Annotated in this window: 109 protein-coding genes and 4 tRNA genes (2 of these 113 only partly in view); 65 read left to right on the top strand and 48 right to left on the bottom strand. The window is 41.6% G+C overall.

Annotated features, from left to right (window positions below; genetic code table 11):
• From ACNORC_RS04995 to ACNORC_RS04860, 28 genes are all read left to right on the top strand, one after another.
• Window positions 1–430, top strand: partial view of a DUF2914 domain-containing protein gene (locus ACNORC_RS04995; protein ID WP_418334495.1) — the 3' end only. The gene continues 686 nt to the left of window position 1, outside the view; 430 of the gene's 1,116 nt are visible here — the last part of the coding sequence; the start codon falls outside the window, past its left edge; its stop codon occupies window positions 428–430.
• Between the two features lie 398 nt (window positions 431–828).
• Window positions 829–1,323, top strand: a complete 495-nt coding sequence (locus tag ACNORC_RS04990) for a hypothetical protein (protein ID WP_418334494.1) — start codon at window positions 829–831, stop codon at window positions 1,321–1,323.
• Window positions 1,324–1,328: 5 nt separating this feature from the next.
• On the top strand, window positions 1,329–2,219 hold the full coding sequence (locus tag ACNORC_RS04985) for a helix-turn-helix transcriptional regulator (RefSeq protein WP_418334493.1): 891 nt from the start codon (window positions 1,329–1,331) through the stop codon (window positions 2,217–2,219).
• Between the two features lie 142 nt (window positions 2,220–2,361).
• Window positions 2,362–3,426: an AAA family ATPase gene (locus ACNORC_RS04980; protein WP_418334492.1), complete on the top strand. Its 1,065-nt coding sequence runs from the start codon at window positions 2,362–2,364 to the stop codon at window positions 3,424–3,426.
• Window positions 3,427–3,474: 48 nt separating this feature from the next.
• Window positions 3,475–3,900: a hypothetical protein gene (locus ACNORC_RS04975; protein ID WP_418334491.1), complete on the top strand. Its 426-nt coding sequence runs from the start codon at window positions 3,475–3,477 to the stop codon at window positions 3,898–3,900.
• A 182-nt stretch (window positions 3,901–4,082) separates the two neighbouring features.
• Window positions 4,083–4,913 (top strand): helix-turn-helix transcriptional regulator, encoded by an 831-nt coding sequence (locus ACNORC_RS04970; protein WP_418334490.1) that lies wholly within the window; start codon window positions 4,083–4,085, stop codon window positions 4,911–4,913.
• A 101-nt stretch (window positions 4,914–5,014) separates the two neighbouring features.
• Window positions 5,015–5,809 carry an ADP-ribosylglycohydrolase family protein gene (locus ACNORC_RS04965; RefSeq protein ID WP_418334488.1) on the top strand — a complete coding sequence of 265 codons (795 nt, stop codon included), beginning with the start codon at window positions 5,015–5,017 and terminating at the stop codon, window positions 5,807–5,809.
• Between the two features lie 21 nt (window positions 5,810–5,830).
• A complete protein-coding gene (locus tag ACNORC_RS04960) occupies window positions 5,831–6,139 on the top strand; it encodes a hypothetical protein (RefSeq protein WP_418334487.1) in 309 nt (102 codons plus the stop codon).
• A 221-nt stretch (window positions 6,140–6,360) separates the two neighbouring features.
• Window positions 6,361–6,765 carry a hypothetical protein gene (locus ACNORC_RS04955; RefSeq protein WP_386779625.1) on the top strand — a complete coding sequence of 135 codons (405 nt, stop codon included), beginning with the start codon at window positions 6,361–6,363 and terminating at the stop codon, window positions 6,763–6,765.
• A gap of 676 nt (window positions 6,766–7,441) precedes the next feature.
• The gene (locus ACNORC_RS04950; protein WP_418334486.1) at window positions 7,442–7,852 is read left to right on the top strand and encodes a hypothetical protein; all 411 of its coding nucleotides are present in this window, start codon (window positions 7,442–7,444) and stop codon (window positions 7,850–7,852) included.
• A gap of 42 nt (window positions 7,853–7,894) precedes the next feature.
• Entirely contained in the window at window positions 7,895–8,332 is a 438-nt protein-coding gene (locus ACNORC_RS04945) for a hypothetical protein (protein ID WP_418334485.1), read from the top strand.
• Between the two features lie 65 nt (window positions 8,333–8,397).
• Window positions 8,398–8,772: a hypothetical protein gene (locus ACNORC_RS04940; protein WP_386779669.1), complete on the top strand. Its 375-nt coding sequence runs from the start codon at window positions 8,398–8,400 to the stop codon at window positions 8,770–8,772.
• The gene (locus ACNORC_RS04935; protein WP_418334484.1) at window positions 8,769–9,068 is read left to right on the top strand and encodes a hypothetical protein; all 300 of its coding nucleotides are present in this window, start codon (window positions 8,769–8,771) and stop codon (window positions 9,066–9,068) included. Before ACNORC_RS04940 ends, ACNORC_RS04935 begins: the two co-directional genes overlap by 4 nt.
• 63 nt (window positions 9,069–9,131) lie before the next feature.
• Window positions 9,132–9,581: a hypothetical protein gene (locus ACNORC_RS04930; protein WP_418334483.1), complete on the top strand. Its 450-nt coding sequence runs from the start codon at window positions 9,132–9,134 to the stop codon at window positions 9,579–9,581.
• A gap of 5 nt (window positions 9,582–9,586) precedes the next feature.
• Window positions 9,587–9,772: a hypothetical protein gene (locus ACNORC_RS04925; RefSeq protein WP_418334482.1), complete on the top strand. Its 186-nt coding sequence runs from the start codon at window positions 9,587–9,589 to the stop codon at window positions 9,770–9,772.
• Window positions 9,773–9,905: 133 nt separating this feature from the next.
• A complete protein-coding gene (locus ACNORC_RS04920) occupies window positions 9,906–10,292 on the top strand; it encodes a hypothetical protein (RefSeq protein ID WP_418334481.1) in 387 nt (128 codons plus the stop codon).
• A gap of 15 nt (window positions 10,293–10,307) precedes the next feature.
• On the top strand, window positions 10,308–10,778 hold the full coding sequence (locus ACNORC_RS04915) for a hypothetical protein (RefSeq protein WP_418334479.1): 471 nt from the start codon (window positions 10,308–10,310) through the stop codon (window positions 10,776–10,778).
• Window positions 10,779–10,829: 51 nt separating this feature from the next.
• Window positions 10,830–11,939: a hypothetical protein gene (locus ACNORC_RS04910; RefSeq protein ID WP_418334478.1), complete on the top strand. Its 1,110-nt coding sequence runs from the start codon at window positions 10,830–10,832 to the stop codon at window positions 11,937–11,939.
• A gap of 60 nt (window positions 11,940–11,999) precedes the next feature.
• On the top strand, window positions 12,000–12,527 hold the full coding sequence (locus ACNORC_RS04905) for a hypothetical protein (protein WP_418334477.1): 528 nt from the start codon (window positions 12,000–12,002) through the stop codon (window positions 12,525–12,527).
• A gap of 194 nt (window positions 12,528–12,721) precedes the next feature.
• A complete protein-coding gene (locus ACNORC_RS04900) occupies window positions 12,722–13,126 on the top strand; it encodes a hypothetical protein (RefSeq protein WP_418334476.1) in 405 nt (134 codons plus the stop codon).
• A gap of 17 nt (window positions 13,127–13,143) precedes the next feature.
• Window positions 13,144–14,034 carry a M28 family peptidase gene (locus tag ACNORC_RS04895; RefSeq protein WP_418334474.1) on the top strand — a complete coding sequence of 297 codons (891 nt, stop codon included), beginning with the start codon at window positions 13,144–13,146 and terminating at the stop codon, window positions 14,032–14,034.
• Between the two features lie 19 nt (window positions 14,035–14,053).
• Window positions 14,054–14,584, top strand: a complete 531-nt coding sequence (locus ACNORC_RS04890; RefSeq protein ID WP_418334473.1) for a hypothetical protein — start codon at window positions 14,054–14,056, stop codon at window positions 14,582–14,584.
• A 90-nt stretch (window positions 14,585–14,674) separates the two neighbouring features.
• On the top strand, window positions 14,675–14,881 hold the full coding sequence (locus ACNORC_RS04885; RefSeq protein WP_418334472.1) for a hypothetical protein: 207 nt from the start codon (window positions 14,675–14,677) through the stop codon (window positions 14,879–14,881).
• Window positions 14,882–14,942: 61 nt separating this feature from the next.
• Window positions 14,943–15,503 (top strand): hypothetical protein, encoded by a 561-nt coding sequence (locus ACNORC_RS04880; RefSeq protein WP_418334471.1) that lies wholly within the window; start codon window positions 14,943–14,945, stop codon window positions 15,501–15,503.
• Between the two features lie 244 nt (window positions 15,504–15,747).
• Window positions 15,748–16,116: a hypothetical protein gene (locus tag ACNORC_RS04875; RefSeq protein ID WP_418334470.1), complete on the top strand. Its 369-nt coding sequence runs from the start codon at window positions 15,748–15,750 to the stop codon at window positions 16,114–16,116.
• Between the two features lie 96 nt (window positions 16,117–16,212).
• Window positions 16,213–17,202, top strand: a complete 990-nt coding sequence (locus tag ACNORC_RS04870; RefSeq protein ID WP_418334469.1) for a hypothetical protein — start codon at window positions 16,213–16,215, stop codon at window positions 17,200–17,202.
• An 11-nt stretch (window positions 17,203–17,213) separates the two neighbouring features.
• Complete coding sequence (locus ACNORC_RS04865) at window positions 17,214–18,122, top strand: AbaSI family restriction endonuclease (RefSeq protein ID WP_418334467.1); 909 nt, start codon at window positions 17,214–17,216, stop codon at window positions 18,120–18,122.
• Between the two features lie 29 nt (window positions 18,123–18,151).
• Window positions 18,152–18,808 carry a hypothetical protein gene (locus ACNORC_RS04860; protein ID WP_418334466.1) on the top strand — a complete coding sequence of 219 codons (657 nt, stop codon included), beginning with the start codon at window positions 18,152–18,154 and terminating at the stop codon, window positions 18,806–18,808.
• A 159-nt stretch (window positions 18,809–18,967) separates the two neighbouring features.
• On the opposite strand, the gene rpsT is transcribed toward ACNORC_RS04860, so the two are convergent.
• Window positions 18,968–19,216 (bottom strand): 30S ribosomal protein S20, encoded by a 249-nt coding sequence (rpsT, locus tag ACNORC_RS04855; RefSeq protein ID WP_418334465.1) that lies wholly within the window; start codon window positions 19,214–19,216, stop codon window positions 18,968–18,970.
• A 33-nt stretch (window positions 19,217–19,249) separates the two neighbouring features.
• Window positions 19,250–19,321, bottom strand: a tRNA-Glu gene (locus tag ACNORC_RS04850).
• A 442-nt stretch (window positions 19,322–19,763) separates the two neighbouring features.
• Here ACNORC_RS04850 and ACNORC_RS04845 point away from each other — a divergent pair.
• The 7 genes from ACNORC_RS04845 to ACNORC_RS04815 all read left to right on the top strand — a co-directional run bounded on the left by ACNORC_RS04845 (window position 19,764) and on the right by ACNORC_RS04815 (window position 25,243).
• On the top strand, window positions 19,764–20,000 hold the full coding sequence (locus ACNORC_RS04845) for a winged helix-turn-helix domain-containing protein (protein ID WP_418334464.1): 237 nt from the start codon (window positions 19,764–19,766) through the stop codon (window positions 19,998–20,000).
• Between the two features lie 56 nt (window positions 20,001–20,056).
• The gene (locus ACNORC_RS04840) at window positions 20,057–20,953 is read left to right on the top strand and encodes a DNA methyltransferase (RefSeq protein WP_418334463.1); all 897 of its coding nucleotides are present in this window, start codon (window positions 20,057–20,059) and stop codon (window positions 20,951–20,953) included.
• Window positions 20,950–21,843 carry a DNA adenine methylase gene (locus ACNORC_RS04835; RefSeq protein WP_418334462.1) on the top strand — a complete coding sequence of 298 codons (894 nt, stop codon included), beginning with the start codon at window positions 20,950–20,952 and terminating at the stop codon, window positions 21,841–21,843. Before ACNORC_RS04840 ends, ACNORC_RS04835 begins: the two co-directional genes overlap by 4 nt.
• A gap of 15 nt (window positions 21,844–21,858) precedes the next feature.
• Window positions 21,859–22,395: a hypothetical protein gene (locus ACNORC_RS04830; RefSeq protein WP_418334461.1), complete on the top strand. Its 537-nt coding sequence runs from the start codon at window positions 21,859–21,861 to the stop codon at window positions 22,393–22,395.
• On the top strand, window positions 22,388–23,776 hold the full coding sequence (locus tag ACNORC_RS04825) for a hypothetical protein (RefSeq protein WP_418334460.1): 1,389 nt from the start codon (window positions 22,388–22,390) through the stop codon (window positions 23,774–23,776). The genes ACNORC_RS04830 and ACNORC_RS04825 overlap by 8 nt, the downstream gene beginning before the upstream one ends.
• Window positions 23,777–23,781: 5 nt before the next feature.
• Window positions 23,782–24,849 (top strand): DNA adenine methylase, encoded by a 1,068-nt coding sequence (locus tag ACNORC_RS04820; RefSeq protein WP_418334459.1) that lies wholly within the window; start codon window positions 23,782–23,784, stop codon window positions 24,847–24,849.
• 166 nt (window positions 24,850–25,015) lie between these two features.
• The gene (locus tag ACNORC_RS04815; protein ID WP_418334458.1) at window positions 25,016–25,243 is read left to right on the top strand and encodes a hypothetical protein; all 228 of its coding nucleotides are present in this window, start codon (window positions 25,016–25,018) and stop codon (window positions 25,241–25,243) included.
• Between the two features lie 91 nt (window positions 25,244–25,334).
• Here ACNORC_RS04815 and ACNORC_RS04810 read toward each other — a convergent pair whose 3' ends face one another.
• The 11 genes from ACNORC_RS04810 to ACNORC_RS04760 form a co-directional block, all read right to left on the bottom strand.
• The gene (locus ACNORC_RS04810) at window positions 25,335–26,981 is read right to left on the bottom strand and encodes an AAA family ATPase (RefSeq protein ID WP_418334457.1); all 1,647 of its coding nucleotides are present in this window, start codon (window positions 26,979–26,981) and stop codon (window positions 25,335–25,337) included.
• 79 nt (window positions 26,982–27,060) lie between these two features.
• Complete coding sequence (locus ACNORC_RS04805; protein ID WP_418334456.1) at window positions 27,061–27,279, bottom strand: hypothetical protein; 219 nt, start codon at window positions 27,277–27,279, stop codon at window positions 27,061–27,063.
• 12 nt (window positions 27,280–27,291) lie between these two features.
• Window positions 27,292–30,630 carry a UvrD-helicase domain-containing protein gene (locus tag ACNORC_RS04800; RefSeq protein ID WP_418334455.1) on the bottom strand — a complete coding sequence of 1,113 codons (3,339 nt, stop codon included), beginning with the start codon at window positions 30,628–30,630 and terminating at the stop codon, window positions 27,292–27,294.
• Window positions 30,627–33,773 carry an exodeoxyribonuclease V subunit gamma gene (locus ACNORC_RS04795; RefSeq protein WP_418334454.1) on the bottom strand — a complete coding sequence of 1,049 codons (3,147 nt, stop codon included), beginning with the start codon at window positions 33,771–33,773 and terminating at the stop codon, window positions 30,627–30,629. Before ACNORC_RS04795 ends, ACNORC_RS04800 begins: the two co-directional genes overlap by 4 nt.
• A gap of 70 nt (window positions 33,774–33,843) precedes the next feature.
• A complete protein-coding gene (locus ACNORC_RS04790; RefSeq protein ID WP_418334453.1) occupies window positions 33,844–34,869 on the bottom strand; it encodes a PD-(D/E)XK nuclease family protein in 1,026 nt (341 codons plus the stop codon).
• 34 nt (window positions 34,870–34,903) lie between these two features.
• Complete coding sequence (gene recD / locus ACNORC_RS04785) at window positions 34,904–36,748, bottom strand: exodeoxyribonuclease V subunit alpha (protein WP_418334452.1); 1,845 nt, start codon at window positions 36,746–36,748, stop codon at window positions 34,904–34,906.
• Between the two features lie 2 nt (window positions 36,749–36,750).
• Window positions 36,751–37,740, bottom strand: coding sequence for a GTPase (locus tag ACNORC_RS04780; RefSeq protein ID WP_418334451.1), 990 nt, complete (start codon window positions 37,738–37,740; stop codon window positions 36,751–36,753).
• Between the two features lie 365 nt (window positions 37,741–38,105).
• Window positions 38,106–39,167, bottom strand: coding sequence for a GTPase (locus ACNORC_RS04775; protein ID WP_418334450.1), 1,062 nt, complete (start codon window positions 39,165–39,167; stop codon window positions 38,106–38,108).
• Window positions 39,168–39,203: 36 nt separating this feature from the next.
• Window positions 39,204–39,632 carry a YkvA family protein gene (locus ACNORC_RS04770; RefSeq protein ID WP_418334449.1) on the bottom strand — a complete coding sequence of 143 codons (429 nt, stop codon included), beginning with the start codon at window positions 39,630–39,632 and terminating at the stop codon, window positions 39,204–39,206.
• A gap of 548 nt (window positions 39,633–40,180) precedes the next feature.
• Window positions 40,181–40,783 carry a hypothetical protein gene (locus ACNORC_RS04765; RefSeq protein WP_418334448.1) on the bottom strand — a complete coding sequence of 201 codons (603 nt, stop codon included), beginning with the start codon at window positions 40,781–40,783 and terminating at the stop codon, window positions 40,181–40,183.
• Window positions 40,784–41,206: 423 nt separating this feature from the next.
• Entirely contained in the window at window positions 41,207–41,488 is a 282-nt protein-coding gene (locus ACNORC_RS04760) for a hypothetical protein (protein WP_418334447.1), read from the bottom strand.
• Window positions 41,489–41,632: 144 nt separating this feature from the next.
• On the opposite strand from ACNORC_RS04760, the gene ACNORC_RS04755 reads away from it, so the two are divergent.
• The 4 genes from ACNORC_RS04755 to ACNORC_RS04740 all read left to right on the top strand — a co-directional run bounded on the left by ACNORC_RS04755 (window position 41,633) and on the right by ACNORC_RS04740 (window position 42,918).
• Window positions 41,633–42,127 (top strand): 5' nucleotidase, NT5C type, encoded by a 495-nt coding sequence (locus tag ACNORC_RS04755; protein WP_418334446.1) that lies wholly within the window; start codon window positions 41,633–41,635, stop codon window positions 42,125–42,127.
• A gap of 259 nt (window positions 42,128–42,386) precedes the next feature.
• Window positions 42,387–42,459: transfer RNA gene (locus tag ACNORC_RS04750), tRNA-Gly, on the top strand.
• A 16-nt stretch (window positions 42,460–42,475) separates the two neighbouring features.
• Window positions 42,476–42,561: transfer RNA gene (locus tag ACNORC_RS04745), tRNA-Leu, on the top strand.
• 57 nt (window positions 42,562–42,618) lie between these two features.
• Window positions 42,619–42,918, top strand: a complete 300-nt coding sequence (locus ACNORC_RS04740; RefSeq protein WP_418334445.1) for a GIY-YIG nuclease family protein — start codon at window positions 42,619–42,621, stop codon at window positions 42,916–42,918.
• 121 nt (window positions 42,919–43,039) lie between these two features.
• Here ACNORC_RS04740 and mutS read toward each other — a convergent pair whose 3' ends face one another.
• A complete protein-coding gene (mutS, locus tag ACNORC_RS04735; protein WP_418334636.1) occupies window positions 43,040–45,625 on the bottom strand; it encodes a DNA mismatch repair protein MutS in 2,586 nt (861 codons plus the stop codon).
• A gap of 330 nt (window positions 45,626–45,955) precedes the next feature.
• Here mutS and ACNORC_RS04730 point away from each other — a divergent pair, with 330 nt between their 5' ends.
• Window positions 45,956–48,433 carry a right-handed parallel beta-helix repeat-containing protein gene (locus tag ACNORC_RS04730; RefSeq protein ID WP_418334444.1) on the top strand — a complete coding sequence of 826 codons (2,478 nt, stop codon included), beginning with the start codon at window positions 45,956–45,958 and terminating at the stop codon, window positions 48,431–48,433.
• Here ACNORC_RS04730 and ACNORC_RS04725 read toward each other — a convergent pair.
• The 4 genes from ACNORC_RS04725 to ACNORC_RS04710 all read right to left on the bottom strand — a co-directional run bounded on the left by ACNORC_RS04725 (window position 48,426) and on the right by ACNORC_RS04710 (window position 51,514).
• Window positions 48,426–49,490 carry a DUF6090 family protein gene (locus ACNORC_RS04725; RefSeq protein ID WP_418334443.1) on the bottom strand — a complete coding sequence of 355 codons (1,065 nt, stop codon included), beginning with the start codon at window positions 49,488–49,490 and terminating at the stop codon, window positions 48,426–48,428. The genes ACNORC_RS04730 and ACNORC_RS04725 overlap by 8 nt on opposite strands.
• 238 nt (window positions 49,491–49,728) lie before the next feature.
• Window positions 49,729–50,064, bottom strand: coding sequence for a hypothetical protein (locus ACNORC_RS04720; protein WP_418334442.1), 336 nt, complete (start codon window positions 50,062–50,064; stop codon window positions 49,729–49,731).
• Between the two features lie 196 nt (window positions 50,065–50,260).
• Window positions 50,261–51,046, bottom strand: coding sequence for a nuclear transport factor 2 family protein (locus tag ACNORC_RS04715; RefSeq protein ID WP_418334441.1), 786 nt, complete (start codon window positions 51,044–51,046; stop codon window positions 50,261–50,263).
• A 33-nt stretch (window positions 51,047–51,079) separates the two neighbouring features.
• Window positions 51,080–51,514 carry a hypothetical protein gene (locus ACNORC_RS04710; RefSeq protein ID WP_418334440.1) on the bottom strand — a complete coding sequence of 145 codons (435 nt, stop codon included), beginning with the start codon at window positions 51,512–51,514 and terminating at the stop codon, window positions 51,080–51,082.
• Between the two features lie 213 nt (window positions 51,515–51,727).
• Here ACNORC_RS04710 and ACNORC_RS04705 point away from each other — a divergent pair, with 213 nt between their 5' ends.
• Window positions 51,728–52,273, top strand: coding sequence for an RNA methyltransferase (locus tag ACNORC_RS04705; protein ID WP_418334439.1), 546 nt, complete (start codon window positions 51,728–51,730; stop codon window positions 52,271–52,273).
• 22 nt (window positions 52,274–52,295) lie between these two features.
• Here ACNORC_RS04705 and folK read toward each other — a convergent pair whose 3' ends face one another.
• Window positions 52,296–53,414 (bottom strand): 2-amino-4-hydroxy-6-hydroxymethyldihydropteridine diphosphokinase, encoded by a 1,119-nt coding sequence (folK, locus tag ACNORC_RS04700; RefSeq protein WP_418334438.1) that lies wholly within the window; start codon window positions 53,412–53,414, stop codon window positions 52,296–52,298.
• A 185-nt stretch (window positions 53,415–53,599) separates the two neighbouring features.
• Here folK and ACNORC_RS04695 point away from each other — a divergent pair, with 185 nt between their 5' ends.
• Window positions 53,600–56,233: an AsmA family protein gene (locus ACNORC_RS04695; protein ID WP_418334437.1), complete on the top strand. Its 2,634-nt coding sequence runs from the start codon at window positions 53,600–53,602 to the stop codon at window positions 56,231–56,233.
• A gap of 5 nt (window positions 56,234–56,238) precedes the next feature.
• On the opposite strand, the gene ACNORC_RS04690 is transcribed toward ACNORC_RS04695, so the two are convergent.
• Complete coding sequence (locus ACNORC_RS04690; RefSeq protein WP_418334436.1) at window positions 56,239–57,033, bottom strand: DUF2797 domain-containing protein; 795 nt, start codon at window positions 57,031–57,033, stop codon at window positions 56,239–56,241.
• A gap of 115 nt (window positions 57,034–57,148) precedes the next feature.
• Between ACNORC_RS04690 and ACNORC_RS04685 the strand changes: the two genes are divergently transcribed.
• Window positions 57,149–58,663 carry a GH3 auxin-responsive promoter family protein gene (locus ACNORC_RS04685; RefSeq protein WP_418334435.1) on the top strand — a complete coding sequence of 505 codons (1,515 nt, stop codon included), beginning with the start codon at window positions 57,149–57,151 and terminating at the stop codon, window positions 58,661–58,663.
• A 128-nt stretch (window positions 58,664–58,791) separates the two neighbouring features.
• Here ACNORC_RS04685 and porV read toward each other — a convergent pair whose 3' ends face one another.
• The 6 genes from porV to ACNORC_RS04655 all read right to left on the bottom strand — a co-directional run bounded on the left by porV (window position 58,792) and on the right by ACNORC_RS04655 (window position 71,572).
• Window positions 58,792–59,961, bottom strand: a complete 1,170-nt coding sequence (porV, locus tag ACNORC_RS04680; RefSeq protein WP_418334434.1) for a type IX secretion system outer membrane channel protein PorV — start codon at window positions 59,959–59,961, stop codon at window positions 58,792–58,794.
• 9 nt (window positions 59,962–59,970) lie between these two features.
• Window positions 59,971–67,785 (bottom strand): LamG-like jellyroll fold domain-containing protein, encoded by a 7,815-nt coding sequence (locus tag ACNORC_RS04675; protein WP_418334433.1) that lies wholly within the window; start codon window positions 67,783–67,785, stop codon window positions 59,971–59,973.
• Window positions 67,786–68,155: 370 nt separating this feature from the next.
• The gene (gene hemL / locus ACNORC_RS04670; RefSeq protein ID WP_418334432.1) at window positions 68,156–69,442 is read right to left on the bottom strand and encodes a glutamate-1-semialdehyde 2,1-aminomutase; all 1,287 of its coding nucleotides are present in this window, start codon (window positions 69,440–69,442) and stop codon (window positions 68,156–68,158) included.
• Window positions 69,443–69,452: 10 nt separating this feature from the next.
• Window positions 69,453–70,259 carry a glucosaminidase domain-containing protein gene (locus tag ACNORC_RS04665; protein ID WP_418334431.1) on the bottom strand — a complete coding sequence of 269 codons (807 nt, stop codon included), beginning with the start codon at window positions 70,257–70,259 and terminating at the stop codon, window positions 69,453–69,455.
• A 1-nt stretch (window position 70,260) separates the two neighbouring features.
• Window positions 70,261–71,190 carry a 1-aminocyclopropane-1-carboxylate deaminase/D-cysteine desulfhydrase gene (locus tag ACNORC_RS04660; RefSeq protein ID WP_418334430.1) on the bottom strand — a complete coding sequence of 310 codons (930 nt, stop codon included), beginning with the start codon at window positions 71,188–71,190 and terminating at the stop codon, window positions 70,261–70,263.
• Window positions 71,191–71,245: 55 nt separating this feature from the next.
• Window positions 71,246–71,572, bottom strand: a complete 327-nt coding sequence (locus tag ACNORC_RS04655; RefSeq protein WP_418334429.1) for a hypothetical protein — start codon at window positions 71,570–71,572, stop codon at window positions 71,246–71,248.
• 33 nt (window positions 71,573–71,605) lie between these two features.
• Here ACNORC_RS04655 and ACNORC_RS04650 point away from each other — a divergent pair, with 33 nt between their 5' ends.
• From ACNORC_RS04650 to ACNORC_RS04635, 4 genes are all read left to right on the top strand, one after another.
• Window positions 71,606–71,776 (top strand): C1orf53 family protein, encoded by a 171-nt coding sequence (locus ACNORC_RS04650; RefSeq protein WP_418334428.1) that lies wholly within the window; start codon window positions 71,606–71,608, stop codon window positions 71,774–71,776.
• Window positions 71,777–71,785: 9 nt separating this feature from the next.
• Complete coding sequence (gene hutU, locus ACNORC_RS04645; RefSeq protein ID WP_418334427.1) at window positions 71,786–73,819, top strand: urocanate hydratase; 2,034 nt, start codon at window positions 71,786–71,788, stop codon at window positions 73,817–73,819.
• Window positions 73,820–73,840: 21 nt separating this feature from the next.
• Window positions 73,841–74,380: a DUF4136 domain-containing protein gene (locus ACNORC_RS04640; protein WP_418334426.1), complete on the top strand. Its 540-nt coding sequence runs from the start codon at window positions 73,841–73,843 to the stop codon at window positions 74,378–74,380.
• Between the two features lie 143 nt (window positions 74,381–74,523).
• Entirely contained in the window at window positions 74,524–76,281 is a 1,758-nt protein-coding gene (locus ACNORC_RS04635; protein WP_418334425.1) for an aromatic amino acid hydroxylase, read from the top strand.
• A 6-nt stretch (window positions 76,282–76,287) separates the two neighbouring features.
• On the opposite strand, the gene ACNORC_RS04630 is transcribed toward ACNORC_RS04635, so the two are convergent.
• From ACNORC_RS04630 to alaS, 3 genes are all read right to left on the bottom strand, one after another.
• Complete coding sequence (locus ACNORC_RS04630) at window positions 76,288–76,902, bottom strand: DUF4230 domain-containing protein (RefSeq protein ID WP_418334424.1); 615 nt, start codon at window positions 76,900–76,902, stop codon at window positions 76,288–76,290.
• 58 nt (window positions 76,903–76,960) lie between these two features.
• Window positions 76,961–77,836, bottom strand: coding sequence for a GSCFA domain-containing protein (locus ACNORC_RS04625; RefSeq protein WP_418334423.1), 876 nt, complete (start codon window positions 77,834–77,836; stop codon window positions 76,961–76,963).
• A 117-nt stretch (window positions 77,837–77,953) separates the two neighbouring features.
• On the bottom strand, window positions 77,954–80,566 hold the full coding sequence (alaS, locus tag ACNORC_RS04620) for an alanine--tRNA ligase (protein ID WP_418334422.1): 2,613 nt from the start codon (window positions 80,564–80,566) through the stop codon (window positions 77,954–77,956).
• Window positions 80,567–80,700: 134 nt separating this feature from the next.
• Here alaS and ACNORC_RS04615 point away from each other — a divergent pair, with 134 nt between their 5' ends.
• Genes ACNORC_RS04615 through ACNORC_RS04590 form a run of 6 tightly spaced genes read left to right on the top strand, consistent with a single transcriptional unit; the run spans window position 80,701 to window position 84,288 of the window.
• A complete protein-coding gene (locus ACNORC_RS04615; protein WP_418334420.1) occupies window positions 80,701–81,678 on the top strand; it encodes a M23 family metallopeptidase in 978 nt (325 codons plus the stop codon).
• A complete protein-coding gene (locus ACNORC_RS04610) occupies window positions 81,678–82,007 on the top strand; it encodes a MerR family transcriptional regulator (protein ID WP_418334419.1) in 330 nt (109 codons plus the stop codon). The genes ACNORC_RS04615 and ACNORC_RS04610 overlap by 1 nt, the downstream gene beginning before the upstream one ends.
• Before the next feature lie 2 nt (window positions 82,008–82,009).
• The gene (locus ACNORC_RS04605) at window positions 82,010–82,606 is read left to right on the top strand and encodes a LemA family protein (protein ID WP_418334418.1); all 597 of its coding nucleotides are present in this window, start codon (window positions 82,010–82,012) and stop codon (window positions 82,604–82,606) included.
• A gap of 12 nt (window positions 82,607–82,618) precedes the next feature.
• Window positions 82,619–83,056, top strand: a complete 438-nt coding sequence (locus ACNORC_RS04600; RefSeq protein ID WP_418334416.1) for a TPM domain-containing protein — start codon at window positions 82,619–82,621, stop codon at window positions 83,054–83,056.
• Window positions 83,056–83,856, top strand: coding sequence for a TPM domain-containing protein (locus tag ACNORC_RS04595; RefSeq protein WP_418334415.1), 801 nt, complete (start codon window positions 83,056–83,058; stop codon window positions 83,854–83,856). The genes ACNORC_RS04600 and ACNORC_RS04595 overlap by 1 nt, the downstream gene beginning before the upstream one ends.
• Window positions 83,857–83,913: 57 nt before the next feature.
• On the top strand, window positions 83,914–84,288 hold the full coding sequence (locus ACNORC_RS04590) for a hypothetical protein (protein ID WP_386779646.1): 375 nt from the start codon (window positions 83,914–83,916) through the stop codon (window positions 84,286–84,288).
• A gap of 77 nt (window positions 84,289–84,365) precedes the next feature.
• Here the strand turns inward: ACNORC_RS04590 and ACNORC_RS04585 are convergent, their stop codons facing one another.
• The 6 genes from ACNORC_RS04585 to ACNORC_RS04560 form a co-directional block, all read right to left on the bottom strand.
• Window positions 84,366–85,274: a M28 family peptidase gene (locus tag ACNORC_RS04585; RefSeq protein WP_418334414.1), complete on the bottom strand. Its 909-nt coding sequence runs from the start codon at window positions 85,272–85,274 to the stop codon at window positions 84,366–84,368.
• Between the two features lie 190 nt (window positions 85,275–85,464).
• Window positions 85,465–88,236, bottom strand: coding sequence for an outer membrane beta-barrel protein (locus ACNORC_RS04580; RefSeq protein ID WP_418334413.1), 2,772 nt, complete (start codon window positions 88,234–88,236; stop codon window positions 85,465–85,467).
• Window positions 88,237–88,325: 89 nt separating this feature from the next.
• On the bottom strand, window positions 88,326–89,630 hold the full coding sequence (gene der / locus ACNORC_RS04575; RefSeq protein ID WP_418334412.1) for a ribosome biogenesis GTPase Der: 1,305 nt from the start codon (window positions 89,628–89,630) through the stop codon (window positions 88,326–88,328).
• Window positions 89,631–89,722: 92 nt separating this feature from the next.
• Window positions 89,723–90,979, bottom strand: a complete 1,257-nt coding sequence (locus ACNORC_RS04570) for a cation:proton antiporter (protein ID WP_418334411.1) — start codon at window positions 90,977–90,979, stop codon at window positions 89,723–89,725.
• 130 nt (window positions 90,980–91,109) lie between these two features.
• Entirely contained in the window at window positions 91,110–92,000 is an 891-nt protein-coding gene (gene era, locus ACNORC_RS04565; protein ID WP_418334410.1) for a GTPase Era, read from the bottom strand.
• 61 nt (window positions 92,001–92,061) lie between these two features.
• The gene (locus ACNORC_RS04560) at window positions 92,062–92,697 is read right to left on the bottom strand and encodes a DUF4403 family protein (RefSeq protein WP_418334409.1); all 636 of its coding nucleotides are present in this window, start codon (window positions 92,695–92,697) and stop codon (window positions 92,062–92,064) included.
• Window positions 92,698–92,996: 299 nt separating this feature from the next.
• Between ACNORC_RS04560 and ACNORC_RS04555 the strand changes: the two genes are divergently transcribed.
• From ACNORC_RS04555 to ACNORC_RS04545, 3 genes are all read left to right on the top strand, one after another.
• On the top strand, window positions 92,997–93,410 hold the full coding sequence (locus tag ACNORC_RS04555; protein WP_418334408.1) for a hypothetical protein: 414 nt from the start codon (window positions 92,997–92,999) through the stop codon (window positions 93,408–93,410).
• Complete coding sequence (locus tag ACNORC_RS04550; protein ID WP_418334407.1) at window positions 93,407–93,604, top strand: helix-turn-helix transcriptional regulator; 198 nt, start codon at window positions 93,407–93,409, stop codon at window positions 93,602–93,604. Before ACNORC_RS04555 ends, ACNORC_RS04550 begins: the two co-directional genes overlap by 4 nt.
• A gap of 127 nt (window positions 93,605–93,731) precedes the next feature.
• On the top strand, window positions 93,732–94,211 hold the full coding sequence (locus ACNORC_RS04545; RefSeq protein ID WP_418334406.1) for a carboxymuconolactone decarboxylase family protein: 480 nt from the start codon (window positions 93,732–93,734) through the stop codon (window positions 94,209–94,211).
• Between the two features lie 38 nt (window positions 94,212–94,249).
• On the opposite strand, the gene ACNORC_RS04540 is transcribed toward ACNORC_RS04545, so the two are convergent.
• From ACNORC_RS04540 to abc-f, 5 genes are all read right to left on the bottom strand, one after another.
• Entirely contained in the window at window positions 94,250–94,495 is a 246-nt protein-coding gene (locus ACNORC_RS04540) for a GDCCVxC domain-containing (seleno)protein (protein WP_418334635.1), read from the bottom strand.
• A gap of 295 nt (window positions 94,496–94,790) precedes the next feature.
• Window positions 94,791–94,863 (bottom strand) — tRNA-Met (locus tag ACNORC_RS04535).
• A gap of 56 nt (window positions 94,864–94,919) precedes the next feature.
• On the bottom strand, window positions 94,920–95,273 hold the full coding sequence (locus tag ACNORC_RS04530; RefSeq protein ID WP_418334405.1) for a SpoIIAA family protein: 354 nt from the start codon (window positions 95,271–95,273) through the stop codon (window positions 94,920–94,922).
• An 83-nt stretch (window positions 95,274–95,356) separates the two neighbouring features.
• Window positions 95,357–95,539, bottom strand: a complete 183-nt coding sequence (locus tag ACNORC_RS04525; RefSeq protein ID WP_418334404.1) for a CPXCG motif-containing cysteine-rich protein — start codon at window positions 95,537–95,539, stop codon at window positions 95,357–95,359.
• Window position 95,540: 1 nt separating this feature from the next.
• The gene (gene abc-f, locus ACNORC_RS04520) at window positions 95,541–97,448 is read right to left on the bottom strand and encodes a ribosomal protection-like ABC-F family protein (protein ID WP_418334403.1); all 1,908 of its coding nucleotides are present in this window, start codon (window positions 97,446–97,448) and stop codon (window positions 95,541–95,543) included.
• A 56-nt stretch (window positions 97,449–97,504) separates the two neighbouring features.
• Between abc-f and ACNORC_RS04515 the strand changes: the two genes are divergently transcribed.
• Window positions 97,505–97,897 carry a DUF983 domain-containing protein gene (locus tag ACNORC_RS04515; protein WP_418334402.1) on the top strand — a complete coding sequence of 131 codons (393 nt, stop codon included), beginning with the start codon at window positions 97,505–97,507 and terminating at the stop codon, window positions 97,895–97,897.
• Here ACNORC_RS04515 and ACNORC_RS04510 read toward each other — a convergent pair.
• The 7 genes from ACNORC_RS04510 to topA form a co-directional block, all read right to left on the bottom strand.
• On the bottom strand, window positions 97,887–98,948 hold the full coding sequence (locus ACNORC_RS04510; protein WP_418334401.1) for an NAD(P)/FAD-dependent oxidoreductase: 1,062 nt from the start codon (window positions 98,946–98,948) through the stop codon (window positions 97,887–97,889). The genes ACNORC_RS04515 and ACNORC_RS04510 overlap by 11 nt on opposite strands.
• A 72-nt stretch (window positions 98,949–99,020) precedes the next feature.
• Window positions 99,021–99,905, bottom strand: coding sequence for a type IX secretion system ring subunit PorN/GldN (porN, locus tag ACNORC_RS04505; RefSeq protein ID WP_418334400.1), 885 nt, complete (start codon window positions 99,903–99,905; stop codon window positions 99,021–99,023).
• Window positions 99,906–99,917: 12 nt separating this feature from the next.
• Complete coding sequence (gene porM / locus ACNORC_RS04500) at window positions 99,918–101,462, bottom strand: type IX secretion system motor protein PorM/GldM (RefSeq protein WP_418334399.1); 1,545 nt, start codon at window positions 101,460–101,462, stop codon at window positions 99,918–99,920.
• Between the two features lie 51 nt (window positions 101,463–101,513).
• Window positions 101,514–102,155 carry a type IX secretion system motor protein PorL/GldL gene (gene porL, locus ACNORC_RS04495; RefSeq protein ID WP_418334398.1) on the bottom strand — a complete coding sequence of 214 codons (642 nt, stop codon included), beginning with the start codon at window positions 102,153–102,155 and terminating at the stop codon, window positions 101,514–101,516.
• A gap of 59 nt (window positions 102,156–102,214) precedes the next feature.
• Complete coding sequence (gene porK, locus ACNORC_RS04490) at window positions 102,215–103,570, bottom strand: T9SS ring complex lipoprotein PorK/GldK (RefSeq protein WP_418334397.1); 1,356 nt, start codon at window positions 103,568–103,570, stop codon at window positions 102,215–102,217.
• 111 nt (window positions 103,571–103,681) lie between these two features.
• Window positions 103,682–104,842 (bottom strand): formimidoylglutamase, encoded by a 1,161-nt coding sequence (locus tag ACNORC_RS04485; RefSeq protein ID WP_418334396.1) that lies wholly within the window; start codon window positions 104,840–104,842, stop codon window positions 103,682–103,684.
• A gap of 3 nt (window positions 104,843–104,845) precedes the next feature.
• Window positions 104,846–107,389, bottom strand: coding sequence for a type I DNA topoisomerase (gene topA / locus ACNORC_RS04480; RefSeq protein ID WP_418334395.1), 2,544 nt, complete (start codon window positions 107,387–107,389; stop codon window positions 104,846–104,848).
• Window positions 107,390–107,566: 177 nt separating this feature from the next.
• On the opposite strand from topA, the gene miaB reads away from it, so the two are divergent.
• From miaB to groL, 7 genes are all read left to right on the top strand, one after another.
• Window positions 107,567–109,012, top strand: coding sequence for a tRNA (N6-isopentenyl adenosine(37)-C2)-methylthiotransferase MiaB (gene miaB / locus ACNORC_RS04475; protein ID WP_418334394.1), 1,446 nt, complete (start codon window positions 107,567–107,569; stop codon window positions 109,010–109,012).
• Window positions 109,013–109,069: 57 nt separating this feature from the next.
• Entirely contained in the window at window positions 109,070–110,326 is a 1,257-nt protein-coding gene (locus ACNORC_RS04470) for a sigma-54 interaction domain-containing protein (RefSeq protein WP_418334393.1), read from the top strand.
• A 26-nt stretch (window positions 110,327–110,352) separates the two neighbouring features.
• A complete protein-coding gene (locus ACNORC_RS04465) occupies window positions 110,353–110,856 on the top strand; it encodes an LptE family protein (protein WP_418334392.1) in 504 nt (167 codons plus the stop codon).
• Window position 110,857: 1 nt separating this feature from the next.
• On the top strand, window positions 110,858–111,703 hold the full coding sequence (locus tag ACNORC_RS04460; RefSeq protein WP_418334391.1) for a DUF8458 domain-containing protein: 846 nt from the start codon (window positions 110,858–110,860) through the stop codon (window positions 111,701–111,703).
• A gap of 3 nt (window positions 111,704–111,706) precedes the next feature.
• The gene (secG, locus tag ACNORC_RS04455) at window positions 111,707–112,048 is read left to right on the top strand and encodes a preprotein translocase subunit SecG (RefSeq protein ID WP_418334390.1); all 342 of its coding nucleotides are present in this window, start codon (window positions 111,707–111,709) and stop codon (window positions 112,046–112,048) included.
• 142 nt (window positions 112,049–112,190) lie between these two features.
• Window positions 112,191–112,466, top strand: coding sequence for a co-chaperone GroES (locus ACNORC_RS04450; RefSeq protein ID WP_324720054.1), 276 nt, complete (start codon window positions 112,191–112,193; stop codon window positions 112,464–112,466).
• Window positions 112,467–112,577: 111 nt separating this feature from the next.
• The gene (gene groL, locus ACNORC_RS04445; RefSeq protein ID WP_418334389.1) at window positions 112,578–114,215 is read left to right on the top strand and encodes a chaperonin GroEL; all 1,638 of its coding nucleotides are present in this window, start codon (window positions 112,578–112,580) and stop codon (window positions 114,213–114,215) included.
• Between the two features lie 424 nt (window positions 114,216–114,639).
• Here the strand turns inward: groL and ACNORC_RS04440 are convergent, their stop codons facing one another.
• On the bottom strand, window positions 114,640–115,092 hold the full coding sequence (locus ACNORC_RS04440) for an SRPBCC domain-containing protein (RefSeq protein ID WP_418334388.1): 453 nt from the start codon (window positions 115,090–115,092) through the stop codon (window positions 114,640–114,642).
• A 194-nt stretch (window positions 115,093–115,286) separates the two neighbouring features.
• Here ACNORC_RS04440 and ACNORC_RS04435 point away from each other — a divergent pair, with 194 nt between their 5' ends.
• Window positions 115,287–115,343, top strand: partial view of a WD40/YVTN/BNR-like repeat-containing protein gene (locus ACNORC_RS04435; RefSeq protein ID WP_418334387.1) — the 5' end (the start) only. Its footprint extends 3,072 nt past the window's final position; 57 of the gene's 3,129 nt are visible here — the first part of the coding sequence; it begins with the start codon at window positions 115,287–115,289; the stop codon falls past the right edge of the window.

Genomic DNA, 115,343 nt, shown 5'->3' with positions numbered 1-115,343 from the left:
TATGGATACCGGATTGGTGGCTCATGATGTGCGAAAAATAAATAATGAATACATCGTTACTTACGAGAAGAATCCATGGTATGTATTTTGGCGTAAACATGACACCAATTTTCACCGTCAGGCAGATCAAAGAGTTTATGTGTTCACTTCTGTTTTTGCACCTACAGACCTAAAAAAGTCCATTTTTCATAGGTGGAAACGCTACAATCCTGAAACGGGAAAATGGGAAGTAACTGATGACATTGGCTTTGAAGTTGCCGGTGGGCGTGACCGTGGCTTCCGTGGATATACTTATAAAAACAACCTTAGGGAAGGCGAATGGAAGGTTGAAGTAATTACAGAAGAGGAACTAATACTTGGGGTTGTGGATTTTGTGATTAAAAACACTTCAGAACCTCATAAAGAAGGAATAGAAAAGAGATCATTTTAACCCCTGTTTCATTAATACTATTTTTTATTACCCACCGTAAGTTCCGGAACTATGTCTAGTGCAATATACTTTTGGAGTACTTGAGCAGTTCTTTACCCACATTAAAATCTCCGCAATCAAATCGGCAAGTAGAGGTCATGCCCAGGAGATAATCAATCTTTTAAACGAATTAAAGAAAAGATATCATTTAATAACTAATGTCCCCCCTAAAGGTGATTAAGCACTTCCCTACTACGATATGCAGACACTGAGCAAAGTAAAGTTTCCGACTCTACCTTCACCAAATTTCGATATTAAATAAAGCTTTTTACCAGTGGCTAAGAAAAATTATTTTATAACACGACATATTTTGTCGTTATCTATTTGTTTCTTTACTTCACCAATCAAAAGAAGCGAAGATGAACATCCTCTACCTGCACGGACTGAAATCCAAATTAAGTAAAGAAAAGCACAGAATTCTGGAAAAATACGGAATTGTATTTTCTCCCGATATTGATTACTCCAGTGATCATGTCCAGCCTCAGGAAATTCTTCGTAACTATCCTGACACAGAATTCAATGTCGTCATTGGCAGCAGCATGGGAGCATTGAACGCCTATATCATTTCCAATTGGATAGGTCGGCCCGCCCTTCTCTTTAATCCTCCCCTGACAAAGCATCCCAAGAAACTTGATCTTCCGAAGGAAAAATTTGTGAAAGGGCTCACGTCCAAACAAATCCTTTTAGGTGCCAACGACGAGATTGTGGATCCCGTTGAAGCATTATTATTTTTAGGGAAACATCTCCGGGAAAACGAACTCGAGATCAAGATAGATCCACATCTCGGTCATCGCATTCCACCAGACTTATTTGGGGAACAGGTTTCCTATTTCTTTTCTAAACTCTGTTATTAAACACTATGTCTGTACACCACACCATTAAGCGTTACAACAAGATCATTTCCATCCTGAGAAGGAGGCCGATGAGCTATGAGGAGGTTCAAAACGAAATAGCCCGGGATGCCGATGCGGCAGAATACAACCTGCTAACTTCCCAGCGCACCTTCCAACGAGATATTAAAAATATTGGGACGATCTACGAGATTGAAATAGAATCCAATAAGAGTACGAATCAATACTATATTAAAGACGATGTGGAAGATCTTCATTCCCGTCGTCTCCGCGAAAATTTTGAAATAGTCAACGCCATCAGACTTTCAAAAGGTTTCGGGGAAAGTCTGATTTTTGAAGAGCGAAGATCTCTGGGAACGGGACATATGGCCGGATTAATTCACGCAATACAAAATCGCCTAACCGTCAAGTTTGAATACCATAAGTTTTGGGATGAATCAATTAGTAAAAGGACTGTAAATCCAGTTGCTTTGAAAGAATCCCGAAACCGCTGGTATTTAATTGCCCGGGATGAAGACACTGTAAAGAACTTCGCTCTTGATCGCATTAAAAATCTCGCCATTTCAGAACATAAATTCAGCCCTGTCGATTATAATGTACACGAGGAATTTGACAACTGTTTTGGAATCATTAACGGTACAAATGAAGAAGCTGAGAAAGTGGTGCTTTCATTTACTCCTCAGGAAGGGCGTTATGTCGAATCCCTACCCCTTCATCATAGTCAGCAACTGGTTCTGAAAAATGTAAAAGAAATCAGGTTCAGTTATTTCATAAGACCTACCTACGACTTCAGGATGGAGTTACTCTCTTATGGAAACCAGGTAAAGGTATTGGAGCCGGAAAGCCTGAAAAAGACCATCAAAACACAGCTGAAACAGGCCCTGAAAAATTATAACTAAACTCTTGTTTGCAGGCGTCACGCCTTGACGCCACCCATTATCAACTTTGAACCATCCGCCCCGGCAGAAAGTCTTCTGGAATGTAGGGTAACAGCAGGTCGGATTCCTGGGCGGATTTTTTCTCTAATAAAAAACTTTCAGTATGAATTACGGCAGTAATATGGAACCGGGTCTATTAACCGGTTTTCAGCTCAAAGACCTTATTGACAAGTGGGGTGATCTCAGTCACAAAATGCTCTTTATGAGCCGTTTCGGAAAACTCCCTAGCACTCATACTTTTGTTGAGGTGGACCTGAAAAAGTTCCACAGCGAATTTCCAAGCCGATATCAAGAGAAAATTATGGGTTTCTATTATGAGAAGAATTCAGGAAGAGAGGATTGGAAAGATGAATATATCTATGTGCTCCAAAATGAAATTATATTGATCAAGAATTATGAAGAGATTACAATTTATTTTCACAATGAGCAGTGTGAACTTCTCAGGGAAATAATTCATTTTACCAGGGAGCTGGAGAAGAAAGAGGAGGATAAAGCCGAAATAAATCTCATAATTTCTCAGCCTCATGGATTTGAAAACAAAAAAGTAGATTTTCTAAAACCTCAGCTTAATTTATCTAACTGCTACAATGATGACTTTCACAATTTCCATCAAAAAATTCTCGCGGTTTTACACGAAGAGAACAAGAGTGGCCTCCACCTGCTTTATGGAAAACCCGGCACCGGAAAAAGTACCTATATCAGGCATCTGTGCGGACTGGTAAAAAAGAAGATCGTATTTCTGCCGGGACAAATGGCCCAGAATCTTGACAACGTTCTCATGACCCGATATTTGATGAAAAACCCCAATTCTATCCTTGTCATAGAAGATGCTGAAGAATTGATTGTTTCCAGAGACCAAAAAAGAAATTCGAACCTGGCCATGATCCTCAACATCACCGACGGTATCCTGGGAGAATCCCTGGGAATTCAGATCATTGCCACCTTTAATACCGATGTTCAAAACATTGATCCCGCTCTTAAGCGAAAAGGCCGCTTGAAAACCGCCTATGAATTTAAGTCGCTTTCTCCTGAAAAAGCGAATAGACTTTTGCAGGAGCAACAAGCAAAGTACTCTACAGAAGAAGAAATGACCCTGGCAGAGATCTATAACATCAGTGAAGAAGAGCAGTATAAGAGTCCGGTGCGGAAAGCGGTAGGCTTTAGATAACTATATAAACACTTAATATCCTAGGTTTATAAACCCATATTTGTTAACATGAATAAACAATTGATATTTTACTTTATTCTATTGTTTCCCTTTTTGGGAACTGCCCAATCTATTCATCTCCGGAACCAATATGGCGATAAGGTCTATTTTGTCGATGGCAATACATTAAGGGCGAATGACCGCTATGGTGAGTCTATTTTGTTTTACGAGAATAATAGCTTAAAGCTTCATAACAGGTATGGGAAGTCTTTGTTTTTCATAGATGATCATACCGTCAAAAATAAGAACAGGTATGGAGATCCACTGCTGTTCTTCGATGATAACTTTATAAAAGCTGAAAACCGGTACGGGGAAAAGCTGTACTACCTGGATGGCCAGGTGCTAAAACGGTTCGACCAATACGGAGAGCCTATATACTATTTTGAAGACAAACCGGAAAAATGGGTTTTGGCAGCGGTAATACTGTTTTTGTAAATGATAAATTTGGAGTAGAACCGTCAGTGAAGTTCCGAAAAGTGAATTTTCTTGACGTATTTTTGGCTGCACGACACCTTTTGTCGCTCCCGTTTTCTATTTTTAACCTGCCAACCAAAACTTGCTGCTTTATGTCACTACCACGCCAGCGGGCAATAATTTCAAAGTTACGTCGGTCTCCGATGAGTTTTACAGATTTGCAGGATTATCTTCAACTGCAAACAGAGATTACCGGAGAGGACTTATTTTGTTCTCATCGCACCTTTCAGCGCGACATTCAAAGGATCGATACTCTGTTTAATATTGAAATAGAATACAATTCCACAACCAAAAAATATGAGATCACTTATGACGGACATGAGGAGCATAATGAAAGACTCATGGAAGCCTATGATGTATATAATGCCTTAAATGTCTCAGACCACCTTTCTCAGCATGTGATCGTAGAAAAGAGAAAGCCATTGGGAACAGAAAATCTCCACGGACTTTTGCACGCTATCCGGAATTACTTTTCCGTTTCTTTTATGTATGAAAAATTCTCTGACGGTGATCTTAGGCAACGCACTGTAAAACCGGTAGCAATTAAAGAGGCCCAAAACCGATGGTACCTTTTGGCAGAAGATTCCACCGATACTGTAGTAAAATCATTTGGTTTAGATAGGATCAGTGAACTGGAGATAAGTACACAAAAGTTTTCGCCTGTTGAATATGACGCAGAAAAAGAATACCGCCATAGTTTTGGAGTTATAAACGGTGTTGATACCCCGCCGGAAAAAATTGTTCTTTCCTTTACCCCAAAAGAGGGAAAATACATTAATTCCCTGCCTTTACATAAAAGTCAAACAGAAGTCCTTAAAAATAACAAGGAATGGAGGTTCGCTTATTTTTTACGTCCCACTCATGACTTCATCATGGAAGTACTGTCTTATGGGGTTGATGTAAAAGTAGTTGAACCAGAAAGTTTTAAAAATACTGTCCTAAAACATTTGCGAGAGGCAATTGAGCAGTATTAGAACAGATAAGTCTTTTGGTTTTTAACAGCAGTTTATCCGGTTTTCCGGCAAACGCAAACAACTTCTATAAAAGGGTAAAATTCCATCTGAATATTTAAAGAATGACGCTTGAATTTAAAAATCACAGCCTCTTCGGGCCTGTTATTGGAGATATCGTAGGCTCTGTATTCGAAGGCAAAAATGTTAAAACCATCGATGTTGATCTTTTCAATCCTTCGACACGCTTCACAGATGACACCGTACTGACCATTGCGGTGGCTGATGCACTCCTCAACAACAAAGATTATACAGAGTCTTTTCAATATTGGGGACGAAAATATTCCTGGGCAGGCTACGGGAGAAACTTCAGGGAATGGATGTTCGCTGAAAATCCAAAACCCTACAACAGTTGGGGAAATGGTTCAGCTATGCGGGTAAGCCCCATAGCGTACGCATTTGACCATTTAGTTCAGGTAATGGAAGAAGCAAAAAATTCGGCTATTGTAACACATGATCACCCGGAAGGAATTAAAGGAGCTCAGGCCATAGCTGCGGCAGTTTTTCTGGCGCGTACCGGAAAAACCAAACAGGAGATCCGGGAATTCATTACAAAGGAATTTGACTATGATCTTGATCGTAGCATAGAAGAAATTAGACCGGAATACAAATTTGATGTCAGCTGCCAGGGTTCAGTTCCTGAGGCCATCATTTGCTTCCTGGACAGTAGCAGTTATGAATCAGCTATTCGCCTGGCGATCTCCCTTGGAGGCGACAGTGACACTATTGCCTGCATGGCAGGGAGCATAGCTGAAGCTTTCTACAATGATATACCTGAAGCCCTGCTTGACTATGCCGACAAAAAGTTGCCAACAATCATGAAAGAAATAATTCAGGCATTTCAAAATAGATTTACATGAAACCAAAAAATTAAATAAAACATGAATACTGATCCTGAAGAAAAATTCATAGATGTACCGGCAGACAGAGGCACACTCGTTTTACATTCGGATTACGGAAAAATAGGAGGCTTTGATGTAAAGTTTGAATTCTGGACTTATAGCACTTATGCAGGTGTCAGCGCCATATTTCTTAAAAAAGAGATCGAACATTTAACCCATGAAGAGATCATTGAACTGGTAAAAAAAGATTGCGAAACCGAGAAAGTTGAGATCAGCACTCCGGGAGAAAAATACCTGTTTGCCACCTATGCCGTCAAAGATCATTCGTCCAAAGATTCATTTTACTAAAAAATAAAAACGGAGATTATCCCTACGTAATATCTGAGAGCAGACGTCTTTTCTGAGATTTTGGAGAATATCGTTGAGACCAATTGATGGCTTAGAACTCTTCGAAGCTCTGGAATATAATTGAAGAAGTCCCTAAGGCAGTGACTGGTCATCTTCGGCAGTTAAAGAACCAGCTAACTTATTTCAAATCGCATCTCTAAAAGTTAGATCGTGAAACAGACATGGAGGCTCAAATAGAATATACAAAAGAAGAGGTTCTCAAAATCAGCTTTTCCACACTTGTGATAAAAGTAAATAGTATTAAGGAAAAATATGGCGACTTCAAAGCTTTTGCCTCAAAATTAGGCCTTTCAGGAGTCACCAATGGTAAATTATTTTTAATATATGAAATGATGGAGCCTCCATACTACTTAATAGAAAAAGTCGAGAAACATCTGCTTCCCTTGTCGTTCAAACCGGAAAAGGATTTCGTCTTTATTTATGAACAAATGACTATAGGCCTAAAAGGGGAACCTTCACCGCTTTTGAACAAAGAACATCCCGCCACTCATGAAATCCCCTGGCTCTCCAGCCTTATTCATACTGAGGGTAATTTTGTATGGTTGGAAGAAAAGAACTTCCTTTAATTTCAGCAGATTTGGCTGAACCTAAAAAAGATCATTAACGACAGGTTTTGTCGTAGCTTATACTTATCTCTGTAACTAATAGACCTTTAAGCCTTTTTAAGTGTGGATTATTGGATAGCTAATGCAGATTCTTTAACTCATCAGGTCTTCATGATCATCATGGGGAGTCTCTACCTTTTAGCCTGGATCCTTAGAACTTCGTACAAAGCAGTCAATATTTACTTCTACTTTCTGCTTTTCCCCCTCATGCTTACCCTACCCCGTAGTTTGGGTAAAAAACTAATTATACTGTCTCTTTCTATATCGTTCTTTTTGATTCCACAGGTTGAACAAGTATCATCCCTCCTATTTGATAAATGTGTCCGTTTTTTGAATCAGACAGCGGGGCTGTTGGGATCTGACTATATAACAATATCAGTATACCTCTGCGTGGTTCTGCCAGTATTGATCTATCTCCTGGTCCTCCTGGTGAGGTCAGGCTCACATAAATGTCTTCAGCTGCTAAAGGTGATCGGCTTTATTTCAGCGATCTATCTAGTGTGCATTTATCCTTTTTTGAAAGGCTGGCTGATCTACTTAAAGAAATTATTGGTCTAGTGCACTTTTGCTGCACACATCCCTAATAAGTTTAATTCAGAAAACAATCCCTTTAATATAGAGAACCAAAAAAACCAAGATGAAAAACCCCCCATTATTGCCGCTTAATACAGAAAAAAAGGACCTTATAAAAATAATTCCCCAAGACATTGAACCTCCTGGAGCATCGAAAGAAACAGAAAATGAATCTGCTCCCAACCCAGTTAATTTTTCGTACAGAGTAGACGACCAAGTGGAAATGGCCGGCCATATCTTCGAGGAAATTAGAAGGTTCATTGATGAGGAAGTTCAAAAAAGGCCTTCTATACATCCCTTTTTGGACATGCGGACTTTCGAGGATCAAAAATTCCATCATATTAAAGACCTCCTGAACGAGGTACATTTGGAAAACGTATTGAAAGGAAAAGCTACTCCAAAAGAAGTGCTGGATAAGGAACTGGAGGAATTTCTGGCTCCCTTTTATGAAAGAGGAGAATTGAAAAGGCCATGAAAGCTTTTTTCTTGCGCTCTAACTACTAATAATTTATTTGATATGACGTTTAAAACAAGTAAATCGCTTCTTTCTAAACAAGACACCTCAAAATTCATGAAACAAGCCGATCTGGCCTGCAAGCTTCTTGATCCCGATTTCCTGACTGAAGTTGTGCATAATTTCAAGCTGGAGGATCTGGAAGATACCCCCGAATTTCTTGAAGATGCAGAAGAAAAACTGTTTTCCTGGAGGGAAGAAAAGAAAGGCTTACAGATCCTGGAAGTAGAGAATTTTGATACCCGTTGCGTCGCCTGCATCTATGGAACAAAAGTTACTGGCTACCGCATACATTATTCCATTCCGGGGCCGGAAGGTACCCGGATACACTATTGCAGGGAATTTGCACTTCATTTTCAGCTTAAAGATGGCTGTCTAACCGATTTTGGATGGTGTAATGCTTTTTTGGATTCAGAAGAAATAACAGAAATCATGGATTAAAAATTCAAACGACAACTCTTGTCCACCTTCTGGTCTTACTTTGTTCTGAGAGAAAAAGAACTTCCATGACTGAAATTTGCTTACACAGAGAATTTGACCATTTTTTTTGCCCCGTAACCGGGAAGAACGTTTTACACCCAGAAGGCTATAATACTCCCCCGAGTCTTCTCTTTATTTATATCGAGGAGATCCAGGGATATGAATACATACATCCAGAGCTTCAGAAAAAATTTCCGGTTGCCTTTACTGAGTATGGCCAAACGATAAATGGAGAAGCTCATTTTAAGAAACTGAAAAAAGAGGAGGAATGGGCAGAAGATAAGTTACTTGTAAGCTTTGGCAGTATAGGTACTGTTTCCCTGTGTTTCGATCTTGGGTATGAAGTAACTCCAGAGATTCATGAATCTCCCTTAGCAATCGTAAAATCCAGAAAACCATGAGCCCATACAGAGAAAAGATCATTCTTGCTTATAAGCACCTGTTGGAAGTACATGAGGAACTGCTTACCAGGATCATCAATGTCGCCATGACCGGCGAATTGGCTGAAGTCAATGAAGTATTTGAGCCCGGAGACCAATTCAGTTTTGAGAAAGAAATGTTTCGGACGACCGAAGACCGGAATGTGAAAAAATTATTGGCTTTTCATGATCGACTGGAGGAGTTAATGAATTCTCTGGCCAACATCAATAACATCACAGAAGATGAGCTGGAAGCTGAAGGTGAGCAGGAAGATTAAAGGGTATTTATCAAAAAAGGATAATATTCTTAAGCCGCTTTCCTGATCAAAAAAACTGCAGTGATGAAATTTTTAAAAATTCTGTTCCTAATAAGCATGTTTTCACAAAGCTTTAATGCCTTCTCGCAGATCTTTGAAGAAAAAAAGGACATCATTATTACTTTTGGCAGTGACTATGAAACCGGGCTGGACAGCAATGGGAATCACTATCTGGCGTATAATGACACCTTATGGAGTGATACCAGTGGGAAATACAACCGCACTTTCCTGCTTTACTTCACAAATATTGAAGATAACCTGGAGGTCTGCAGCCATATGAAGGTCCTGGAACCGGCATCTGAAAAGGATAACATCATTACATTCTATGACCGCGAGATGGAAAAACTGGATGCTTTTTACTGGAAAGATCCTCAAACTAATTACCTCTATGAGCTGGAGATCATTGATCCTTTCAGCGTACTCTATATCTGGTTTGATGACGGAAAAAACCATAAGAAAAACCCATCAAAATGATCCCAATGCTAAGACCGAATCATATCTGGGGATTGTTGATCCTGCTGTTTGGCGGGGATCTTCTCGATCTCGAATTGGAACCTCAGGCCACAACCTTGATCAAGGCCCTACAGCCGGTGACCACAGCTAATACTGAAAAAATTCAGCCTGTTTCGGAAGGAACGACAGCTTATGACGCTGTAGTCCCTTAGGTTTGTCATTGAGTGAATGAAGAAGACCGGGAAAAGGGATTATTTGATTTGATGTTTTGATTTAACTACTAAAAACACCCATTTGCCCGGGAATGGGTGTTTTTATCCTCTAATGAAACTATAAGACCTAGCTATGCCAGCAGAAAAAGATGATCTTCGCCTATACCTGAATAATCCCGAGCCTTTTAGTTTGCTGAATATGCAACCCGGAAATAAAACACTCAGTCAACTTTACCGGGAGCTCAATTTTAGAGCTGAAGAGGAATTCCTGGAGCACTGCTACCGCAGTAAAAAGAATTATACCCCTGCCATGTTCAGAGCCACTGTTTTTTACCGCAGGTATTCTTTTCTAAAAAGACATCTAAGACAACTTACCTACTGGTTATATCGCAGCCCTGAATTTATTCCGGAAGACCTCAAAGCGGCCATGGACACCTTACCAGACCTTACCAACCCCTGGGGAGTGAAGGTGGCCCCAAAACGACTGAAAAAACTAAATTTCTTTCGAAAAGATCTCTAACAAGACTTCTACCACATGGAAAGAGTAGTAAAAGATCGCCTGGCAAAATTCTTCAGCCTCCCCGTGGAGCTAATTACCGAAGAAGCAGACCTTTATATCCTGTCCGTTCTCAGTTTATATTTTAGAGAAGAACAGGGAAAAAGCGACAACATTAAAATTTCTGATGTAGATGTGGAAAAATTATGCCTGTCGCGGAATGATCTGGTCATGGATGAGGAAGGAAGTAAACTGGATATATACCTAAACCACCTTTTAAACAAAAGTGTTCCCACAGAAATCCGTGAAAAATCCTGCTTTAAAGATCACATTGGCCGGGACGGCTTTACCCGTCACCTGCTTGAAACCGTGCTTTGTATTATGGAGATCTCAAAAGAATTTAATTGTGACTTCATGGAATTCCCTGAGGATGATGAAAAACAAATGACTGTAAATGACCTTATTCAATTTGTAGTTCTTCAGAATAATTCACGTGCAATCAAAGATTAACTGGAAAAACAGCATAGATTTAGAAATAATTCGACTTACCATACTCTTTATATGAAACCTGAAATAATTATTGACAACTACGGCACCTCCCTTGAAAATCCGGTGCTCTTAAGCAGCATAAGAACGGGTTATAATTATTGTGATAAGCTGCAAAAACTGGATGAAGATTTAGAGTATAGAAGGAGAGGCAGTAATCTGGTGGCCGGATTCGAGAAACCTGTTGATGCTTATGATTTCAAGCGCTTCGGAAAGGACTTCTGTACTGTCTATATTTATGCCTACCATTCCGAAGATATTGAGGAAGTGCCAGCGCCTTTTTTCAGATTAGATGAGGGCCTCTCTACCCTTGACAATTGGCTGGAGGAGTTGGAGATCAGAGAAACTGAAGAAAATGGTGGCAATACAGAAGAACTACTGGAGGCCATGTTCAAAGATGAACTGGAGGATCCGCCTTCTGAAGAAGAACTGTTGGGTTACCTGGTGAGTAATATTCTCATCAAACACGGTAAAAACGCCCCGGCCTCCGATGAAGAGTCAGGTGACTGGTCTCCTGAAGACGAGAGAAGACTCGTATTCCAGATCCATGAGCTCGGGCTGAGCCCGTTGCTGGAACCCGTGGTCCTCCAAGAGTGGGAGGATTACCTCAAAAACACCCACCGGCCGCACCGGGAATTCTTTGTGCACAGCTTCCTCCCCTCCTATCACCACAGTAAACTCGAGCCCTATCTTCCGCAGGAGACACGGGAGAAAAATGAGCAGGTAAAAAAGGCTTATGTAAATCTGGTCCAGGTGATCAACCGCATTCAGTTCTTTGCAGATGAAGAAGTGCAGGAAAGAGTGGAAAGTGATTTACAGAAAAAGCAAGAAACTTTGACTGTGATCAAGCAGTGTAATACCAGATTCTGTGGATTACGACTCCACAGCGACTTCTCCGGCCGTTGCAATATTGATTACTGGCTGGACCTGGACATTTTGAAAATGCTTAATAAGAACCCAGTTTCGACCCTCTTACGCAGCATCTATGAACTTACTCCCGGTTTGGAAGAACGGGTGAGCTGCCGATCATTGACCTATGACTGTGAAGCCTGGTTTGAAGACCTGAGGGAGGAAAGCAGGTATGAAGAGGAGTACCGACTCATCATAGCTGAACACCCATATTAAAATGACCTTTTAAAACCATTATTCTACTTAAACAGAATTATAGAACCAAAAATGAGCTAAATGAAAAATTATCATCTAATCGAAAAGTTCTTTCATGATCAGGACGAGTACATTGAATTCCTGGTCAAGGGAAAAGAACTCACAAAGGCAAACGATGAGATCACCTGTTTTGCACAGCTAAAAAAAGAAGAAGGCAGCTTTCTTTACAAGCTCATTTGGCTGGAAGATGGGAGATCTGTGGGTGATTATGTAGAACCTTTTCGTGCGAGCCGGGAAAATTTTGAGAAGTTTAACCATGGTACAAGGGTCATTGCCGAACGGCTGCGAATTCTGCTTGAAACTGACGATCCTAATGCCGTACCGACAGAACCTGCAGCTTTTGGAGACCTCACGGCGAAGGGAGAGAAAATAAAATTTGATTACTCTAATGGATACGAAGCCTACAATGATCGTTACTGGAGGAATAAAGAAACAGGCGAGGTAGAATTGATAAGAATACCGGTTAGGAGTATACGTGATGCGCCTTTGATAAGGTATCATGAACCTGACATACCCGGTCGTAAAGGAATAGACGATTTTGATCTATAAAGCTGTAACTTATGTGGGAACTTTTTGAAATAATCATCTGGACCAACATTATTGTCACCGCCCTGGCAGTTGGTTTCTTTTTACATGGATGGTTTAAATCGAAATAGAGAGAGAACAATTGTATTCTAAAGTTTCACGCTAAGGTATCAGAGGTTTCGCAGAGATCGCAAAGCAATAGCAAAGAACAACACATTATGGAAACACTCAGTTTTATGGATCTCTTAGTGCTAACTACAGCAGCACTATTGATCATTTCTAAATTTTTCGATTGTTACACCACTCACAAGTACATCGACCGATCTCGGGAGACCAACCCTATTGGCGCCAGACTAATGGAGCTTCTTGGGGAGAAAACAGCTATCTGGGCAATCTTTCTGTTCGTTCTGCTCCTTGTTAGCGCTTCAGCAGCCTATTACTTTTTATTCCCTTCTCTATTCTACGGAATTTCCTTCGTTATCCTGGGAGCCGTGGTTTCTACTATTCAGTTTGCAGTAGCTCACTTCAACTACAGCTTTAGTAAGGGAAAAACAGTTCGCAATCCATTAATCAAAATGACGCTGCTACTGCACCAAAGACTAAAAAATGTAAAACTGAGATAATTGCTGAAAAATCTATTATGTCAAGACCAGCCATAACAATGCCGTTTACAGCCCGAGAAAACCGCTTGTACCGAGACGTGGAATTCCTCACCTCCCTCCGCCCCTTCCGAAACTGGGTGAACCTGGAGAGCCTTAAAAAATGCTGCTCCTATATTGAAGCGGAATTTTCCAAATCCGGTTATGAAGTAACAAGACAAACCTGGAAAGTCCATGGAAATGACTATACCAATCTCATAGCTTCTTTTGCTCCCGATAAACAGAAAAGACTTATAGTGGGTGCTCATTATGACGTCGCAGGGGAGCAACCCGGGGCTGACGATAATGCAAGCGCCATTGCAGGCCTACTGGAAACGGCAAGACTACTTGCTCAAACTAAACCCGATCTTGATTATGGGGTAGATCTGGTAGCTTATTGTCTGGAAGAGCCTCCGTTTTTCGGGACTCCGCACATGGGCAGTTATATTCACGCCCAATCCCTTTATGAATCAAAAGCTGACGTCCTGGGAATGATCAACTATGAAATGATCGGTTATTTTACCGAAGAGCCCAATACCCAAACCTGCGTCTATATTCCGGAACTCAAAGATATTCTTCCTACAACAGGGAATTTTATTTTCGTGGTAGGCCAGCAGGGCCACGGAAAATTTACGGAAAATGTGTATAACCGCATGAAAGAAGGGGGCGGAGTGGATGTAAGGATGCACAACTTTCCCGATGGAGGAGGCTTTGCCGGATTTTCTGATCACCGCAACTACTGGAAATTTGGTTATCCGGCGCTGATGATCACCGATACCGGCTTTGAAAGGAACCATAATTACCATAGGTTAACTGACACCATTGAAACCCTCAACTTCGAAAAAATGGCAGCCGTGATAAACAGCACTTTTGTGGCTATAAACCAATTATGATATTCTTAATTTTACGCCAATGAACCAATTTTCGACTTACTACAACCAACAATTTCGTCAGGACCTTAACACCTTCTTTTCCGGTATTCCAGATGAGAGCAGGTTTCATGAAGATCGGAAGGAAAAGAACATTTACGCTATTCAAATTGAAAGACTCACGGGAAAGTACCCCCACCTGGATTTCCTGAACAATGAACAAAAGGCTTTTTTTGGAGTAGCCTTATATTTCACAATTCTTGTAGATATGGTATGCTATACTTACTACAGGCAAGATTATTCTTATTTTCAAAACCTAACTCGCTATCCTAAATTTATTGGGAACTGTCCCGGTGGATGTCGATATCATTTCCATCCATCCCGGCTATTCGAATTTATGAGCCATAATCGGTTGGGAAGGAAGAAACCGGAATTTTCAGAAGTATTTCAATTGGCAATCCCTGTGATGAGCCAAGAAGTACGGAATTTTTTTCAGGAGCATATGTGGCAAATAAACGGAAAACTGTTTTGGGAAAAATGTAGTGCAGAGTTTCCATTTAGAAGATCCTCCTAGACCTAAATAAACAGGGGCATGGAAGAAGGAATAAAACACCATATTATTATAAACAGGAAACTATTATCAATAACTCTTAAATAACATTAGATGTCAACATATAGCTACACCATCACGTTCACCGTCACCGAAATAATCATGCTCCGAAGCGCTTTACTACAAATGATAGCAAATTGCGATGAACACTTAAAAGATGGGCCAACGGCTCCTTATTGGGCCCATAAAAGGTCTGCTGAAGCTGTTCTGAAGAAGCTTTATAATAACGTGGAGCAAGTAAGCGGCAACAATTTCATTTAGGTAAAGTGTTTTGAAAGTTCCTCAATTGTCAATCAAAAATAACCCGGTTTGAAACGGAAAAGTGAGCGCCCTTAAACGAGTCGGCATAGCAGTCTTTATTCTTATCGCAATTCTATTTTTTGCGCGGGAAAGATTATACAATCAGGTCGTAATCTATAGATCTCTTGGACCACGGACAGGTCATCCCGCAACTAACGCATTACTGATTAAAGAGATCGAATTAGATATCGACAACCAATCCGATGCCCGTATAGATGAGATCATCCAAATTAGTCTTTCCATTACTTCAAAACACCTTCACTTTACTGTTTTAAATACTTCCAATGATCCTAACGTCCTTTTTAGTACCGGGAGAGCCCACTGCGTTGGCTATGTCCGCTTCTTTGCAGCTACCTGCAATTATCTTTTGGAAAGATATGGACTGGATGATCAATGGATCGCCCAACCAACCATCGGGCAGCTTTATGTTTTTAATACTAATATTCACAAATACCTCAATTCACCTTTCTTAAGAGATCATGATTTTGTAGTCCTTGAAAATCTAAGAACAGGAGAAATTGTAGCTGTAGATCCGACCCTAAATGATTATTTAAAAATAGATCTCGTAAAATATGCTGAATAGAGATCCTATTTAGGAAAAGCCAAGACTTTAACACATCTCATTTAACAAAATATTATAATTAATGTAAGAAAATAGCTATGTTTGAGGAGACATAGTATTTCATGTCATTCTTTTGCCCCCTACACAGAAGAATTTTATCATTTTAACCTGCTTAAAAATGGAAAATCTTTTTCTACTGTGTGCCCCTACACTGATAATTAATCAACTGCTTTTTCTTCAAAAGAGTTATTAACCTATACCTCCTGTGAAAGAAATAGACTTAAAAGTTGACTTTGAGAATTTTTATTGTCCGATTACGGGGCAACAGGTTTTGGACCCCGGGCAGTTTATGCCATCACCTGCAATGGTTTTCGCTTTCCTGCATCCCTATACCTATTTCGAATACCTGCGGGAAGACCTAAGGGAGCAGTTTGCCGAAGCTTATGCAGATGAAGCAAAACACGCCGAACTCTACTTTAAGCTGACGGATGAAGTGCTAAAAGAGGAGCAAAACTTTCTATGGATCACTTACGGCGGACCTCCCTTTGGTTATGTGAGCCTATGTTTTGATATGGCCTACGAAAAGCATGGAGAAGATGAGGAGGAACATCCTTTTTATAAACGGAAAGTATAAGAGGATTGAAATTGTGAAAAGAAAATAAAAGTTCTGAAGTAGAAAAAGGAAAAGCTCTCGCATTAAAAATCAAAACTTAAACTGTAAAGCAATACTATGGTAAGCATCAAACTCGATTATAGATTTCTTGAGAATTACGACCATTTATTTACTGTCGGCAATAAAAAGCCTTCTCCAATAGCTCAGGCTTTCACCAGTCTCATGACCCTCACAGGGATATCCAGGTTATTTGAAAAAGAAGACGTTTATGAATTGGTAAAGCGCGCACATCTGCTGTTTCCGGAACAGGACATGATAACAGATTTTTTTGAAAACGATGTGTTGTTGTATTTTTCCGTTAATCAAAAGATTCACCAATTAGATGCCGGAAATCTCAAAGAGTTCATCGGTTTTGAGATTGCAGATGTAAATGAGAACCATGTCTCATTTGAGAGGTGGGCCACAAATATTCCTAATTATAAAACACATGCTGCCTTAATTTCTTCTTATGGAGAAATACTAAATCTTGACACCTCAAGATCAAACGTTTCCGGTAATCTGGATAATTTGGAAATTGATTTTGGAAATCGGCCCGACGACGTTCCTTTTACACACGAGGACGTAACAAAGGCTGAACATTTCGCCAGTGCCGTAATAAAATCAATCCCGGCTGCAGCCTATGACAGGCTTAAAGCACAATTTCCTAATAAATTCAGGGAGCTGGAAATGCGCAAAGCACCCTTTGATGAACCTGTTTTTGATTTTGGATCCTTCCCGGTGGAGAAACAAAAAGAATTGTGGCAACATTTTTTTCCTCAAATGGAGAATTTTGATGACGCACCTACCCGGGAATACTATGAACGGCTTATTCATCTGGCCTGGCTTTGGTCAAATGGATTTGTAATAGACGAAGATATCAATTGGGTTCATATTGATTTTAGAATTAAGTCTTTGGATCCCGAAGATTTAGAAGTCGAAGATGACAGTAATGATCTTTTAAATATAAAAATGCTTCACAACCTTGATGAAATCTTCCCCCTGTTACACGATCCCGAAATTGCGAAGCTGGCCGAGCGGCCCTGGGAAAACTTGAACATTTACTCCTAAAAACCAGATTCATGCCGAAATCCAGATTTTATTTGACCAAAAAAGAATACATAAAAAAGCAAATTGCCCGTACAAATAAAAAGGACTACGAAAATTACGTCATCTCTAGGATAATTCATCGGCTGGATAATTTGGATGTAAAATTTGTTACCCAGCAATACATAAAAAAAGAAGATGGTTATTACCTGGCGGATCTATATTTCCCCCAACTGAATTATTTTATTGAAATAGATGAGGGACATCACTTAAATCAACAGGAAGCTGACAAAGTTCGAGATGCGGATTTTCACAACGTAGTGGGAGTTTCTCCAAAACGAATTGACGTTTGCAACACTACGATTAAGGAAATTAATGATCAGTGTGATCAGACCGTTACTGAGATTGAAACACGCTTAATTAAAAGAAAAAGAAGTGGAGAATTTGATCCCTGGGATCCTGAAAAAGAATTCAGTCCAGATACCTGGATAAAAAAAGGAAAAATAACCACCGGGGATAAAGTTGCTTTTAGGAGGATTGTAGATGGATGCAAGGCAATGGGTCTAAACTACGAAGGATTTCAACGTGCAGGTGCCAAACACCCTTTTGAGGAAAATACGATGATTTGGTTTCCAAAATTATATCCAAATGGTGCATGGGAAAATTTTTATGATGAGGAAAAAGGAGTAATCAGGGAAAGAAATATAGAAAGCGATGAAAAAAGAATGAAGCACGTGAAGTATCACTTAAATGACCATCTAAAGCGAAGAATTGTATTCGCCCGGGTAAAAGATCCTTTAGGATTTATTCTTTATAGGTTTCGCGGGATATTTGAACTAGATGAAGATTCGTCTAATTATAAAGATGGTCTTGTCTGGTGTAGGACCAACGATGAAGCAAAAACCTATGATTATAAGAAAACAAAACTCCAGTTCGTAGATTAGAATCTCTTAATCCTTCAAATTTTTTTAGCATGGCAACAATAAAATTCAAAAACAGCCACGATTTAATAAACTACCTGTGCAAAGAGGAGGTTCTGGGTGAGGTCAAAATAGAATATATCCAGTTACAGAGCTCAATGCTGGAAGCCACCTACTTTAATTTTCAGTATCCTTCTTTGGAGCAACACCTAGATAGGATTGCCTGGGATATTATAGAAACTAATGGAGCAACTGCATCCACGATCAAGGTAACTTTTTATGAGGATAAGCAAGATTTCAATTACAGTTTAGAGGGTACCGAAGAAGAATTTGATTCAATTGATGAAGAATTCCAAGACCTCCTCGACAGTGTCCTGGGCCCTAATGCCTTTGCAGCTATTTCCTTAGAAGGAACAGATTATAACCTGGATTCCAGCGAAATTAAGAAATGGGTTTTTTTTGAAAATACACCGGAGGGAGAAAGAACAATGAACTTCTCAAAAGAAGAGGGAGATCAGATTCTCAATGGAATTTTTTCTATTCTTCAGGATAAAGAATCAGTTATCGAATGTCTGGAAGAATTTAAATTCACAGTAGATTACAACAGGGTGGAATTAATAGAAAAGGGAGCACTAATTGCCAATGATGTTCTCTCTCTTAAAGATGATCAACAATTTGAATTGAATACAGATCAACTAAAAAAGAATTAGTCGGTGTGCCTTGTGACTACCATAATCCTGGAATTATACTGGCCATGAAGAAACTGAACAATAGTCTACGCTAGCCGAACACCTATCTAAAGCGACAGTCAGCTTATAAACAATAATTTATTTTGTAGCGAAAACATTTAATAAATATAAAGGAAATTATTAAAGTGCTGCTACGTGTTCAGCTAAACGCGATTTAAGGTTGGCTGCTTTATTATTATGAATGATGTTTCGTTTTGATAATTTGTCTATCATAGAAACTACTGTAGGAAATAATGTCTCTGCCTCCTGCTTATCAGCCTCACGCAATTTTCTGATCGCATTCCTGGTAGTTTTATGTTGATGACGGTTTCTTAGACGTTTCGTCTCGTTACCCCGGATCCTTTTCAATGCTGACTTATGATTTGCCATTACTTACTCTTGTTCCAATTAATTAATTCGTAGTAGTCCGTAGGGGAATCGAACCCCTGTTACCAGGATGAAAACCTGGCGTCCTAACCCCTAGACGAACGGACCTTTTTTCAAATGCGGCCGCAAAAGTGCAACTATTTTTTTAAAAAAAAGTATTTGTACCGAAAAGATTCTAATTTTTCATTTTGATGATATAGATATTACCAAAGAAAAAAAATCAGGTTTTTCCAGATCCACTGGAAGCTGAGAAGATGAATCAAAACTGACTCATAAGAAGAAAATTTCTTGGGAGCCAATGGTATATTTTTAACACCCGGGCCTTAACATAATCTTTTGTTTTAAGTAAGAAAAGGACTATTTTTGAGCATCTATTTCAGGATCTTTTTTGCCCCCTACACCAAGAAAACCATTAAAATAGTAGCTATTTTTTGTAAAAGCTCACTAAATACAACTACAACCTCTTTTTATGGACAGTTTAATCACATTCTCAAGCCTTCAATTTGATTTTATTCACGATATCTTGTAAATCCATGAAAATTTCTAAACTATGAAAAATAAAGTAACATGGAAAGAAGCAATAAAAATGGTTTTAAAGGAAGCCAAGCGACCCCTTCATTATTCTGAAATAGCTAAAACGATAGTCAAAAATAAATATAAAATGACTACTGGCTTGACCCCTCGTAAAACTGTATATACTTCGCTTAAAAGAATGCTGGAAAAAAAAGATTCAGAAATATCTCAAAGGGATAGGGGCGTTTTTAGTTTTAAAAAAAGAAAAGGCTAGAAGAAGAAAGTATTCATGCACAATCCTCAAATTTAAAACCTTTTTTGGCCCTAAATATGAACAACAAACCGTCGAGTAGAAATACTTTAAATGATTTAAATGGAAAAGAATGGATTTACAATACCAATTCCATTGAATCATTTGAAACTGAAGAATGGGAACGAGAGTTCAATAAGTTTGTCATAGAACTAATAGAGACAAGATATTCAACAAAAGGAAAAGAAAGTTTCGCTCATCATATAAGGAAATCACATCCTACTCCAAAACCTCCACAACTCATGGAGAGACTAATTAGATTTTTTTCCAAGAAAGGAGAATTAGTTTTTGATCCATTTATGGGAGTTGGAGGTACTTTGTTAGCATCATCAATGGCAGAAAGAAATTGTATCGGAATTGATCTCTCAGAAAAATACATTAATATTTATAAAGAAGCCAATCAGTACTTAGAATTGGAAGAACAAAAAACCATAATAGGTGATGCAAGAGATTTGGATAAAAATAAATTGTTGGAAGATAAAATCTTTGATCTAATTGTCACTGATCCCCCTTACGGTAACATGATGAATAGGATAAAAACAGGACATGCAGCTAGAACAAAAAAAAGTAACCAACCTACTCCATTTTCTACAATAGAGGGTGACATTGGAAATCTCGAGATAAACGAGTTCTTAATAGAATTAAAAGAAATAACAGAAAAGGCGGTGAAGAAATTAAGGAATAAAAGGTACTTAATTGTTTTCACCAAAGATTTTCAACCAAAGCCAGATTACGATGGCATGCTCCATTCTGATATAGTAAAAGCATTATCTAAGATCAATGGCTTGCTTTTTAAAGGAATGAAAATTTGGTTTGATAAATCAATGAATTTATTTCCTTACGGCTACCCATATGCCTATGTAGGAAATCAACTACACCAATACATATTAATCTTTAGGAAAGAGGAAAAAAATTGATAAATAAAGTAAAGAAGGGAGAGAAAAAAATTTACTTCAAATCTCCCTTAAATTATATCGGCGGGAAATATAAGTTATTAGGACAAATCATTCCCAAAATTCCAAACGACATCAATGTCTTTTTTGATTTATTTGCTGGAGGCTGCAATGTCGCAGTAAATATACCATCGAAGCAGCTAGTATTAAATGACAACATTCGTTACTTAATTGACCTGTACAAATTTTTTTATGAACAGGATTATGATTCAATTCTAAATCATATTGAATCGAGAATTGAGGAATTTCAATTATCTAAAACAAACGAAAATGGTTATAAGGAGTTGCGTCGCTTCTATAATCAAAATAGAAATCCTTTAGATCTTTTTGTTCTCGTTGCCTTTTCCTTTAATCACCAAATTCGATATAATAAAAAACATGAATTTAACAATCCTTTTGGCCGTGACCGCAGTAGTTTCAATCCTACGATGAAAAATAATTTAGAAAATTTCGTTACGAGACTTAAAGAGAAAAAGACGCATTTTTTGAGTCAAGATTTTGACCAAATTGATTATTCATTTCTGGGAAAACAAGACTTTGTTTATTGCGATCCACCCTATTTAATAACTACGGGTACATATAACGATGGCAAGAGAGGATTCACAGGATGGAGCACTAAAGAAGAAACAAACCTATATAAAATTTTAAATAACTTAAACAGTAGAGGAGTCAGATTCGCACTATCCAATGTGTTAGAACATAAAGGTCTTGAGAATACAATATTAATGAATTGGTTAAGCAGCAATGGATATTATATTCATCACTTAAACAAAGATTACTCGAACTCAAATTATCAGTTAAAAGACAAAAAAAAGAACAATAGCTCTGAAGTCTTGATCACAAATTATAGTTAGATAAATTTGTTTTAAATGAGAATTATCATTCCAGACAGCCTTCTTAATGAGGCTTTGATTTATTCCAGGCTATCCCGTCAATATACTTCTAACAGGCATGATTTTCATTCAGGCGGTTTGGATAACAAACAAAAAAAAATGTTTGAAGGAAAAATTGGAGAAAAAGCCATTAAGAAACTATTTATCGATGAAAATATAAAGTTTGAAGAAGACACTACTTCCCATGAAGAAGCAGATTTTTATGATTTTATAGTTCATACAAAAAGTGGGAAAAGACTAAAAGTAGATGTCAAAACAAGAACAAAAGCATTTCATACACGAACCTTGGAAATGGTTGAACAACTAAAGAAAAAGCCTAAAGATATCTACATATCCGTAAGGTTATATGATAAGAAACCTATTGAAGTGGAAATAATTGGATATGCTCTAAAGAATGATTTTATTAAAGTGAACAGAATACAAAATCAAGGTTATTTAGACAATTATGTTCTATTTGACACAGAATTACATAGTATAAATACCCTACTTCAATCCCTCCAAAAAAATGAATAAAACCAATCTGTGGATATTAACAGAAGAAAGACCGAAAAAAAAAGTATTAGCAATTATATTTAAGAGATATGCCAAAGAAAAAGGTATTGCTTGCTTCATAGATAATATTAGGATTATCCCTATCCTACATAAGGATAAATTTTCTTTTACTTACAAAATTTTAGGACTTAATACCCCAAAAATAGAAGGGGTTTATTTAAAAATAATTAGTGGGAAATCCAGTTTTGTAGATTACCTTGTTTTTGACAGTTTAGAAGAACCCGAACCAAATGACATCCCGGTACTTGTAATTGAAGAGACAAAGACTGGCGATAGCGAAAGTCGTAATACAGGTATTTTTCAAAGAGCGACAAAATTTGTCTATGTAGATTATTTTTATCCTGACACACAAAAAATAATGCTCTATAACCTTCAGGGAGAGCAAAAAGCTAATGCTACCGAAACTAATATATTTGGAACAAGGTGCTTACTAACTTTAGGGGTCGAAATCAGTGGCAAAACTCTCAATGGTAAAATGGTCCCTTGGGATAATATTGATGATCTTATTGCTTTTAAAACTTCAATGAGGAGGCCCCCCGCTGGCAACGTAGCAATAGATATTATAAAATCTACAGATGAAATAAAAGTATCTGGCCGGTTAGTAAAAAGTGGTCGTTTAAGTCATGATCCCAACATCGGCGCTTTAAGCCTAATATCTGCTACACTCAGGTCTTTAGGATGGGAAAAAGATATTATTATAACTCTCCATGGTCTTAGCCAAGACATGTTAACCAATGGTAACAAGTTTATCAGAATAGCTAATAGGCATAACATCAAATTAGAAAACCTGGAAATTCCGGCATCAAAAAAGTTAACAGATTATTGGCATTATGAAATGAATGGAGAAAAAATAGGTACCATTTTTCTCCACCTTATGGTTGAAGAGTTTTCAGAAGGAATGTCAATTTATGAAAACCATGCAGGTTGTGAACGCGGTTATTTTTTAACAAAGGAGGGAGAAAAATTAGCTGTTGAAAAATATTCAGACAGGGCTCTTTATAAAGGGGGTGATAAAAAGGCTATAATTGCCTTACCGGATTTGACCTTAGTTGATTTTAAAAAACAGGAAGTTATAGATATTGAAGGAGAGATGTATAGAAACTCCGCCAAAGGTATTCTGCAGTTAGATGGATTTGATAGTTTTGAGGAATTATACATAAAGAAATATTATCCCGGATATTCCATAATAAGAACTGTGGTCTTGTTTGGAAGTGAAGATAGTAATGAACCTGTTGGAAAAGTCAGCCTTTTACTGAATAAGAAGGGAAGCATTCTTTTAAGTACAACAGCTCCGCAACTGTTTAAGGAATCATTGAAAAATTTTAGAGACTACTGGAAATAAAGATTATGAGATTTATTGGAAATAAAGAAAAATTGGTTGAATGGATTTATGATGAGCTAAAATTCACAAACTTAAAAGGAGGTCTGTTTTTTGATTTTTTTTCCGGCACAACAAATGTGGGCAAGCATTTCAAAAAAAAGGGCTATCAAATAATATCTTCAGATCTTTTATACACAAGTTATGTTTTACAAAAGGCCTATATAGAAAACAATGAAGAACCAAAATTTTCCGGTATTTTAAAAGATATAGAAGAGCCCTTAAACCTATTCCCTAGTTCAGAACTAGAAATGGTTTTAAATTACCTAGATGGACTAGAACCTAAGAAAGGTTTTATATATGAAAATTATACTCCAGAAGGAACAGTCCACCTTGATGCACCACGAATGTTTTTCACCAGTGAAAACGGTAAAAAAATTGATGCTATCAGAATACAGATTAATGAATGGTTTAAGGATAATTTAATTTCTGAACAGGAGTACTTTATTTTAATTGCATGTTTAATTGAAACCGTTCCCTTCTATGCTAATATATCTGGAGTTTATGCGGCTTTTCATAAAAAATGGGATCCTCGCGCCATTAAGCCATTAAAACTTCGACCGATAGAAATAATTAGTAATGATAAAAAAAATCTTGTGTTCAACACAAACAGCATTGAATTAATTAAGAATTTTGATTATGACATTATTTATTTAGATCCTCCGTACAATTCAAGGCAATATGCTCCCAACTACCATTTATTAGAGACAATTTCTAAGTACGACAGCCCCGAAATTAGAGGTGTAGCAGGGTTGCGGGACTATTCAAAGCAGAAATCAACTTTTTGCGTTAAATCTAAAGCACTTGAAGAATTGGAATACATAGTTAGCCAAGCTAACTTTAAGTATTTAGTTTTAAGTTACAACTGCGAAGGCATAATGAAAACAGACGATATTTTAAACGTTTTAAAAAAATATGGCGAGTTATCTTTTAAAGAGTACAAATATTTAAGATATAAAAGCAATAACAATGGTGATTCCAACAAAAAGAAATTCATAAACGAACAGTTATTTATTCTAAAGAAGCTCGTCAGTTAATAAAGTTTGTGAAATGAAATTTGGATTGAAAGGAATTTAACAGAGTTATTATCAAAAGAAATTTATTAAACTATAATATGGTATTTGGAAATACTGAAGAGCTGGTAAATAAAATAAATGCAGCCCTCGGCCAGTTCTGCAATGAATTCGGTAAAAAAGAAAGGAGTTGGCAGGATTAGGCAAAGGCCCAAAGTGCGGAATTTTATTTACCTATGATCCAGCCAAAGAAAAGGACTGGACTATAAACGAAGGCGGTGGTACTGAAGTGCATTATCATATTGTTTTCGACCGGGATAAACTGGAAATCAGATATGGCTTAGGTTTTAACACCCAATACGTACCTTTTGCAAATCTCTTCAAAATAACTAACGCTTCAAAAGTATGGGATACGTAAACAGGGAATGTCCAAATTGTCACAGCGAAGATGCCTACCATAATGGTGTATGTTACGAATGTCCAGTATGCGATTATGAATGGAGATCAGATTAAAATTCTGGCTCCAGTACATACAACAAGCTCTTCGCCCGGCTAAGCTGGGTGTAAAGTCGATTCTTATTTTTAGCTTCCCCGTTTTTTATCTCCTCCAGCCGTTGTTTTAGAAGCAGGATCACTGCAGGGGCTTCACAACCTTTGAAGCGGCGGATAGAGGAGAAATATATCTTTTCCCTTTTCCTTGCCTTTACAGGATCCAGGATCTCGTATTCAAAACCATTACTGTGAACCTTTAGGTCCCAGTCTTGGGTAGAGCCGTCTGTAAGGATCATGATCTGCTCTTTTGGCACTTTTCCCACGTTGTGCAGCTCCAGCAGACATCGCTTTAAAGCCCCTGCCATTTCCCCGGGAGCATATTCTTTAACTCTTACCTCCTCCCCTGCATCGACTCCGTACGACACAGCATCTGTTCCCACGGTTTCGTTTATAAAATCATTGATCTTTTGGGTATTCCTGTAGTTACAGTTCAGAAGATGAGAATGCCAATCCTGTCCCTGGGGCAGCATGAAATTCCGTTCAAAAATATTCTGCCGTTTATCATAGAACAGGAAAAACTGAGCCTCCGGATTAAGATACCTGAGCAGCATATTGAGCCAGCTCACCTCGAAATCCTGGGCTTCGTCTACAAGGATCACGTCAAATTTTTCTTCTTCCCGTAGGGGTTTATCCTTAAGCAGCTCCCTGAATTTTTCAGGTAGGCCTTTATCCCAAAAATCCCTGTCTTTATCCTGCGCTTCAAACCAACCTGGTTCCCGGTCATCGGCAAACTCCCTCATCAGGTTATGGATATTGTCGGTCTTTATTCCGGAATTTAGATCTGCCTTAACCTCGGAGCACAAATAAGTATTATAGCACAGGAAAAGCACTCTTTTTCCTTTTTTCTCCAGAACCTCAGCGGCACACTTTGCCAATACAGTTTTCCCACTCCCGGCGCCACCCTCAACTGCCAGCCGCGAATAGCTCCAGAGTCCGTTGAAAAAGGCTTTCTGACTTTCTTCTGTTTTGTCTATGTTTATTTCCATGTTCTCCAGCAGCGTTCTGAAATTTTCAGAAACCTCCAGGCTCTGCAGCAGATCATTTTGAATAGATGTTTTGTAATCGTCTATAGAAATCCGCTTAAAGTGGCTGTACTCATTTTCTACTGCCTCTGCTGCCCGGTTAAGAGCAGTCCGCGGATTATCCAGATCTTCCTGGTCCAACACATTCCAAGCTTCACATTGAGTTGGCAGTTTATCTTTGTCCAATAGTCCATCCGGAAACCACAGCAGCCAGGTAACAGGCACTTTATGCTCAATAACTTCTTTATACCTTTTTAAAAGATTAGATACATATCCCATCACCTGATGATCGGGTCCCGGAGTCATTTCCCGGGAATTCTGGAACCAGGCATTCTCCTCTGCTCTATACTGTACCTTTCCACCCTTCACTTCAATAACGTAAATATGATCCAGTCGCTCCTCCCTTAGATCGAACACCAGGAAATCTATTTCATAATGCTTGTCTTCACCAGAAACCTTTCCGGTAAAGCCCCGGCTCCAAAAGATGTCGAAATTATGAGGATCCAACTTCTGTAAGGATTCAAAGACTTTCCTTTCGCCATGGTTGTCGTTGTGGGTGGGGAAGTTGGGTGGGTAGATCATTGTGGTAGACGTGAGACGTTAGACGTGAGACGTGAGATGTGAGACTTCAGACATGAGACTTTAGACAAGAAAGGCTTTTTTAATTCATCCTATGATTAGGAGGTTTGAGCATATGGAAACAGCTCCTGGCCTGTTCCCGCTTTTTTGGATCATCATTAATGATTCCGCTGAGAATGGTCTCCGCCCTGAATGCAGGAGCGTTTTCTATGGTCTCTATGTAAACCTCTACGGGCACACCAAAATCCTGTGCTATTACATGATCAAAGAACTCAAAGGCCCCCATTTCTTTTTTGCTCATAACTCTGAAATTTTATGCTGCGTTACCTTTTTTATTAAACAATAATTCCAATCTCTCTACCTGTTCAAGTGTCGGTCTGTTGGTATAGATGCCGCTTTGTTTTCCTTCTCTTGCCCCTCGCAGGTAAACATAGATGACTCCGCCAAAATGCTGGTCATAATCAAAATTGGAAAGGCGTTGTTCCAGGTATTTTTTTACCGCTACGGTATAAATAAGATACTGCAGGTGGTAATTGCCTTCGTTCATCGCCTCCCGCATCTTTTCCTCGCCGTCATAAAAGCTCAGGTCGTCGCCCAGGTAATTGGATTTCCAATCCAGGATGTAATATTTGCCATTGTATTCAAAGAAGAGGTCAATGAGTCCGTTAAGCAAACCGCTTTTCGCCATATGCTGAGTATTACAGCGGATCTCTATTCCCTCTCCGGCTTCTAAGTCATTTAGCCCCGGCAGGTCTACCCAGCTTGTTCTGAGATCGAATTCCATTTCATTCTTCTTACTTTCATTTGAAATTTCTCTTAAAGGGATCTGCTCATCACCTATCCTGATGTTTGAATCCAGAACGTGGTTTACCATTTTGAGGAGTCCATCGGTCAATTCCCCTTTTTTGTGCGGATAGAACCTGTCGAGCAGTTTCTCCAGTTCCTCCCGGTGATGTTCGGGAGTGCCTTCAAAATCTATATTTTCAAACAGGTAGTGCAGCATACTTCCCAGGTTGGTTCCCCCGGGAATATCCTTAAAGATAAACTGGTCGTAATCATCTTTTATTTCGCTGTTGTTCTCCTTGGGAGTATAACCGTGGAGGCTCAAGCCGGAAAAGCTGAGTTTGCCAAAAAATTTATCGGCTAACATGAAATCATTAGCTTTCCTGAAATCGGTGAAGTCAACTTTCCTTTCATCGTCCCCGGTCTTCACTGTTTTTAAACCCTGAAATTGAAATTCTTTTATATTTCTCTCATTTACGAAATGATCTAGAGAGGTATTATAAGTCCTACCTTCCTTTTTATTGGAAGTGAAGCTAGTTTTAAAAAGAATGCAATTATATTTTGCCCTGGTGAGGGTTACGTACAAAAGCCTTCGATTCTCCTGCTCAATCTGCTTTAAAGCAAGGTCTTTCTGTTCATCAGATCTTAATTTCTGGATATAGAACTTATATTCTCCATCTTCACCATCTACTTTATAAGCCAATGTGGACTTTTTCCCTTCTTCTGCTTTTAAATCAAGGAATGGAGCAATTACAATAGGATACTCTAAACCTTTAGCCTTATGAATAGTTGATATTTTCACGGCATCCTGGTCGCTCTCCATCCGTTGTTGATATTCATCATCATTTGAAGATTCCGTAAGCTGTTTGACCAGATATGCATTTAGTCCAATGGGTTTTAGTTCATGCTTATGTTCTGCTTCCTGTAATAATTCCAGCAATTGGGTGAGATTACTCAAAATTCGAAGACCGTAAGGATTATCAGGATCTAGAAGTTTTGAATGGATATCAAAATCACCCATAAATTGTTTAAACATCGGGTAAACCCCGGACTCCTGCCAGATTTTTCGGTAATTCCTGAAAACATCCAACAGATTTTCTTTACTTATCGAATTGGCCTTTTCTGCTGAATATCTCGTAAATGGATTCACCAGCGCCTTATTAATATTTTCTTCTGAGGTTTCCAGAACCGCCTGTAGTACATAAGAAATGTAACCTGCCTCATCGGTATCTTTAAAAATTTGTGCATCGTCTATTGTGACAGCATGGATCCCAGCCTGAGCCAGACTGTTTTTCACTTTTGCTCCATCACTATTATTACGAAGCAGAATTCCTATATCTGAGCTCCGCAAGGATTTTCCGTTGAGGGTATATGGCTTTTCCTTATTAAGGAGTTCACTTACGAGAATGGGGATCTTAGCATGAATTTCCTCTTTATTTCTACCCTCAAAAATATGAAGGGGCTCAAATTTATGATCTCCACTATTTAGACCAATTGAATTTTCATCATTAGCGTTTACGGAAATAAAATCGAGCTTTAGAGTTGAATCAGAATCAGTGTAGAAAGGATCCCGGATATCTAAGAATGATTCTATAGCATCTACACATTCTTTGGTAGAGCGGTAATTAATATCCATCTTGTACTGTCGTTCCTGCGGTATGGCATCTTTCGCCTGGAAATAGGTGTGCAGATCTGCTTTACGCCAGGCGTATATGGATTGCTTTGGATCCCCTATGTAGAAAAGAATCTTGCCTTGCCTGAAAAGCTGATTATAGATCTCATATTGTAGCTTATCTGTATCCTGAAATTCATCTATAAAGACGGCACCAAATTTATCTCTTATGGAATTTCTGAAATCAGCCCTGCTTATCACTGCTTTATGCATGCGATTGATGAGTTCATCATAGGTGATAAAATTTCTTTCACCCAAATACTTCGTAACAACTCTCTTTATTTCTTTAATACATTTAAGGAAGTAAGAAGAAATCATATCCCTTTCGCATTGTTGAATATCCAATGCCATTTGACGTTCAATTGGAAAAATCTTTTCCCAACATTCATAGATGTACTTCGAATCATTTCTATTAAATAAGAGCCAACTTCGCAGATTCTCCGAATTTTCAAGTAATTCAACAACTGAATTCTGCTGATTTTCCCCAAATCGGTTAATTCCTGTACTCCTTATTCTTCTTACAAGCTCATTTTTATTACTTGATATGTGATTCTGAAAATCATCCAGTTTTCTATTAAGAACTTCCGGAAATACCTCGTTGTCCAAAGCCAATTTTTTGCCACCCAGACTTTCCTTTACCGCTGCCTGGAAATTCTCCAAACATATTACAGGATTTTCTTCTAAAAATTCCTCCGGTAAACCCGTAATCTCCCTCCGCCAAAAATCCTTTACAGCCTCATTGGCAATTTCCAGAATATCAGTTTGTAAGTCCAGCCCAAAAGACTGATCAGATTCCAGAGGATAACTGTTCAAAGATTCCTGACAAAAACTATGTATGGTTTGTATGGAAGCTTCATCAAGATCAGAAAGAGCTATTTTTAATAAGCTAAGGGAGTTGGAATCTCTACTAAGTTCGATGATCTTTTTAATGTCTTTATAGCCTTCTTCTATCTCCCCTGTCTCCAGAAATTCAATGCCAATTTTCAGGAACTTTCGAATCCTAGAGGCCAATTCTGCGACCGCCGCATTAGTAAATGTCACCATTAGGATCCTTTGGATAGGGATCTTTTTTTCAAGTAACAGTCTTAAAACCAGTAAACCTATTGAAAAGGTTTTTCCTGTTCCTGCACTAGCCTCTACGATATTGCTTTTCTCCAGAGGTACCTCGATAGGATTTGTAGGATCAAAATTTTTCATCTTCCAAAGAGTTTATCTACCTTATTAGTTATTTCCAGGGTCTTCTGGTGCAATTCCAACAACCGGGATTCTCCTTTTTCACCCTCGAAGAAACCAAGGTTGTATTCAGTCTTAAAATATGGGGAATGATATACATTAGAATTTCCTCTAAAAGTAGCTTCAATTAAATCTTTAATTCTAGTTGTTTTCTCCTCCTTTATATCATCTTCGCATTTTGTAAGATCTTCCATTTTCAATTCTAATTCCGGATAAAATGGAAGAATGCTCTCAGAATTTTTCTCCATTAAATGGAGAATCACCAAAAGTTCCTTTATGGCCTCTTCCCGGGAAACTTCTAAATTTAGCTGTTGATGGAAAGGCTTATTATAATAATCCAGACAGGTAAAATGGATAGCCCCTGTTTCACCCAAGGCTCTATAGGCAAGGGATTGGATATAAGCTGTAAGCTTATATTTTGTTTTCACATTTTTCTTCCTGTCAAGTTTGGAGACATTCAAACAAAGGAGTTCCCTATTTATGCAGGTTAATTTTACATTCAGATTTAAATTTTGCGGGGAAGTTTGTGGTATAAAAATAACATCTTCCAATAATTCGATGGACCGGGCACCGGTTTTCTCTTCTAGTAATCGAATCAGGTTATCAATAATTTCATTGGTATTATTTAGTTCAATTCTTCCTGGGTTTTTTAAAGGAATTTTACTTCCTACCAATAAGCCCGTCCTATAATTTTCCAAATCAAATTTATCGTTTTCGAGATATTCGCTTCGTAACTTATCTTTAAGGATCCAGGCTTGAAGTGCATCCAGGTGGAAACATTCCCATTCCGGAAGACTTTCATTTTCTTCATAGAAAATCCCAAGACTCCTTTGATAAAAATGCCTAAAGGGGTCTTTCATAAAATTTATTAATTCTTGAAGTTCTAGTGTCTCCTTAAGTTTCTCTGGTTGTTTGTCAGTTTTATCTGATCGCTTTATAGGGTCTGAAGATCCCTGGTAGGTAAAGAAGTGTTTGTGTTCATCTTCATCATCAAAATAAACCGGATTAAAGGAATGTAACTTATGCTTCACTTCTCCTAAATGCCCCCCTTGCTTGGTCACATAATCAGTCAAATCATCAATTATGGAAGATGATGGTATTTCTGAGTTATCCCGAACGCTTTGACCTAAATAACTTAAAAGAACCTTATCCTGTGCATTTAAAAATGTTTCTAGAAAAGCAGCCTGATCCTTCGTTCTTTGATCAGTCTTAGGAAAATCTTGGAGGAGGTCGAAGCTTGTTTTATGATTCTTCCGGGGAAACTCCTGGAAGTTCATTCCTAAATAGGCCACCACCTTTTTCGGCACACTCACTCCGGGATAGAGTCCGCTAAATACTATTCCGCCTTTCCCGGTGAGCTGCTGAACATCCTGGTTTTGAAGATGGTCCTTGAGTCGGTGGAAAAAGGTTCGGAACTCCACTTCATCTTCCGAAGTTTCCAGAGCGATAAGATTTTCCATCAGGCTGCTCAAGCGCTCTTCCTGCCTCTCTTCAGGCTGCAGAAAATCATCAGCGATCTGCATCAGTTCTTTATGCCATTCGGCAGCAGATTGTTTTTCCTTTTTCTTTTCTACCAGCTGGTGTAATAATTCCACCAGGTGGTGCAATCTGAAAAGATCCTGGGCAGCGCTGCCTTCGGCGATATCTACCGGCCATATCTTTTTTCCTTCAATTTCTACCGGGCTTTCATCTCCGAGGCAAAAGCCATAGATAAGTCTTTCCAGTCCGTTCTTAAAAGAAACGGTGTTAGTTTCCAGATCTTCATTACCCTCATATTCCCGACGAATATTAGCATCAATAAAGGCTTTGCGTAGCAGGTCCAGATTTGTAAACCCGAAACTCTTCTTTATAGGCTGCATCTCCAGGAGGTTGAAAACTTTAGGAGCGGTAAAATCCTCTTTTTCAAAGGACAGCACCTGTTCCAGGGCGGTCCAGAAATTCTCTTCCCGACTAAAGCCCCTGCTGACCAGGGTGTATGGAAATCTATAAGGAGCAGAGTCAAAAACGGTTTTTATAGCCGGGATATATGGATCCAGGTTTGGCACGTAAACAGCAATATCCCTGGCACCAATTTTCTCCCCCTTCTTATTAGCTTCATCTACAGTCTTTACGAGGTAATTGTACAAGGCCTCGACCTCGCGTACTTTGGTAAAAGAGTTATAGATAAGCAGGGAATCGTCATGTGTTAATCCTTCAGCATCTTTATCCTTCAGAAAACTCTGCTGAATTCGGTTCAGATCGTTCTTAGGAGTATCACAGTGGATTCCATTCTCTGGAAGATCAGTTAACTCCTGCAACTGCTTTTTTGCTAGTTCTGCAAGCGCTCCCCAGTTCTGAGCCAGGGGATTTGCTTTGGCCTTTATCTCAAGATTCGCACGGTAAATATAAACCCTGAAATCAGGCTGGTTCACCAGGATCTTCAAGTATTGGAGCTGTAAAGGAGTAAAATCTACCTCGCCGAAGATATAAAGGCTTTGATAGGAATCAAGAATTGCTGATTTTTCCTCCAATTGCATCTGAAGTTTTTCGGGATGAATGAAATTTTCCCCGAATTCGGCATTTACATAAAGATAAGCCTGCCAGGCCTCTGTCTCTTTTTGAGAATCACCACCGGTGTTTATCCAGTCCTTAATGAGATCAGGACGATATTGTTCATATTCCTGGAACAATCCGGAAAGCTTTTGAGCAAGTGCGAGGCGCTTCATCTCATCTTCCCCACAATATGCCGCGATCTTCGGAAATTTCTGCCTGAAACTCTCTTTGGCCAGTTCCGAAAAAAGATTCCAGACCAAATGTCCTATTCGTGACTGCTCCTTTTTTTTCGGAAATAACTCTTGGAATAACCCGCTAAAAAAAGACCTGAGATTATGCTGCTCCAGGTTGGCGATAAACCCGAGTTCCCGGGCCAGCTGCTCCTTTAGCCAATTATGCTGCGCCTTATTGGGTGTAACAATGTGGACCGGCTGAAAAACAAGTTCTACATTTTGAAAGGTTTTTTTTATTTGTTGTGCCAGGAGCGCAGCAATCTTCTCATTAGAGGAGTGGGTGTGAATTTCCACATTGCTAAAGTCTTGTCCGAGCGCTGACATTGCGGCGAATTGTTCCATAGAGTTGTAGCAGATTTAGAGGCAGGTGATTAACGTAGACAGTTAAGTTGGTTAACAACAAAAGGCACAACTAATCATAAACTTTGCTAATTGCATTAATTTCCTTCTCAGTTTCATTTAACAATTCCATCATTACTTTCAAGTTTTTAACTGTAGCCTGAAAATCTAAAATTCCTTTATTATTTGTGATTCGATATTCTGAGTTAAGTTTAGCCACGCCCATGTATGTTCCCAAACGACCAAATTGAGAAATGTCAATATTTAATTCTCTCGCTTTTTTATACAAATTCCTGCGGTAAAATTCTCGGACTTCCCGACGTTCGCTTTCTTTGTATACGTAGAGCTTAAAAACAAATTTTTGTTCTTCTAATTGCAAATAATACTCAAATTTCGTGTCGCCCAAGCATGAAGAATTCCAGTGCCACCAAAAACCTAAGAAACCTCCTGATGCATTGGAAACATATTCCCAGTTTCCACCAATATGTTTTTGCAGTTCAGAATAGAATCCTTGCCAAGAATACCAATGCCACTCGTTTAAGGGTTTAGTTAGGTAACTGTTTATTTTCTCATCTAGAATAACAAGATTTTTATAGAAGTCAACCACTATGTTGTTTTGCTCTGACCCTTCTGTGGAGTCAAAATAATCACCAAGAATTGAAAGCATATCTCTCCTATGGAAAATTGAAAAACCAGCTTCCTTTACATTGTGATATCTTCCCTGTTCCTCCATTTTGAAATAAACAAGTTTTACTTCAACATCTGAATTTTGGTAGTGCTTCTTTGCTCTTTCTGAATATTTATTAAGCTGGTCAGAATGTTCTTTTGTTCCTTTTTTGTCTTCTATAACGAGGAAATATTGATTATTTATTATAGCATAGACGTCAATATTGTTCCATTGTCTCCCTGCTTCTACGCTTTCAATAGCATAGGTTTTATCCTTTCCTAACAACTTCTGAACAAAAGAAATGGCACATGCATTTAAAGAGCTATCTTCTTCTTGGAAATCCTTATCTGCCCATTGGATTAACCAGGTTAAAAAAGCATCTTGTGAAAGTTCGGAAGTAGCATAGTTAAAAATATTGGGTGTTTTTTTCATTGGTCGGTTTTATAGTTGTACTTACTAGACATAATTAAATTCTGTTCATTATCCCAGAAGCTCGCTTTACCTGGGCTTCAGCAGCGGTTAAAAGCACCTCCTCGGTTCCCTGTATTAAGAGTTCCGATTTAGCTCGGGTGATTCCGGTATAGAGCAATTCCCGTGTCAGTAAAGGCAATTCAGTGACCTTGGGCATTACCAGCATTACCTTTTCAAATTCTGAGCCCTGGCTTTTGTGTACCGTCATCGCGAAGACTGTTTCCACATCGGTAAGTAAGGCAGGGGAATATCCCCGTACAAATCTTTTCTTCTCTTCCTGTTCCTCCTTCTTTTGTTCCTCCTCGGTTTTTTCAGCCTTTTGTTCTTCAGCAAGAAACCAGATCTTAACCTTATTTTCATCATTAGGATCTTCACGGACAATCCCTATATCACCATTGAAGAGATTAAGATCAGGATGATTGCGGGTTACCATTACCGGACGGAACTCATAGAAATCAGTACTGGTATCAATTAATTTCTTCTTTGTAAGGTATTTCTCCACCCTCGCGTTTAGTCCGGCGACCCCATTCTTTCCATTCCTCAGGACCGCCAGAATTCGAAGCTCGTTGAATTTTTTGATCGCTTCAGCAATATTCTTCCGGTTAGGTTCCTCCTTCTTGATGTACTCCTCATAAGAACTGATGAAGTTATTGAAAAGCTTTTCATCATATTCAGGATCTATCTGTATGTTTTCTTTCAGCCCCTCCTCCCCGAACCATGATTTGATCTCTTCTTTCTCATTATTGATCACTGCCTCGCTGACCTTCCTAAAAGCCGGCCTTGTTTCAAAACGCCAGGAATATTTTAATTCGGTAATATGATCCTGCAGAAAATGATCTTCCCGTGCAGTCTCTATGTTCAAATCAGGGATAAGATTTTGTAAGTCTGCGCTCATCTCACTACTGAACTGATTCTTTCCTGGTACGGTGGCACAAAGATCACTCAGCAGACTTCCTGCCTCCACAGAAGCAAGTTGGTTACGGTCTCCCAAAAGGACAAGCCTGGTTTCCGGACCTATGGCAGAAATAAGTTTACTGAAAAGGGCCACATCTATCATAGAAGCTTCATCCACAATGATCACATCTGCCTCAACCGGATTTTCTGAATCGTTCTTAAAGTATGGAGACTGACGTTTTGGCCCCAGGAGTCTATGTATTGTAAAGGGCTTGAGCTCATCAATTATTCCTTTAAGATCAGAGGAAATTTGGTCATTACCAGTCAAAGATTCTTTCATCCTCATCGCAGCCTTTCCGGTGGGAGCCGCTAATTTAACCACCAGCTCTGGATCCTCTTCATATAATAAGCCAAGGATCTTAGCTACGGTCGTAGTCTTCCCCGTTCCCGGTCCGCCGGTGATAATGCTAAAGTTGTTGACAAAAGCCATGGCAGCCGCCACCAATTGCCAGTCCGCTCCTTTTTTTACCTCCTGCCCAGCCACCAACTTTTGGAATTGTGCAGAGGTTTTTAACCAGTCAAACCTAGAAATTCTTTTCTTTTCCCTCTCCCCCACTAACCTTTTGATCCCCTGGATGATTTGGGTTTCATAATTGAAATAGCGGGTGATGTAAAAGTTATTCCCATGCAGGACAAAAGGCTTTTTTACATCGTTTTCGTTACCGACCAAAGTATGAAGTTCCTTCAGCCCTTCTACAGAAAACTCTTCTTCCGACTCCTTTTCTGAATCTCCAAACAGATCTTCAGAGTTGCTGGTTACATCAACACAGATACTGCCCTCAGCCAGGCTTTTGGATGCGGCGTAGGCGAAGGGCTGCAGTTTTTTTTGTCCTTTAAAGAAGGAGGCGAAGTGGTGGTGGGGATCCATTACATCCATTTTGCTCATTTTTACATTAACTTCCTTTCAGATATCCTTTTAATATACTCATGCAACTGCTCTAGATTTACCTTCTTCTTAACAGATACCGAAAAAGGCATAACTCCAAGCTCTTCATATATTTGAGATCTTACCTCCAAAAATTCTTCTTCATCTAAAGTATCTATCTTACTTGCAAGGACTATTGTTTCCTTTTCAAGTCTTTGAAGCTTACGATATATTTTTTTATCTGCAGCAGTAATCCCGGCATTTGAATTTATAAAGAAGAGAATGAGATGCGCATTTTCTTTTGTAAAATTTATCGCCTTTTGACTAACCCTTCCTTGAATATCATATAATCCTGGAGTATCCGCAAGGAGAATATTTTTATTCAAAGAGTATAAAAAAACCTTCTTTGTCGAGCCTGACCGTGCTTTTACAAGGGCATGATTAGTACCTGTTAATGCATTGAATAACTGCGATTTCCCACTATTTACGCTACCTAAGAGACTGACTACAAATTTTTCATCTCCAATTTCGTTGAGTTTCTCCTGCTTTTCATCAGTGGAATAATTCAACTCTTTAAAATCTTCCTGCGGAAACTGGTTATCAGGTATAAGAGCAGGTTCCTGCTTGGAAAACCTCTGAACAATGCTTATGACGTATTTCACCTTACTTCTAAAATCTTTAATAACCTGAAGCTCGCTGAGCTCCGGAGAAAGTTCAGCCTTTACCTTTTCCAGGTTATGTGTTTTCAAATAAGACAAAAGAGCAGAATCAAAATTCGGCTCATCATAATAGTTAGTTTTCAGTTTTACACCATCTTGAAATAACTTAATCCAAAGCTTAGCTTCATTGTAAATTATAGCTAACTTGAAGATTCTATTCTTACTATGGCTGTAAGGTCCTACTTTTAGAAGATCAACAGTTGACTCTGCCGGAAATTGTGTGGTTTTAAAATATTTTGCTACCTCATTAACTTTATAGAAATTAGATTTTCTAATATAGTTGTTAGTCTTCATAAGGACTTCTTCTTCGGATGATTTACTTTTAATGTTCTATTTAAGTTTTTGAGACACCTAATATTTAGGCGTTTATCTAGGTTTCTTATCTTAACCCCAGTTTTTTGAACTCCCTACTTAAACAACCTTTTCCTTGATTTGCTCAGAAAATTTTAGGGAAATCAGCCGAAAATTTTTTCCTGCTGATTTACCCAAAAAATTAAAATAACACCACATCCCTTATTTCTGATAATAGGGACAAATCCATTTATAATAAGAATATGCAAGGGTCAGAAAAAGATCTTCTAACCTATCTCATTATTTGGATCCTAACTGCCTTATCAACAGTTATTCTATGGACGGAATTTAGAATTGGATTGAAGATCCTATGCGGCCTTCTTTTTACTTCTGTGCATATCATAATATTCCTTAAACAGTTTTCCCACTTCATTCAATTCCATTTGCATACCACTACTGTAGTAAGCGTTACAAGCCCAACCGAAACCATAAGTCATAGACCCAGCTACCGCGCCAGCAATCCCGCAAATAGCTACTTCTAAAAGTTGAGCCCCAGGTATCCATCCTGCCGCTTTTAAACCTGTAATTGCCCATTTTGCTATCTGCTTTCCAATGCTCCCTGTCACGGTTGATGCAGCCAATTTCATAACATCTTCCTTACTTGGCTTAATATCATAAATAAAAGCAATTTTCATTGCCAAGCCCACCTGAAGGGTAGTTAAAGGGATGATATCTGAACCTGGTACAGGCAGGGCCCCTATTCCTACCGCAGTGGCTGACGCAGCATTTATCCAATTCCGTACTTCCTTATTTTTAAATTTTGATGCTTTTATATAAAGTATGTCTTTTCCTCTTGTTTCCAAGATGCTTAAGATGTGTTCATGCAATGGTTCTAAACCTATTTTCTTTTTAGCAGATATACAAAAAGGATTAACTCCAAGCTCCTCAAATATTTGAGATCTTACCTCATTGATCTCTTCATCATCTAAAGTGTCAATTTTATTGGCAATTACTATTATCTCCTTTTGTAATTTCTGAAGCTCTCTATATGTTTTTTTATCTGCAGCTGTAATACCAACATTTGCATTTAAAAAATAGAGAATAATATCTGCACTTTCTTCAACAAAATTTGTTGCCTTTTGACTTACACTTTCGTTTATATCGTTCAATCCCGGAGTATCCGCTATAAGAACATTTTCATTTAAAGGATATAAAGTTACCTCCTTTGTCCAGCCAGAGCGTGCTTTCACATCGGCGTAATTAATGCCAGTTAATGCGTTAATAGTCTGAGATTTCCCTGCATTTACACTACCTATGAGACTAATGACTAATTTTTTACTTCGTAGATCATCAAACTCCTCCTGTTTTTCATCAAAGGATTTCTTTAAGGCTTCTTCGTATTTTTCCTGCGTAAATTCTTCGTTTTGCATAATGGTATTTATTAATTAGTATTTTCTTTAAAATGTTTAAACTTCCACTATTTCTGTTTCTGTGGAATTATCTTGGTCTGCAGAGAATTTCCACATTCTATACTTCTCAAGATCTTCTTGAACAAACTTCAGGCAGGCCGCAAATACAGCTGCATCATCCAAATAACCTACAACAGGAATAAAATCTGGAATTAAATCAATAGGTGATAGAACATAAAGTAATGCCCCTCCAATTGAAGCTATCACGAGCCAGGGAACTTCATTGTAATTTCCTTTATAGAAATCCTTAAAAAGTGAAAAAAGATCTTTGAAATCCTGATAATACTCCTTTAGATTAGAAATGCTCAAGAATTTAGAGAAAAGATTTTCCTCTTTTTCAAAGATTTTTTCTGCATCCTTTTTCTTGAATTTTCGTTGTCTTTTGGAAAATGCTTTTTCCGCATCCTTTTCTGAAAATTGTGACATTTAGTTGTTTATATTTTAGGTGTTATTAACAGAATCATAGCATCAGCATTTGATGCCATAGAATAGCTCCGCCAAGATTAAAAAAGCACTTGGCTGCTTTATATAAAGTTTTTATCTCGGGATTTTTCCTCGTGGTCGAGAGGATCTGTTGATGCACAAGTTTAGCCCCTTCAGATAACTCTGAAAAAAAAGTAGGTCTCACAATTGATTTGGTTGTTAAATTCTAAGGTAGGGGCTTAAAATCTTGTTAAATATATAATTTATTTTTTAGAAATCAGCAGGTCTTCTCATTTTCTCCTTTGTTCAAACCGTTTATTATAGAGGCTTTGAAGCATAAATTAAATTTTAACAAGCCTGTCCCTACTGAAAATCAACCTGTTAATATTTTAACAGACCTTCATCACCACCGGCACCCATTCCTCCCAATTTTAATATTAAAAAATACCGCTGCCTCTCCCGTCTTCTTTCCTCCTGAGAAAAAGCAAAATCCTTTTATTTGATAAAATTAAGAGTGTAAGCCGCCATAAGGTGTCGCCCAGGAATGCTTTTTAAGCATCCACTCCTAAAAATGCATTCCACAGGCTTACCCCGGCCGCAAAGATGATCACTTCTTTATTGATGGTCACGTAGTTTGGGATCCATTGACTCAATAGAAAGAGCACCACCATTTCAATTAAAAAAATGGTAATCAACAAGAATAAAAATTGCCAGAAATAACGGAGTCTACCCCACCTGGTCCAAAAGATCAGTTGCCATCCCCGTGGATATTGCTTCTCTTCTTTGATAGTCCACACTTTGTCAGGTTTTTTTCCTCCTGCGGAAAATTCTTCATCAGTAAATGTTTTCTCATGCTTCTTCTTCCTGACCTGAGGTGCTTTTTTATTGCTGTTGTTTACACTGCTTTCAACGAATTTTATAAGCGCCTTTAGTAGTTGAAGTAGCCCCAATACTATGAGCAGAACAACGCACAGGATAAGCTGCACGACCATTCCAATAAAAGCCAGATCTCCCGAAATTGATCTCGGCTGGGCACGACGCTGAGCTGAAGACACGGCATTCACCCACTTCTCTGCTTCCAGAGTGTACCGCAGATTGGTTGTGGCCGAATTGTCATTCGGTCTCCAGTTATATCCATCATAAGGCATTGGCATAGCTATAGATTTTGGTTTAACTCTTCGTTTGCAATAGAAACCTTAGCTTCTTCAAAATTAAGTAGAAGACCGGCCAAAATTTGTCGTGGGCGATGACGTTGGACTCAAGGAACAGTTCCTTCATGGACGGGCACATCAGGATATTTTTTTTTAATTCAGTTTTGTTCGCTGTCCTGCTCTAAAGTTTCCATTGCCAGGTAAGCAAGGATTATCTTTTCTCTGTACATGATATCTATCGTGGTTTAGGATTATAATTAGAATTCAATTCAGGTTGCGCACTGTTCTCGATACACCCCAATCCCGATAGCTATCGGGATCGGGGCACTCGAACTGACGGCTGGAGACGTAAAGGACGACAGCACCAGCAACAGGCAACGAGCAACATCACTTTGAACTCATAACTCTTAACTGGTCTTCTACCTTCTAACTTCGTTCTTCCATAAACCTCCATTCCACCTCTCCCAACTTTACCGTATTTGCCATTTTCATTTCCAAGAAACTCCCATAGACATCCGGTATTCCCACTTGCAGACAAAGCTCATATCCGCCAAAGACCCCTTCTGAGAGATGGGTGCGGTTTGCATATTTTATCTCTTCCTGGATATGTTGGTATTGTTCTTCGGTCAGGGTGATCTCCAGTTTTCTCATGTAAATTTCCTTTGTTTTACGAAAGTAAAACGAGATCACGTCAATTCGTGTCACCATAGAATTTTGAATTTAGAATTCCAAATTCAAAATCTTTTGAAAATTGAAAATTCATACTTCTACCTTCGTATTTCTAACCTCTAACTTCAAACGTCATCTTTTGTCATGTCTCCTGCTTATTTTTATAAATAAAAACACAAACAGATGAATAAAAAAATACTTTACCTGGACATGGACGGGGTGGTTGCAGACTTTGAAAAGAGAATTGGAGAACTGGAGCCGGAACTACAGAACTTCAAAGGCCATCAGGATCAGGAGGCACTTTCTGAAAAGATAGATCAGATCTGCTATGCAAATCCCGATATCTTTCACGACCTGCCACCTATAGAAGGGGCCATTGAGGCTGTAGAAAAATTGTCGCGGCATTACGAGATCTTCTTTCTCTCCACTGCTATGTGGAGTCTGCCGCAGTCCTTTACCGGAAAACGGATCTGGATCGAAAACCACTTCGGTAACATGGGGCGCAAACGCCTCATCCTCTCCCACAGAAAGGATCTTTTAAAAGGAGATTTCCTGGTGGACGACCGCACTAAAAATGGAGCAGCCGAATTTGAAGGAGAACATATACATTTCGGCACCAGCCAGTTTCCGGACTGGGAAACGGTGTATGAATATTTAATGAGGAAATTGAAGATATAATCTCCGAAACATGCAAGGACCTCTCGACTTCGCTCGAGGCGACACTACAAGGACATTCAGAGGAAATAATTGGGAATTGAACCTTGTAAAAATAGCTGTTGACTTAAAAAAGAAGAACTAGCAATTTGACCTTCAGGAGAGTGAGTTGAGCACAACTTTTTCGCTTTTATTTTTTTAGAAAAATCTTTGCCGTTATTAGAATTGTTTTAAATTTGCATCCGCGTTAAAGTCATATGACAACCGCGAAGTTCTTTAAAACGCGAAAATAGCTCAGTTGGTAGAGCGCCACCTTGCCAAGGTGGAGGTCGCGGGTTCGAATCCCGTTTTTCGCTCATCTAAACCTTCCACGCTCGGATGGTGGAATTGGTAGACACGTTGGACTTAAAATCCAATGACCAGCAACGGTCGTGCGGGTTCAAGTCCCGCTCCGAGTACAGAAACCCTCTTTATCTTATTGATTTAGAGGGTTTTTTTGTTTATTAGCTCTTCGTATGGCCCAGGTTTATGTAATTTATTCTCCATCTATTGACTCCTATTATATTGGAAGTTGCAGCGATTTTGATGAACGTTTGAAACAGCATCTGAATGGAGAATATACATTAGCTTTTACTAAAAAAGCTGCTGACTGGCAGGAATACATATTATTTGATAACCTTTCTTATTCTCAGGCCAGACAAATGGAAGTGCACATAAAAAAGATGAAATCCAGAAAATACTTAGTCAACCTCAAGCAATACGAAGAAATGAGGTTGAAGCTGCTGGAAAAATTTGGTGCGGATTCATCCCGATAGCTATCGGGACCCGCTCCGAGTACAGAAACCCTCTTTATCTTATTGATTTGGAGGGTTTTTTTTGTTCTTACTCCTGTAGTTTATTTCCAGAAAAAGGAAAATGTTAAGATTGACTTTTTTGTCAGACCTTCGCTTTATTTTTTGCTGTTAGCATGCGCTTAATTTCATTGAGCTTCATCAGGGCTTCTACCGGGGTAAGCGTGTCAATATCGGTGTGAAGGATCTCCTCTTTCAACTCCTCCAGAATAGGATCATCCAGGTTGAAAAAGCTGAGCTGCATTTCTTCCTCTGCCGACTTTTTGAGCAGCTTTCCGTTCTCCTGCATGTCATGTGATTTTTCCAGCTTTTTCAGGATCTTATTGGCTCTGTGAAGTACCTGTTGTGGCATTCCTGCCATGCGGGCCACATGTATCCCGAAACTGTGCTCACTCCCACCCGGCACCAACTTCCGAAGGAACAGAACATTATCCTTCAGCTCTTTCACCGAAACATTGTAGTTCTTTATCCTTTTAAAGGTCTCTGCCATATCATTCAATTCGTGATAATGGGTCGCAAAAAGGGTTTTTGCCCTGGCAGGATGTTCGTGTAAATATTCGGTAATGGCCCAGGCGATGGAGATCCCGTCGTATGTACTCGTCCCCCGGCCTATTTCATCCAACAGCACCAGGCTTCTTTCTGAAAGGTTGTTCAGAATATTGGCCGTCTCATTCATCTCTACCATAAAAGTAGATTCGCCCATCGAAATATTATCGCTGGCTCCTACTCGGGTGAATATTTTATCAATGAGGCCTATCCGCACTTTTGAAGCAGGCACAAAGCTTCCCATTTGAGCCATCAGTACAATGAGTGCTGTTTGTCGCAGAATGGCCGATTTACCACTCATGTTTGGACCCGTGATCATGATCACCTGCTGTTCCTCCCGATCCAGGTAGACGTCGTTGGTAACATAGGTTTCTGAGAGCGGCAATTGTTTTTCGATCACCGGGTGACGTCCATCCCGAATGTCTAATTCAAAGGAATCATCGATCTCGGGTTTGCAGTAATTTTCTGCCATAGCTTGCTGGGCAAAGGAACAAAGACAATCCAGCTGTCCAATAAGCTGGGCATTCTGCTGCACCGGCTGAATATAGTCGCCGATCCAAATAATCAGCTTTTGAAAGATCTCCTGTTCCAGCTGCAGGATCTTCTCTTCGGCTCCCAGGATCTTCGCTTCGTATTCCTTTAGTTCCTCCGTAATATAACGTTCGGCATTGACCAGGGTTTGTTTCCTCACCCATGTCTCCGGCACCTTCTCCTTGTGAGCGTTCCTTACCTCAATATAGTATCCAAAAACGTTGTTACTGGCGATCTTTAATGAAGTGATCCCGGTAGCGGCCGCTTCCCGTTCCAGCAACTTGTTCAGATAATCTTTACCCGAAAAGGCTATTTTTCGCAGTTCGTCCAGTTCTTCGGAAAACCCATCGGCGATACTATGACCTTTCTGAATATTGACAGGCGCATCTTCAAACAAGGTCTCTTTGATCTTGCTGCGAAGCAACTCACAGCTCTGCAGATTTTCACCCAATACCTGTAAAGCTTCATGGGAAGAATTTGCTGCCAAAGATTTCACCGGCACCACGGCCTCTAGGGAATTCTTAAGCTGGATCACTTCCCGCGGATTCACCTTTCCGGTAGCCACTTTGGAGATGAGCCGCTCCAGGTCACTGATCTGCTTGATGTGATGCCTGATCTTTTGCATGACCTCTTGATTCTGGATAAAGTATTCGACGATCTGGTGGCGGCGCCTGATCTTCTCGGCATTTTTGAGCGGCAGGGCAAGCCAGCGCTTGAGCATACGCCCGCCCATGGGTGAAATTGTATTGTCTATAATGTCGAGCAGGGTTACTGCATTCTGGGCATTAGAATGGTAGAGCTCCAGATTACGGATGGTGAACCGGTCCATCCATACATATTCTTCTTCAGCAATACGTGAGATGCCGGTAATGTGCTGCAGGCGGTGATGTTGTGTCTCGCCGAGATAGTACAGCACGGCTCCAGCAGCAACTACTCCTTCTTCGAGCTGCTGCACTCCGAATCCCTTCAGGCTGCTGGTTTTAAAATGAGAGTTGAGGGTTTCAAAGGCATAATCGCTCTTGAACACCCAATCTTCGAGGTAGAAGGTGTGATGATCTTCTCCAAACTGCTTCTGAAAATCCTTTTTTCGATTCTTGGGAACCAGGATCTCACTCGGACTAAAATTCTGAAGTAGTTTGTCAATGTATTCGGCTGAGCCCTCGGCCAGGAGGAATTCTCCGGTAGAAACATCCAAAAATGATATTCCCAGCAGCTTTTTTCCGAAGTGAACGGCACAAAGAAAATTATTGGAAGTGCTTTGCAGCACCTCATCATTCATAGAGACGCCCGGGGTGACGAGTTCTGTCACGCCGCGCTTCACTATCGTTTTTGTCATTTTTGGATCTTCCAGCTGGTCACAAATAGCTACCCGTTGGCCGGCCTTTACCAGCTTTGGAAGATAGGTGTTCAGGGAATGATGAGGGAAACCGGCCAGCTCGGTACGTTCGCTGCCGTTATTCCGGTTGGTGAGTACGATATTGAGAATTCGTGCAGCCTTGACTGCGTCTTCTCCAAAAGTTTCATAAAAATCGCCCACCCGAAATAACAAGAGCGCATCCGGATATTTCTTCTTGATACTGTTGTACTGCTGCATTAAAGGCGTGACCTTCTTCTGTGATTTTCCCGACACAATTTCCGTTTTTTGCTATCTGCTAAAGTAAATAATCTATTCTTTTCAGAAGAGTTCCCTCGGCCCCTGTTTTCCAATTTTTCTTCACAAAATAAAATGCTAAGAAAATCATAAAAAGTTTTATTTATCAGATATCCTTCCGCAGCCCAGAAAGGACGCGGGATTACAGTATTTTTAAGAAGTATTTTCTGACGTAATTAACTGGTCCTCAAAAACATAATGAGTGTATTTCATCGATTTTTTTTGCATTTTATCTAATTAACGTCTTTCTTTGAAGTATGAAAATGAATGCTGATGAAACAACAAACTACCCCCCGAAAATTTTCTCTTCTTAAAAATAAAATAGTCCCGACCGGGATACTTCACGCTGCTGTCCTTTTTTTAGTGCTTTTACTTTCCTCCTGTTCCGCAGAAGAACCTGAAGTTCTCAACGTGGAAATAGATAAAGGAACTCCCGTACCAGATGGCTATGAAGTAGTATATAAAGGAATTTTTGCTTCCAGTGATTCCAAATACCGCGGAACCCTGGACGTGGTATTCCCCGATGTTGTTAAAGGAAATATCACCACCTATGAAAACGCTACAGTAAAATTATACCTGAGTACCGGAGAAACTTTTGAAGCCCGCTCTTCCAACAAGCGCAGCCAGAACAAATCTGGTACAGACCAGGTAGCAACCATAGATTCTCAGGATCTGTCTTTTAAATTTTTTCTTGATGACTTAGGAAAGCCTGTCGTAACAGATGTGGTATTCAAAGACCAAAGCGGTTCTGTACTGGTTGCAGAACACACAGCTGATTCCCCGGTCACTCCTATTACCGGAACTTATAAGTGCACCAACTGTCAGGACCAGACAGGTACTTATGAGGGAATTCCGCTTAATAATGAAGATCGCGTGTTCAACATGCTGCTCACCGATGATGCCGGTGAAAAAATGGTGACCGTACAGGCATTTTTGGGAACCCTTATCGATGCTGAACTGGTAGTGGAAGAGACCTGTACTACCAATGGCGATTACACCTTTTGCACCTTGAAGAACGGAACCACTTCCGGCGATCCCGTGACCTGGTCCGGAGTTCATCGCTATTCAAATGGATCTAACGGGGAAGCCTGTTCTACCCTCTCCGGAAAACTCAGCTTTATCTCCCCGAGCAACGGGGTGATCGATGCCGAATTTATCAGCGACACTACCTGTCCCAATAACCCTTATTATGTAAGTTCTACCGGAAATGACCAAAATACCGGTCTTTCTCCTGAAGACGCGTGGCGCACTATAGATAAGGTCAACACAAGAGCTATTAATCCGGGAGATGCCATTCTTTTTGAAGGAGGACAAAGTTTTCAGGGCACCTTGAAACTGACCTCAGAAGATGGGAACAACAGCGCAAGCCCCGTAAGGATTGGCTCCTATGGGAATGGAAAGGCTACTATCCTGGCAGGAGACGGACTTGGCATAGATGCCTACAATACTTCCGGATTTTTGATCGAGAACCTGATTATCGCCGGAAGCGGAATGAATTCAAATCAGAAATCGGGTATTCAGTTCTATAACGACCTGCCAAATGATGTCAAACTTGACCTGGTAGAGATCAAAAATTGTGAAGTCTACGGCTTCAGGGATTTTGGGATTGTCATTGGATCCTGGAACCACAACTCCGGTTACAGTAATGTACTGATTGAAAATAATAAAGTACATGATATACTGGATGTAGGGATCTCTTCTTACGGAGAATTCTCCTCTTCCAAAGTGGGATATGCGCATTCCAACCTTACTGTTCGCAGCTGTGAAGTGTACAACATTCCAGGCTACAGTAAAGGCTCACACTCCGGCAATGGAATTTTATTGTCAGATGTGCAGAATTCAACTATTGAACACAGTACAGTGCATGATTCCGGAAGCGGAAACACCAACTCCAGCGGCGGTCCGGTAGGGATCTGGTACTGGGATTCTGACCAGGTTACGATCCAGTTCAACGAGGTTTACAACATGAAAAGCAGCACGAAAGATGGCGGCGGTTTCGATTTTGACGGCGGTGTGACCAACGGGGTGATGCAGTACAATTATTCTCATGACAACTATGGAGGCGGCTTTATGATTGGTCAATTCTCCGGGGCACGACCTATGCATAACATTGTGGTTCGATTCAACATCAGTGAGAACGATGCGGGAACAAACGGCGGAAGCGTCTATTTGTTCAACGGCACCGGTGTCAATGACATGACAGATATCGACATCTACAGCAATACACTTTACCTCAGTGAAAAATCAGGAAATTCAGCTTCGGCGAACATAAAACTCCTTAACTGGAAACCTATTTCCAATAACATCAATATCCATAACAATATTCTGGTTGCCGAAAACGGAGCTGATCTCATCGATGTGCCTTCCGGTTATGATGCCAACATCAGCGGAAACCTTTACCACACTACCGGAACCTTCAGGATCAAATTTCAGGGCACCGTTTACAGTTCCCTGGCAGATTTCAGGACCACCGGAAATGAAATGTGGGAAACACAAGCTGTGGGTTATGAAGGAGATCCACTTCTTATCGCACCGGGAGAAGGTGGAACTATTGGATTTGGCAATAAACTTTCAGATCTCTCTGCCTATAAGCTGAATATTGGTTCTCCTGCTATAGACACGGGAGTCAATTTTACAAATAATGCCGGCAACAGGGATTTCTTCGGAAAGGATCTTTCTTCTAATGTATTTCCTGAAATTGGAGCACACGCGGGATTAAGTTCGGGAGATTCCAGCCTTGTCTCTAATTAAGGAGGGGTTGACGTTTGATGAACTCGTAGGTGTTTTCCAGCAGGTTTAACCTGACCCGGTAATCGCCTTCCTCTACAGGAATGTTGTCTCCAAAGTAAATGGTAGTTCCGGAAGGAAAGGTTTTTCCTCCCCAATTGGTACGCCAACTATCACGGGTTCTAAATTTTACTTCACCCTGCTTTAGGCTTACATCCAGTTCCCACAGGCTTTTTTCGGGATCTATAAGTTTCATGGGCACAGATTTTTCCCAGCCGTTGGGTAAAGCTGTGCCTAAAATGCCCACTTCTTTATAAAGTAGTTTGAGGTCGGGATTGTAAGCCTTTAACCTGTTCAGGATTGAAATACCATCTTCATAAAAGGTAAAATAGTCCACTATTACAAAGATCTCTTTTTGAGCTCTTAAGGTGAGCAGAATTGAGCGCATCTCGTCAGTTCGAAGCAACTCGGCCACTTTCTCCTTATTCGCTTTACTGTAAAAACTCGAATCGGAGTAATTGAAATTATTAAAGGAGCTAAATCCGAAAGAGGGTTTGGGGTTCGGTACATTTTCCTGTTCAAGGAAGGCAGAAAGTTTTCGTTCGCTCTTATTCCTGCCTGAACTGTGAAAGCTGGAATAAGAAGTGAGTTCTTTGGCTATTTCTCGTTGACCTTCATCAGCGGGATCGTAATCCAGTGTCGTAATAAGTGAAGCTGTTTCCAGGCTATGGATTTCGATATCGAATTCTTCATCCAGGTAGAACAGTATATTGGGAGTGATATCCTCAGGAAAAGCTTTCGGGTTCTTCAAAAGGCTGTCAATGAGGGTAATTTGGCCGCTGGTGAATTCCATAGCAAAGGCAAGGGATTCGGTATCCAATTTGATGGAATTATACAACTGCTCCAGCGAGTTGTTGAACAAAATATCCTTCTGTCGCCGCTGGTTCCAGTTGTTGATCTGTAAGGCGATGAGTATCCCAATGACCACCAAAACGATCTCCCCCACTGCATAGAATAAATATCTTGTCAATCGGCTTCCTCTAAAGACTTTTCGACGCAGATTTCTAAGAACCCGTAGCATACCAAAAATTTTAGGATTTTACAGAACAGGCAGGAACAACAACATCAATATTTCACCTTTTTGGGAAATTGGGCGCAGGGGGAACTACTCATATCTCGATCTGGAGGAACTTCAAAGATACAATAAACAACGCGTAAATAACTGATTTTTAACCATGTAATTCGAATTATTACAAGTTACTTGTATACAAAAAAGAGGCTCAAAAAGCCTCTTTTTTGATATCGATAAAGGGAACTTTTTAATACAAAATGTTGTTGAGGATCTTGTCAAGCGTTTTTTCCATGACACTGAATTTCTTATCTGAAAAGAAGACCTCGAACATTTCTTTTCTTAGCTCCACAAGTTCTTTGTGAGAGTATTCGTGAATCACCAGATTTTCCTGAATTTTATCAAGACTCTCTTCTTCTGTATCTCCTGAAAACTCACCATACACCTTCTCAAAGGTCTCCCTGTCTGTTTTTGTCTTTATCAATTCCAGCTCTTCGGGTGTCATATTTGAATCTGCGTTGGCACAGAGAAGCAGGATATAGATCTCAAGTTCTGCCTTTGTCCAATATTGTCTCTCCTTCTCCATAAACACTTAGTTATTAGATTTTTAAAAATTAAATTTGAATTTAAAAGATTTTTTTTAAATCCCCAAGAAGGGATTTGTTAAGCAACTCACAATCATTTCGTGCTGCTCCTGCTCCCTTAAAAAAAGTCCATCCGCCCCGAAACCGGAACGGATGGACACAGCACTCGAAAGGCTGATCTAAAGTTTATTTTGCCTGTTACATTCCTTTTGTTTTCTCCATAAAAGTAGAAAGATCGTAAAAACCGAATTCCTCAATGATCTTACCGTCTTTATACTCCAGGGCCAGATGTACAGGAATGCGCAACTGCTCACCACTACCTTTTAAAGTACCCTGCCAGGTCCCCCAGACGTAGACCCACTTTTTCCCGTCATCGTCCACCACCTGTTCAAAGAAAATAGGATCATCTACAAATTCATAAGCAGAAACCTGCTTTAAAAGGTCTTTTTGCGACTGAATGAATTGATCTGGAGTAGCGGCTTCATCCCAGTTATTGTGGAATATTTTCGCCCCGTCGGCATAATGGTTCTTCCAGTTATCCCATTCCTGGTTCTCGTATTGCTCAATAAGTTTCTTAGTTTGACTTATCTCGGAAGAGGAGGTGGTATACCTGTCACCACCATCTTTCAATTCTATCTGAATGGCCTCCAGCGATTCCCCGCTGGTATTTGTGGGTTTATGTTTTCCGCCGTCGGTCCAGATCACCTCTCCTGCCTTTGCCTGCATGGCCATTTCCTTTTTATCGGGAAGGGTAAAACCTACTTTGCTGTCAGTCAAAAAGACCACTACCCCTTTGGGGTGTTCGTGCATTACAGAAGTATCTCCGGGAGCGTACTTAATGCGGAGTACCCGCACCTCATCATTTTCCATTTCCACTTTATAGTGTTTAGAATCTTCACGGGAAGGATCCTGCGCAAATACATTTGTTCCCAGCAGTAGCATTACACACAGGAACCAGTTGAGACTTGTTAGTTTGTTTTTCATCACTTTTAGAATTATTTTATTTTTATTACCGACCTAATTATCCTTTCTGGCCAGTTCGACTTTCACCTTACTTACATATGAGGAATACTCATCCCCCAATTCCTTGGCCTTATCTTTTCCACCTACCATTTCCTCAAAAGCTTTTTGCCATTTTAGCCCCTGGGGACTTATTTCCCAATCGAGGGATTGCAGTCCTTCCTCAAGCTTCCAGATATAGAGATAATCGTAATCTCCCGTATTAAGGGCCAGTTCCATTACCGGTTTTGAAGTACCGGCCTTGTCAGATGCTTTTTTAAAGTAGTCATTGATGATCTTCCTGGCCGCATCTTCCTTGCCGGCCTTGTAGTCTACATGGACTACCTGGTACCATTCAGGGTTGGAATACTTTTTCGGCTCATTTTCCTGAGCCGTAAGCTGGCTGGTAAGAAATACTCCCATTACAATAAAAAGCGCGTGTACTGTTTTCATACCTATATTCAATTTCGGATTGTTATGAAGTAAAATTGTGGGGAGTCCAATAAATTTACATTATTTATATTAATTAAATATCTAAAAATCAATTATTTATATAAATAAGTACTATTACTGCTGCTGCACCGGGTCTTTTTCCTGAATTCTCTGAACGAAATATTCCTGCTGATCTGACTCTTCGGAAGTGGCAAATAATCTTAATTTTGCGGCATGGTAAACAGGAAATTACGCAACAGCGAACTCGACCGAAAAAGTCTTTCAGAATTTAAGGCAGCCAAAAAAACTCCCATAATTGTCATTTTAGACAATGTGCGAAGCCTTAATAATATCGGCTCCATTTTTAGGACCGCTGATGCTTTCCTGATCGAAAAAATTTACCTCTGCGGAATCACTGCTACTCCGCCTCATAAGGATATTCAAAAAACCGCTTTGGGAGCTACTGATACTGTGGATTGGGAATATGCTGAAGATGTATTGACTGTGGTAGAGAAGCTCCAAAAAGAGCAAATTCATGTGTTTTCTGTGGAACAGGCAGAAAAGGCCCAAATGCTAAATTCCTTCACCCCTCAAAAAGGGCAAAAATATGCGCTGGTTTTTGGAAACGAAGTGAAAGGCGTGCAACAAAAGGTTGTATCGGCCGGAGACGGGGTGATCGAGATCCCTCAGTTGGGAAGCAAACACTCTTTGAATATTTCTGTCAGCGCAGGTGTGGTTCTGTGGGATTTCTTCGCGAAAATTTCTGCACTTCCCGAATAGAGCAGTTCCTGAACATTGATTCCTAGGAGATCTCCTTCAGCAACTGTAAGTAATCTTCCCGGTTGTTCACAAAATCGAGTTCCGAGATATCTATGATCTTCACATTAAGCCCGGGCTTGGACTTGATAAAGGAAAGATAGCTGCGGTTGATATTGGCCAAATAGTCCTGCTGAATATTCTGCTCGTATTCGCGGCCGCGTTTCTTGATATTCTCCAAAAGGCGCTCGGTATTCTGATAGAGATAAACGTACAGGTCCGGTTTCACCAGCTCCTTGTACATCAAATTAAAAAGTTTCTGGTAGAGGTTGTATTCATCTTCCTGTAACGTGATCTTGGCAAAGATGAGAGATTTGAATACATCATAATCTGAGATCACAAAATCCTTGAACAGGTCGTATTGCGCCAAGTCATCTGCCAGCTGCTGGTAGCGATCTGCCAAAAATGACATTTCCAGGGGAAAGGCGTAACGCGGCTGATCTTCATAAAACTTCGGAAGAAAAGGATTGTCTTTAAACCGTTCCAGAATAAGCTTTGCGTTGAAATCCTGAGAAACCATGGTGGCGAAACTGGTTTTCCCGGCACCAATATTTCCTTCCACGGCAATATAGTTGTAGCGGGACGAGAAACCGGAAAATTTTTTAAGCGTCTGCGGAAAAACCTGAATTTCAGAATCGTCATTTGTGGAGTGCAGCAATTCCCCTATCCGCAGCTTCCTTAAAGGATGCCGTACATGCGAAGCGATATCGGCTAGTGGCACCAGAACAAATTTTCGGTTCAGCATTTCCGGATGCGGGATCACTAAGTGTTCGCTATCCCATATCTCATCGTCATATAAAATAATATCCAGATCAATGCACCTGTCCTGATAACCTGCAGCAGCAGTTCTCTTGCGGCCAAGAGCGGTTTCGATCTCCAACAGCAACTGTAACACTTCCTCGGGTTCGATCCTGCTGCTCACTGCGGCACAGGCATTCAAAAAAGCCTTACCCTCAAAACCCCAGGCCGGAGTTTCGTAAACTTTGGAAACTGCCGTCACTTCCCCGATTTTATGTTGTATCTTATCCAGGGCCTGTTGCAGAAACGTCAAACGCTCTCCCTCATTACTACCAAGGGCGATATAAACAGACTTAGGAGGCTTCAAAGATTTAAGAAAATTTTAGTAAGACGAAAACTGTAATTTCACAGCAAATTAAATAAAACAAAACCACATACTCTTAACTTTGTGGGAAAGAGTTTCAGGTTTTTGGAGGGTTAACCTATAATTTGCAATGAGGCAGAAAATAGATCTTTCAGAATTTTTAGACCGGAATTCCAATCAATTCAAAAATGAAAAAGTTCCTTAAAATTTTAGCCATTGTTTTAGGAGTGATCCTGCTGATCCTTCTATTGGCCCCTGTTATTTTCGAAAAGCAACTGAAAGACCTGGTCCAAAAGACTATCAATGATAACCTCAATGCGGAGGTCTCCTTTGCTGATATCGACCTAAGCCTATTCCGAAATTTTCCCGATGCCACTTTACAGATCGAAGACCTGAAGGTGATCAATAAGGCACCTTTTGAGGGCGACACGCTTGCTTTGAGCAAAGAAGTGATCCTTCAAATGTCTGTTTACGAACTTTTCAAAGGCGGCGGGGAAGCTAAAAAGATAGACGCCCTTACCATCAATGAAACGCTGTTAAACATCAAGATCGACTCCCTGGGCAACGCCAATTATGATGTTGCCATTAAAGATGATACTCCCGCAGATACTTCTGCCGGCTTCAAATTCGATGTGAATCATTACGAGATCAACAATTCACGCGTCAATTATTACGATGAGGCTTCCAAAATAGGCCTTATAGTGGAAGAGCTCGATCATGAAGGAAACGGCGACTTTTCAGCTCAAACCTCCACCCTATCTACCTTCTCCCGGGCTTTGGTGAGCCTGATGGTTGACGGCACTAATTATCTTGACCGGAATAAAGTACAGCTGGATGCCGACTTTAAAATGGACCTGGAGAATTTGAGGTATACATTTTTAGAAAATGAAGCACTGATCAATCAGCTGCCGCTCACTTTCGATGGATACGTGCAGGTAAATGAGGATAACAACGAGGTAGACATCAGCTTTAAGACTCCTTCCTCTTCCTTCAAAAATTTCCTGGCTGTTATTCCTGAAGAATATTCCAAAAATATTGAAGACGTGCAAACCAGCGGGGACTTTATAGTCAACGGCTATATCCGCGGAATTGTCGACGAGACCTACATCCCAAAGATGAAGATCAATATCGCTTCCAAAAATGCCTCTTTTAAATACCCTGATCTTCCGAAGGCTGTTGAAGACATCAGCATTTCAGCAGAAGTGGTCAACGAGACGGGGATCGCAGAGGAAACGTATGTGACCATTGATCAATTGAGGTTCAGGATCGATCAGGACGCTTTTAATGCGAAGGGAAGCCTAAGAAACCTTACCGGCAATATGCTGGTAGATATGAGCGTGAACGGAACTCTTAACCTTGCGAATATTGAAAAAGCCTATCCACTCGAACTGGAGCAGGATCTCAACGGAATAGTTACAGCCGATCTCTCTGCCAGCTTCGACATGGAATCGGTAGAAAAGGAACAATATCAGAATGTGAGGAGCAGCGGAACGGCGACCATCAAAAATTTCGGTTATACCTCTCCGGAAATTCCAAACGAGGTGAAAATGGCCACCGCCACCCTGAAGTTAAATCCGGGTGGAGCAAGCCTTGAAAATGCCGTGCTCACCACTGGACAAACCGACCTGGTGCTCAACGGAACCATTCAGAAACTGATGGGTTACCTGTTCACCGATCAAAAACTGAAGGGACAATTTGACGCCCGATCAAAAACTTTTTCGGTCAATGATTTTATGGTGAAGCCAACTGCTTCCGAAGAAAAGACAAAGGAAACTACCAGGACAGCTGCAACGGCAGGAGAAGAGGCTATCAAGATCCCTTCCTTCCTGGATGCCAGGCTCGATTTTAAAGCTGACCGGGTACTCTATGACAATCTCATGCTGCAGAATACTGCCGGAAGTTTGGAAATAGTTGATGAAACCGCTTCGCTCAACAATGTTACCGCCTCTATCTTCAACGGAAACATTGCCCTCAACGGTACCGTCTCCACCCGAGAGACTGTTCCTAATTTCAAAATGGACCTACAGCTGAATTCCATTGACATAGCCCGGGCATTTGTGGATATGGAACTGTTGCAAAATCTGGCTCCTATTGCAAAAGCTTTACAGGGTAATCTTACCACCCAGATCAAGCTCAACGGAGATCTCAATGAAGATCTTACCCCTCAACTGCAAACGCTCGCAGGAAATGCCCTTGCTGAAATTTTGGGAGCCCGCGTGAATCCCGAGCAAACCCCGCTGTTGGCCAGCCTGAATCAAAGCCTGAAATTCGTTGATCTCAATAATCTGGACCTCAAAGACCTTAAGACTTCTCTTATCTTCAAGAATGGACAGGTGGAAGTACCGCCTTTTGATTTCAACATTAAGGGGATCAAAGGCAGGGCTTCGGGAAGCCACGGTTTTAATAAAGACCTCAATTACAACATAGCTCTGGCCGTACCGGCTAAATACCTGGGAAATGAAATTGGGGTAACTCTTTCAAAACTTACGGCTCAGCAACAGGATACAATGGCTGTGGCCCTTCCGGTGGATATCACCGGGACTTTCACCAGCCCTAAAATAAGTCTTGATATGCAACAGGCTGTGAACAACCTTACCCAACGCATCATTGCCTCCCAGACTGATCAACTTAAAGAAAAGGGAAAAAACATCCTGACCGATATTATTACCGGAAAAACGAAAAAAGACACTACTGCTTCAGGAATACCCGTTCCGCAGAAAGATACGGTGGCACCTCAAAAAGATGTGGTGAAAGAAGCCGCAAAAGATATTTTGGGCGGCCTGTTGGGCGGAAAAAAGAAAAAGAAGGATACGAGTCAATAAATGCTCTACCCTATACCCAGGGCAACAAGGAAGCCTTCGTGTTTTCGCACGTTGAAAACCACACCATCCTCAAAGATCAGGTATTGTCCTTTTATTCCTTTTAGCACACCTTCGTAAAAAGGGTTTTTTACGAGGTTAAGGGTCTTGATCTTTTCCGGGTATTGTTCTACCGGAAACTTAAGTTCCAGCTCTTTGGATGCCGGCAGGTAATATTCCTGAACCTCTTGAGGAATATACGGTTTAAGGCTTTCCTTGATCTCAGCGAGATCAAGATCCTTAAGATCATTAGTGAGCATTTTTCGCCAGTTGGTCTTGTCAGAAACATGATCTTTTAAAGCAACTTCAGTGATCCCGGCCAGGTAACGATTAGGCACTTCCACGATCTCGATCGCCTCATGGGCTCCCTGGTCTATCCAGCGGGTGGGGATCTGGCTTTTCCGGGTCACGCCCACCTTGACATTACTTGAGTTGGCGAGATAAACTATATGCGGCTGCAGCTGGGCCTTTTGTTCGTAATCCAGGTCCCTGTCGGCTATTCCCAGATGGGCTTTGCTCAATTCCGGTCTCATTACCCAGTCTCCCATCTCTGGCAGCACAGAAAAACACTGATAGCAGACTCCGTTCGTGAATATCTTCTTTTCCTTTTTACAGTTAAGGCAGAAGTAATGCAGAAAATTTATGCTCAGTTTCTTATTTATTACCTGGTTCATGTTGATGAAATCCTGCTCAAAAAGAAGGTAGTATTGAACCGAATCTGTGAGTTCAGTTTTCATTTTGGTCAGGACGCCCTCATAAGTCATATGCTGCAGGAATTTTATTTCTTGCTATTTTTGCAAGCTGTTAGAATAGTTTTATTTTTAACCAATCCACCATAGGGGTTGGAAAATAATTTGAAGGCTCAAAGATACTAGAAAAATGCCAATTCCATTAGTCCATTCCGTAGCTTCCTGGTTCCTCAAGAAGCGTATTCACCAGATGGAATTGTTCATTAAATATCCTCATGAGGTACAATTTGAGCTCCTCAAAAAACTGATTCAAAAAGCAAAGGATACAGAGATCGGCAAAAGGTATGATTTTGCTTCGATCTCCAGTTATGAAACCTTTTCAGAACGATTGCCGTTGCAGAAATATGAAGACTTTGAACCCGACATGGAGAGAAGCCGACGGGGCGAAACAAATATCTTCTGGCCTACCCCCATCAGGTGGTTTGCAAAATCCAGCGGCACCACCAATGCAAAAAGCAAATTTATTCCGGTGAGCGACGAGTCTCTTGAAGACTGTCACTACGCCGCCGGTAAAGACCTGCTTTGCATGTACCTCAACAACAATCCAGATTCCCAGCTGTTCAGCGGAAAGAGCCTGCGCCTGGGAGGAAGTAAAGAATTATACCGGCAGAATGGTACCCAGTTCGGTGATCTTTCAGCCATCCTTATTGATAATATGCCTTTTTGGGCGGAGTTCAGCAGTACGCCGAGCAATGAGGTTTCCCTGATGAGTGACTGGGAAGTTAAAATGCCTGCCATTGTCAATGAAACCATCAATGAAAATGTAACCAGCCTCGCCGGAGTCCCTTCTTGGATGTTGGTTCTGCTAAATAAGGCTTTAGAAGCTTCAGGGAAAAATAACCTTTTTGAGATCTGGCCCAACCTGGAGGTCTATTTCCACGGCGGAGTCAATTTCCTGCCCTATATTGATCAATATCAAAAGATCCTGCCACGAGAAGAATTCAGGTATTATGAGATCTATAATGCTTCGGAAGGATTTTTCGCAATTCAGGATCACAATGATTCCAAAGAATTATTGCTGATGCTGGACTACGGGGTATTCTATGAATTTATCCCGATGAATACTTTTGGTACACCTGAAGAAAAGGTTATCCCGCTTTCTGAAGTAGAAATGAATCAGAACTATGCGGTTCTTATCACCACCAACGCCGGCTTGTGGCGCTATAAGATTGGAGATACCGTGCGCTTCACCTCCCTGCATCCTTACCGCATCAAGATCACAGGCAGAACCAAACATCATATCAACGTTTTTGGAGAAGAACTCATAATTGAGAATGCCGAAGAAGCCTTGAAAAAAGCTTCGAAGGAAACCGGATGTGAGATTGTGGAATATACAGCTGCCCCTATTTTTATGAAGGGCAAAGAAAAAGGTGCGCACGAATGGATCATAGAATTCAAGACGCCTCCAAAAGATCTCGAAGAATTTGTGGCCAGTTTTGACCGGCATTTACAGAGCATCAATAGTGATTATGAGGCGAAACGGTTCAACAATATGACCTTAAACCCTCCAAAGATCCACCAGGCACGCGAGAAACTTTTTTACGACTGGCTCAAGAAAAGGAACAAGTTAGGTGGACAGCACAAGATTCCCCGCCTGTCGAATGAAAGGCATTACGTAGAGGAATTACTCGAAATGAATGGGTAACTCCTGCGGTCAGTAGGTTGCTGTGAAAAATACCCGGGGAAAGAAGTGCTCCTCTTTCATATAAAAATTAAAAAAGGCTTCGTAGTTAATTAACTATGAAGCCTTTTTAATTTTAATCCGCGTAGTTTCTATCTCAAACTAACTACCGGATTTGCCTTCTGCTGAGAAGGACTATTGTAATTAAGGTCTATACTCAAAGAAAGTTTGAAAACATCATTTCTTTGGAATCCGGAGTTGCTCCCAAGTGGGTTTTGATAAGCCACATCAAAGTTGAAGCGTTCATAGTTTATTCCACCTCCAAAGGTCAAGTGATTAAGGTTTCCTTTATCCCTGTTCTGAGTGATAAATCCGGTTCTGAGGCTTAATACCTTATTAAAATTATACTCAGATCCAACCGAAAAAATCACCTCTTTAATTTCTTCTGAAAATCCATCAGGCGCATCGGTAAAAGATCTAAACCAACCTGCAACAGCACTATCATCAGAGAGTTCTCCGTTATCATTTGTTGAGGTCACAAGGTATTTCATGGCTTCCCCATAAAAGGAGAGTACGTCATTACGTCCACTCATAATGTGATAACCTCCCCCAATCTTCATGAAGGAAGGAAGTGGATAACGAACTTCCTCCTCATCTGAATAGGTGAGTTTTGATCCGAGGTTTTTGAAATTAAAACCTAAACTCCACATGTTTTCCCTATCTCCGGGGTTTGCAGAAACATAGTATCCGGAAATATCTACTGCTACCGCATTAGCTGCTCTGTATTCAACACTTTCCTTGCTTCTGTTGTTGATAATATTAGAACGTATGTATCTTCCACTCACAGACATTCCATAGTTCTCACTCATTTTTAAACTGTAGGACAGATCAAAGGCCATTTCGTTGGGAACAAAGCTACCTTGATTTATAACTTCTCCTCCAATTTCCTCTTCCACCTCAACGCGTCCAAAACTAAAGTAAGTGAGGGACCCACTCATAACAGATCTCTCATTAAGCTGCTGATAGTAGGCGGCATTCGCGTGAAAGATATCATTAGCATATCCCTGGAACTGCGGAATATATGACAATCCTATCCCACTGGTCTCTTCCCCGAAGAAAAGAAATTTTGCAGGATTGTGAAATTGAGAATAAGAATCCGGCAGACTGGCAACACCAATTTCTGCCATTCCCCCGGCTCTCGCATCCGGAACAATTTGCAGGAAGGGTGCCCCGGTAATTACCGGTCGCACCAATTCCTGACTTGAAGCCTGAAGACCAATGATCCCAAAACCAAGGCCTAATAGTATATTTTTAATATTCATTTTCATCTTTTAAAGTGCTATTAATTTCTTAAGGTGGATAGTTCCGTTTTCATCGACAATTCTTACTAATAAGGTGCCTTTAAAAGGCGCCACATCAATTTCCATTTCGAAGGAATTATTCCCTTTGAATACTTTATACCTGTTTGTCTCTGCTTCCATCACCTGCACTTCCATAATCCTGCTGCGGAAAGGAACAACAACCTTGGCTACAGTGGAACGTTTCAAGGTAGTAGGTAACACGTGAACGCCTTCAGCCTCCACACCGTCAACTTCAACAGTTACTATTGCAATGCCCGTTGACGTATTACCTGCTTCATCGGTTGCTGTTAACACTACTTCATAAGTACCGGTGGCATCAAAATAATCCCTGTCAATACTCAGGCTTACATCACTACAGTTATCAAATGTCCCTCTATCTATATCGGCAGCTGTAATGCTCACATTGTCTACAGGATCAAGGAACACGGTAATGTTCTTAGTCTTCACCTGCGGAGCAGTAGTATCTTCTACAATAACCTTTTGTTGCTGAGAAACAGTATTTCCATTTCCATCATCAAAGGTCCAGGTAATGAGGTATTCCCCCTGTTGATCGTAAGAACGGGCATCATTAGTAGTAGCAATAAGACTTCCGGCACAATTATCGGTAGCCCTTGGAGCAACAATCGACGAAACCTGGCATTGAACAACAATGTCTTCAAGCTCTACAACATCCGGAACAGGTGCAGTTTCATCTTTTATGATCACCTCCTGAGTCTGCGTACTGGTGTTTCCATAGTCGTCTGTATAGGACCAGGTGATCATCGTTGAACCCTGGGCAGTAATTGGAAAATCGACATTGTGAGTTACTCTTACCCGGGAGTCGCAATTATCAACCGCCATAGGAACTATAACATCGCCCTCTTCCACCATACATTCGGCAGTAATTACTTCAAGGTTTTCCATTACCGGAACCGGTGCAGTTTGGTCTTTAGGTGTCAAGCTCACCGTTTTAATATCGGTGTTACCTGAAGCATCGGTTGCCGTCACCAGCACTTCTATAGTTGCATTTTGTGATGAGGATAAGACTGTTCCTACAGCCGGAGACTGTGTGATCGTTACGCTACAGTTATCACTTGCTGTACCCATTACATTTGGAACCGTGATGGAGCAAAATTCATCAAGAATAACTATTTGATCTTCTGCTGCTGTTAGTACAGGTGCTTCATTGTCTTCTACAAGTACCGTGGCAGTAACTTCGGAAGTATTTCCGTTATTATCTTCAACAGTCAAAGTCACGGTGTTCTCTCCCACCTCAGCGCATCTGAATTCTGTAACATCAAGGCGAAGATCAGCAATTCCACAGGCATCTTTCGAACCATTGTCGATCATCTGTGGCGTGATCACCGCAGCACCATTCTCATCTAACTCAACTGTGATGTTCTGAGCAATCGCTACCGGAGCAACGTTATCTTCAACTAGTACCGTAGCGGTGGCTGCGGAAGTATTCCCGTTGTTGTCTTCAACAGTCAGAGTAACGGTGTTTTCTCCTACTTCAGCACAGCTGAATTCTGTAACATCAAGGCGAAGATCAGCAATTCCGCAGGCATCCTTGGAACCATTGTCGATCATCTGAGGCGTGATCACGGCCGCACCGTTCTCATCTAACTGAACTGTGATGTTCTGAGCAATTGCTACCGGGGCAACATTGTCTTCAACAGTTACTGTGGCAGTTTCCGAAGCTGAATTACCATTGACATCTGTTACAGTCAGTGTGACTGTAACAGGAGAATTCACATCCTCGCAAGTAAAGCTGTCAATATCCAGGCTGTAAGTGTCGATCGCACAATTGTCAATCGAATTATCATCTACATCCGCCGGAACTATGGAAGCTTCTCCATTAGCATCCAATTGAACAGTGATGTTCTTGGTGCCAACCACAGGAGCAACGTTGTCTTCAACAGTTACCGTTGCAGTTTCTGAAGCCGAATTACCATTCACGTCTGTTACAGTCAACTTAACTGTTACAGGGGAATTCACATCCTCGCAAGTAAAGCTGTCGATGTCTAAACTGTAAGTCTCGATCGCACAATTGTCAGTCGAATTATCATTTACATCAGCCGGAACTATGGAAGCATCTCCATTAGCATCCAGTTGAACTGTGATGTCCTTAGTCACAACCACAGGAGCAACATTATCCTCTACAGTTACCATTGCAGTTCCTGAAGCTGAATTTCCATTCACGTCTTTTACAATCAGCTTAACAGTCACAGGAGCATTCACGTCCTCACAAGTAAAGCTGTCGATATCCAGGCTGTAAGTATCAATTGCACAATTGTCAGTCGAATTATCATCTACATCCGCCGGAACTATGGAAGCTTCTCCATTAGCATCCAACTGAACAGTGATGTTCTTGGTGCCAACCACAGGAGCAACATTATCCTCTACAGTTACTGTGGCAGTTTCTGAAGCGGAATTACCATGAACATCCGCAACCGTCAGGGTAACTGTCACAGCAGCATTCACATCCTCACACGTAAAGCTGTCAATATCCAGGCTGTAAGTATCAATATCGATCTCACAATTATCGGTTGACCCGTCATTTATATCTGAAGGAACTATAGTAGCCTCTCCATTTGCGTCCAACTGAACGGTGATATTTTGTGTTTTTACCACTGGTGCAACGTCATCAACTATAGTTTGGGTGTAGCTTCCTGAGGTGGAATTCCCGTTCTGATCGGTCACCGTAATAACCATTGTGGAAGTTCCAACCGGCCATACTCTGTACGGGCGATAACTATTTATCTCTAAATTGTTGAAGGTGATATCTGTAATAAGATTTCCGTCCACGTACTGTTTTTCGTTAACAGAAAACAGTTCAGAGCAATTATCTGATTCAATAGTATAATAACCTCCACCATTAATTGCATAGCCTTCATAATTGCAATCATTCAAATTTACCGGCCCATAATTGCTCATTACAGTCTCTGTACTCAGATTAGTAGTTCCATTGGTAAAGCTTACCACTGGAGCAATATTGTCTTCAACAGTTACTGTCGCAACAGCTTCAGAAATATTCCCGTTGTTATCCTTAACTGTTAGAGTCACGGCATTCTCCCCAACATGGTCGCAGGTAAAATCGTATTGACTGAGGCTAAGTTCAGCAATTCCACAATTGTCATATGAATCATCATTAATATCTTCTACCGTAATAGAAGCATTCCCTGATCCATCAAGTTGGATAGTAAGATCTTTAACCAAAACTGTTGCCGGTTGATTGTCCTGAACTGTTACTTTTTGAGTTACAGGAATTACCCCATGCGTTCCTTCAAATCTCAGATTATCAATAAAAATAAGCCCCGAACCTGTTGAAGGACGTAAAATGATTTTATCAAAGGCTTCAGAATTTTCAAAACCTACAAATTGGAAACTGAAGTCTGCAGAATTTACAATTTCAGTATGAACAACATTACCATTATTCATACCTATCACCTCAAAAGTCACAGCCTCATCCGGAGCTGTCAGAACTTCAAAAGCCACTCTATTGATTCCCTCAGGGAAGCTCATTATAAGGTTTTCACGCTGTAAAAAGCCGCTCTCCGGGTTAATTAATCCATTTGAACTCTGAGGATCATAAGTTCTCGCAGCAGGTATATCGGAAATCCTTGGTGCCATCCCATTTACCCGTTCAAACATTACACCTTCGACGTACTGGTCAGTAATTTCGTCTCCAGTGGAATAAGCCTCAAAATCTATCAAGGTTTCTTCACCGCTGAAATCTGCAGGGGAAGTTAAAGACCTCTCGGTATAAGGTTCTCCACTTTCGCCATTAATTGTCCACTCAATGGTAGTCTCACCTAACGGAAACGTATCCTCCAAACCTAATCCGTCACTTCGGGTTCCTACAATTTCACCAATTTCACAGTTGTCTGTTACCTCAACTGTGAGAGGTTCTTCAAATACATAACTACATTGATCTGTATTGGTATAGACTACCAGGTCTTCAGGCTGGGTAATTACAGCCACCGTGTCATCTACTACAGTTACAACAGCATTAGCTGTGGCTTCATTCCCAAACTCATCAGTCACAGTTAAGGTGACTCTGTTCTCACCAACTTCAGTACATGTAAAAGTATTGGGTGTCACAGTGATATTTGCAATTGAACAATTATCAAATGATCCGTCATCAATATCATCGGCATTAATAGAGGCATTGCCGTTGGCATCCAGAATGACTTTAAAATCTTTGGCCAAAGCTTGTGGAGCAAGGTTATCCATAACCGTGACGGTAGCATTAGCTGAAGCTTCATTGCCATTCTCATCGATTACCTTAAGAGTAACCGCTTGTTCCCCCACATCCTCGCAGGTGAACAAAGATCTGTCGGAAGTAATCGAAGCGAGCCCGCAATTATCCGATGACTCATTATCTATGGTCAATAATGCCGTTATTGGAGCATATTTAAAGCTCACCGTAGCAGAATATCCGGTAGATTGGTTAACTGACATTCCAACAATCGCATGACCTGCCGGAGCAAACCGGGTCGTAGTATTAAGATTTGTGGTTGCTGTACCTGAACCACTTAATCCTGACAACATTGTATTTTCAATGGTATTCAGCTCCCCGTTAGCTATCTGGTGCAGGCTTTTCCCTATTCCCTTAATGCTAACATGGGTTCTTGAAGATTGCTGAGATTCGTAATCCCCATCCTGAATTTCAAAACCAACCAACACATTACTGCCAGATAATATATCTGTACGATTCACAAGAGTTCGGGAACCACTAAAGCAGGTCTCAACAGTCTCTGTTCCCAGACTACCATCAGGCAGTACCTCTTTACAAACCAACCTGAAATTATCCAGTATCCAACCGGTTGACCCTTCATAACCTACAGCCACATAGCCCTCCGGGCAATCACAGTCTACCGGAGTAGAAGTGGCTGAACTGTTTTGAGGCTCAAGCTCTCCGGCTACGGCTCCTGCGGAATAGTCACTTCTTATAGAAGCCTGCCCATTCTCATCCAGATACACTGTTACATCCTTAGTAAGTGCAGTAGGTGCAGTAGTATCTTCTACAGTCACTGTTGCCGTACAGGTATCGGTTACGTCATCACTATCTGTAATTGTTAGCGTTACTTCATTGTCTCCAATATTGGAACAGTCAAAAGTATCTTTATCTATGGCTAAAGTAAATCCGTTTTTGTCATCACTTGAACCACCATCGATGTCTGCTGGTTGAATAGTAACAGTTCCATCCGGGCCAAGCTGTGCAGTAAAGGTCTTGCACACAGCCACAGGAGCATCATTAGTATCTTTTAGAATAGTATCGGTAACGGCAACTCCTTCATTAGAAGAGGCATCGGTCAATGTAACAGACAATGTTACCGTACCATCTTCAAGTCCACTGATATCAATCCCACTGATCTGATCGGTTGCAGTTGAAATAGTTCCTGAACCGGTTACATCAGTTCCGCCATTATCACTACTGAAGGTATAGTTATAAGTAGTACCCGGTTCGGCATTTGCAAAGGTAAAACTGATTGCGGTTTCGTTGTTTTCGTCAATATCAGCTTGATCTATACTTACCGTATAATCTTTAGGCGCAGTGACATCCTTAACAGTTACAACAGCTGCAACCTGAGTTTCATTCCCATTTACATCGGTAACAGTTAAGGTCACGGTATTTTCTCCGACCTCATCAAGAGTGAAATCTGAAATATCAAGAACAGATCTTGCGATCCCGCAGTTGTCTGATGAACTTTCAGTCACCATCGCCGGAGTGATTGAAACATTGCCTGTTTCATCAAGATCAACAGTAATGTCTTTGGTTTGCACTACTGGCGCTAATTTATCCAGGACCGTTACAACAGCTTTTGCGGTAGATTCATTTCCACTGCCATCACGAACCGTAAGGGTTACTATATTATCCGGACCTAAAGTTTCTGTTGATTGGGTCCACACGGTACTTTGTGAGAATCCCTGAAGACTACCATCATGCCCGTTTCCGGTTAGATCATTAAGATCTGTGCCGGTAGCTTCTTCCATATTGTAATAGGCCAAAAGACCATCGGTTGTCAAATCTAAAGTCCTGCTATGATCATTGAGAATCTCCTGGTCGGTCCTTGCATTGTTCCAAAGCCTTACCTCATCAATTTTTCCAATGTGATAAGTATGGAAACCTGCATACCCAATGGTCAATGGGTCAGCACTGGTCACAGGGTTTGTACCACCAGTATTGGTAGCAACCAATTCCCCGTTGATATATAACTTTCCAACATTTCCGCTTTTAACTCCTGCGATGTGATACCATTCTCCTGTATTGATGGTTTGATTGAAACCTACTTCAACCCCATCTCCATATTGTTGAAATAAAAAGGTCCCATCTGGATGATACCACAATCCGTAATTTCTTGGATCACTCAGGGTTCCCCCGGGGGACCCGGAACCTTTCCCTACTATCCTTACCCAGTCTGCATTAAAGGCATCTACCTTAAACCATGCTTCAATAGTCATATCTCCCGTTAATCTCAGGGATGGCGCGTCAGGAATAGATACGAAATCATTTCCATCAAAATTCAACGAAGAAGCATTTATAGTCTCCCCTTTATCACCTACATTTTCACAAGTAAAACCTGTATTATCTAAACTTAAAATCAAATCTCCTGGCGCCGTACAATTATCTGATGAACCGTTATTGATCATTGCGGGAGTAATGGTTGCACTTCCATTAGATTCTAGCTCTACAGAAACGTTTTGAACAATCGTCGTTGGAGCTTCATTATCCTCTACCGTAACAGTGACACTATCAGTACAATCATCCGGATGGTCACTTGTGGCCGTGAAAGTAGTCGTGGTAGTTATCTCGAAAGGCACTCCGTTTTCAATGCCGTTGTCCCAGGTAATATTTCCTCCATTGGTTGAAGTTGCTTCAAGGGTAACCATTGAACCAGGACAAACCGCGCTTCCAGGAGCACCGGAAATATTTAATGGGTCACATAATTGAGTAATAACAACTTCTCCGTTACCATAATTTACTCCGGCTAGATTTGTTTGGTTAGTTCCAGAGTTGTAAGAACCGCCACCTCCACCGCTTCCCCAAGATCCGAAATAACCGGAATAGAACCAGCCATTTCCGCCGCCGCCGCCATTATATCCGCCGCCGCCGCCGCTAGCTCCTGAACAACCAGAAGCACCGCCGCCGCCGCCATAGCCACCATAAACATTCCCACCAAAACATTGATTGTATCCTACTCCGCCATCGGCACCTCCTAAAGGTGTTTTTCCTCCTGTCGCATTATTAGTACCTGTTCCGCTAGAGCCATTTGATAGCCAACCAGCTCCACCTCCACCATTTCCAGGAGAAGTTGCGACGCCACTTGTACCTCCTTCACCACCGTTACCGCCAGTTCCACCAGCTGCATTTCCTGATCCAGAGGCACTATTCGTAGTCGAATTTGTGGACGAACCAATTCCTCCTGGTCCCCCACCATTTCCAGAACGTCCACCACCACCTCCTGCAGCTATTAATAAATCATTCCCTATATTTTTCCATACAAACGTTCCACCGCCACCGCCGCCATTGTTATTAGGTGCAGAAGTACCTTGGCTTCCAACAACGATATTCAAAATTTCTCCAGGAGTAACTATGAAATCTCCAGTAATATCAGCTCCAAGTCCCCCACTGTTTCCTCCTTGAGCACCAGTAGCAGCAATCCTAATAGAAGTTACCCCATCAGGTACTGTATATGTTTCAATGGAACCGGTATAACTAAATGTAGTTTGCGCATAGGTAAGACCACCTAAGCATAAACTAATAACAAGCAGAATTTTCTTAAAGTAGTTTTGTTTCATGTACTCACAATTTGGTTTTGATAATATTTTCAGTTTTTAAATAGAAATACCAGTCCTGATCCTGATGATTGGGATCAGAAATTGATAAAGTCCGGAATGTTAAAAATGTAGAGGTGTGGCAAATTTATATTTTTATTAAGAAAATCAAAATCAATTTGTTAACCTGAAACCCCCTTAAAAACCCACCGCCTTATATTCTGTAAGGCGTCAAGGACATATCTATCCTAATTTATTTAACTTTTATTTAACATATCACAGGATTGAATATTACATTCCTGTTAAGAAAACGGTTTCACGAAGAGGTTGAATGGGGCCAATAAAAAATCCCCCAATAAAATTGGAGGATTTTTGTCATTTTTGAGAAGTTATTCTACAGCGACTTACTCACCTTTTCAACGGCTGCTATCGTAGCATCCAGATCTTCATAGGTTAGTGCATCAGTAAGGAACCAGGTCTCAAAAGCGCTCGGTGCAATATAGATCCCGTTCTCCAGCATTCCGTGGAAGAACACTTTAAAAGTGTCATTGTTTGCACGGGCTGCAGAAGCAAAATCCACTACCGGTTCGTCTGAAAAATGTACTGAGATCATTGAACCTTTACGGTTGATAGTATGCGGAATATTATTCCCTGAAAGCACTTTTTCGATCCCCTTATGCAGGTACACTGTTTTATCATGAAGGCTGGAATAGATCTCTGCGGAACGATTCAACTCTGTTAACATGGCAAGGCCTGCAGCCATTGCCAACGGATTTCCACTCAAAGTACCCGCCTGGTATACCGGTCCGGTTGGAGCCAAATAATCCATGATCTCGTGACGTGCTGCAAACGCTCCCACGGGAAGTCCGCCACCGATCACTTTTCCGAAGCAAACAATATCGGCATCCACACCGGTGAGCTCCTGCGCACCGCCTTTTGCCAGCCTGAAGCCGGTCATTACCTCATCAAAGATCAACAGCACCTCGTGCTCATTACATAGTTCCCGAAGACCTTCCAAAAATCCCTTTTTTGGAGGGATACATCCCATGTTTCCGGCAATTGGTTCTAATATGATACAGGCTATTTCGCCTTTATTAGCATTCAGAAGATTTTCAACACTCTCCAGGTCATTATAATTGGCCAGCAAAGTATCTTTTGCAGTTCCCTGGGTAACACCGGGGCTATTGGGAGAACCAAAGGTAACTGCTCCACTACCCGCCTGGATCAAAAAGGAATCACTGTGGCCGTGGTAACAACCGGAAAACTTAATGATCTTTTCCCTATTCTTGAATCCGCGGGCTAGTCGTACCGCACTCATACAAGCTTCGGTGCCCGAATTCACAAACCGTATCTTATCGATATTGGGCACCATGGAAACCGCCAACTCTGCGATCTGGGTCTCGATCTCGGTAGGCGTTCCAAAAGAGGTTCCTTTTTTGGCCTTTTCCACTACTGCATTTACAACGGGTTCATAGGCATGTCCCAGAATTAATGGACCCCAGGAGTTGATATAGTCAATATACCTGTTCCCGTCTTCGTCGTACAGGTAAGCTCCTTTTGCTTCCCTGATGAACAATGGCTCTCCGCCAACTGCATTAAAGGCTCGCACCGGCGAATTTACGCCGCCGGGTATTACTTTTTTAGCTGCAGCAAAAAGGTCGCTGCTTCTCTTATAGATCATAATTAATTTTTTAAGGGTTGATCACCAAAACCTGTCCAATGGCTAAAGCGGTCCCCTTGAGTTTATTGTATTGTTGTAATTGTTCCACCGTAAGGCCGAATCTTTTGGAAATGGAGTACAAAGTATCTCCCTGTTTCACGATATACTGTCGCTGCGGAACTTGTTTTTCCGTATAGGCCACTGCGTCTTTCCCCAAAACCTCCCCATCATATTTATAAAGCTCATATCTTTCAATGATACTGATGAGCTTCTCGGGATACTTTCTGTCTGTAGCATAACCTGCAGCCCGAAGTCCCTTTGCCCACGAAACATAATCTGTGGGATCCAGTTCGAAAAGTCCGGCGTACCTGCTTCTTTCAGCCAGGAAAAGCGAATGGTCCCGGAATGAATATTTGGGATCCTTGTATTTTCTGAAACATTCCTGTCGCAGGTCGTCATCATGATAGATTTTCGCTCCCGTCCAGTCATGACATTTAATTCCGAAGTGATTGTTAGCTTCACGGGTAAGCCGCCCCTCTCCTGCGCCGGATTCCAGGATTCCCTGTGCTAAAGTAATACTCGCCGGGATCTTGTAAAGATGCATTTCTTCCTGAGCGATGGGTGCATAAAGACTAATGTATGCAGTTACTTTGTCGGTATATGTCTTAGGCGCGGTAGTCCTCGTTACTTTTTCTTCAGATGTTTCCTCTTTTGAAGTAACACGCACGGTTCGCTCCTTCCTTTCTGCCTCTTTTTGAGCTGCGATCTTCTTTTTACTTCCGCAGGAAGATGCCACAAGGAGCAACATTAACAACATAACTCTGAGAGTAACTTTCATTTCAGACATCAATTTGGGGTAAAGATTTCTTTTTCAAATAGTTGTTCATCCCGGAAATGCCTTGCAGCCCGCCCGTATGAATGGCTAAAATACGAGTATTTTCGGAAAAATATCCCTGCTCCATGAGCTTACAGATCCCAAAAAGCAGTTTCCCGGTATAGACAGGATCCAATAGGATGTTGTGCTTTTTTCTGAAGTCATTCATGAACGCGATCAGTTCCCCGTTTACTTTAGCATAACCTCCAAAATGATAATTTGTTATAAGATCCCAGTTATTTTTTGAGGTGTACTTCCTGATCTCTTCCTTTAAAAAATCCCCTTTTAGGGCTGGAAAGCCCAGTACCTTCTGGTGTGGCGCCGAACTGTTGATCAATCCTGAAATGGTTCCACCGGTGCCCACAGAAGAACAAATAATGTCGAATTCCACATCTTTTTCTGAAAGTATCTCCTCGCAACCTTTTATGGCCGCTGCATTGGTACCACCTTCAGGCACGAGAAAAAAGTTACCAAACTGTTGCTTCAGGCTCTCCAGAAAAACTTCAGAAGTTTTATTTCGGTACTCGCTCCTGCTCACAAAGTGAAATTTCATTCCGCAGGACGCTGCAAACTTCAGGGTAGGATTTTTAGCAAGTGTCTCCTCCAGATCTGCTCCCAACTCCTCTCCCCGAATAACTCCAATAGTTTTAAATCCGGAGAGTTGGCCGGCCGCGGCTGTGGCAGCTATGTGATTGGAAAAAGCCCCGCCAAAAGTGAGGAGTGTATCCTGACCTTCAGAAATGGCCTGCTCAATATTGTATTTTAACTTCCGGAATTTGTTGCCCGAGACATCTGGGTGCAGCAGATCTTCCCGCTTCAGATAAAGCCGGACGCCATTTCTTTCAGTAATTAACTGATTTGGAATAGAGGGTGCTGTCTCAAATACCGTTGCCATAATAAGTGCAAAGGTTCAAAAAATCGATACACTTTCCGAAGCAGAAGAGGGAAACTTACAGATACTTAAAAAAACTCCAGATTTTCCGCCTTTCTAAATAGGCAACATCTTTCTCATGCACGTAGGCTTCGCGCTCAAAACAGATCTTGTTATAAGCCTTGTAAGAATCACGATACTTAATGAGACGAATAAAGTATTCAAAGAAGTACCACACAAAGAAAAAGACGATCAACAGCTCCAGTTGCTGTTTGAGATGAATACGTTCGTGGTTCATAAATACTACATCGCGCTTCAGTTCCTCCCGCCTTATCACGACAAAGGGCCAAAGCACCACCCCGTCAAATTGCTTGGCGAGAAAATATTTATTTACCACGACGAACATGAGGACAAGGTAAGAAAATGCTATTTTTGTGATATGACTTTTTTCAAGAAAAAAATTCCGTTAGAAGAGGGGGATTTTTACCTGACTCCCGAAGGCTACCGCTGTTTTACCGAACAATACCACCTCAAGCGAGGCTATTGCTGTGAAAGCGGTTGCCGGCACTGCCCTTACGGCTACAATAAAAAAACAAATCAACAGAATTAAACCCTGACCATGGACTTCAAAAATGCCATTTTAGAAGGAATTCCCAATGAGCTGCCTTCAGCAAAAGAATACGATCCGAATGTAAACCATGCGCCAAAGCGCAAAGAGATCCTTAACGCTGAAGAAAAGAAACTGGCTTTGCGGAATGCACTTCGCTATTTTGAACCGCAGCACCACGAAACTTTACTTCCCGAATTCAAAAAGGAACTGGAAACCTACGGCAGGATCTATATGTACCGGTTTCGCCCGGACTACGAAATGTTCGCCCGCCCTATCGAGGAGTATCCCGGCCAATGTGACCAGGCTAAAGCTATTATGTTGATGATCCAGAATAACCTGGATCCAAAGGTCGCACAGCATCCGCACGAATTGATCACTTACGGCGGCAATGGAGCGGTTTTCCAGAACTGGGCACAATATCGCCTGGTGATGAAATACCTGGCTGAGATGACCGAGGAACAGACGCTGGTTATGTACTCCGGGCATCCCATGGGACTTTTCCCTTCACATCCCGACGCACCTCGCGTGGTGGTGACCAACGGCATGATGATCCCGAATTATTCCAAACCCGATGACTGGGAAAAATTCAATGCGCTGGGAGTAACCCAGTACGGGCAAATGACTGCGGGCAGCTACATGTATATTGGTCCGCAGGGAATAGTTCACGGCACCACGATCACAGTACTGAATGCCCTTCGGAAAATTGGTAAACCGGCCGGCCCTGAAGAAGAGATGTCGCTGTTCGTTACTTCCGGACTCGGCGGAATGAGCGGCGCGCAACCCAAAGCCGGGAATATTGCCGGCTGTATCACGGTGTGCGCCGAAGTAAATCCGAAAGCTGTACATACACGCCATTCGCAAGGCTGGGTAGATGAAGTGGTGGAAGACCTCGACCTGCTGGTTGAAAAAGTGAGGGCAGCCAAAAATGACAAAAAGAGCACCTCTTTCGCCTACCTGGGCAATGTAGTGGATGTATGGGAGAAATTTGACAAAGAAGGTCTGCATATAGACCTTGGGAGTGATCAAACTTCACTTCACAACCCGTGGGCCGGAGGTTATTATCCCGCCGGACTTTCTTTTGAAGAATCGAATGAGCTCATGGCGGCCAATCCGGAAAAGTTTAAGGAAAAGGTGCAGGAAAGCTTGCGCCGCCAAACCGAAGCCATTAACAAGCACACCAAAAAGGGTACTTATTTCTTCGATTATGGGAATGCCTTTTTATTAGAGGCTTCCAGGGCAGGCGCTAAGATCTTTAGGGACGAAAACGGAAATTTTGTCTCGGCTTCTGAAGCCGGAGAAGGCAAAAATTTTGCCTATCCTTCTTACGTCCAGGATATCATGGGGCCCATGTGCTTTGACTTCGGGTTCGGACCTTTCCGCTGGGTTTGCGCTTCCGGAAAAGAAGAAGATCTCAATAAAACAGATGCCATTGCCACCACTGTCCTGCAACGCCTAAAAGAAAATTCTCCTGAAGAAATTCAGCAGCAAATGCAGGACAACATCAAATGGATCAAAGGTGCACGTGAAAATAAACTCGTAGTGGGTTCACAAGCCAGAATCTTGTATGCCGATGCACAGGGACGAATGGAGATCGCTAAAGCCTTCAACGATGCCATCCAAAAAGGGGAAATTGGCAAGGTTATTTTAGGAAGGGACCACCACGATGTTTCGGGAACAGATTCCCCATACAGGGAGACTTCTAATATCTATGATGGTTCCCGGTTTACTGCAGACATGGCTATTCAGAATGTTATTGGAGACAGCTTTAGAGGGGCTACCTGGGTAAGCATCCACAACGGTGGAGGTGTTGGCTGGGGAGAGGTAATTAACGGCGGATTCGGTATGGTTCTTGAGGGAAATAAAGAGTCTGAACGACGGCTAACATCTATGTTATATTGGGACGTAAACAATGGTATTGCCCGAAGATCCTGGGCCCGAAATGAGGGCGCTCTCTTCGCCATAAAAAGGGCAATGCAAACTGAACCCCGATTGAAGGTCACACTTCCTAATATGGTAGAAGAAAGCTTACTTAACAGTTTGTAGAACCATTAAAGCCCTAGGATTATGAGATCATTAAAAATTACAACAGTACTTTTGCTCTTTGTACTGGTTTTTACCTCCTGTGACACCGTTCGCGTGGCCACAGATTACGACCGGAATGTAAATTTTGCGCAGTACCAGACCTTTGCTTTTTTCAAGCCCGGGATCGATAAAGCTGATATTTCAGACCTCGATAAAAAGCGAATCCTACGCGCCATAGAAGCCGAAATGCAGCAAAAAGGTTTTACCAAATCTGATAATCCAGACCTGCTGGTGAGCATTTTTACAAAGACCAAGGAAAACGTCAATATTTATAATAACAACTATGCCTACGGCTATTATGGTTGGGGATGGCATCCATGGTACTGGGGTTCCGGTTACAATACAGTAAACAGGACCACTGAAGGTACTTTATACATCGACCTTATTGATGCCCAACAAAAAGAACTTGTTTGGCAGGGAATGGGAACAGCCGCCCTGGCACGTGATGTGGAGCGTAAGCAGGAACGGATCAACGAGATAGTGGAAGAGATCCTGGAAAAATATCCTCCCTCCAAAAATTAAAGATTTTGCCCCCCAAAATTAAGCTGCTAAAAATCAATTTTTAGCGGCTTTTTTATTTTGAGCACCCGCTTATCCACACTGCCTCAAAGACTTACAAACTCAATTTTTTTGTATCTTTAAACCTGGCTTTACAGGAAATATTTATGGAAAATAATTTTGAATCGAACGAAATAATAGATCGCCTGCCGGCGCATTTAAAACAGTTTATCAAACCTCAGAATTATGAGGAGTATACTGCGATCAACCAGGCGGTATGGAGATATGTTATGCGGAAGAATGTGGAATACCTAAGTAAGGTAGCGCACTCCTCTTACCTCGACGGACTCCGGCAAACGGGAATTTCCATAGATCACATTCCGAACATGTACGGAATGAACAGGATCCTAAAAGAAATTGGCTGGGCAGCAGTAGCTGTTGATGGATTTATTCCGCCGGCCGCTTTTATGGAATTCCAGGCCTATAACGTACTAGTGATAGCCAGTGACATCAGACAGTTGGAACATATTGAATATACCCCCGCCCCCGATATCATTCACGAAGGCGCGGGTCATGCTCCCATCATTGCAAATCCTGAGTATGCTGAATACCTGCGTCGCTTCGGAGAAATAGGATGTAAAGCCATTTCCAGTGCTAAAGATTATGAGATATATGAAGCCATCAGGCACCTGTCAATAATCAAGGAAGCAGAAGATACTCCGGAAGAAGAAATAGCCGCCGCTGAAAAAAAGGTGGATGAACTGCAGAATGACCTGCGGGACCAGAGCGAGATGGCACAAATAAGGAACCTGCACTGGTGGACTGTAGAATACGGATTGATAGGTACACTGGAAAATCCGAAGATCTATGGCGCGGGGCTCCTCTCCTCTATTGGAGAAAGCGCCTGGTGTATGACCGATAAAGTAAAAAAGATCCCTTACACCATTGAAGCCGCCAAACAGGACTTCGATATCACCAAACCTCAGCCTCAACTTTTTGTGACTCCGGACTTCGCTCATTTGAGCTCCGTTCTGGAAGAATTTGCAAATAGAATGGCCCTGCGGGTGGGAGGATTGGAAGGTTTAAAAAAACTGATCAACTCCAAGAACATTGGCAGTATAGAACTGAGCACCGGACTACAGGTATCCGGTAATTTCACCAGAGTGATCGAACACGAAGGAAAACCGGTCTTCTTCCAGACCACCGGAAAGACAGCGCTTGCCTCCCGTGAAAAAGAGCTCGTAGGCCACGGCACCGAAAACCATCCTGATGGTTTTGGCTCTCCTGTTGGCAGGTTAAAAGGCATAAACCTGGCGATCGAAGACATGAGTCCGAGAGATCTTCGTGCCTATGATATTTATGAGGGAGAAAAGATCACCTTCGAATTTGAAGGAGGAGTGGTGGTAAAAGGAGAGATCATTACCGGCACGAGAAACCTGCAGGGTAAGATCATCTTGATCAGTTTAAAAGATTGCACTGTTACCTACGGAGATGAAGTTCTCTTCAAACCCGAATGGGGTAAATTTGATATGGCCGTTGGGAAAGAGGTTATCTCGGCCTTTGCAGGCCCCGCCGACTGGCATTCGTTCGACATGATCACCCATACACCTTCTTCAACCACTATTAAGAGCAAGAAAACTCCGGAAAGGGAAGAACTGGAATCCCTTTATGAGTCGGTTAGGAATATCCGGGAAGGCAAGAATACCAAGTTCTCTTTGGAGGCCGCTTTTGATATACTGAAAAAACACCACCAAAAAGACTGGCTGCTTTCTGTAGAGATCTTTGAACTGGCCTATGAAAAGGATGAGAAGCTCGCCCATGAGGTACTTGAACATCTGGAAAAGGTAAAATCAGAACGGCCGGAAGTTGCCCATCTCATCGATGGCGGAGTCAACCTGGTAAAATCTGATTATGTGGCAGGTTAAGCTTTTTTAAAGCTTTATCCTTTCCATTTCCTGCGGATCTTTTATCGCTTCATTGTTATACTTCAAAGTCCAGCCAAGGGTGTTTGTGAGTATATAGATCTTTTGAAGTTCGCTTATCAGCCGGTTTTTAGCGTTGGTCTTCAGCGGTGAATTTTCTACCTTTTTCCTGATCGATCTCGTGATTCGCTTCTTGATAAGGTTGTAATCTTCAGCTTCGAACTGGTTGAGATAATCCTGCGTCACGTCGTAATACTGGATGTCTGGATAAATAGAGATCTCTTCTTTGGGAATATGAGTGATGATCACCGTCTTGTTCTTCTCATCCACCTCAACCTCCAGTTTGCTCAGATCGTAAGCCACAGTGGCTTTAGTGTTAACAACGATCAATGCCTTTTTCCGTGCTGAAAGCACATCCAGGTAGAATTTTCGGGAATCTTTATACGTGAAGACCTGTGAAAAAGTGCCTTCGGTGACCACCAATTTTCCTACATTCTTTATTTGTTGCTGTATCAATTGCGAACTTTCCTCCAACCGGTCTCGTTCGGCATTTCTGTTCTCACAATAGCGAAATACAAAAACCACCAGCAATACCAGTAAAGCGCCAGATAAAATTTTCTTCATATCCTAAAGTTACAAATAAGCTCGGGGCCTTCTTACAAGGAAATGTGAAGATTTCTGATTAGAACTTCATATGGGGATGTTTCTCCTGCAGCGCTGCAATCTTCTCCTGCAGTTCCCGTGTGAATTTTTGGTGAGCTTCAGAAGCCGGATTGAAGGGCCGGTGTAAAAGGCCTTTTTGAATACCGTCGATTTTTTTCATTGTGCCGGCTGCTTCGGAAGATATCCAGCTCTCACTGAATTTCTCCCAGATATAGTCAATGGCGGTCTGATTTGGGTGCAGCATATCTTCGGAATAGAACCTGTAATCGCGAAGTTCATCCATCATGATCTCGTATGACGGAAAGTACTCCACCTTCTCCTCTTTTAAAGTGATCTCGTAAACGGCCTGGATCAATTTGGCTTTAGAAACCTGGTTCTCTATATGTCCGTCTTTTAAATGTCGAACGGGAGAAACCGTGAATATAACCGCAGCTGAAGGATTCATTTCCCGGATGATCTGTACACATTTCAGCAGATCTTCCTTTACCTCCTGTAGTTCCTTTGAAAAATTCTTCTGCGGCACTTTATGGCAGTTGGCCACTGTTTTTCCAGTTTCCTTTAACCGGTAACCCCAGGCAGTTCCCGAAGTGATCACCACATGAGTCGCAGTCTTTAGAAATTCAAAACTTTCTGAAACTGCTGAATTGAGACGGGAAAGAATTTCCTCTTTTTGACTACTGTTAAGATCTGAATGTGCCTGGTAACTATGCCAGGTCTCGTTGAAATAAAAAATATCTTCTTCCGAAAAATGGTGTTTTTGGCTAACCTTTTCCAGAAAATTCCTAATAGCCGAAGGATGAAAGAGAATTCCGAAGGGATTCAGCTTGTTCTGAAACTTAAAGTATTCAAGTTTCTTTCCAATATTCTCAACAAAACAAGAACCCAGCAAGAGCACCTTGGAGTCGTAAGTGAACTTCGGCTCTTTTGGGTGAACGGGTATTTTGGTCCTGAAGTCGATATTTGGAGAAATTTAGACCTCACAGGTTTTTGAAACCTGTGAGGTCTGTATATATTATTTCACGTACTCGGCTGCTTTTTGCAGAGCCTCATTGATACCCGCCGGATTCTTACCTCCAGCAGTGGCGTAGAAAGGCTGACCTCCGCCGCCACCTTGTATATATTTTCCAAGCTCACGAACTATCTTCCCGGCATTCAGGTCTTTCTCAGCTACCAGTTCTTTGGAAATATAGCAGGACAGGATTGCTTTCCCATCCAGTTCGGTTCCAAAAATGAGGAAAAGATCATTGTATTCCTCGCCCAGCTGGAAAGAAAGGTCTTTAATGCCACCGGCATCTAGATCTACTTTCTTAGCCAGAAAATGCACGCCATTCTGCTCTTTGATCTCGCTCTTAAGTTCTGTCTTTAGGTTTTTCGCTTTATCCTTCAGCAGACTTTCGATCTGCTTTTTTAGTTCAGCATTTTCTTCCTGCAGATTGACCACCGCTTTCACCGGATCCTTTGCATTCTTCAAAACTGCTTTTATCTCACTGAAAGTTTCTGTCTGAGCGACAAAATAATCCTTGGCCGCTTCCGAAGTTATGGCTTCAATACGACGTATACCTGAGGCCACAGCTCCTTCAGAAATGATCTTAAAATGCCAGATATCTGAGGTATTTCCCACATGTGTTCCGCCACACAATTCCATGGATTCGCCGAAGCGAACCGCGCGAACCTTATCGCCGTATTTCTCTCCAAAAAGGGCAATTGCACCATCATTTATAGCTTCGTCATAGGTCATCTCGCGATTCTCTACCAGAGGAAGTTTTTCTGCAATCTTAGAATTCACAAAATGCTCGATCTGCTGCAATTCTTCCGCAGAGACCTTACTGAAATGTGAAAAGTCAAACCGCAGGTAATCGCTCTGCACCATGGAACCTTTTTGCTCCACATGTGTACCCAGCACCTTTCTCAGAGCCTGGTGCAATAAATGCGTAGCCGAGTGATTGGCCGCTGTACGCGCGCGTCGCGCTGCATTGACCACTGCTTTAAAGTCGGCAGCAGGATCTTTAGGAAGATCCTTTGTAAGATGAATTATAAGATTGTTCTCTTTTCGGGTATCGGTGATGTAAACTACTTCCCCATCGTGACTTTCAAGTACTCCGCGGTCACCCACCTGGCCTCCTCCTTCGGGATAGAAAGGGGTTTTATTGAAAACAAGCTGATACATCTCCCCTTCTTTTTTGGATTCTACCTTACGGTAGCGAAGGATCTTCACTTCGGCTTCCAGGCTGTCATAACCTACAAAGCCTTCAGTCTCGGCTTCTGAGATCACTTCCCAGTCGCCCGAAGTCACTTTAGACGCACTTCTGGAACGGTCTTTCTGCTTCTGAAGTTCAGCCTCAAATTCCTTTTGATCCAGGGAATAACCTTTTTCATTCAGGATAAGCGCGGTAAGGTCAATAGGAAAACCGTAGGTATCATAAAGCTCGAAAGCCTTTTTACCGGACACTTTTTTGTCTTTGGACTCTTTCATGATCTGGTCCAGCAATACCAGTCCCTGATCTAAGGTGCGTAAAAAGGAATTTTCTTCCTCCCTTATCACGTTCTCGCAAAGATTTTGCTGGGCTTTAAGCTCAGGGAATGCTTCTCCCATTTGTTTGGAAAGGGTATCCACCAATTTGTACACGAAAGCTTCTTTTTGACCCAGGAAGGTAAAACCGTAACGAATGGCCCTTCTAAGGATTCTTCTTATCACATATCCCGCACCAGTGCTTCCGGGCAGCTGCCCGTCGGCTATTGCAAAGCTTACCGCCCGCACGTGATCTGCGATCACACGAATGGCGATATCTGTTTCTTCGTTTTTTCCATAGTCGGAATTGGTGATCTTCTGTATTTCGTTGATCAGCGGAGTGAACACATCGGTATCGTAATTGGACTTCACTCCCTGCAATACCATACACAGCCTTTCAAAGCCCATTCCGGTGTCCACATGGCGGGCCGGAAGTTTTTCAAGCGAACCATCAGCCTTTCGGTTGAACTGGATGAATACAAGGTTCCATATCTCCACTACCAGCGGATGATCCTGGTTGACCAGGTCTCTTCCCGGCACTTTGGCCTTTTCTTCGGCAGACCTCAGGTCTACATGAATTTCAGAAGAAGGTCCGCAAGGGCCCTGATCGCCCATTTCCCAGAAGTTATCTTTTTTGTTTCCGTAGATGATCCGGTCTTCAGGAACAATTTGCTTCCAAAGATCCAACGCTTCCTGATCTACGGGAATATCTTCCTCTTCATTCCCTTCAAAAATGGAAACATAGAGTATGTCTTTGTCGATCTTATAAACTTCTGTGAGCAATTCCCAGGCCCACTGGATAGCCTCCTTTTTGAAGTAGTCACCAAAACTCCAGTTACCAAGCATCTCGAACATGGTGTGGTGATAGGTGTCTTTCCCCACCTCTTCCAGGTCATTGTGCTTTCCGCTCACCCTAAGGCATTTTTGAGTATCTGTCACCCGCGGACTTTCGGGTGTACCATTGCCCAAAAAGTATTCCTTGAACTGGTTCATTCCGGCGTTAGTGAACATCAGCGTGGGATCATTTTTTATAACCATGGGTGCCGAAGCAACGATCTTATGGTCTTTGGACTGGAAGAATTCAAGAAATTTAGTACGGATATCCTGGGATCTCATGCAAGAAGGTAATTTTGATTTTTCATTATATTATGCCGTGGAGAAAACAATTTTTATATTTGTTCGTTTCTCAGGCTATTGTTGCACTGTTTTTGCAACATTTACAGTAACGCAAAAATAGCATAATTTAACTTATGTCGAAGGTTAAATATTATTACGACAGCGAGACCCTTTCTTACAAAAAGATCAAGCGCAAGAAGGGCCGCCGCATTGGAATTGCCTTATTGAGTATAGTGGGAGCCTTCCTTGCCGGATTCATCCTCCTCGTGATCTACCTCAACATTCCCGAACTCGAAACTCCAAAAGAAAAAGCTCTGAAACGGGAACTGGACAACATGACGCTCCAGTACGAACTTCTCAATCGAAAAATGGACCAGGTACAACAGGTATTGGCCAATGTTGAGGACAGGGACAATAATATCTACAGACTTTATTTTGAGGCCAATCCTGTTCCGGAAGAGCAGCGTCTTGCCGGCTTTGGCGGTATAAACCGATACAGGGATCTGGAAGGCTATGACAATTCAAAACTTATCATTGAGAGCAATAAGACCATGGATATGCTTATCAAGCGCCTGGTGGTACAATCGCGCTCTCTTGATGAGATCGTGGCGCTTGCTGAAGATAAGGAAGAACTCCTTGCAGCGATTCCTGCCATTATGCCTGTAAAGAATGAGAACCTGAAGCGGATGGCATCGGGCTACGGTATGCGGACCGATCCCTTCACCAAGGTTAGAAAATTTCACTACGGAATGGACTTTACCGCCGCTCGCGGAACTCCGGTGTATGCTACCGGTGATGGAAGAGTGGTGCGAGCCGATAACCGCTCCAGCGGCTATGGAAACCATATAAGGATAGATCACGGCTTTGGATATGTAAGCCTGTATGGCCATTTATACAAGTACAATGTGCGCCGGGGGCAACGGGTAAAACGGGGAGACCTGATAGGATATGTGGGAAGTACCGGCCGTTCGCAGGCCCCTCACCTGCATTACGAGATCTTTAAGGATGACCAAAGGATAAATCCTATCAACTTCTATTATGGGCAGTTGTCTCCTGAAGAATATGATGAGATCCTGCAACAGTCACAACAAGAAAACCAATCTCTGGATTAATGCACGTAGACCTTCCTGAAAAATTGTATTACGGGATAGGCGAAGTCGCTGAGGCCTTTGGCGTGAACACCTCCCTAATTAGATTCTGGGAGAAGGAGTTTGATATCATCAAGCCAAAGAAAAATGCCAAGGGCAACCGGAAGTTTACCCGGGAAGATATTAAGAACCTCGAACTGATCTATCATCTGGTAAAAGAAAGAGGTTTTACGCTGGAAGGCGCAAAAATCCATTTAAAGGAGGAAAGCCAGAAAACATTGTCTAACTTTGAGATCGTGCGCAAACTGGAGAATATCAAATCCACGCTTATTAAACTAAAAAACCAACTATAGATATGAAAAAATGGTTAGTCCCTTTGCTAATTATTGGAGCCATTGTTTTGGGCTTCTTTTTACTTTTTGCCGGAGTTTATAACAAGGCCGTTGACAAACAAGAACAGGCACGCCAGTCCTGGGCTGATGTTGAAAGTGCCTACCAGCGAAGAAATGATCTCATCCCAAGTTTGGTGAACACCGTTAAAGGTGCGGCCGACTTTGAAAGAAGTACCCTGACCGAGGTTATTGAAGCCAGGTCAAAAGCGACTTCCATTAATGTGGATGCCGAAAATATGACCCAGGAACAAATGCAGCAGTTCCAGCAGGCACAAAGCCAGGTATCTTCTGCCCTGTCCCGACTTTTGGTAACAGTGGAAAGATATCCGGAATTAAAGGCGACACAGAATTTCCAGCAGCTGCAATCTCAACTGGAAGGAACCGAGAACCGCATCAATGTGGCCAGAAATCGCTACAACGAGTGGGTGACCGATTACAACAAGTACATCAGGCAGTTTCCTAACAATATGATCACCGGGATCTATGGTTTTGACCGTATGCCGGTATACGAAGCTGACCAGGGAGCAGAAACCGCTCCGCAGGTAGAATTCGACTTCTAAAAAACAAATACTATGGCAAAGATCGAAGAATTTCTTTCTGAAACGGAAGAGGAAGAAGTGGTAGAAGCCATAAGGCAGGCTGAGAAAAAAACCTCAGGAGAAATTCGGGTACATATCGAGAAAACCTGCAAGGGAGATATTTGGCCCCGCGCCATGGAAGTGTTCCATCTTCTGAAGATGGACAACACCAGGGAAAATAATGGGGTCCTGATCTATGTAGCCATAGAAGACCGCAACTTCGTCATCTACGGAGATAAAGGAATTAATGAGGTAGTGCCAAAAGATTTCTGGGAAACCACCAAAGACGAGATCGTAGCTCAATTCAAAAAAGGCAATTTCAAACAGGGGTTAATCAATGGAATCCTCAAAGCCGGGGAAGAACTTGAGAAACATTTTCCCTGGGACGAAGGAACTGACAAAAACGAACTATCGGATAAAATATCCCGCTAATGAACTATCTCCAACGGAATTTCACCCTGTTTCTATTTCTCACCTGCACCGTCTATACTGCCGTCGCCCAGCGTGATATTCCGCCCAAACCCTCAAAACAGACCAGCGTTTATGATGAAGCCGATGTATTAAGCTCTTCAGAAGAAAGAGCTCTTGAGCAAAAGCTGATTAACTACGCTGATACAACATCAACGCAGATCGTAATAGCGACCATTAATTCTCTTCAGGGAGAATATATCAATACCTACGCTACAGAATGGGCCCATGAATGGGGTATAGGACAGGCAGATGAAGATAATGGCGTACTTATCCTGCTGGCAAAAGAAGACCGGAAGGTGATGATCGCCACCGGTTATGGAGTGGAAGGAGATCTTACAGATGCCGTTTCAAAACAAATTGTGGACCAAATCATTATTCCAGAATTCAGAAACGGTAGTTATTACCGCGGTCTTGACGCCGGTACAACTGCGATCATGCAGGTATTGAACGGCACTTTTGAAGGCACCCCACAGAATAGAAATGGCGGCGGAACTCCTTCCCGTTTCATTGTTCTTGCTCTTCTTTTCATCTTCTTTTTGATCATTATGAGCAGCCGCAATAAACGCGGTGGCGGACGCAACGGCGGGCACCGCAGAGGTGGAGGCTTGTTGGACATACTAATTCTCAGTAGCCTTGGACGTGGCGGTTTTGGCGGCGGAGGAGGCTTCGGTGGAGGCGGTGGCTTCGGCGGCGGAGGCGGCTTTGGTGGTGGCTTCGGCGGCGGCGGCTTCGGTGGCGGTGGTGCCAGCGGAGGATGGTAGATTAGTTGAAAGTCTGTAGTCGGGAGTCTTTAGTAAGAAGCTTAAGTTTTCTTTCAAATGAACAAAAAATATCAGCTTTCAAGTGACCTCTTGGTACTCCTTTTTAGAGCAGCATTTATTCTGATTGTTTTTGCCTTTGTTACTGTTATTTTCCTTGAGGACTATTTTGTAGCGGTACTTCTCCTCTTTCCTTTATTTGGATGGGGTTTTGGAGGAAAACTATTCCAATTGAAATCTGTATCTTTTGACAAGGAACATGTATTCATTGGAAAGAAAGTATTTCCGGTAAAAAACATCCAAAAAGTAGAATTTAATTTTTTATCTAAAACCTACATCCAGATCGGTGAGACCAAATACTATTTCATTTCAATCGAAGAAGAATTTGGTTTGAATAATAAGAAAGAAATACTTCAGAAATTCATCGAGCAATAGAATTTTCACCAAAAAATAGTTCCCAAAAAGACCTTTTTGAGATCTCCTTTTCCCATCTCCTTTTAAGACGTTAAGACTTACAACTTCTTATCAAGTGCCAAAACTGCATTCAGCACCACTTTGGTTGCATTCTTATAGAACTCCAAAGGGATCGTCTCAAAGTCATCAGAAGGTTTATGGTAATAGGCATGGTCTTCTACTCCAAAATAGATGAACTTCTTTCCCTTTTCATGAAAAGGGGCATGATCTGAAGCGTAGGTCCAGTCATCGTGCCCCTGTTCCGGGCGGTCATGACCAAACAATAATTTCACCTCACCTGTCTGTATATTTTCCAGAATAGTTTTGAGACCGGGATTATGATGTGTTCCGCTGGCATAGAGTTCATTTTTTGAGTTTTGCGCAATCATATCCATATTGATATTCATTGCCACTTTATTCATAACAGAAGAGTTTTCAACAAAAACCTTTGCGCCCTGAAGTCCCATTTCTTCGGCATCAAACGCTGCAAACACCAAGGTGTGCTCTGGCTGGTTCTGGCTGAAGTAGCCTATTATGGCAATAAGAGCAGCCGTTCCGGAAGCATTATCATCTGCACCATTGTATACCTCGCCATCTTCAATACCTACATGATCATAATGAGCAGAAATCACCAGGATCTCATCTGTTTTGCCCGGCACCACACCAATTATATTTTGGCCCGTTACCTGTTCGTTTGTTTGAGGTTTTAAAAAAGTAAATTCGTGAATAAATTTTCCTTCAAAGGGCTTAGCTCCTTCTTCCTTAAACCTCTTTATAACATATTCCCTTGCTTTACTATTTCCTTCGGTAGCGGTTTCTCTTCCTTCCATCTCATCTGAAGAAAGCACCTTGAGATCCTCTACCAGCTGCTCTGTGTCAATGGCAGTATCAGGCGATTCTTTTTCTACTGAACAGGCTACAGAAACAGTCAATAGGAGAACATAAACAGCTTTGAAAAAATATTTCATAGAGATTACTTGAGTTTTATGTGAAAGGTTTTGCGAAGAAAGACCCGTTTGATTAGCGGCGTAAAGAAATAAAAAAATATTGGAAGACCTCTACAAAACCTGGTCGTTCCATTTAGGCAGTAAGATAAAAGACCTCCCAAAAATAGCATTTTTGAAAGGTCTTATTTTCAGGTGATCTGCCTGAGTTTCTTTACATCATAATAATAGAACCACGCTTTTTACCCATTTCTTTACCTCCAAATTTACTCAGCTTGTAGGTGAAACTTAGCATAAAGTACTGTTCCAGGATCAGTTCCTGCGTGTCCTGCACATAATCCTCACCGGTAGTTCTTCGGGTGCTGACGTTCTCATTCAGCAGGTCATACACCTTTGCTTTAATGGTTGCATCATCATTCCAGAACTTGTACCCCAGGCTCATATTCCAAAGCAAGGAAGTAGCATCAAAACCGGGCGCAACATTTCCGTAAGCATTGAAGGAAATATCATTTCCAAAAACCACATTTTTGGGCCAGTAGGTGGTAGCCTCAAACCCGATGCTATGATTCACGTACTCCTCTTCCCTGCTGTTGTTGATATCGTATTTTGAACGGTTATAGTCCAAAGAATATCGCGGATTAAGTTCCACCAGCTCTGCATAGTTATACCCCATCCTTATGGACGGAGTTAAACCATAACGGTCGGCTTCATATTGAAATCCATTGGTAAATCCGACCTGCCGATTATAATTCATATTCAGACCTGCCCTGTAATTGAATTCGTTCTTGTCTTTTTTATACCTCTTGCTGTAAAAGGTTCCCGCGTAAGCCGAGATCCCGCCATCAAGGTTCCTGAAAGTGGTGGTCGTAACAAGATCTTCGGTAAGGCTGTAAGGCACTACCTGATCTTCAGAAAAGGAAACCGAAGCATAAATGTTCATCCCGCTTCGGGAAGCAAAATCAAAATTATGATATCCAAGGTTAAAGCGGTGAGTATAGGTAGGTCGCAGTTCCGGATTACCTATAACAATGTTCAACGGATCCGTAATATTCGCCACGGGCTGCAACTGCCTTATCGACGGAATATCTGTATCATTGCGATAATAGATGTACATTGATTTACCCCTCGCAATTTCATAACGCACGTTGGTATTGAGATAAAGGTTGTTGTAATTTTTACTCAGTTTGGTTTGTGCCAGGAAATTCTCATTGTCCAGCGCGGTGCTCAAAAGTCCCACATTGAATCCTAATCTCCATTTCCCCCCTTCATAGTTCAAACCGGCATTTGGAATGTGCTTGATACTCTTTACCTCAAAATCATTACTAAGCGTGGTGTTCAAAGAATTGTAGCTGTCACTGGCTTCATCATAATCAAACACGCTTCGGGTATTACTCATATTTTCCACCTCGAACTGATACGACAGGTCCAGGAAGAATTTCTCAGCCAGAACAGAACGCTGGGTGATCCCTGCTTGGTAGACATCAGAATTCTCGTCTTCATCAATGAACTGGTCCCGCACATCTGTTGACACCAAAGCGCCATCATTGTAGTTCAGTCTTTCAGAAAAAAAGAAATTCTCAGTTTCCTGCTTATTGTTCTCATTCTCGAAATTCAATTGGAGATATGCACCGCGGCTTCCAAATTTCCTGATGAAATTCAGACGGTTGCTAAAATTGGAGCTGTTCAATTCTTCATTGTCTTCAGTAGTGGTTAGCAATTCCTGGGTGGCATTTATCCTTTGGGAAGCATTGCTGCGACGGGAAAGCGCATCATTAATATTGACCGAAGGTCTCACCGATATTTTGGTAAGTGTGTCCAGCTCCACTTCAAAAGCGGCGTTGGCCCGGTGACTCTCGTTCAGAAGATTTCCTTCGGAAACCGAGTTTGTATAAAAGGTCCCGGTAGGAAGGAAGGTCTCCCGGTTGACCACAGCAGCGGTCTCTGTGTCATTCTTTCCGAAGAAATAGTCGGCGGTGAGTTCATACTTCTTGTTCCAGTCATTCGAAAAATTGAAACCGGCCGTCTCACTTTTGGTGATCCCTCCGCCACCTCCAAAGCTATTTCCATTGATACTGAAACTGCCACGATCGCGATTGATGGAAATACTCCTGGCGCGGCCACCCATCATGTCAAAGACCTCATCAAAACTAAATCCGGAACTGTTGATGTTGTTGGAACTGGCCAAAACGCTCACCCGGAGGTCATCTTTAAAATAATTCCCAATTCCGCTCAACTCGTAGCGCTCATCGGTGCCTCCTCCGGCAGTAGCCCGGGCGAAATATCCTTTGTTCTTATCTTTTTTGATGGTCACGTTAATTGTCTTGTCATCCGGATTTCCGGCTTTTCCGGTGAATTCTTCAGTCTTGGTCTTAGTGTCCACGACCTGTATCTTATCAATAATCTCCTTCGGAAGGTTCTTAGTAGCGATCTTGGGATCATTTCCGAAGAATTCCTTCCCGTTCACCAGGATCCGCGAAACAGGCTTTCCATTGACGGTGATGTTTCCCTGTGCATCGACCTCTACGCCGGGTAACTTTTTCATTAGCTCTTCAAGATTGGCATCCTGACGGGTATTAAAGGAATTCGCATTGAATTCCAAAGTATCAGATTTGATGGTCACCGGCGCTCTTTCTGAAACCACTGTCACCTCATCAAGCATATTATTGGCAATTTCCATTGGCAAAACCCCAAGAGCGATCTCTTTTTGATTCAGAGAAATGATCTTGTTGAGAGAGGAATAACCACTGTAAGTGGTAATAAAGCGAAGAGAATCTCCCTTTTTTGAGCCTTCTATTACAAAGCTACCGTCCTTTCCGGAAATGGAATAAGATACCAGCGAACTGTCCTTAACGGTTTCGACAAACACAGTGGCCGACTCCAGCGGATTTTGCGTTTGACTATCAACTAATTTTCCTGAAATGGTGAATTGCTGTGCAGTAGCAGCTACGCCTATAAAAAGCGCGCAAAAAAGTAAAATTTTCTTCATTAATGGGGGGATTTAAAAATAAAATGCTGCCCCTTTAGCAGCGGCAGCATCCATTTGACCTTAATTATTCAAAAAGGTTTAATTAATTCTTATTTTTTTCTGAAATAAACTGAAACCGGAACGCCGGTAAAGTTAAATTCTTTTCTAAGTTTATTTTCGATGAACCTCTTGTACGGATCTTTTACATACTGGGGCAAATTACAGAAAAATGCGAACTGAGGCTGCGGGGTAGGCAGCTGTGTGCAGAATTTGATCTTTACGTACTTGCCTTTATATGCCGGTGGCGGATAAGCTTCAATGATTGGCAGCATTACCTCGTTCAGCTCGCTGGTCTTGATCTTCTTGCTTCGGTTTTGGTATACTTCAACTGCAGTTTCAATAGCCTTGAAGATACGCTGCTTAGTTAGAACCGACATGAAAACTATTGGAACATCTGTAAAAGGTTCCATTTCCTGACGGATCTGTTGCTCGTATTCCTTCATGGTATTGGTTTCCTTGTCTACCAGGTCCCATTTATTCACGAGGATCACAATTCCTTTACGGTTTCTCTGTGCGAGCCAGAAGATATTCTGTACCTGCCCGTCAAATCCGCGGGTGGCGTCCATGACGATCAAACAAACATCACAGTGTTCAATAGCCCGAACCGAGCGCATTACTGAATAGAATTCCAGATCTTCCTTAACCTTTGATTTTCTTCTGATCCCGGCGGTATCTACCAGGTTGAATTCAAATCCGAAGCGGTTATAACGGGTGTCAATGGAATCGCGGGTTGTCCCGGCGATGTCGGTAACTATATAACGATCTTCACCTATCAGGGCATTGATAAAAGAGGATTTCCCGGCATTAGGTCTTCCTACTACCGCAAAACGCGGAAGTTCAGCTTCCTCTTCGCGGGTATCTTCCGGAAGGGCTTCCACCAGGGCGTCTAACAATTCTCCCGTTCCACTTCCATTCGTACTGGCGATGGGGTAATATTCTCCAAGGCCTAAGGAATAGAATTCCACGGCATTTTCAAGACGCTTTGAATTATCAACTTTATTCACTGCAAGGAACACAGGCTTATTCACCCTGCGAAGTAAATTCGCCACATCCTCATCCATAGGTGTGATCCCGGTCTCCACATCAACCATAAAAACAATGGCATCAGCCTCTTCAATGGCCAACTCCACCTGCTTATCGATCTCTGCTTCGAATACGTCCTCGCTACCAACTACATATCCACCGGTGTCGATAACCGAAAAATTTCTGCCATTCCAGTCGGTCTTTCCATAGTGACGGTCTCTGGTCACCCCGCTCACAGAATCCACAATGGCTTCCCTGCGTTGGATCAACCGGTTAAAAAAAGTGGATTTTCCTACATTTGGCCTTCCTACAATGGCTACTATACTACTCATAAATTATTCTCTTTAATCAGGCTGCAAAATTAGGGGTTTTAAAACAAATGAGTTAAACTTATATCTATCTTATTTTCAGGAATGCAGCGAACTTATTCCTGAGTGGCAATTTCGGGAGTCTCCGCCTGCTTTTTAACCAGTTTTCCAACAGTAAGACCCTGAACTACAATAGAAAACACTACTACAAAGTAGGTGATCACCAACAAAAGGTCCCGTTCCATTTCGGCAGTAAGCCCCAAGGCCAGAGCTATGGATATCCCTCCTCTTAATCCGCCCCAGGTCATAATAAGATGCGTGTTCGGCACAAATCCCATTCTTTTGCTAAAGAATTTGACAGGCACCAGTAGGGAAAGATAACGGCAGATCAACACCAACGGAATTGCCAGGGCACCAGCCAGCATATAAGTATAATCAAAGGTTAATACCAGCATTTCCATCCCTATCAATACAAAGAGAAGCGTGTTTAGGAGAATATCAGTCAGCTCCCAGAATTTATCTACATAGTTCTCGGTGATCTCAGACATTGCAGTATTTCGAACAGTTTCATTACCAACCAACAAACCGGCAGCGACCATTGCCAGCGGGGCTGAAAAATGAAGGTGATGAGCGAGGGCATTTCCACCCATAACCGCTGCCAGAGTAAGTATTACTTCAATATCATAATCATCAATAGTCCGCATAAGCCTATAGGTGATCCATCCAATTCCAAGACCCAGCAGAATTCCTCCTATTACTTCCTGACCAAACAACATGACCACCTCCACCGCTCCTGCATTGCCCAAAGAAGAAATATTGAATATGGTGAGGAAGACCACTACTCCCACTCCATCGTTAAAAAGGGATTCTCCCACGATCTTTGTTTCCAGTTTCTTCGGAATCCCCACTTTTTTGAGGATTCCTAAAACAGCAATCGGATCTGTTGGGGAAATAAGTGCCCCAAAAAGCAGACAGTAGATATAATCTACCGGCATTCCTATAAGCTGAAGGATATTATACAATCCGGTTCCTACCAGAAATGTGGAGATCAACACTCCTACTGTAGCAAAGGACAGTACAGGCCATCGCTGTACTTTCAGCTTTTCAAAATTGGTGTGCAGGGCTCCAGCAAAAAGCAGAAAGCTCAACATAATATCCAGGAGTACAGTACGGAAATCAATTCGGGTGAGTATATATTTTTCAGCGTTAAGCAGAGTATCGTCAAAATAACTTATTCCGAAGATGACCATGGTAAAGACGATGCTGATGAGCATCAAACCTATGGTATTGGGGAGTTTTAAGAAGCGGACATTGATGTACCCAAAAAGGGCAGCTAAGACAACCAGTACAGAAACTATTAAATATACATCCATAAATATCCGGATCAAAAGTTTGATACAGACATAAATATACTGGATTCCTTTTAGAATCTCCAGTTACAGCCTTTAAAGGCCCGGCATATCAAAATATTTTAGGAAAAATTTCGAAAAGGATCCAAAAAGGCTATTTCTGATCTCCGGAATAACCGAATCTCTTAAGCTGCCTCTTATCGCTTCGCCAGTTCTTGTTGACCTTTACGTATAGTTCAAGGTGCACCTGTTTTCCGAAGAACTTTTCAAGATCCTTCCGGGCTTCCACCCCAACGCGCTTAAGAGCAGCTCCTTTGTGGCCAATTATAATGCCCTTCTGGGTTTCTCTCTCTACCATGATCACACTGCGCATGCGAATAATATTCTCTTCTTCGAAGAATTCCTCAGTATCGATCTCGACGCTGTAAGGGATCTCCTTTTTGTAATGGATAAGGATCTTTTCGCGGATGATCTCATTCACGAAGAAGCGTTCAGGCTTATCAGTAAGTGTATCTTTTGGATAGAATGCAGGGGATTCCGGAAGCAATTCCACGATCCTGTTGAAGACCTGTGGCACATTGAAACCTTCCAGGGCCGAAACCGGAAAGATCTCGGCATTAGGTACCTTTTCCTGCCAAAGCTGTACCTGCTCCTCCAACTGCTCCTGGTTTGATTTATCGATCTTGTTCAGCAATAGCAGCACAGGGATCTTGGAATGAACGATCTTTTCAAAGAAAGCCTCATCCTTCAATTCTTTTTCGCCGATCTCTACCATGTAGATCAAGACATCTGCATCTTCAAAAGCAGATTTTACAAAGTCCATCATGGAAGCCTGCAGTTCGTAAGCCGGTTTGATAATCCCGGGGGTATCGCTAAGGATCACCTGGAAATCTTCCCCATTGACGATCCCTAAAATACGGTGACGTGTGGTTTGCGCCTTCGAGGTAATTATGCTAAGCTTTTCACCCACAAACGCATTCATGAGCGTACTTTTCCCTACGTTAGGATTGCCAATGATGTTTACGAAACCTGCTTTATGTGCCATAATAATTCTTTTTGCAAAGGTATTCCCAAATTACAGGCTTTCCTAATGTGCCGGAAATGACCTAAAGATTTATTTTTCTAACAGTTAAAACATTGTTCCCCAAAATACTGACGGAAACCAGTAGGTGATCATGACCAGGAATGATCTCGGTGATCTTAAAACTGTTTATCCTGCCCGAAAGAAAAATACCTTCGTGTACTTCCTGTCCCCCATAGAGTTTTGTATTGATCTGGCTTAGCTGCTTCTCAACAATCGGGTGAAGGTCAAACTTCATCTTATCCCTGATCTTGCTATACAAAAAGGTATTCACCAGGGTCTCCACAACAGTATTCGTGAGCCAGTTGCTGTTCTCCCCTTCCAGTTCATATTTTTTAATAGAGACTTCCTGTGCAGGGGCATCAAATTTCAAAGCCAGGTGCACTTCCACCTCAATTTCCCGGTTTCTCAAAAGTGCGGTAAGCAGCTGGAGCCGGAGCCGAAGCACCAGGTCAAATTCCTCTTTTTCACTACGCAGGAGAGAGATCTTTTGAATTCGAGCGGTGTCTGAAGTCTCACCATTGGCTTTTCCTTTGCTAAGGATCTTCCCCTGAAATTTCTTTTGCAGGTAATTGTCCAGCACCCGGTAATCTATCTTCACCGGGAGTTGGATCACTACTTTTTCTTTATTCAGTGCGCTACGGTTTTCAGTTCCTTCCATTTGATCAACTATTTTTCTTCAGTTTCCCGTTGCTTTATTACTTCCTGTCTCAAATAAGCCTCTACGTCCCTTTGCCGGTATTAGGTCATTTCTCAAAGAAAACAGGATATGATCTGCAGTTGAAGTTAAAACATCTGTGGAAATCTTAAAAACAATTCAGAATCTTTTAAGGTTTATAGAGAGTGAAAAACATTCAGAAAGAAAATGACATTAAAACATTACTTTTTGTAAAGTTTTATTTACATAATTGAAATAATTAATTATATTTGTAAAGCAAACTTTACATAATTTTACTTATCATGAAAAAACAAAGACCAAATTTAAGTGTCGAAACACGGCAGAACACCCGCATTCTTTTTTACTGGACAATGGGTTGGGTACTCAGTCTCGCTCTTGTTTCCTTTGGACCCACTTTAATATGGGGGGAGAAACCCACTATAAACCTCTTAGGTATTCTGCTAAACCTGGCCATTGGCATAGGAATGATCTTTGCCAACATTCGTCATCTAAACGGCCTGGATGAATTACAAAGGAAGATACAACTCGAAGCTATGGCCGTGGCCCTGGGAGTTGCCGTGGTAGCCGGTATTAGCTATTCTATGCTTGACGTACTTAACCTCATCACTTTTGACGCGGAGATCTCTCATCTGGTAATATTAGTGGGTCTGACTTATCTGGTCACCACTTTAATAGGAAATTCTCGGTATCAATGAAGAACAGGATAAAAATACTTCGGGCCGAACACGACCTAACACAGGCACAGTTGGCAGATAAGATGTACGTTTCCAGGCAGACCATTAATGCTATCGAAAAAGGCAAGTTTGACCCAAGTTTACCTTTGGCTTTCAGGCTTTCAGAACTATTCGGGAAACCAATTGAAGAAATCTTTCAATGGGAGATAGAGTAATTATACTTTCAAAACATATAAGAAAAAGATTAATAAATAATTTAACTATTTGATTTTTAATGTTTTAACTATAATTAATTCTTAAAAATGAGCTAACTTTATTAATGGAACATTAATATTTTGAGTCATGAAAAAGAAAAGTATTTCCAGGTTCAAAAAATGGATACTACTTGTTTCCATTATGCTCTGTACTGTAGCGGTCTATTCTCAGGATAAGATGTCTTATGAGAACGCAAAACAGGAAATTGAAGAAGAATTCGGTATGTTCCCCACAATGTTTGAGGTATTTCCAGACCATGCTCTTGCCGGTGCATGGGAGAATTTTAAACAATTAAACAGTCCGCAAAGTAAAATTCCGGCGAAATACCGCGAATTGCTACAATTGGCGGTAGCGGCTCAAATTCCATGTGATTATTGTATCTATTTCCACACTGCTTCAGCCAAGGCTTATGGAGCTACCGACGAGGAAATTCAGGAAGCTGTCGCTCAGGGTGCTGCTACCAGGCACTGGAGTATGATCCTGCAGGGAAACCAGGTGGACTTTGAAAAATTCAAATCAGAATTTAATTCTATGATGGAACACATGGCTTCGAAATCGAAGAAGTGATCTAAAAATTTGAGGCGCTACTAAAGCGCCTCTTTCTTTTAATTAAATCGTGATTTAAGCAACTTCTCTTTTCTGGAATTACAACAAGAACCCGATTCTTGAATAGGCGGACAGGGAACACTTCCGTAGCTGCAAAAAACACAACAATCTCCTTCCAAAGGCTTTAGAATTACTCCGCAATTGGAACATTTATAGAAGAACTGACAGGCATCTGTAGGCATACTCTCTTCCTTAGAGAACTTGCAATGAGGACAGGTAATAATAGATTTCAGTTCAACTCCCATGTGGATAACGTTGTTCAAGATCTAAAATTACAAAAACGGAATTTCTTTGACCAAACTGACAGGAAGTAAAGCGCCTATAAAATCAGAACCATCAGAAACAAAGAACCACCTCCATAGGTGGTTTTGTCTTAGCGGGAACTGCCATGAATCCTCGGGAGAACCAGTGACCTCCAGAAACAAAAAAACCACCTCAAAAGGTGGTTTTTTCTTAGTAGCGGGAACTGCCCCGAATCCTCGGGGGAACCAGTGACCTCCAGAAACAAAAAAACCACCTCAAAAGGTGGTTTTTTCTTAGTAGCGGGAACTGGACTCGAACCAGTGACCTTCGGGTTATGAGCCCGACGAGCTACCTACTGCTCTATCCCGCGATATTGGACTGCAAATATACAGTCAAATTTCATTTCTCCAAAGCTTTTTGTAAGAATTATTCCATCACCCAGTTCATGGCTTTCATACGTTCCTGACTGTCAAAAGATTTAATATTGGTCTCCACCAGTTTATTTTTGAGGTCAGTCACCAACTGAAACCATTTAAGGTCTGTAACTATCGCGATCTTCCTCATTCCGTCATCATTTCCGAGTTCAAAAGCCAGGTCTTTCAAAAAGGCCTTGAGAGAGATACCGTCATTCTTCTGGTCCTCAACATAGACACTCACCTTAGGACATTTCTGAAGCCGCTCCCGCAACATTTCATGGATCCTTTTTAATTTTTCGGTGTTTAATTTTTCATCTAAGACAACTCCGAAGACGTCATCGGAGAATTCAAAAGTAGTTTTCATTAATTCAGAAGATTTGCGGTTTCGTATGAAATTATACAATATAAAGCACAGAAACCAGCAATTTATGAGAGAATTAATACATTTTACTGCTCCAGGCTGTGCGCTTCAAAAGTTTGTAATTCTCCATCCTCGAACCGGGCTTCTATTTCAATGGGATTGCAACAAACTTCGCAATCTTCCACATACTTCTGGGTCACTACTGATGGGTCTAGCAACATCGAAATCTCTTCCCAGCAATAGGGACATTGAAAAAAGTGTTCATACATATCAGTTGATCAATTCCAGTTCTCCCTGCACCTGCTCCCAATCTTTCATGTATTTTTCCAGTTCTTTTTTCTTCTCCTGGTATTTTTTCAGAAAATCGGGTTTGGCCATACTCTTCTCGTAATTGGTTGCCAGTTCTACATCCTTTTCCTTTATTTCTTTTTCAAGGCGGGTGATCTTCGCTTCAATATTGCTCAATTTGTTGTTCAGAGATTTGAGCTTTTTTTGATTTTGATAATTATCTTTATTGCTTTCTTTAGGTGCCTGTTTCACAACATCCCTTTTTTCAACTTCCCGCAAATTATCAACTTTTCGCTGATCCAGGTAGTAATCTATATCTCCCAGGTATTCTTTGATCCTATGATCTTTGAACTCATAGACCTTGTTGGTCAACCCCTGCAGGAAATCCCTGTCGTGAGAAACCAGGATCAAAGTTCCTTCAAAGCTCTTTAAAGCATCTTTAAGTACGTTCTTGGATTTGATGTCAAGGTGGTTCGTAGGCTCATCCATCACCAGGACATTGAACGGCTGCAGCATCAATTTGGCCAGTGCCAAACGGTTACGTTCTCCTCCGGAAAGCACCCGCACATATTTTTCAACTTCATCTCCACGGAACAAAAACGAACCCAGAATATCCCTCACTTTAGCACGATTGGTTTCATTGGCCGCATCGATCATAGTGTCAAGTACAGTTTTGGAACCGTCCAGATACTCAGCCTGATTCTGGGCAAAATATCCGATTTGAACATTGTGGCCCAGTTTCAGTTGCCCTTTATGATCCAGCTCGCCAACTATGATCTTCGCAAGGGTAGATTTCCCCTGACCATTCTGTCCCACAAATGCCGTTTTGGAATCCCTTTCGATCAAGAGATCAATATTGCTGAGCACATTTTTATCTCCATAGCTCTTGGAGATATGATGTGCTTCCACAACTACCTTTCCGGGTACCACAGAAACAGGGAATTTTAAATTCATCACTGAATTATCATCCTCATCAACTTCGATGCGATCTATTTTGTCCAGCTTTTTAATAAGCGACTGGGCCATACTGGCCTTGGATGCTTTGGCTCGGAATTTTTCGATCAGTTTTTCCGTCTGTTGAATCTGCTTTTCCTGGTTTTTTTGAGAAGCTAACTGCTGCTCCCGCAGTTCCTGCCGAAGCACCAGATATTTAGAATATGGTTTATTAAAGTCGTAAATCCTTCCGAGGGAAATTTCAATGGTCCTGTTGGTCACATTATCAAGGAACATCTTATCGTGAGAAACGATCACCACCGCACCGGGGTAATTGTTCAGGAAACCTTCCAGCCAGATAATAGATTCAATATCCAGGTGGTTGGTAGGCTCATCCAGCAGCAGAATGTCGTTTTGCTGCAACAGCAACTTCGCGAGCTCAATACGCATTCTCCATCCTCCCGAAAAGGTATCAGTGAGTTTATTGAAGTCTTCTCTTTTAAATCCAAGCCCCTGCAGAATACGCTCAGTCTCCCCCTGGTAGTTATAGCCGCCATGAATTTCATACTGGTGTTGCACATCATTGAGATCAACCATCAACTGGTGATAGGCCTCACTTTCATAATCTGTTCTTTCAGCAAGCTGAGTGTTGATCTCCTCCAGCTTTTTCTCGAGGCGTTTGATCTCCTCAAAAGCCTGATAAGATTCCTCCAGGACGGTTCTACCTTCAATAAAGTCAATATCTTGCTTTAAAAATCCTATTTGAAGATCTTTATCTGCTGCAATTTGCCCTGTATCCGGCTCCATTTCTTTCGAAAGGATCTTCAACATGGTCGACTTTCCCGCACCGTTCTTTCCTATTAATCCTACCCTGTCTCCTGCTCCCAGTCTAAAAGTGATCTCTTCGAAAAGATACTCTCCGCCAAAGGCTACAGACAAATTGTGTATATTTAACATTCTCCTTCTTAGTTTTTTGCAAAGATGCTTAATTTTATCTCCCTAAAAAAACTTCCATGATCTTCTCAAAAGGCAGTAAACTCAATAGTATAATAAAAGGTACCTGCCCTGTGTGTCAGGAAGAAAGCATGTACAAAGAGCCAAATCCTTATAAATTGTCAAGGCTATTTGATATGCACGAGCGTTGTTCCAATTGTCATACCAAATATAAAATGGAACCCTCGTTCTTCTTTGGGGCGATGTATGTGAGCTATGCGGTGGGAATTGCCTTTGCAGTAGCTGCATTTGTGCTGGGCTACCTTCTCTTTGGCTTAAGCCTGCTGAATACTTTTATTGCGATAGTGATCACCCTCATCGTTTTCCTTCCGGTGATCATTCGATGGAGCAGGAATATCTGGATAAATTTCTTCTTCAGCTACGATGAAACTAAGGCCAGGACTAAACCTTAGAATACCACTTTTTTGTAAATCTTGAGAGATCGATCTCGGGAGTTAGAGGCTCCTCTTTTTCGATAAAATCAAGTAGTTCTTTAGAGATCATGGGAGCGAGCAATATGCCGCGGCTTCCAAAACCATTACAGCAATAGAGTTGTGGATGATCTGGGTGCCTGCCCACTAAAGGACGCCTGTCTACAGTGGAGGGTCGCAACCCCGCTACCTGATGAATGACCTCAAATTTCACGTTGATCAGATCCTTTAATTTTTCAACAAGTTCCTGTCTTGCAGCTTCTGAAGGTTCAGGGGTTTTATCTGTATTGCTATAGGTTGCTCCTACGGCATACACATCTTTATCGCCTGCCGGAAAAATAAATATTGAAGATTTCACACCTACTTCCAGATCCAACCCGGGAGCTTTTATGAGAATATATTCTCCCTTATTCCCGCGCAGCGGAAGGTAGCTGAAATATGGATTCTCCAAAATTCCGAAACCTTCGCAAAAAATGACATTTTTGGCACTCATACCCTGGTATTCGACCCCGTCTTCTGTTAACTTCAGATCATCATAAACGAAGCTGGAAGTGGAAAGCCTGCCCGTTTCTTCAAGGTGCTCTGAATAGGCCTCTAAAAGGCCTCTAGGATCGATCCTTTTTGTATTCAGCACCTTTCCGAAGGAATATTTAGAGGGAATGTTGGGGTTCACTTCCAAAACCAGTTTGGTATCCAGAAAAGGGGCTATTTTGGGCTTATCAGCAGCCGCGAACCAGTTGTTCTGCTCTTCTACCGAGGAGAACCGCCGATAAATTTCAAGAGGAGCCAGAAATTCCTTTTTTAAGAGCTCTTCCATTTGCCCATAGAAAGCAGTTGCCATCTTCATTTGCTCATCGGCTTTCCAGGCGAGTGTAAAGCGCTTGAGGATGACCGGATTCATGAACCCGCCGGCAACTCGTGATGCTTCTTGCGAGCCATCATCAAAAACAATAAAGGATTTGCCTTCTTTCTCCAGCCTAAAAGCCAGAGCTGCCCCACTAAGGCCAAGGCCAACAATGATGTAGTCTTTCATGCCGCAAATTTAGAAAGAAAAAAGCCTTTCGGAGAGAAAGGCTTTTTTAAAATTAGTACTATATGACCAGGATCAGTAATTCCACATGTCCTGTTCAAAGTTTCGTATCTGTTCTCTGATCCTTTGAGACTCCAACAGCTGCATGAAAGCATTATTGCTAATGTATTCATCAACCTGACGGTCTCCCTGTACGTTGTCTTCAGCGTAGATCGTTCCATTAAAACGCCTGGCATTGAGCAAATGGTCAAAGGAAATTGGCTGGGCCGTATTTTCAGGGTTGAACGCATAGGCTTCATTCAGCACTTCCCTCGCTGAAGGGAACCACACCCAGAACAATTCAACCAGCGCCGGTTCATCACTGTCTATAAAGTTCACATCGGGTGCCACAGGTGCGATCCCTAACAACCGGTATTTCAATTCGGCCTGGCGCTTATCGAAGTACCAGTATCCGCGAATGTGATACTCCGCAATATCAGCAGAAGAAATATCCCTTCGGCTTATGTACTGCTGATCAATCTCTTCACCGGCATTATACTGTTCAATACCAAGGTCTGTAGTATCAATTTTTGATAAGGCAGCCCGAATATCTTTTAAAGTACGCTTGTCGTTGAAATATGAGTCTGCATAAATGTTCTTGATCTTGCCATTTTTAATGTTGGCGATCAATACATCGTACAATGATCTTCTGGAACTTCCTATTTGATTAGTATCGATTGGATAGTAAAGAGGAAAATTCACTCTTTCGTCCAGATCAACAACTTCCCAGGTGGTTTTAGCCCATAACACATCACGCTCATCTACATAGCCATACTCAAGCGGGTCATTCTTACCGTACTCCTGTTCTGCAACCCCTGCAATCTCATCGGGACTTTTGGCATTCAGAATATTTGTCTGCCCAAAAGAAGTCACCGAAAAGAGCAATCCGCATAATCCAACTATAATTCGGTTCCAGTTCATATTTTTTACTTATTAGTTTGTTAACTCCACTAGGACCGGAGATACCTGCTTCAATTTGTAGCTGGAATTTCCGGCGAGCTGAGCCTCCACATCAAAGATCTGAATAGCTTCACCTCTACCTGCACGTCTCAGTGCCGCTTTGGCCTGATCGTCCAGTCTTTGTCCTCTTACCTGAATGGTAGGCTGCCCCGGAACTTTAAACTTAAATCCTGTCACCCGAAGGTCAAGATCAAAGTCAAAATCTGGAAGGGCTGCACCAATGGTAGAGATCTCAAGATTCTGGCGCTGCATTCTTACAGTACCATCTTCTCCTCTAACAGTTCCTACAGGACGTGGAATATCCTTTACCCTGAAGGTCTTGCTATCAGAAACTTTTTCACCGCCAGGAAGCTGTCCGCTAACATTGATGGTTACCTCACGCGCCTGCAAAGTGGTAACATTCATCATGTAGTTACCTGCTCCACCTACAGATCTTAGACCGGGTGCGCTGGCACTTACATTTCCAACTCCTGGGATGGAAATAGTCATTGGGTTATCAACTCCACGATAAACCACGTTCATCTTATCAGCAGAAATAACAGCAGAATTCGGTTTTGGGATCACACTATAAGAACTGTTCACAGGAATGCTCACAATAGAGTCACCTTCCTTAAACTGAAGTTCTCCGGTGATCTTTTGTTCACCTACGTTCCCTGCAGGGAATTTAAGTTTTACCTGTCCTGCTTCGGTACTGCTTACCTGGTTCCCGTTGATCATAACTTTGTCGAACTGCAAAGTCTTATCTACTCTTCCCAAAACTACTTTCCCCGTGAATTGCTCTCCATTAAAGAAGGCAGTTTTATCAGGGATCACAATAGCTTCATAATTTGTAAGCGATACCTCGCTTTGAAGTTGTCCTGAAAGCATAGCTGAAAGAATATCACTTTCGGCAGATTTTGCATCAGCTTGCATTTGCGACAACTTAGTTAGGGACGCAATAAGCGGAAACCCTTCGAAGTTATATTCGAGATAAGGTTTTGTTACTCCCTCGCTGTCTTTAACATCTGCTGTACTAAATTCATTTCTGATCTCATTTGCTATCTGCGGATAGTTGTCAGCTATAAGAGAGGAAACTCCATCCCGGAATTTTTCAACCTGGCTGATAAATTGTCTTCCGGCTTCACTGGGTTTCCCACTTTGAAACAGGTATTCATCAAGTTCTGCCGATTTATCCATAGCCTCGTAGTCATTACGATCTTCAGGATCTATATCTTCAAGGGCTTTTTCTTTTATCTGCTCCAGGTAGGCTGTAAATTCCGTAGTAAGCTCGTGAATAGAATCAGCTTTAGCTTTTAAAGGTTTGTATTTTGCCGGTTGTTCCTCAACTTTAGCTTCAAGACCTGCCATAAAAGCAGAGTTTCTTTCGGTTACAGCAACATTTGATTCAGTTATTTTTTCGTTGATGATCCCAAAGGCAGTAAGCACCTCTTTTGACATATTCAGGGCCATCATCGCGATGAAGACCAGATACATCAGGTTGATCATCTTCTGTCTTGGTGATTGTTTTCCAGACGCCATTCTCTAATTAAGTTTAATTTTAATACTAGTTTTAGCTAATGCTTAAACCAATTAGGCTTTTACATGCATCGCAGATAACATACCTCCATAAACTCCGTTTAGAGAAGAAAGGTTGGAAGCTAAAGATTCCATTTGCTGATTTAGTCTTTCAGCGTTTTCAGCAACTGCTTCGTTGATCTCAGATTGTCTCGATGCAGATTCAACCTGTACTTTATAGATACTGTTAAGTGACTCAAGCTGGTTAGCAGCAAGGGTCATTTCTTCACTGTATTTCTTTTGAGAAGCCATAGCGTCAACAGTAGGGATCATAGTTTTAGCGGCACCTTCAAAGTTGCGGATACTATCTCCCAGACTTGTCATTAGTCCGGCATCAATTTTAGCCTCACGAAGGATCTCGTCAAGTTTTTTAGACAGCATTCCTTCAGTGTCATCATGCGTAGTTACGACTCCTCCTCTTGCTCCAGGTTCACCTCCAGCTAATTCAGGATATACCAATGACCAATCAACTTCATCATCAACAGGTTCAAAAGCAGAAACAGCGAATACGATCGCTTCCACTATCAAACCAATAATAAGCATAAGGTTACCTGCAGGCCAGTGCATGATCTTGAAAAGTGCTCCAAGGATTACCACGGATGCACCCAGTCCATACACCATGTTCATTAATTTCTTACTTGACTTTGATTGTGCCATAATGATAAAAATTTAGGTTTTGTTCTTTTTAGGTTGTTGTTGTGAAAATAGGGATTTTATTATCGTGTTGCATTTAGGGTAACATCAGTACCCAAATAGTCCTGTACAGTTCTAAAGCCAATATAGCTTCTTGCGGAATCAGCATATTCATAATCCCTTGAGCTCACCTGCAGGAAGTAGGCTACATCTTTCCATGAACCGCCGCGCACTACTTTTTTCAAGTTCGCTTCATCATTAACCGAAGGGTTCATTGAAGAAGAATATTCATAGGATGCAGGGTCATAAGAAGAGAAGACCCACTCAGCCACGTTCCCGGCCATATTGTACAAGCCGTAGTCATTTGGCTCATATGACTTCGCCTCTACTGTATACAATGCCTGGTCTGCCGCATAATCTCCCCTTAAAGGTTTGAAGTTGGCCATAAAACACCCACGGTCATTTTTGGTATATGGACCACCCCATGGATAAGAGGCAGATTCCAGTCCACCCCGCGCAGCATATTCCCATTCTGCTTCGGTTGGCAATCTATAAGAGTTCACATTGTGCTTACCTCTTTCCTTACGGTAAGCGTTGTGATAAAGAGTTCTCCATTGCGCAAAGGCACGTGCCTGCTTCCAGGAAACACCCACTACCGGATAATCACCATATGCATCATGCCAGAAATAGTCATTATGCATTGGCTCATTATAAGAATAATTAAAATCCTTGATCCACACAGTGGTATCAGGATAAATAGCAATTTCTTCAGTTTTAATGAAATCTGTACGTCTTCCCGGTTCGGCTCTAGCTGCTGCAGAAACATCCATCCAGGTGTAACGGAATTTCAGGTGCTTGGTATCGATGGAACGTTGACCGTTATACACTTCCTCGATAGGAATGTACATGGTATCCATTACCTCAGCATAATATTCATCTGGATAATCACGGGTGTCCCAAATGATATCCACATTTTTGTTCAGTTTTCTTCCTTCATAACCGCCCATACTGTAATAGTTGTCATACATGTACTTTTCGTAGACAGTCATGTTTTCTTCGTCAGTATCAGCAAAAGCAAATTCTCCAATTCCGCCGGTTCCCGGAGTTTCCCCCAGCTCTTCAGCAAAAATGGCCAGTTTCATACGCACTACAGAGTCGCGCACCCAATTCACGAACTGACGATATTCAGAATTCGTGATCTCAGTCTCATCCATATAGAAAGAACGAACGGTAACAGTCTTTGGGGGTGCATTTTTCAATGCAGCGATATCATCATCAGATTTACCCATAATGAAAGCACCTCCCGGGATCAAGGTCATCCCGTATGGTTTTTCAGGATGCCACTTCTTCCCCTGCACACCTACCAATTGCCCCTGATCTCCCCGGCCACAGGAGGCCAGAACAGCAATAACAGCAATAAGCAATAAAAGTTTCCTCATAATATCTTTCAAGTTAGGACAACGACTTCACGGCAGTAAACCTATTTATTTATTTTTTAATAAACAATTTATTTAGGTAAAATGCAGCGCGTTATACTCGTCACAATATAATTAAATTTCGTTTTTCCGTTTAGTTTTATACCATCTCTCAGGAATTACCTGATTACAGGCCTCCACGTAATCCTCATGCGTGCATGGTAATAACGTGTGCCGCTTCAATTTATTATTTGCCGGTGAAATAAAAGGAATTTCTATCCACCAGCGCCCGCTCACCGGACTCTTATAAAAGACAAGTATCTCATCATCAATGGGAACCTGATACTTTATAAACTCCTTTTTTGCAGAAATAGTATTTTCATTCTTTCTAAAATTAACTCCCTCAATAAAATACCACATTATTTGAGCAACCAGCATGGTTGCCGAAGGAAAATTAAATTTAGAACTGAATTCATAGATTCCAAAAGAAGATACCTTGTCACTAATGCCGGCATATCTGGATAAAGCACAGATCTCTTTTCCGCTGAAGCCGTTTGGAGAATCTATCCTGAAATTCCCGAAGGCTCCTGCCTCTACCGAAGTAAGATCAAGCCCCACCAGGTTCGCATCCCGCATTACAGGCTCCACTACAGCAATATCTTTTGTAACTTCTCCCAACCGGTAAGCGTCAAAGAACAGTCGCTCCATTAATTCGATCTCTTCCTGTGAATTGTAATAGGTTTGATACCCCAGATTTGAATAATTGAAAAGGTTGTAAGGTTTTGTTACAACGATCTTTCCAACATATGATTTGTTACTAATGGGTTTATCGGCATCCCCGAGATCAAATTGAGAATCAATATTCACCAGGTTCACCATTTGTTCCACCCCATCGTACGCTCGGTACTGCCCGTAAATAAGATCCTGGCTCCCGCCAAGAATAAGCGGAATAATCCCCTTTTTAAGCAGCTGGTTCACAACAGTTTGTACCGCGAAAAAAGTATCCTCTACAGTTTCCCCTTTTTGGATATCCCCAAGATCTGCAATAGTAAGATGCCAGTTCCCTGGAAACAAGCGGTAAAAATTGCGCCGTATTTCGTCAAAGCTAAATTCTTCCTCAGTTCGGTTCTCATCGAGCCGGTCTTCAAGGACTCCAAAAATGGCAATTTTCACTTCCTCCAGATCGGGAAAAGCCTTTTCTGCCGAATGTATCCTGAGGGAAGATCTTAAGGAATTGGAAGCAACCGCCTCTTCCAGAAGTTGTTCATTAACGGGGGACAAAAAATCCAGTTCCATTATTTATTTCTTTTTGGTCGCAGAAGTTTTTCGGGTAGTTTTCTTGGCCGTGGTTTTTTTAGTAGTAGCCTTCTTTTTAGCGGCTTTCTTCTTTGGAGCTTTTTTCTCCAGAATATCCTTCACCTCTTCCAGGCTCAACTTTGCAGCATCTACGGTTTTTGGTAGTTCAACCTTGGTTTTGCCTTTTATGATGTTGGATCGGCCCCACCGTGCTTTCTCAACACGAATCCCTTCTTCTTCCCAGTTCTGGATCACCTTTTCTTTCTCCTTCTTAAGCTTGTCTTCAATAAGCTCTTCAATATCTTCTGCGGAAAGATCATCAAAATCATATTTTTTACTGACATTGATGAACATGTCATTCCACTTGAGGAAAGGACCAAATCTCCCCACTCCTTTTTGAACCGGAAGCCCCTTGTATTCATAGATAGGAGCATCTGCTTTTTCCTTGGCTTTGATAAGCTCTACTGCTCGATCCATGCTCACCTGCAATGGATCTTCACCTTTATCTAAAGAAACGAATTTCTTTCCGTATTTCACATATGGCCCAAAACGGCCATTGTTCACTTCAACAGTCTCGCCCTTGTATTCGCCCAACTCCTTCGGAAGTTTGAACAGCTCCATAGCCTCCTCAAAAGTGACAGAATCCAGGGTTTGATCAGGCGAAAGACTGGCGAATTTCGGTTTTTCTTCATCTTCTACAGAGCCCATTTGCACCATAGGTCCAAATTTTCCAAGACGAACACTCACAGGCTTTCCTGAAACGGGATCCTGTCCAAGGATCCTCTCTCCCACTTCTCTTTCAGCATTTTCGGCAACATGCTCCACCTGCGGGTGAAAATCATTGTAGAAGTCCTTCATCATGCGGGTCCATTCCTCATGGCCTTCTGCGATCTCATCGAAATCCTGTTCCACCTTGGCGGTGAAATTATAGTCAAGGATACTGGAGAAATGGTTTACGAGAAAATCGTTCACTACCATTCCAACATCTGTTGGCACCAGCTTTCCTTTATCACTCCCCACAGTCTCGGTCAGTTTTTTCTCGCTGAGCTTATCGCGCTTTAAAGACAACTGCACATATTCCCTTTCAGTTCCTTCTACAGAACCTTTTTCGATATAATTTCTATTTTGAATGGTAGAAATGGTAGGCGCATATGTTGAAGGTCGGCCAATACCCAATTCTTCCAGTTTTTTCACGAGGGAAGCTTCAGTATAGCGGTATGGCGGACGAGTAAATCGCTCTGTCGCGGTAATGTAATTATTCTCCAGTTTTTCATTTACCCGCAATGCCGGCAACATTCCTTCCTGCTCCTGCAATTCCTCATCTTCGTCATCCCTTCCTTCAAGATAGACCTTCAGGAAACCGTCGAATTTCAGAACTTCTCCATTCGCGGTGAAATGTTTATCATGTTTATCGGCTTCAATCTTCACGTTGGTACGCTCTAGCTGTGCTTCACTCATTTGTGAGGCGATAGCTCTTTTCCAGATCAATTCATATAAACGTTGCTCATCACGCTCTGCCCTCACCGTGTGATTGGCAAAGTTGGTAGGCCTTATCGCTTCGTGAGCTTCCTGTGCTCCTTTAGACTTACCTTTGAACTGCCTGGCCTTGCTGTATTTCTCTCCATACGCATCCAGGATCTCTTTTTTAGCTCCTTTTCGGGCATCGTCAGACAGGTTTACACTGTCTGTTCTCATATATGTAATATGTCCCGCTTCATACAGTCGCTGCGCCATGGTCATGGTCTTGCTTACCGAAAAATATAATTTCCGGGCCGCTTCCTGTTGCAGGGTAGACGTTGTAAAAGGTGGTGCCGGAGACTTTTTCGCCGGTTTGGTAGTAAGATCGGCAACCTTAAAGTTGGCGCCTATATTTTCTGAAAGGAATTCTTCTGATTCCTCTTTTGTGTCAAAATTCTTCGGAAGTTTTGCCTTGAAGACCTTTCCCTCTTCCGTAGTAAATTCAGCATCGATGCGATAGGAGGCTTCCGGAGTGAAATTCTGAATTTCCCTCTCTCTTTCAACGATCAATCGAACAGATACAGACTGCACCCTTCCCGCTGAAAGTCCGCCTTTTACCTTTCTCCAAAGTACCGGAGAAAGTTCGTAACCCACTAAACGGTCCAGGACCCTACGGGCCTGTTGCGCATTTACCAAATTATAATTGATCCCTCGCGGATTCTCTATAGCTTTTAAAATAGCAGATTGAGTGATCTCATGGAAAACGATACGCTTGGTTTTGCTCATATCGAGGTCCAGCTCTTCAGCCAGGTGCCAGGCGATCGCCTCTCCCTCGCGGTCCTCATCACTCGCCAGCCATACAGTATCTGCATCTTTGGCAAGCGCCTTAAGCTTCTTGACTACTTCGCGCTTGTCTTTAGATACTATATATTTAGGAGTAAAATCACCCTCGGTATCCACCCCCAGTTCTTTGGTAGGCAGATCGGCAATATGACCAAAACTGGAAGCGACCTTATAGTCTTTTCCCAGGAATTTTTCTATAGTCTTTGCCTTTGCAGGGGACTCTACGATCACTAAATTCTTTGCCATAGCACCAATTTTTTGTTTTGCAAAAGTAGAGGAATTTTTAAATATCGGCTTTTAATTTTAGAAAATGGGGTTTTCAGCTATCATTGAAGAAGGTGATTTTATCTCCTGTCACTTTGTCATATCTCAACTAAAAACGTATCTTTGCGCGTTCAAATACCCAATGGTACTTTTTGATTTATGGAGAAGATAATAGACGAAAAACAACAAGGGAATTCCCTGGTGATGGAACCACAAAAAGGGAATGGAAGAAAGCTGATGATTGAGAGCTACGGTTGCCAGATGAATTTCAGTGACAGTGAGATCGTGGCCTCTATTCTGGCCAAAGAAGGTTTTAATACTACTCAGAATCTTGAAGAAGCTGACCTGGTCCTTATTAATACCTGTTCCATTAGAGACAAGGCAGAGCAAACAGTTCGAAAAAGACTTGAAAAATACAACGCAGTAAAGAAGATCAATCCCGGAATGAAGGTAGGAGTACTGGGTTGCATGGCCGAGCGTCTCAAAGCTAAATTCCTTGAGGAAGAAAAAATAGTGGATCTCGTTGTAGGCCCCGATGCCTATAAAGACCTGCCTAACCTTATTAATGAAGTGGAAGAAGGAAGGAACGCGGTGAACGTGATCCTTTCAAAAGAGGAGACTTACGGGGATATTTCTCCGGTGCGTCTTCAAAGCAATGGAGTTTCTGCGTTTGTTTCCATTACCCGTGGTTGCGATAATATGTGTACGTTCTGCGTGGTACCGTTTACCCGCGGAAGGGAACGTAGTCGTGATCCTCAGTCCATACTGGAAGAAGTGAATGATCTGGCAGCAAAAGGATTCAAAGAAGTTACTCTTTTGGGACAGAATGTCGACTCCTATTTATGGTATGGCGGCGGACTCAAAAAAGACTTCAAAAATGCTTCGGAAATGCAGAAAGCTACGGCGACCAACTTTTCCGGACTTCTGAAAATGGTAGCTACAGCGCATCCAAAAATGAGAATAAGGTTCTCTACTTCCAATCCGCAGGACATGACACTGGACGTGATTGAGACCATGGCAGTTCACCCGAATATTTGTAAATACATCCACCTGCCGGTCCAAAGCGGAAGCAACAGGATCCTGAAGGAGATGAACCGTCTTCACACGCGGGAAGAATATTTCGAGTTGATAGACAACATCAGGAAGTTAATGCCAGATTGTGCTATTTCACAGGATATGATCACCGGTTTCCCTACCGAAACAGAAGAAGATCACCAGGACACCCTGTCTTTAATGGAGTACGTAAAATATGATTTTGGATTCATGTTCGCCTATTCAGAAAGACCCGGAACCATGGCTGCACGAAAGCTCGAAGATGATGTTCCTGAAGAAGTCAAAAAGCGAAGGCTTACCGAGATCGTGAACCTGCAGCAACAACACAGTCATTACAGAACAAAACAGTTTGTTGGTAAGACCGTGGAAGTACTTATAGAGAAAGAATCCAAGAAATCTGATCTTCATTGGAGCGGAAGGACTACCCAGAACACTGTGGCGGTGTTTCCGAAGGAAAACTATAAAGTGGGAGATTTTGTAAACGTTAAGATCAATGATTGCACCAGCGCCACTCTTATTGGGGAAGCGGTTGGTTTGAGCGAGAATAATTAGTCATCAGTAAGCAGTAAGAAATTCTGAATACTGAATTTTGAATCTTGAATTAAACGAATGGAAAGCGTACAGGCAATAAAACAGCGTTTTGGCATCCTGGGGAATGACGAGAAGCTCAACCGGGCGGTTGAAAAAGCCATTCAGGTTGCCCCTACCGATATTTCAGTTTTGGTTACCGGAGAAAGCGGGGTTGGTAAAGAAAGTATACCAAAGATCATTCACGCCCTTTCTCACCGCAAGCACGGAAAATACATTGCCGTAAACTGCGGTGCTATTCCTGAAGGAACTATAGACAGTGAGCTTTTTGGTCATGAAAAAGGCGCTTTTACGGGTGCTACCCAGACCAGAAGCGGCTATTTTGAAGTGGCCGATGGAGGCACCATCTTCCTGGATGAAGTTGGGGAACTCCCACTTACCACCCAGGTACGTCTTTTAAGGGTCCTTGAAAATGGAGAATTTATTAAAGTGGGTTCTTCCAAAGTTCAAAAGACGAATGTGCGAATAGTAGCGGCAACGAACCTCAATATGTTCGAAGCCATTAAAAAAGAGAAATTCCGTGAAGATCTTTACTACCGTTTAAGTACGGTGGAGATTTACCTGCCGCCATTACGGGAGCGTAAGGACGACATTCATTTATTATTCAGGAAATTCGCTTCAGATTTTGCCTTGAAGTATAAAATGCCCACCATCCGTTTGGATGACGAGGCAGTTGACCTGCTTCAAAAATATCGCTGGAGTGGAAACGTGCGGCAACTGCGAAACATTGCTGAACAGATCTCTGTTCTGGAGCAGGAGCGCAATATAACCGGACCTATTCTTAAAGCCTATTTGCCAGGCATTGGCAGTAATCTTCCGGCTGTTATTGAAGAAAAGAAGAAAGAAAGCGATTTCAGCAATGAGCGCGAGATCCTTTATAAAGTGCTTTTCGATATGAAAAGTGATCTCAACGATCTCAAAAAGCTTACGCTGGAATTGATGAAGCACGATAATAAGGATAAGGTGAAAGAAGAGAATGAAGGCCTTATTCAGAAGATCTATGGTGGCGGCGAAGAGGAAGAAGTAGTGCCCGAAGAGATCACAGACGAGCAATTGGAAGTGCTTCAAATTCCGCAGAATAATATGCCCGATAAGCAGGATAAATATTATTTTGCAGAAGAAATCGAGGAAGAAGAGACACTTTCTTTACAGGATAAAGAACTGGAACTCATTAAGAAATCTTTGGAGCGCCACAACGGAAAACGCAAGGCAGCTGCTGAAGAATTGGGGATCAGTGAGCGTACTCTTTACCGAAAGATCAAACAATACGACCTTTAAAAAAGGCCTTTTTGGGTCCTTATTATATGAAGAAATTACAAGTCCTCCTGGTTGGTTTAATAGCTTTCACCTTTAGTTCCTGCGGAATTTATTCCTTTTCGGGTGCTGATACCGGTAACGCCCAAACTTTCCAGGTAAATTACTTCCAGAATGCTTCTGCCATAGTGGAACCGGGGATTGACCGAACTTTCACCCTTCAATTGCAGGACCTCATACAGAGCCAGACCAACCTCAACCTTACTGATTCAAACGGAGACCTGGTCTACGAAGGAGAAATAGTTGATTATTACGTGTCGCCGATGAGTGCCACTGCACAAAGCACCGCGGCACAAAACCGACTCACTATTGTGGTAAACGTTCGGTTCTATAATACCCTTGACCCTGAAAAGGACCTGGAAAGGAGATTCTCCTTTTATTATGATTATCCTGCCAATGCGCAGTTGACAGGAGGAACTCTTGCCACCGCCCTGGAGGAAATATTTACACGCATCACCCAGGACATCTTTAACGCAACTTTGGCCAACTGGTAAAATGAAACAGGAAGAACTTACATCCCTTCTTCAGGATCCCGCAGCTATAAGCTGGGAGCAGACTGCTGCCCTGAAAGAGGTGTTGGAAGAATATCCTTATTTTCAGGCTGCCCGTGCGCTTCGGCTCAAGGGGCTCAAAAATGCGAATAGCCTTTACTATAATAAAGAGCTAAAGGTAACCGCGGCTTATACCACAGATCGAAGTGTGCTTTTTGATTTTATCACTTCTGAAGAATTCAATCAGAACAGGATAGCAACCCGCATCAAGGAGCAGGAACAGATCGAGAAAACTTCAGCACAGGAAGAGGAACCGGAAGAACAGAGTCTTGACAAAGCTTTGAAGATGAAAGTCAGAGAGTCTGAACAGGTTTTTGATCCGGAACTTTTCAGCAGGTTTGTAAAAGAAGAAGAGGCCGCGAGGCAAAAAGAACAGGAAGAGGAAGAAAACTCGCTTCAGTTAGGGAAGCCCCTGAATTTTGACCGCAATGAGAATCATTCTTTTACGGAATGGTTAAAACTGGCTACTGCAAAACCCGTTGAACGACCGGAAGAGAAATCGGTTGATCCGGAAAAGAGCAGGAAGCTGCAACTCATTAATGAGTTTATTTCTAAAAGTCCGCGCATCACACCTACAAAAAATCCGAAAAAAGCGAACCTTGCTGAGGAAAGCCTGGTTGGACCCGAAGCACTTATGACAGAGACTCTTGCGAGGGTCTATCTGGAACAAAAAAACTATAAAAAAGCCATTCAGGCTTATAAAATTTTAATTTTGAAAAATCCCGAAAAAAGTGGTTTCTTTGCAGACCAAATTCGGGCGATCGAGAAATTACAAGACAATAACAATTAGATAATGAGCACGTTTACAATCTTTTTAGCACTTATCATCATCGTAGCATTTTTGCTGGTGGTAGTTATAATGGTACAGAATCCAAAAGGCGGCGGACTTTCTTCTGCATTTGGAGGTGGTGCGAACCAAATAGGGGGAGTTCAAAAGACTTCCGATTTCCTTGACAAAAGTACCTGGACCCTTGCCACTCTTCTGTTGGTGTTGATCCTGCTTTCCAACGTGACTATCATGGAAGGAACCGGTATGGCAGACTCCAAGATCATGAATGGAGAGAATGAAGTAGAAACTAATATTCCGGCTCCGGTCAATACTCCTGCAGAAACTCCTGTTGAGCAGGAACAGTAGATATTAAGACATTTATAGTAAATGCCAGCTTATGACAAGCTGGCATTTTTTTTTGCCAAATGTCAGCCTTTTCTGAGTGGCACAATTTTCGTCATTAAGGCTATTCAAAAAAGAATTCATTAACCATAATAACATTCTAAAAATGGCACTAAACATTAAACCTCTTTCAGACAGAGTACTTGTTGAGCCTGTAGCAGCCGAAACTCAAACTGCATCAGGAATTTACATCCCCGAAACTGCAAAAGAAAAACCTCAAAAGGGAAAAGTAGTAGCCGTAGGTGGCGGGAAAAAAGATCACGACATGACCGTTAAGGTTGGTGACACTGTTCTTTACGGTAAATATTCAGGTACAGAGCTCAAATTGGAAGGTAAAGATTACCTGATGATGAGAGAGGATGATATTCTTGCCATAGTATAATCTACTGTGGTCGGCACTGTTCCAACTCACTTTCCCGGAACGGTATTACCTCAAAAAATTAAAGAAAACAACTAACTGATTCCCGGCAACGGGAGTAAAAAAATTCAAAAAATGGCTAAAGACATAAAATTTGACATTGAAGCCCGCGACGGAATTAAGCGCGGAGTTGATGCATTGGCAAACGCAGTAAAAGTAACTTTAGGACCTAAAGGTCGTAACGTGATCATCAGCAAATCTTTTGGAGCTCCTGTAGTGACCAAAGATGGGGTGACCGTGGCAAAAGAGATCGAACTTGAAGATGCTCTGGAGAACATGGGTGCTCAAATGGTAAAGGAAGTAGCTTCCAAAACCAATGATCTTGCCGGTGACGGTACTACTACTGCTACTGTACTTGCACAGGCTATCGTAAAAGAAGGTCTTAAGAACGTGGCTGCCGGTGCAAACCCAATGGATCTTAAAAGAGGAATTGACAAGGCTGTTGAGGCATTGACTGCTAATCTTGCAGAGCAAACTCAAAAAGTAGGAGATTCTTCAGAAAAAATTAAGCAGGTAGCTTCTATTTCTGCCAACAACGATGACCAGATTGGGGACCTAATTGCTCAGGCTTTCGGAAAAGTTGGAAAAGAAGGAGTGATCACTGTAGAAGAAGCTAAAGGAACAGAAACTCACGTGGATGTGGTAGAAGGTATGCAATTCGACCGAGGATACCTTTCTCCTTACTTCGTTACCAACAGCGAGAAAATGACAGCAGATCTTGAAGATCCATACATCCTTATCTATGATAAGAAGATCTCTGCCATGAAAGACTTGCTTCCCGTACTCGAGCCTGTTGCTCAAAGTGGAAAACCTCTATTGATCATTGCTGAAGATGTAGACGGGGAAGCTCTTGCTACTTTGGTAGTAAACAAATTGAGAGGTTCTCTAAAGATCGCTGCTGTGAAGGCTCCAGGTTTTGGAGACAGAAGAAAGGCAATGCTTGAAGATATCGCTATCCTTACAGGAGGTACAGTGGTCTCTGAAGAAAGAGGATTCACTCTTGAAAATGCAACCCTTGATATGCTTGGTAATGCTGAAAAAGTAGCTATCGACAAGGATAATACTACAGTAGTGAATGGTGCCGGTGATCAACAAGCGATCAAAGATCGTGTGAACCAGATCAAGGCTCAGATGGAAACCACTACTTCAGACTACGACAGGGAAAAACTACAGGAGCGTCTGGCTAAACTTGCCGGAGGTGTAGCTGTACTTTATGTTGGAGCTGCTTCTGAAGTTGAAATGAAAGAAAAGAAAGACCGTGTAGATGATGCACTTCATGCAACCCGTGCTGCGGTTGAGGAAGGAATCGTTGCCGGTGGTGGTGTGGCTCTTGTACGTGCAAAATCTGTACTTGCAAATGTTGAAGCTGCAAATGCCGATGAAGCAACAGGAATCCAGATCGTGAACCGTGCTATTGAAGCTCCGCTTAGAACTATTGTTGAAAATGCAGGTGGCGAAGGCTCTGTAGTGATCAATAAAGTTCTTGAAGGAAAAGACAACTACGGATACGATGCAAAATCTGACACTTTCGTTGACATGATGAAAGCCGGTATTATCGATCCTAAGAAAGTAACCAGAGTAGCTCTTGAGAACGCTGCTTCAGTTGCCGGAATGATCCTTACTACCGAATGTGCTTTAACTGACATCAAAGAAGATAACGCCGGTGGCGGAATGCCTCAGGGAATGGGCGGCGGAATGCCCGGAATGATGTAATTCTGAAGTCAGAATTTAGAAGTACGAAAATAAAGTACTGATACTAAAACCCGTTTCTTTACAGAGGCGGGTTTTTTTATTTATCGTCATTCTGAACGAAGCGCAGCGAAGGGAAGAATCTCTTCTGTAACAGATTTAAGGAAAAAGAACCAAGGAACAAGATCCTAAAATGCCATTTTTAACAACTCTTAAATTTTTGAATTTTGAATTAGAAATATAGAATTTATAAGATTCCTCTCCCGAAGTGTCGGGATCGGAATGACAAACAAATGCAATGTCATTCTGAACAGAGCGCAGCGAAGTGAAGAATCTTTTCTATAACAGATTCAAGAAAAAAGAACCAGGAAACAAGACTCAAAAATGTCATTTTTGAGTCCTGTTCAATTCGGAATTTTGAACCCGAAATTTTGAATATTCTTTAGTCCTATTGTTTCATAAAATCAAAAGCCCCTTTCCGCAGATTGATCTCGTGCTCCACGAAAGCCTTCAGGCAGGCGAGAAAATTAGCCCAGCCTTCTGTGTTTTGCGCCAGCCACTTCAAGCCTTTCTTGTCGTTAGCCATTTTTCCTTCGGTGATCTTGACCAGGGTGGACTCTTCGGGCATGGGTAAAAGGGTCATCTCCACTAAAAGATCTTCCCCTTTGGCACCTTCCCATTTAAAAGAGATATATTCATTGGGCTTTACCTCCACCACATGGACCTTCACCTTTTCGTCAAATTCAGGGAACTTCCATTCCAGGTCCTTCCCCTCTTCCATTCTTCCCGTACTTTCAGCAATAAAGTAATTTGACATTTTCTCAGGATCTACAATGGCTTCAAAAACTTCTTTTGGTGCCCTCGAGATCTGTATTCCTGTCTTTATTTCAAGTTCATCCATATCATTGATTTTTGTTATTCTTAAAGTTATTAAAATCAGTGCAGAATAGATTTACTTTTCAATATTTTAAGAATATCTATTACGGAAGGATTCGAATATACGCCGTCGGATCCTGCTAATTCAACCAATATTGTTAATAGATTGAGATATTTTTTTACCTTTCCGGAGCAACTAAAATTTCCAAACCATCTACCATGAGAAAAAAACTGCTTCTCCTTCTTTTTCTGGCGTTTTCCCTAACCACACAAGCC

Source organism: Salinimicrobium soli (assembly GCF_048323655.1).
GTDB classification, from domain to species: domain Bacteria; phylum Bacteroidota; class Bacteroidia; order Flavobacteriales; family Flavobacteriaceae; genus Salinimicrobium; species Salinimicrobium soli.
Note: the sequence above shows the minus strand (reverse complement) of the source record. Positions and strands in the feature narration are given on the sequence as shown.

Bases quoted from the DNA above. Each gene is read 5' to 3' on its own strand.
- ACNORC_RS04990 (WP_418334494.1), top strand. From the start codon at position 829: ATGAACATCCTCTACCTGCACGGACTGAAATCCAAATTAAGTAAAGAA.
- ACNORC_RS04985 (WP_418334493.1), top strand. From the start codon at position 1,329: ATGTCTGTACACCACACCATTAAGCGTTACAACAAGATCATTTCCATC.
- ACNORC_RS04980 (WP_418334492.1), top strand. From the start codon at position 2,362: ATGAATTACGGCAGTAATATGGAACCGGGTCTATTAACCGGTTTTCAG.
- ACNORC_RS04975 (WP_418334491.1), top strand. From the start codon at position 3,475: ATGAATAAACAATTGATATTTTACTTTATTCTATTGTTTCCCTTTTTG.
- ACNORC_RS04970 (WP_418334490.1), top strand. From the start codon at position 4,083: ATGAGTTTTACAGATTTGCAGGATTATCTTCAACTGCAAACAGAGATT.
- ACNORC_RS04965 (WP_418334488.1), top strand. From the start codon at position 5,015: ATGACGCTTGAATTTAAAAATCACAGCCTCTTCGGGCCTGTTATTGGA.
- ACNORC_RS04960 (WP_418334487.1), top strand. From the start codon at position 5,831: ATGAATACTGATCCTGAAGAAAAATTCATAGATGTACCGGCAGACAGA.
- ACNORC_RS04955 (WP_386779625.1), top strand. From the start codon at position 6,361: ATGGAGGCTCAAATAGAATATACAAAAGAAGAGGTTCTCAAAATCAGC.
- ACNORC_RS04950 (WP_418334486.1), top strand. From the start codon at position 7,442: ATGAAAAACCCCCCATTATTGCCGCTTAATACAGAAAAAAAGGACCTT.
- ACNORC_RS04945 (WP_418334485.1), top strand. From the start codon at position 7,895: ATGACGTTTAAAACAAGTAAATCGCTTCTTTCTAAACAAGACACCTCA.
- ACNORC_RS04940 (WP_386779669.1), top strand. From the start codon at position 8,398: ATGACTGAAATTTGCTTACACAGAGAATTTGACCATTTTTTTTGCCCC.
- ACNORC_RS04935 (WP_418334484.1), top strand. From the start codon at position 8,769: ATGAGCCCATACAGAGAAAAGATCATTCTTGCTTATAAGCACCTGTTG.
- ACNORC_RS04930 (WP_418334483.1), top strand. From the start codon at position 9,132: ATGAAATTTTTAAAAATTCTGTTCCTAATAAGCATGTTTTCACAAAGC.
- ACNORC_RS04925 (WP_418334482.1), top strand. From the start codon at position 9,587: ATGCTAAGACCGAATCATATCTGGGGATTGTTGATCCTGCTGTTTGGC.
- ACNORC_RS04920 (WP_418334481.1), top strand. From the start codon at position 9,906: ATGCCAGCAGAAAAAGATGATCTTCGCCTATACCTGAATAATCCCGAG.
- ACNORC_RS04915 (WP_418334479.1), top strand. From the start codon at position 10,308: ATGGAAAGAGTAGTAAAAGATCGCCTGGCAAAATTCTTCAGCCTCCCC.
- ACNORC_RS04910 (WP_418334478.1), top strand. From the start codon at position 10,830: ATGAAACCTGAAATAATTATTGACAACTACGGCACCTCCCTTGAAAAT.
- ACNORC_RS04905 (WP_418334477.1), top strand. From the start codon at position 12,000: ATGAAAAATTATCATCTAATCGAAAAGTTCTTTCATGATCAGGACGAG.
- ACNORC_RS04900 (WP_418334476.1), top strand. From the start codon at position 12,722: ATGGAAACACTCAGTTTTATGGATCTCTTAGTGCTAACTACAGCAGCA.
- ACNORC_RS04895 (WP_418334474.1), top strand. From the start codon at position 13,144: ATGTCAAGACCAGCCATAACAATGCCGTTTACAGCCCGAGAAAACCGC.
- ACNORC_RS04890 (WP_418334473.1), top strand. From the start codon at position 14,054: ATGAACCAATTTTCGACTTACTACAACCAACAATTTCGTCAGGACCTT.
- ACNORC_RS04885 (WP_418334472.1), top strand. From the start codon at position 14,675: ATGTCAACATATAGCTACACCATCACGTTCACCGTCACCGAAATAATC.
- ACNORC_RS04870 (WP_418334469.1), top strand. From the start codon at position 16,213: ATGGTAAGCATCAAACTCGATTATAGATTTCTTGAGAATTACGACCAT.
- ACNORC_RS04865 (WP_418334467.1), top strand. From the start codon at position 17,214: ATGCCGAAATCCAGATTTTATTTGACCAAAAAAGAATACATAAAAAAG.
- ACNORC_RS04860 (WP_418334466.1), top strand. From the start codon at position 18,152: ATGGCAACAATAAAATTCAAAAACAGCCACGATTTAATAAACTACCTG.
- rpsT (WP_418334465.1), bottom strand. From the start codon at position 19,216: ATGGCAAATCATAAGTCAGCATTGAAAAGGATCCGGGGTAACGAGACG.
- ACNORC_RS04845 (WP_418334464.1), top strand. From the start codon at position 19,764: ATGAAAAATAAAGTAACATGGAAAGAAGCAATAAAAATGGTTTTAAAG.
- ACNORC_RS04840 (WP_418334463.1), top strand. From the start codon at position 20,057: ATGAACAACAAACCGTCGAGTAGAAATACTTTAAATGATTTAAATGGA.
- ACNORC_RS04830 (WP_418334461.1), top strand. From the start codon at position 21,859: ATGAGAATTATCATTCCAGACAGCCTTCTTAATGAGGCTTTGATTTAT.
- ACNORC_RS04825 (WP_418334460.1), top strand. From the start codon at position 22,388: ATGAATAAAACCAATCTGTGGATATTAACAGAAGAAAGACCGAAAAAA.
- ACNORC_RS04820 (WP_418334459.1), top strand. From the start codon at position 23,782: ATGAGATTTATTGGAAATAAAGAAAAATTGGTTGAATGGATTTATGAT.
- ACNORC_RS04810 (WP_418334457.1), bottom strand. From the start codon at position 26,981: ATGATCTACCCACCCAACTTCCCCACCCACAACGACAACCATGGCGAA.
- ACNORC_RS04805 (WP_418334456.1), bottom strand. From the start codon at position 27,279: ATGAGCAAAAAAGAAATGGGGGCCTTTGAGTTCTTTGATCATGTAATA.
- ACNORC_RS04800 (WP_418334455.1), bottom strand. From the start codon at position 30,630: ATGAAAAATTTTGATCCTACAAATCCTATCGAGGTACCTCTGGAGAAA.
- ACNORC_RS04795 (WP_418334454.1), bottom strand. From the start codon at position 33,773: ATGGAACAATTCGCCGCAATGTCAGCGCTCGGACAAGACTTTAGCAAT.
- ACNORC_RS04790 (WP_418334453.1), bottom strand. From the start codon at position 34,869: ATGAAAAAAACACCCAATATTTTTAACTATGCTACTTCCGAACTTTCA.
- recD (WP_418334452.1), bottom strand. From the start codon at position 36,748: ATGAGCAAAATGGATGTAATGGATCCCCACCACCACTTCGCCTCCTTC.
- ACNORC_RS04780 (WP_418334451.1), bottom strand. From the start codon at position 37,740: ATGAAGACTAACAACTATATTAGAAAATCTAATTTCTATAAAGTTAAT.
- ACNORC_RS04775 (WP_418334450.1), bottom strand. From the start codon at position 39,167: ATGCAAAACGAAGAATTTACGCAGGAAAAATACGAAGAAGCCTTAAAG.
- ACNORC_RS04770 (WP_418334449.1), bottom strand. From the start codon at position 39,632: ATGTCACAATTTTCAGAAAAGGATGCGGAAAAAGCATTTTCCAAAAGA.
- ACNORC_RS04765 (WP_418334448.1), bottom strand. From the start codon at position 40,783: ATGCCAATGCCTTATGATGGATATAACTGGAGACCGAATGACAATTCG.
- ACNORC_RS04760 (WP_418334447.1), bottom strand. From the start codon at position 41,488: ATGGTGACACGAATTGACGTGATCTCGTTTTACTTTCGTAAAACAAAG.
- ACNORC_RS04755 (WP_418334446.1), top strand. From the start codon at position 41,633: ATGAATAAAAAAATACTTTACCTGGACATGGACGGGGTGGTTGCAGAC.
- ACNORC_RS04740 (WP_418334445.1), top strand. From the start codon at position 42,619: ATGGCCCAGGTTTATGTAATTTATTCTCCATCTATTGACTCCTATTAT.
- mutS (WP_418334636.1), bottom strand. From the start codon at position 45,625: ATGCAGCAGTACAACAGTATCAAGAAGAAATATCCGGATGCGCTCTTG.
- ACNORC_RS04730 (WP_418334444.1), top strand. From the start codon at position 45,956: ATGAAACAACAAACTACCCCCCGAAAATTTTCTCTTCTTAAAAATAAA.
- ACNORC_RS04725 (WP_418334443.1), bottom strand. From the start codon at position 49,490: ATGCTACGGGTTCTTAGAAATCTGCGTCGAAAAGTCTTTAGAGGAAGC.
- ACNORC_RS04720 (WP_418334442.1), bottom strand. From the start codon at position 50,064: ATGGAGAAGGAGAGACAATATTGGACAAAGGCAGAACTTGAGATCTAT.
- ACNORC_RS04715 (WP_418334441.1), bottom strand. From the start codon at position 51,046: ATGAAAAACAAACTAACAAGTCTCAACTGGTTCCTGTGTGTAATGCTA.
- ACNORC_RS04710 (WP_418334440.1), bottom strand. From the start codon at position 51,514: ATGAAAACAGTACACGCGCTTTTTATTGTAATGGGAGTATTTCTTACC.
- ACNORC_RS04705 (WP_418334439.1), top strand. From the start codon at position 51,728: ATGGTAAACAGGAAATTACGCAACAGCGAACTCGACCGAAAAAGTCTT.
- ACNORC_RS04695 (WP_418334437.1), top strand. From the start codon at position 53,600: ATGAAAAAGTTCCTTAAAATTTTAGCCATTGTTTTAGGAGTGATCCTG.
- ACNORC_RS04690 (WP_418334436.1), bottom strand. From the start codon at position 57,033: ATGACTTATGAGGGCGTCCTGACCAAAATGAAAACTGAACTCACAGAT.
- ACNORC_RS04685 (WP_418334435.1), top strand. From the start codon at position 57,149: ATGCCAATTCCATTAGTCCATTCCGTAGCTTCCTGGTTCCTCAAGAAG.
- porV (WP_418334434.1), bottom strand. From the start codon at position 59,961: ATGAATATTAAAAATATACTATTAGGCCTTGGTTTTGGGATCATTGGT.
- ACNORC_RS04675 (WP_418334433.1), bottom strand. From the start codon at position 67,785: ATGAAACAAAACTACTTTAAGAAAATTCTGCTTGTTATTAGTTTATGC.
- hemL (WP_418334432.1), bottom strand. From the start codon at position 69,442: ATGATCTATAAGAGAAGCAGCGACCTTTTTGCTGCAGCTAAAAAAGTA.
- ACNORC_RS04665 (WP_418334431.1), bottom strand. From the start codon at position 70,259: ATGAAAGTTACTCTCAGAGTTATGTTGTTAATGTTGCTCCTTGTGGCA.
- ACNORC_RS04660 (WP_418334430.1), bottom strand. From the start codon at position 71,190: ATGGCAACGGTATTTGAGACAGCACCCTCTATTCCAAATCAGTTAATT.
- ACNORC_RS04655 (WP_418334429.1), bottom strand. From the start codon at position 71,572: ATGTTCGTCGTGGTAAATAAATATTTTCTCGCCAAGCAATTTGACGGG.
- ACNORC_RS04650 (WP_418334428.1), top strand. From the start codon at position 71,606: ATGACTTTTTTCAAGAAAAAAATTCCGTTAGAAGAGGGGGATTTTTAC.
- hutU (WP_418334427.1), top strand. From the start codon at position 71,786: ATGGACTTCAAAAATGCCATTTTAGAAGGAATTCCCAATGAGCTGCCT.
- ACNORC_RS04640 (WP_418334426.1), top strand. From the start codon at position 73,841: ATGAGATCATTAAAAATTACAACAGTACTTTTGCTCTTTGTACTGGTT.
- ACNORC_RS04635 (WP_418334425.1), top strand. From the start codon at position 74,524: ATGGAAAATAATTTTGAATCGAACGAAATAATAGATCGCCTGCCGGCG.
- ACNORC_RS04630 (WP_418334424.1), bottom strand. From the start codon at position 76,902: ATGAAGAAAATTTTATCTGGCGCTTTACTGGTATTGCTGGTGGTTTTT.
- alaS (WP_418334422.1), bottom strand. From the start codon at position 80,566: ATGAGATCCCAGGATATCCGTACTAAATTTCTTGAATTCTTCCAGTCC.
- ACNORC_RS04615 (WP_418334420.1), top strand. From the start codon at position 80,701: ATGTCGAAGGTTAAATATTATTACGACAGCGAGACCCTTTCTTACAAA.
- ACNORC_RS04610 (WP_418334419.1), top strand. From the start codon at position 81,678: ATGCACGTAGACCTTCCTGAAAAATTGTATTACGGGATAGGCGAAGTC.
- ACNORC_RS04605 (WP_418334418.1), top strand. From the start codon at position 82,010: ATGAAAAAATGGTTAGTCCCTTTGCTAATTATTGGAGCCATTGTTTTG.
- ACNORC_RS04600 (WP_418334416.1), top strand. From the start codon at position 82,619: ATGGCAAAGATCGAAGAATTTCTTTCTGAAACGGAAGAGGAAGAAGTG.
- ACNORC_RS04595 (WP_418334415.1), top strand. From the start codon at position 83,056: ATGAACTATCTCCAACGGAATTTCACCCTGTTTCTATTTCTCACCTGC.
- ACNORC_RS04590 (WP_386779646.1), top strand. From the start codon at position 83,914: ATGAACAAAAAATATCAGCTTTCAAGTGACCTCTTGGTACTCCTTTTT.
- ACNORC_RS04585 (WP_418334414.1), bottom strand. From the start codon at position 85,274: ATGAAATATTTTTTCAAAGCTGTTTATGTTCTCCTATTGACTGTTTCT.
- ACNORC_RS04580 (WP_418334413.1), bottom strand. From the start codon at position 88,236: ATGAAGAAAATTTTACTTTTTTGCGCGCTTTTTATAGGCGTAGCTGCT.
- der (WP_418334412.1), bottom strand. From the start codon at position 89,630: ATGAGTAGTATAGTAGCCATTGTAGGAAGGCCAAATGTAGGAAAATCC.
- ACNORC_RS04570 (WP_418334411.1), bottom strand. From the start codon at position 90,979: ATGGATGTATATTTAATAGTTTCTGTACTGGTTGTCTTAGCTGCCCTT.
- era (WP_418334410.1), bottom strand. From the start codon at position 92,000: ATGGCACATAAAGCAGGTTTCGTAAACATCATTGGCAATCCTAACGTA.
- ACNORC_RS04560 (WP_418334409.1), bottom strand. From the start codon at position 92,697: ATGGAAGGAACTGAAAACCGTAGCGCACTGAATAAAGAAAAAGTAGTG.
- ACNORC_RS04555 (WP_418334408.1), top strand. From the start codon at position 92,997: ATGAAAAAACAAAGACCAAATTTAAGTGTCGAAACACGGCAGAACACC.
- ACNORC_RS04550 (WP_418334407.1), top strand. From the start codon at position 93,407: ATGAAGAACAGGATAAAAATACTTCGGGCCGAACACGACCTAACACAG.
- ACNORC_RS04545 (WP_418334406.1), top strand. From the start codon at position 93,732: ATGAAAAAGAAAAGTATTTCCAGGTTCAAAAAATGGATACTACTTGTT.
- ACNORC_RS04540 (WP_418334635.1), bottom strand. From the start codon at position 94,495: ATGGGAGTTGAACTGAAATCTATTATTACCTGTCCTCATTGCAAGTTC.
- ACNORC_RS04530 (WP_418334405.1), bottom strand. From the start codon at position 95,273: ATGAAAACTACTTTTGAATTCTCCGATGACGTCTTCGGAGTTGTCTTA.
- ACNORC_RS04525 (WP_418334404.1), bottom strand. From the start codon at position 95,539: ATGTATGAACACTTTTTTCAATGTCCCTATTGCTGGGAAGAGATTTCG.
- abc-f (WP_418334403.1), bottom strand. From the start codon at position 97,448: ATGTTAAATATACACAATTTGTCTGTAGCCTTTGGCGGAGAGTATCTT.
- ACNORC_RS04515 (WP_418334402.1), top strand. From the start codon at position 97,505: ATGATCTTCTCAAAAGGCAGTAAACTCAATAGTATAATAAAAGGTACC.
- ACNORC_RS04510 (WP_418334401.1), bottom strand. From the start codon at position 98,948: ATGAAAGACTACATCATTGTTGGCCTTGGCCTTAGTGGGGCAGCTCTG.
- porN (WP_418334400.1), bottom strand. From the start codon at position 99,905: ATGAACTGGAACCGAATTATAGTTGGATTATGCGGATTGCTCTTTTCG.
- porM (WP_418334399.1), bottom strand. From the start codon at position 101,462: ATGGCGTCTGGAAAACAATCACCAAGACAGAAGATGATCAACCTGATG.
- porL (WP_418334398.1), bottom strand. From the start codon at position 102,155: ATGGCACAATCAAAGTCAAGTAAGAAATTAATGAACATGGTGTATGGA.
- porK (WP_418334397.1), bottom strand. From the start codon at position 103,570: ATGAGGAAACTTTTATTGCTTATTGCTGTTATTGCTGTTCTGGCCTCC.
- ACNORC_RS04485 (WP_418334396.1), bottom strand. From the start codon at position 104,842: ATGGAACTGGATTTTTTGTCCCCCGTTAATGAACAACTTCTGGAAGAG.
- topA (WP_418334395.1), bottom strand. From the start codon at position 107,389: ATGGCAAAGAATTTAGTGATCGTAGAGTCCCCTGCAAAGGCAAAGACT.
- miaB (WP_418334394.1), top strand. From the start codon at position 107,567: ATGGAGAAGATAATAGACGAAAAACAACAAGGGAATTCCCTGGTGATG.
- ACNORC_RS04470 (WP_418334393.1), top strand. From the start codon at position 109,070: ATGGAAAGCGTACAGGCAATAAAACAGCGTTTTGGCATCCTGGGGAAT.
- ACNORC_RS04465 (WP_418334392.1), top strand. From the start codon at position 110,353: ATGAAGAAATTACAAGTCCTCCTGGTTGGTTTAATAGCTTTCACCTTT.
- ACNORC_RS04460 (WP_418334391.1), top strand. From the start codon at position 110,858: ATGAAACAGGAAGAACTTACATCCCTTCTTCAGGATCCCGCAGCTATA.
- secG (WP_418334390.1), top strand. From the start codon at position 111,707: ATGAGCACGTTTACAATCTTTTTAGCACTTATCATCATCGTAGCATTT.
- ACNORC_RS04450 (WP_324720054.1), top strand. From the start codon at position 112,191: ATGGCACTAAACATTAAACCTCTTTCAGACAGAGTACTTGTTGAGCCT.
- groL (WP_418334389.1), top strand. From the start codon at position 112,578: ATGGCTAAAGACATAAAATTTGACATTGAAGCCCGCGACGGAATTAAG.
- ACNORC_RS04440 (WP_418334388.1), bottom strand. From the start codon at position 115,092: ATGGATGAACTTGAAATAAAGACAGGAATACAGATCTCGAGGGCACCA.